This is a genomic window from Streptomyces gottesmaniae (assembly GCF_031845845.1).
In the GTDB taxonomy this organism is placed as follows: Bacteria; Actinomycetota; Actinomycetes; order Streptomycetales; family Streptomycetaceae; genus Streptomyces; species Streptomyces akebiae.
The window spans coordinates 56,300-143,253 of the sequence record NZ_JAVRFJ010000027.1 but is presented as its reverse complement, the minus strand read 5'-3'; the positions used below and the strand labels follow the sequence as shown (position 1 = coordinate 143,253).

Below are 86,954 nucleotides of genomic sequence, written 5' to 3'. Positions count from 1 at the left end.
CCAGAAAACTCATGCCCGCCCCGCTGGTGGTTGACGCGACGACACGGCAGTTGTGGGGCGGGCATGAGTTTTCTGGACAACCTGTGGCGCGGGCGGGCCTCGGAGTTCGACGCGGGCAACGCGGCGACCAACGCGATCGAGCTGACCAAGCGGCACCAGAAGGTGTCCCTCTCCAAGCAGAACGCGGCCGCCGGCCATCTGCGCGTCAACCTGTCCTGGCGGATGCGGACGTCCGACATCGGCAGCCCCAAGCGGCAGAGCGTGCTGCGGCACCCCTTCAAGGCCCTCAGGCCGGAGGAGGTGCAGGCGCACAGCCAGAGCATGGTGAACGTCGACCTCGACCTCGGCTGCCTCTACGAGCTGGCCGACGGCACCAAGGGGGTCGTACAGCCGCTGGGCGGCTTCCTCGGCGACATCAACGAAGCGCCGTACATGAGGCTGAGCGGGGACGACCGGTTCGGGTCCGGGTCCGGCGAGACGATGTACATCAACCTCGATCACCGGGACCAGTTCAAGCGGATGCTGGTCTTCGTCTACATCTACGACCAGACGCCGGCGTTCGACCGTACGCACGCGATCGTGACGCTGTACCCGAGCAACGGGCCACGGATCGAGATAGGCCTGGACGAGCGGCATCCGCAGGCTCGGTCGTGTGCGGTGGTGATGATCGAGAACGTCAAGGGGGAGATCACCGTGCGCCGGGAGGTGAAGTTCGTCTACGGCTTCCAGGCCGAGCTCGACCGGTTGTACGGGTGGGGCCTGCAGTGGGGCCGGGGATACAAGACCAGGGCCGAGCAGCGCTGACGCGGCTCCTGGCACCCCCGAGCCCCTTCACGGGGCGCCGCTCAGCGGCCGATGAACTGCGGGCCCTGCGGGGGCAGGCGGAAGTCCGGGTCGAGCGCCGCCGCCGTGGGCTGGGGGTAACCGTAGGCCGGGCCGTTGGTGGTGGCGGGGGTCGGCTGCGGGTGGGGGTAGCCGTAGCCCGGCTGCTGGGTCGGGGCCGCCGGGGGATAGCCGTAGGCGGGCTGGGTCGGGACGCCCGTCGGGGGCTGCTCCGGGGGCAGGGGGGCCGAGATCTCCGGGGCCGGGGTCTGGGTCGTGGCGGTCTCGTCGGCCGCCGCGGCCGCCGCCTCCGACTCGTCGACGGAGATGCCGAAGTCCATGGCGAGGCCCTGGAGGCCGTTGGTGTACCCCTCGCCCAGGGCACGGAACTTCCAGCCGCCGCCCCGGCGGTAGAGCTCGCCGCAGATGAGGGCGGTCTCGTCGCCCGTCTCGGGCTTGATGTCGAAGTACGCCAGCGGCTCGCCGTCGGCGACGGTGGCGTCGTACAGCAGGATGCGCAGGGACCGTACGCGGTCGAAGGAGACACCCTCGGCGGAGGCCACGAGCAGAATCTGGCTGATGGGGGACTCGACACCGGCCAGGTCGGTCTGGATGGTGTCCGTGAGGCCTTCGGCCACCCGCTTCTGGCCGAGTCGCCACACCTTGCCCGAGGGGTGGCGTGGCTGGTTGTAGAAGACGAAGTCCTCGTCGGACCGTACGCGACCGTCAGGACCGAGGAGCAGCGCCGAGGCGTCGACCACCGGGACGCCCTGTCCGGGCGCCCAGCGCAGCACGGCGCGGACCGCCGTGGCTTCGATCGGGACGTTCGACCCCTTCAGCATCGCGTGCGTCATGCGGTCATCCTGCCCTCTCGGTCCTGATCACGACAACGCGGGGGCGGTGAACCGCCAGGGAAATCGTTCAGTGACCGACATGGCTGGGTTACCAGAACTTCACGCCTGGCGGGAACTGATGTCACACATTTGTACGTACTATTACCGGCCACAATCGTGACCGGACGCCGAGTAGCCGCGGGGGAATCACATGCGTCATTTCGGGCATATCGCCCCTGAGGAGCGGCAGCGGCTCTTCTACCGGGAGCCGGGCGTCTTCGACGCCGACTCCCCGGCCCGGGTGCTCGCCGCCGCACTCGGGGCCACGCTCTACAGCCCGGCGACCCGGGAGCGGCTGGCCGACGACATCGTCAAGCAGGCCGGGCGAGGTGTGGTCTCCATGGTGCTGTGTCTGGAGGACTCCATCGACGACGCGGAGGTCGCGGGCGCCGAGGAGAACCTCGTGCGGCAGTTCACCGACCTCGCCGGTCGGCCGGACGTCGAGCTTCCGCTGCTCTTCATCAGGGTCCGCCGTCCCGAGCAGATACCCGACCTCGTCAGCCGGTTCGGTCCGGCCGTACGGCTGCTGTCCGGTTTCGTGTTCCCCAAGTTCACCGAGGAACGGGGTGTGGCCTTCCTGGAGGCCCTCACCGCCGCCGAGGCCGCGAGCGGACGGCGGCTGTTCGGGATGCCGGTCCTCGAGTCGCCCGAGCTGATGTACAGGGAGACGCGCGTAGAGGCGCTCCAGGGCATCGCCCACACCGTCGACAAGTACCGCGACCGGGTCCTCGCCCTGCGCCTCGGCGTCACCGACTTCTGCTCCTCCTACGCGCTGCGCCGGCCGCCGGACATGACGGCGTACGACGTCCAGATCGTCGCCTCCGTGATCGCGGACGTGGTGAACGTGCTGGGGCGCGCCGACGGTACCGGCTTCACGGTGACCGGGCCGGTGTGGGAGTACTTCCGGGTCCAGGAGCGCATGTTCAAGCCGCAGCTGCGCAGCAGCCCCTTCCTGGCGAACCGGGCCGTGGAGCTGCGCGAGTCGCTCATCGAGCACGCGCTGGACGGTCTGCTGCGCGAGATCTCCCTCGACCAGGCCAACGGGCTGCTCGGCAAGACCTGCATCCATCCCTCGCACGTCCTGCCGGTGCACGCGTTGTCCGTGGTCAGCCACGAGGAGTTCGGCGACGCCCAGGACATCGCGCGGCCCGACCGCAACGGGGGCGGGGTCCTGCGGTCCGCCTCCCGCAACAAGATGAACGAGGTCAAGCCGCACCGGGCCTGGGCGGAAAGGGTTCTGCAGCGCGCCGAGGTGTTCGGTGTCGCCAACGAGGACATCGGGTTCGTGGACCTGTTGGCCGCGGGCCTGCCCGACTGACCATCCACTCGCCGTACCGACTAAGGAATCGATGATTAACGCAGCGAACGACATGACCGGGGCGTCCGGCGAGGTCTGGTCCGGGGTCTGGGTCCGTGAGCGGCTCGGGGTCGAACTGGTCGGGGACGAGGAGCTGACCGGGCTGCTGGGGCTCGCGCTGCGCCGCAACCCCAAGCGGGCACATCTGCTGGTGTCGAACGTCCTCGGCAAGCATGTGCCGCAGTCCCCGGCCGTCGTGCACGGGCACGGGTACGCGCTGGGCCGCCGGGTGCGGGAGCTGCTGGGGGAGGACGGGGCGCGGGCCGCGGTCGTCCTCGGGTACGCCGAGACGGCCACCGGGCTCGGCCACTCGGTCGCGGACGGGGTGGGCGAGGCGCCCTACCTCCACTCCACCCGGCGTCCCGTCGAGGGCGTCGCCCAGGCCGGGGGCTTCGAGGAGTCCCACTCCCACGCGACCTCGCACCTGCTGCTGCCGGAGGACCCCACGCTGCTCGCGGGGCCGGGGCCGCTGGTGCTCGTCGACGACGAGTTCTCCACCGGGAACACGGTCCTCAACACCGTTCGCGCGCTGCACGAGCGGTATCCGCGGGAGCGGTACGTCGTGGTGGCCCTGGTCGACATGCGCTCGACCGCCGACCAGGGGCGGCTGTCCGCGTTCGCCCGGGAGATCGGGGCGCGGGTCGACCTGGTGACCGCCGCGAAGGGGACCGTGCGGCTGCCGGAGGGCGTGCTGGAGAAGGGGCAGGCGCTCGTGGCGGAACACGAGGAGGCGCAGGCCGCGCCGGAGCGTGCGGCCGGGGCTCCGGCGGCCGAGGTCACAAGGGTGGAGCTGGGGTGGCCCGCCGGAGTGCCCGACGGGGGCCGGCACGGCTTCACCCCCGCGCACCGCTCGCGGCTGGAGTGCGCGCTGCCCGCCATGGCCGCACGCCTCGCCGCGGCCCTGCCGCCGGGCGCCCGCCGGGTGCTCGTGCTCGGCTTCGAAGAGCTGATGTACGCCCCGCTGGCGCTCGCGCGGGAGCTGGAGGAGTCGGCCGCGAAGGGGCTGGAGATACGGTTCTCCACCACCACGCGGTCGCCCGTCCTCGCCGTCGACGACCCCGGTTACGCGATACGCAGCCGCATCGTCTTCCCCGCGCACGACGACCCCGCGGACGGTCCGGGGGAGCGCTACGCCTACAACGTGGCCGGCGGTGGCTTCGACGCGGTGGTCGCGGTCGTGGACTCGGTCGCGGACACGCCCGCACTGCACGCCCCCGACGGCCTCCTGGCCACCCTCGCCGCCCACACACCTGACGTGCTGCTGGCCGTCGTGCCGTCGTACAGGCCGTCGTACGTGCCCCCCGTCGGGCACCGTCGGGACGCGCCGACTCCGGGCGCCGCCGTCGCCCGCACCCCCGAGCCCTCGCCCCTCCCCGAAAGGCCCTCCATGCTCCCCGAGCCCCTCCGCGGCCCCGACTTCTCCTCCTACGCGGCCGACGAGGTGGGATGGCTGCTGCAGGACCTCTCGGACGTGACGCTGGAGGCGCCCACCGAGGAGCGGGAGGAGGCCATCCAGAGCGGGGGCGCGCACTACGCGGAGTCGCTGCCGGTCGAGTATCAGCCGAGCGAGCAGTACCAGGCCCTCTTCCACAGCGCCCTCGACATCTCCGCCGAGCGCATCGCCGTCGCCGTGGGCGCGGTGACCGAGACCGTGCTGGCCGAGCGGTCGGCGCGGCCCGTCCTCGTGTCGCTGGCGCGGGCCGGGACGCCGGTCGGCGTGCTGATGCGACGGTGGGCGCGGCACCGTCACGGGATCGAGGTGCCGCACTACGCCGTCTCGATCGTGCGGGGCCGCGGCATCGACGCCAACGCGCTGCGCTGGCTCGCCGCCCATCACGACCCCGCCGACGTCGTGTTCGTCGACGGATGGACCGGCAAGGGCGCGATCACCCGGGAACTCGCCGCCGCGATCGAGGAGTTCGAGGCGTCCGACAAGATCACCGGGTTCGACCCCGAGATCGCCGTACTCGCCGACCCGGGCTCGTGCGTGCGCACGTACGGCACGCGCGAGGACTTCCTCATTCCCTCCGCCTGCCTCAACTCCACCGTCTCCGGGCTGATCTCACGGACCGTGCTGCGCGCGGACCTCGTCGGGCCCGACGACTTCCACGGGGCCAAGTTCTACCGGGAGTTGGCCGACGTCGACGTGTCGGTGGACTTCCTGGACGCCGTGTCCGAGCGGTTCGACGAGGTCGTGGACGCGGTGGACTCCCGTACCAAGGAGCTGCTCGCCGCCGACCGCACCCCCACCTGGGAGGGCTGGGCGGCCGTCGAGCGGATCAGCGAGGAGTACGGGATCCATGACGTCAACCTGGTCAAGCCCGGTGTCGGCGAGACCACTCGGGTGCTGCTGCGCCGGGTACCGTGGAAGATCCTCGCGCGGGCCGGGGCGGGCGCGGACCTCGACCACGTACGCCTGCTCGCCGAACAGAGAGGGGTACCGGTGGAAGAGGTGGCCGAACTGCCGTACACATGCGTGGGGTTGATCCACCCGAAGTACACGCGGGGCGCCACCGGCGCCGACGGCAAGGCGGTGGCCCTCTGATGCCGGGCCCTCGGGTTCTCGTCGCGAGCGATCTCGACCGGACGCTCATCTATTCGTCCGCCGCGCTCGCGCTGACCATGCCGGACGCCCGGGCGCCCCGGCTGCTCACCGTCGAGGTGCACGAGAGCAAGCCGCTGTCGTACATGACGGAGACGGCCGCGCGGCTGCTCGCCGAGCTGGGGGACACGGCGGTGTTCGTGCCGACCACGACCCGGACACGCAAGCAGTACCAGCGGATCAATCTGCCGGGCCCGGAGCCGACGTACGCGATCTGCGCCAACGGCGGGCACCTGCTGGTCGACGGTGTCACGGACGTCGCCTGGCACGAGCGGGTGACGGCCCGGCTCGCCCAGGAGTGCGCGCCGCTCGCCGAGGTGCGCGACCACCTGGAGGCCACGGCGCACCCGGCGTGGGTACGCAAGCACCGCGTCGCCGAGGAACTGTTCGTCTATCTCGTCGTCGAGCGTGAGCTGCTCCCCGAGGAGTGGGTGAAGGACCTCGCGGTGTGGGCCGAGAACCGGGGCTGGACCGTGTCCCTGCAGGGGCGCAAGCTCTACGCCGTGCCGAAGCCGCTCACCAAGTCGGCGGCCATGCGGGAGGTCGCGCGGCGGACCGGGGTGGAGCTGACCCTGGCCGCGGGCGACTCTCTGCTCGACGCGGATCTGTTGCTCGCGGCGGACCGGGCCTGGCGGCCCGGGCACGGGGAGCTGGCGGAAGCGGGGTTCGTGGGGCCGGGGGTGAGCGCGCTGCCCGAGCGGGGTGTGCTGGCCGGGGAGCGGATTCTGCGGGAGTTCCTGCGGGCCTCGCGGGAGGGGTGACCCTCCGGGGGCGACTGTGCCGGTCAGGGGGTGGGGGTGCTGTGCGTCTCGGGCCGCGGGTGTTCTGTGGCTTGTCGCGCCCGCGCGGCGGAGCCGCATGTGTCGGCGCCCCGCGCCCCGTGCCCCTGGCTGCCGCGGTCCTTTTTCAGGAAGCGGACCAGTGTGAATGCCAGAACCGCTATGGCTGCCGCCCCCAGCACGATCTTCGAGTACGTCGAGACGATCGCCGTGACCTCCGTCCAGTTGGCGCCCAGGAAGTAGCCGGCCAGGACGAAGGCCGTGTTCCAGATGGCGCTGCCCAGGGTCGTGAGGAGGGTGAAGACGGGCAGGGGCATGCGTTCCACGCCGGCCGGGACCGAGATGAGGCTGCGGACGACGGGGATCATACGGCCGAAGAAGATCGCCTTGGTGCCGTGCCGGAGGAACCAGGCCTCCGTCCGCTCGATGTCCGAGACCTTGACCAGGGGCAGCCTGGCCGCGATGGCGACCGTGCGGTCGCGGCCGAGGAGGGCGCCGACGCCGTAGAGGGCGAGGGCACCGACCACGGAGCCGGCGGTGGTCCACAGCAGGGCGGCGAAGAGGTTCATCTGGCCGGTGCTCGCGGCGAAGCCGGCCAGGGGGAGGATGACCTCGCTGGGGATCGGCGGGAAGAGGTTCTCCAGCGCGACGGCGAGGCCCGCGCCCGGCGCCCCCAGCAGATCCATCAGACCGATGATCCACAGGGGCGCGCCGCTCATCGACTCCGCTTGCATGGCTGTCATGGGGGCAGGCTAGGCGGGCGAAGCTGAAGGGAGCCTGAGGCGTCGGTGAACGCTCGGGACGCGGGGCCCGTTGATCGAAGTGTGTCGATCAACCGCAGCAGCCGCCACCGCAGCACCCGCCACCACCACCTCCGCCCGCCCGGGGCGCCGGGGCGGACGCGGCGGCCGAACCGCCGACGGCGACCGTCGACAGAAGTTTGACCGTGTCGGTGTGGCCGTCGGGGCAGTCCGCGGGGGCGGAGGACTCGGCCATCGGACGGCTCAGTTCGAAGGTGTCGCCGCAGGTCCGGCAGCGGTACTCGTAGCGAGGCATGGGGCCAGGCTAACCGGCCTCCGGGGGCGGCAAGCGTGCCGCGTTTTGCCTGGTCGGTCACACTGGCGAAATTTTCACGCTACCGACAGAAGCAGTTGTGAAAGCGACTGATAATTTGTGGTCGTCGTGTGGAGGCTGAAAGGCCGGGGGACGTTCTGGATCCGGAACGCCAGGAAATTGGAGTCGGTGTCCAGCAGCGCCATGTTCGCGAAACCGCTCAGGATGAACAGGACGCCCAGGGTCATGTTGAGCGTGGAGGCGAAGTTGCCGCCGATCACCATGCCGACCAGCAGCAGCAGTCCCACGGCGACCGACAGGACGCTCAGCGTGCCGTTGGTGCTCAGCCCCACGACCTCGTCGCCGTTCGTGTCGAACCAGCCCACGTTGTCGGTGAGCCCCAGGATGCCGAAGGCGAGCAGGAACAGACCCATCAGGCCCGCTCCGATCCGGTAGACCCTGCTGAGGCGGTGGTCGACGGGCAGGTGCTCGTCGATCCTGATCCGCCGCCGGGACCCCGCGTGCCGGCCCTTGCCCGGACGCAGTGTGTGCGTGGCGTGCGTGGCCATGTCCGCCTCCCGTCGGGTGTGAGCGGAGGCCTGCGTACCCCTTCAGCATCCGCCGGGCGGCTTCGTCGGGCAACCGGGTCCAGGGGGAGGGACAGCGGGGCGGCCGGGCGGCGGGAGCGAGGAGACGGCGAGGAAATCAGGCCCCGGCCCCGCGCTCCTTGCGGATCTGGTCCACGACACGCGCCACCGCCTGCCGTACGGCCTCCGTCTCGCCCAGGAAGTGCCAGTAGTCCGGGTGCCGCCCCTCCAGCGTGGCGATCGCCCGGTCCAGCCGTGCCACGGACTCGTCCAACGGGCGCGCGTGCCGCGGATCCGGTGTGGACCGCCCGGCCATGGCCAGCCGCTGCGCGTCCCGGATCGCGAACCGGGTCCGGTCGATCTCCTGCTGGGAGTCCTTCTGTACGGCGTTCAGCCGCCGCAACCGGTCCCCGGCGGCCGAGACGGCCTCGTCGGTGTGGTTCAGCAGGGCCCGCACGGTCGACAGCAGGGAGGTCGCGTCCGGCCAGCGCTGGGCGTCCCGTGCGGCCCGCGCCTCGCGCAGCTTCAGCTGGGCCTGCTCGACGTCCCGCGCGGCCTGGTCCGGCACCTGCTGGAGGTCCTGCCAGCAGGCCGCCACGAACCGCCGCCGCAGCTCGCTCAGCACCTGCGGAACCTGCTCCGCCCGGGTGCCGAGCGCCTCCGCTCGGGTACGCAGCGACACGAGCCGATGGTCGATCTCGGCTGCTCTCTCCGGCAGCCGCTCGGCCTCCGCGCGCACCGCCTCCGCCTCGCGCACGACCCGGTCGGCCCGCTTCAGCGTCTCCCGTACGCCGTGCTGCCCGGCCCCCTGGTTCAGTTTGGTCAGCTCGGGGGCGAGGGCCGCGAGGCGGGCGGCGAGATCGTCGGCCTTCAGCCCCGAACCCCGTACGGCGTCCAGGGCGTTGGAGGCGGCGAGCAGGCCCTGCCGGGCGCGCTCCACCGCCGGGGCCAGCCGGGCCAGCTCGGTCTCGGCCTTGCCGAGCAGCGGCCCGAGGCCCTGGGCGAACCGGTCCAGCTCCTGCTTGACCCGGTCCAGCTCGTTCTTGGCGGCCGTCAGCTCCGTGCGGGCCCGGGAGGCCGCGGACGCCTCCAGGTCGTCGCGGTCCAGGTCGTGGGCGTCGACGGCGTTGATGTACTGGTGGCTGACCTCGTCGATCCGCCGCCCCAGCGCCTCGAAGCCGTCGGCCGCTCCCCGGGCGCCCGGGGAGTCGTCCACCGCCGTGATCGTCTCTATGGAGATCCGCAGGTCCCGCTGTGCGGTGTCCAGCTCGTAGAACGCGGCCGCCGCCGCGTCCTTCGCCGCCTGCGCCTCCGCCCGCTGTCCCTCGGCGCGCCCTCCGAACCACCGTCGCGTCCCTCCGCCGGCGAACGCCGCGGGCAGCACCAGACCGGCGACGAGGGGAAGCACGAGCAGAACGGCACGGTCCAGCGCCGCCGCCCGGCGTCGGGCCCGCCGGTTCTGCCGGTCCGGCCGGGCTCCGAGGGCCGCTGGAAGCGCGGGGACGGGGGCTGGTCGTGGTGCACGGCTGTGGGGTTGTGGTGCGCTCGGCACCCTCGGCGTGTACGGCTGTGCAGGTGTCGCCGTCACTTCCCTCTCCCGTGCTGTCATCCACCCTGACCGGTGCCATTCTCCCACCGGTCAAGGACGAAAACACGGGCCGAGCGGTTCGAGGTTCGCCGCCGCCGCTCAGTCGACGTTGCGGACCGTCACCGAGCCGTCCTGGGTGTGGGCGGTCACCACATGGGAGCTGCCCTTGTCACGGGGCACGGAGACGTCCACGGAACCGTCGTCGCTCCCGGTCTCGACCCGGTACGACGTGTCCCGCGGCAACCCGATACTGATCGAACCGTCGTCACTGCGCGATTCCACCAGGTCCGGTACGACCCCGAGTTCGAGCTTGACCGAACCGTCCTGCGTGCTCACCTTGACGCTCCGCGACGCGACCCCGAGCGCCCGCACGGAAGCGTCGTCGGTGTGCAGCTCCAGCGGCCCGGTGGTGTCGCCGACCCGCACGGCACCGTCGGCCGACCGGACCTCCAGCGGCTCCGCGAAGCCCTTCGCGGTCACACTCCCGTCGTCGCTGCGCACGGCGACCGCGACCCCGCGCGGGACCTCGATCCGGTGCTTGGCCGCGCAGTCGGCGACGAGGCCGTCGCACTGCAGCCGCAGCTCCAGCCGGTCGTCCCGCATCTCCCAGGTCACCCGAGGCTTCCCGCCGACCATGACCCGCCCCTCGAACCACCGGGTGACCTCGACCTCGTCCACGTCCGCCGCGACCAGTTCCAGCGCGGAGTCGTCCGAGTCGACCGTGAGCGTCCGGCCCTCCAGGGCGAAGCTCCGGTGCTCCGGATCCCGGTCCTCCCCGGCGTCGGCCCCGCACGCGGCGACGGACGCCATGAGCACGACGGCGAGACCGGCGACCCCCACCGCTCCCGCACGGGACCTGCGAGCCGTACGAGCGGCACGAGCGGTATGAACCGGGCGGGCGGTGCGGGCGGTGCGTGTCATGACGATCTCCCCCTGGGGCTGGTCCTCCGCTGTCCTTCGACCGTACGGAGCAAGGGAGTTCGGGGGGATCCGGGCCACTCCCGGATCAAGGGTGGGGATAACCCCCGAGCCGATCCCGGCCCGCGACCGGCCGGACCCCGGGCGTGGGCCGGGGTGCGGCCCGATACGGGTTTGCTGGGCATGCCCTCGGGCAATGTAGGCTGTCGACGCGTACTCGGGCGTGTAGCTCAGGGGTAGAGCGCCTGCCTTACAAGCAGGATGTCGGCGGTTCGAAACCGTCCATGCCCACCGAGACGAAGACCCCGGCCGATCACGGCCGGGGTCTTCGCGTATCCGGGAGCCCGTGGGCTTCAGGAATCCCGCGCGTGCTTCAGGTGGGTGCGGGCCTCGACCCTCTCCTCGGTGGCGATCTCCGACCAGAAGCGGTGGCAGCTCACGAAGACCGCCAGTTCCCGCTCGCGCTCGCGGAGCTTCTCGACCTCGGCCTGCTCGTCGGGCGTCCAGCCCGGCGAGGCGGGACGCTCGACCTTCCGCCAGCCGTTGTCGTCGCTGAAACCGTCCAGGGGCTCGACCGACCAGGGCAGCCGCTTCAGCAGCGCCAGGAGCTCGGCCCGGACCTGATGCAGCTCCTCCTGACCGGCGAGAAGGTCGTCTGGGAAGTCATAGGTCTTAGCCACACGGCAATGGTACGCCTGTTCGAATTTGGGATGCGAGTTCCTTCTGTCATTTCGCGGGGGAGTGGGAGCGCGGCGACCTCGGGGCGGGATCAGCACGGGATCAGGGCGAGATCCGGCGAAGGGGTGGGGCACGTGACCCAAGCTCGACCTTGGGTATCGTCCTCGTATGACCCTCGACGATCTCCGTGTCTTCGTCGCCGTCTGCCGGGCCGGGAGTCTCAGCGCGGTGGCCCGGGAACTGGGGTGCACCCAGTCGGCGGTGAGCCAGCATGTGCGGCGGCTGGAGCGGGAGGTCGGGGTCGGGCTGGTGGAGCGGCAGGCCCGTGGGGTCGTGCCCACCCGGGCCGGCCGGGTGCTCCAGGAGGCGGCGGCCGAGGGCATCACCGGGCTCGATCTCGCCCTGCGCCGGCTGGCCGAGCTGGTGCGCGGTGACGGCGGCGTCGTACGGGTCGCCACCGGCGGCACGACCGTGCGGCACTTCATGGCGCAGGGCATCGTCGACTTCCGGCGCTCGTACCCGGACGTGGGCCTGGAGTTCCAGACCGTGCGGTCGAGCGCCGGGTGCTGTGACGCGCTGGCCGACCCGACCCGGGACCTCGACCTCTCCTGGCTGACCCTGGGGCCCGCCGTCCGGGGCATCGAACAGCGGGCCGTGGCGGAGCTGCCCTGGGTGCTCGCCGTGCGTGCCGACGACGAACTCGCGGGGCGGGAGCGGGTGGAGGGCGGGGAACTGGACGGGATGCGACTGATCGGGCTGCCGGAGAACTCCACCTCGTACGCCCATCTCGACGCGGCCTACCGGGAGTTGGGCATCTCCGTCAGCTCCTCCGGGGCCGGGGTCGCCGACTGGGACACCGCGATCCTCCTCGTCGAGCTCGGCGTCGGCCACGCCGTGGTCCCCGCGCTCCCGGGCTGGACGGGCCCCGGCCACCCCGGGCTCCGCTTCGTCCCGGTCCCCGACCTGCCCCCGCTCACCGTCGGCTGGGCCGTACGGCGCTGGGACGCCCTGTCACCGCCGGCCCGCGCCTTCGCCGACACGGTGGCGCGGCACGCGGTGCGGGTGGGGGGTGGGGTGCGGGCGGTCGAGGGAGGAGACGGGGTGGGCCAGGGCTGACCGGCATCCACCTGGATCGACCTGGATCGACCTGGATCGACTGGGATCAACCGGGGAGGGCCGGTGGTTCCCCGTCGGGCGCCGTCGGCTGTTCGCGGTCCGGGCCGACGCTCCGCCGCCTCAGTGGCTCGCCGTTCGGGGTGCTTCGGCCGCCCGCCGTTCCTCCGCCGCCCTCAGCTCCGCCACCGCCTCCGCCGCCACCGGTACCCGTACGCCGTGGCGCTCGGCCGAACGGAGCAACGCGCCGCCGATCGCGTCCAGTTCGAGAGGGCGCCCGGCCTCGGCGTCGCGTTGCATCGACGACTTGGTGGCGGGTGGGAACGCGTCGTAGCGGCGGAGCGTCTCGGCCGGGTCGACGGGGGCACCGGCGGCGGTACTGACCGCGGCCGTCTCCTGGACCAGGGCGGTCAGCTCCTCGCGGTGGCGGGTGCGGATCTCGCCGAGGGGCAGGTTGTGACGGGTCGTCAACAGGGCGAAGGGGGCCAGGAAGGACATCTTCGCCCACAGTACGGCCGTCTCGTCGGGTAGGACGCGGGTGCCCACGCCTGCCCATTCCAACGCTCCGGCAAGGGAGTTGAGACGATCGTGCGGCACCCTGTCGCCGGTCAGGTCGACCTCGGCGAACGGGCTGCCGTGTTCGATGACGCCCGGGGCGACACGGGTCGACTCGACGCGGATGGTGGCGGGGGCGAGGGGCACGTCGTCGCCGTAGTGGGCGCGGAGGTGTGCCGGGTGCTCCACGCCGTTCAGGAACGGCACGACCAGGGTGCCGGGGCCGAGGGACGCCGCCGGGAGGCGGTCCAGTGAGGCCGTCAGCGTGGTCTGCTTGACCGTGATCAGGGCCGCGTCGACCTGTTCGCGGAGCTCGGTCGCGGTCTCGACGCGGGCGGTGAAGTCGCCGAAGCGGGCGCTGGTGACCTGGATGCCGTCCTGCTCCATGGCCTCGGCGGTCCGTTCGCCGGCCAGACAGATCACGCGGTTGCCGGCGCGGGCCAGCAGCGCGGCGAGCAGTCCGCCCACGCCGCCGGGGCCCAGTACCGCCACCGTGAGCCGTTCCTTCGTCATGGTCCCCTCGTTTCCGCCGGGTGGGTCGAGCCGACTTCGGCGATGATCACAAGGGTGTGGGGTGCAGTCAATCCTCGGGGGAACTTGCTGATACCCAAGAGGGTGCTTGGGGCTGCTCGGGCGACGTGCTGACCTGCTGCCTTCGCGGACTGGGGTTGGGCGCGCGTAGGCGGGAGACTGGAGGCATGTGCCGCAGTATCAAGACGCTTCGACCGCCTGTCCTTCCCGAAGAGGCCACCGAGGACGACATCAGGGCTGCCGCCCTTCAGTACGTCCGGAAGGTCTCCGGCTTTCGTGCGCCCGCCGCCCACAACCGTGAGGTCTTCGAGCAGGCGGTGGACGCCGTCGTGGAGGCCACCGCCGCGTTGTTGGCCGGGTTGGAGGTGCGGGGGGCTGCGCGGCGGGCGGGGTAGGTTTCCCGCCCTCGCTGCCGCTGTCGTCCCCGCCGCACCTGTCGCCCCCGCCCCCGTCGCCCCCGCACGGCGCGCCGCTGGACAGCAGGGGCCTTCGGCCCATGCTTTCCCCTGCGCGGCGGTCAGTTGGGCTGCGGGCGGCGCATGAAGTACGCCGCTGCCGCGCCCGCGCCGAAGAGGGCGGCCAGGGACACCGCCGTCGCGAGCCACGTGGGGCCGAGCCACTGGGCGCCGAAGTAGCCGAGGGCGACGCTGTAGGCGGCCCAGGCGAGCCCCGCGAGGGCGGACCAGGGGAGGAAGTCGCGGGCGCGGTGGCGGGCGGCGCCGGCGCCGAGGGAGACGACGGAGCGCCCGGCGGGGGCGAAGCGGGCGACGACGACCAGGAGGCCGCCGCCGCGGACGAGCGCGGAGCCGAGACGTTCCTGCGCGGTGGTCAGACGGCGGGAGCGGGCGATGGCGCGGTCGAGTCGTGCGCTGCCCCGCCAGGCCAACCGGTACGCCACGAGGTCACCGAGCACGGACGCGGTCGCCGCCGAGAGCATCAGCACCAGGATGTCGGGGACCTCGCGGGCCATCGCGCCCGCCGCCGTCTCCGCCGCTGCCGCCGTGGCCACCGCGACGACCAGGACACCGCTCGGGAGGACCGGGAGGAACACGTCCAGCACGATGGACACGCCCACCACGGCGTAGATCCATGGGCCGGCGGCCAGCCAACCCAGACTCTCAAGCACCGAGCACTCTCCTGTTTTCCCCCGACACCACGGTGACCCGTGACAGCCGAACAGCGTACGCCCCGGGTATGACGGACAGCCCACAGGGGCTCATGTGTCCGTCACACCGTGTTCATTCGGACAGTTCGCCGACAGAGGGGCGACAGAGGGGCAAGAGGGGAGGAGAGGGAGAGCGGGGAGAAGAGGGCTGGGGGGGGGGGCGGCCGCCGGCGAGGGTCAGGCCGTCACGGTGGTCTTGCTCGTGGCGGTGCTCTCCGTGGACGCGGCCTGGCGCTTGGCGAAGAGCTGGTCGAGGCCGAGCGCGCCGGAGCCGGTGAAGATCAGCAGGAACATGGCCCAGCAGAAGAACGCCGCGGCCTCGCCGCCGTTCTCGGCCGGCCACAGGGCCTGCGGCTGGTGGACCTTGAAGTACGCGTAGGCCATGGAGCCCGAGGCGACGAACGCCGCGAAGCGGGTGCCGAGGCCGAGGAGCACCAGGGCGCCGCCGACGAGTTGGATGACAGCCGCGTACCAGCCGGGCCAGGTGCCGGCGGCGACGGTGCCGCCCTGCCCGTCCGCGCCGCCCAGGACGCCGAAGAGGCTCATGGCGCCGTGGCAGGTGAAGAGCAGGCCGACGACGATGCGGAAGAGACCGAGGGCGTATGGCTGGGCGCTGTTGAGGCGTCCGGTCATGGTGGGGGACTCCTTCGGTGGTAACCCGGTCCTCGTGAGACCGGTGGGGACGGTTGTTACCGATGAGTCACCCACGTTAGGCAGACCTAATCGATGCTTGCAAGTTCAACATCTGGCCAGCTCTTTACCTGCGCTTGAGGGGCTTTCGCAGGTGTCGTCGCACGTAGAGCCGCTCGCGCCACGGCGTCCGCGTCCGAAAGAGTGACCGAATCCACTCCTGGCCGGGCACCCGCCGCCGTGACCCAGTGCACGCCCTCCGTCGGCACGCCGAACGCGAACCGCCGTGTGTGCACCGCATTGTGACGGTCTATCAGGTAATACGGCCGGGGGGTCACGTCCAGCCCTCCCGTCTCGTAACCGTCCACCCGGTGCGGACGACAGGCCCCCGTCGCCAACAGGTCGGCGAGCAGTTCGTCGCCCGTCCTGCGCAGGTCCGGCTCCGGGAGACGCGCCTCGACGACCGTCGTCACACGGACCGTCGACCCCGGTACGTCGGGCGAGTGCGCCAGCCAGGCCCCGCCCTCCGGGCGCGTCTGGAGTCGGGGGCCCAGTACGGTCAGGACACCCGCCTCGATCAGCGCGGACATCTCCTCGATGCGGCTGCGGGGCGGGCCGATCGACAGGAACGCGTTCAGGGGCGTGTACCAGCGGTCCAGATGCTCCCTGCGTGACGCGCCCGCCAGTCCGCCGTGGTCCACGATCAGCCGCAGCTCGTTCCGCAGGTCCCGCAGCACGTCCAGCGCGGCCTTCACCGGACCCGCGACATTGCCGAGCGCGGCCTGTGCGGCGTCCGCCCGCAGATACGCCAGCAGCCAGGCCCGCCAGTCCGCCGTGTCCGTGAACTCGCGCCCCGCGTACGGCCGCGAGACCCGTTCCCACGACCAGCGGTCCGCCTCGGCGATCCCGAACTCGTCGAGAACGGCGGCCTCTTGCGGCGAGCGGTGGGGTACGGCGAGGAAACGGTCGCGGAAGGCGGCGGCTCCGCCGAGGAGATCGCAGGAGGGCACGGGAAACGGCCCGTACACCGAATCGGCCCGCGCCTCACCGTGCGCACCGCCGCGCCCACCACCGCGCCCACCGCCGCGCTCGCCGACGCGGGCGGGTGCCGACGGATGGGGCGGCGGGGCCAACAGGCTCTCGTAGTAGACCGTTTCGACCTCCTTCGCGACCAGGGGCCATATCTCCGTCAGGAAGTCCGGCGCCTCGCCGGAGTCCGCGCGCTTGCGGAACGCCGCGATGACCTCGGGGGTCAGGACGAGCGGGGTGTGGCGGCCGTAGGGGCCCTTGGCGTTGTCGCCGCGTGCCTGGTACGGGACGCCTCGCCGGGAGCCGGCGTACAGACGGGGCTCGTGGCCGGACGACTCGTACCGCAGGCCCCCCTGCTCGGCGTCGTATACGAAGACCCCGCCCCGCCCGGTCGTCAACAGGGCCATGTGGTCGAAGAAGTTGAGACCGAGACCGCGCAGGAGAACGGGTTCACCGGAGGCGATGGAGGAGAGGTCGAGGTCGGCCGGGTTGGCGGGCGGGAAGTGGCGCAGGCCGTGGCGGGCGGCGTACGCGGTCAGGTCCCGTTCGGCCTGGTCGGGGAGGGTGGGAAGGTGGCCCTGGGTGAGGACCACGGCGGCGAGGCCGGTGAGGACACGGCCGGTGGCGAGCGTGAGCCGCTGGCGGCCGTCGGGGGCGTCTTCGAGGCGGATCGCACGGGTGCCGTGGACCTCGACCCGGATCCCGGGCGGCGCGCCGCGCACCACCTCGGCGAAGACCCACTCCAGATAACGGCCGTACTGGGCCCGCGTCGGATAGTCGTCGGGCCCCACCCCGCTCAGCTCCCCCGCCCCGTCCGGTTCGGCCGCCCCCGCGCTCGCCCACTCGTACAGGCTCGGGCCCGGGCGTATCGGGCCCGAGCAGTCCACGCTGTGGTCGGTGAAGAGGGTGACCTGCGAAGCCACGGTGTTCATCAGCAGGTGGGGGGACTGGTCGGTGCGCCAGACCTGGCCGGGGCCCGGCGGCGCGGGGTCGACGACATGAACGGTCAGACGGGTGCCGGGGCGGAGCAGTTCGGGGGCGGAGGCGCAGAGGCGTTCCAGGACGCTGGTGCCGCGCGGGCCGGCTCCGACGAGGGCGATGCCGATGTCACTGATCCCTGGCCGTTCGGACAAAGGGGTAACTCCCGTGCGTGTGGGGCGCATCGTGGGGCGCGGTGCGGCGGACCGCCCGCCGGTAAGCGGACGGTCCGCCTCATCATGCCGTCGTACGCGACGGGAACGGAGCCCTGGGGCTCAACGGGAGCGCCGGGTGTGGGATGCCTCACGAGCATCTCGGACAACAGGGGCAACAACCGTGCGCAATGGGTGGATTAGGGGGTGAGTACTGACTCCGACGCCGTTTCGAGGCGGGCCTTGCCGCCCCTGCGGGCACGTGCGCGGTCCAGCCGCAGCCGTGCCGAACGGCCGTGCAGCGTCAGCGTCATGAGGTGGTTGCCGAACCAGGGGCCGCCCGTCCTGCGCCAGTCGATGGACGGCCGCGCGCCCCGCCCGTGCCGTCCGAACCACCGGCCGAGCACCTGTCCCGTCCCGCTCCAGCCGAAGCGGAAGCCGAGCTTGATGGAGAGCGGGATGGAGTTGTGCACGGGGGAGCAGGTCAGCTGGAGGACGCGGGCGTCAGGGCTCCCGGGGCCGCCCGACTCGCTCTCCGGCCACGACGGTTCGGCGATGTAGGCGTGGTGCACGTCCCCGGAGAGCACCAGCACGGTCGCCGGGGCGTCGGCGCCACTGCCCGTCTCGGCGATCAGCCGGGTCAGGGCCTCGAAGGAGTCGGGGAAGGCCGCCCAGTGCTCCAGATCGGCGCCCTGGCGCAGCTTCTCCCCGAACCGTGCCCAGCGCTCCCCGCGCTCGCCCCTGCACAGCGCGGCGCTCCAGGTCTCGGCGTCGTGCACGAGGTGGGGCAGGAGCCAGGGCAGGGAGGTGCCGATGAGGAGATGGTCGTACGAGCCGCGCGCGTCCAGCGCCTGCTCCCGCAGCCACCGCGCCTCGCCGGGGTTCAGCATCGAGCGGTTGCCCTCGTCGAGGACCCGGGCCGCCCGTGAGTCGAGCATCAGCACCCGTACCCGGCCGAAGTCCCGCCGGTAGCTCCAGCGGACCGAGGCGGGGTCCCGGTCGGCCTCGGCGGCGTGGGCACGCAGCGCGTCCGTACCGTCCGGGGTGGCGCGTACGGCGGCGTGCACCGGGTCGGTGGCCAGTTCGGCGGGTGAGAGATTGCCGAGATGCTGGTAGACCCAGTACGACATCAGGCCGCTCAGGATCCGCTCGCGCCACCAGGGGGTGGCCCGCATGTCGGCGAGCCAGGCCTCGCTGGTGTTCCAGTCGTCGACGACGTCGTGGTCGTCGAAGATCATGCAGCTGGGGACGGTGGAGAGCAGCCAGCGGATCTCGGGGTCGAGCCAGGACTCGTAGTAGAGGTGGGTGTATTCCTCGTAGTCCGCCACCTGGTCCCCGGGCGGGTCCGCGAGATCGCGGCGCGCGGTGAGCCAGCGGCGGGTGGCGTCGGAGGTCTCGTCCGCGTACACCTGGTCGCCGAGGAGCAGGAGGACGTCGGGGCGCTCCGTGCCAGGTTCGGCGACCAGGCGGGCGGCCAGCGTGTCCAGGGCGTCCGGGCCCACCGGGTCCGGCTCCCCGGCGGGTGGTGCGGCCCAGCGGCAGGAGCCGAAGGCGACCCGGACGGTGTCGTCCTCGGCGGGGGTGCGGATCTCGGAGGGCGGGTGGGGGGAGTCGGGGAGGGGCCACACGGGCGTGCCGTCGAGGAGCACCTCGTACGCCGAGACCGTGCCCGGCGCGAGTCCCGTCACCGAAACCAGTGCGTAGTGATGGCCGGCGATCTGGAAGGTGGGGGCCTCGCCGCGCCCGCCGCCCGCGCAGCGCACCTCGGCGACGCAGGGACGGCTCGTCTCGACCCAGACGGTCGCCGACGAGCCGTCCACGTATCTCAGCAGTGGTCCCAGACGTAGCCCCGCCATGAGCGATCACTCACTCCTTCTCTGCCGGGTTCACCTGCGGGCGCGCCCCTTCGGCTCACCCTCCTCCGTCGCCCCGTACGGTACGGAACGACGGAGGGGAACGGGGAGGTTCCGGACCACTTTCTCGTTTCTCGCGCGTGTGTCAGCAGCTTGCCAGGTAGATGGTGAGGGCGCTCTTCTCGGCGGAGTCGACCGAGAGGTCGTAGTAGTACTTCACCTGGACCCAGGCACGGACGTACGTGCAGCGGTAGGCCGTGCGCGACGGCATCCAGGTGGCGGGGTCCTGGTCGCCCTTCGACTGGTTCACGTTGTCGGTGACCGCGATGAGCTGCGGGCGGGTGAGGTCGTTGGCGAAGGCCTGACGGGTGGCGCTGCTCCAGCCGTCGGCGCCGGAGTCCCAGGCCTCGGCCAGCGGTACGAGGTGGTCGATGTCCAGGTCGGAGGCGAGTGTCCAGGTGGCGCCGTCGTACGGGGAGTACCAGCTGCCGCTGGTGGAGGCGCAGGCGGAGTCGGTGACGACGTTCGTACCGTCGCGCTTGAGGACCGTCTCGCGGGTGTTGCAGGTGCCGCTGATGGTGATCCAGTGGTTGAACAGGTCCCGGTTGTACCCGGTGCGGTCCTCCGTCGCCACGGTGAGGGTGGCGAGGTAGGAGCGGGCGGTGGTGGCGCTGATGGGGGTGGGGAGTGCGGCGGAGGCGGTGGGAGCGTTGAAGAGCGCGGCGGAGGCTATCAATCCGCTGAGCGCCGCGAGTATGCTGACTCGTCGACGCGCGTAGAACCTGCGCATGTGAACTCCTTGTGGGGCCGGGGGTGTTGGGGAGCGGCGATTGAAGGGTCGCGTCGTGGTGTTACCGGCGGATGTGCGTAGGGTGAGAAGTTAATGACGTGGGCATGACACGACAAGGGGTGCGGTCGTGATTGTGGCCGGGCGTCTTCGGGGTGGGGTGGCGGGCGCGGGTGGGTGGGGCTTCTCGCGCAGTTCCCCGCGCCCCTGAAAAGCAGGGGCTGCGCCCCGGGCTTTTCGGCGGTGGGTCTGTGGCCGGGGGCCGCGACCCGCCCCGTGCGGGAAGTCCCGCCCGCCCACCGCACCCGCCGTACGATCACCCGCCCCCGAGGCCTCCTGCGCCTCGGCGTACCATGGACCGCGCAGAAGGGGAGTAGCTCTTCGCCGGACCGTCGACATACTGCTCAGCTCGTCTGAGCCGGCGCCCGGAGGCGGGTCCCGTTGACCGGGGCCCTGCCAGCGAGACCTTCGGCAAGCAGTGCATCGTCCGTGCCGTCCGGCGCGGGCCGACCGTGTGCTGCCGTGCCGAGGTGTCGCGTCAGCGGATGATCTCTCTCGGTGGGGTGGCCCGACCGATTGAGGAACCTTGATCAGCTTCAGCGTCACGGCGCTCGTCTTCGGCGTCGTCTTTCTCGCAGAACTCCCCGACAAGACCGCCCTCGCCGGCCTCGTCCTCGGCACGCGCTACCGCGCCTCGTACGTCTTCGCCGGAGTCGCCGCCGCCTTCGCCGTGCACGTCACGCTCGCGGTGGCCGCGGGCAGCGTCCTCACGCTGCTGCCGCAGCAGATCGTGCACGCGCTCACCGGCGTGCTGTTCCTGGGCGGTGCGGCGGTACTCCTGAGGGCGAAGGACGGGGCCGACGGCGACGCGGAGATCCGCAGGCCCGAGGACCAGAGTTTCTGGAAGGTCTCGGGGGCCGGATTCATGCTCATCCTGGTCGCCGAGTTCGGTGACCTCACCCAGATCATGACGGCGAATCTCGCGGCCCGGTACGACGACCCTCTCTCCGTGGGGCTCGGGGCGGTCCTCGCCCTGTGGGCCGTGGCGGGGCTCGGCATCGTCGGCGGCAAGGCCCTGATGAAGCGGGTTCCACTGGCGCTGATCACGCGGATCGCCGCCGTGCTGATGCTGGGCCTCGGTGTGTGGAGCCTGTGGGAGGCCGTGGCGGGATGAGTGGGCCGAATGGGTGAGGGGGTGGCGGGGGCCCGGATTGTTTTGTACCGTGAGGGAACAAAGTGGCTCCCGCCCGCATTCCCTGACCGGTGGGCGGGGCCGCCTTGTTCCCTCCGGGCCGCCTCGCCGGGTGCGTCCCCGTCCGCGGCCCCCTTTTTCGCGCCTTGGAGCTGCTGATGACGGCCACGACCGTTCTGACCGCCCGCGCCCTCCTGCTGGACATGGACGGCACCCTCGTCAACTCGGACGCCGCCGTCGAACGCGTCTGGCGGCGCTGGGCCGAGCGGAACGGGCTGGACGGCACCGAGATCATGAAGGTGGTCCACGGCCGCCAGGGGTACGCCACGATGGCCGTCCTGCTGCCGGACCGGCCCATGGAGCAGAACCTCGCGGACAACGCGCGGATGCTGGCCGAGGAGACCGCCGACGTGGACGGCGTCGTCCCGATACCCGGCGCGCCCGAGTTCCTCGCCTCCCTCGTCGCCGGCGGTGTGCCGCACGCCCTCGTGACCTCGGCGGATGTCGCGCTGTCCACGGCACGGATGGGCGCGGCCGGGCTGGCGCTGCCCGAGGTGCGCATCACCGCCGAGTCCGTCGGCGCGAGCAAGCCGGACCCCGAGGGCTTTCTGAAGGGTGCCGCCGAACTGGGCGTCGCGCCCGAGGACTGCGTCGTGTTCGAGGACTCCGAGGCGGGGATCCGGGCCGGGCGCGCCGCGGGGATGCGGGTCGTGGGGGTCGGGGAGCGGGCCCGGTCCCATGGGCCGGACGTCGTGGTGCCGGACCTGACCACGCTGCGGGTAGAGGTCGCAGCGGATGGTCTGATCCGGCTCACGGTGGGTTGAGGTGCGTGGGGGCGCTGTGGGGGTGGTGGGCGTCGTCGGGCGCGCCCTGCGGTCGGTGTAGCCCTGTAGTCGGTGTAGTCGGTGTAGTCGGTGTAGTCGGTGTAGTCGGTGTAGTTGGTCGCGCCCTGGGGTCGATTGAGGCTTTCGGTGTCAGCGGCGGTCGTCGAGTACCTCCGTCAGTCTGGTGAAGCCGTCGGTGCCGTGGCCCTGGGCGATGGCGCGGCGGACGAAGCCTTCGGCCGACCGCATGACGCTCGCGTCGATGCCATGGGACTCGGAGACCTCGACGATGTGGGTCATGGTCGACAACGCCGAGGTGAGCGGGTTGCCCTCGCCCGAGTGCCGGCCGCTGTCGACCTCCTTCGCGCCCTCTTCGAAGAGCGGCGGCAGGATCGCGGCGATCCCCTGGGCGAACGGGGTCAACTCCTGTGCGCTGACACCCTCCGCCCGGGCCAGCGCCAGGGCATGGGTGTAACCGGCGATCGCGGTCCAGAAGAGGTCGAGCAGCGCGACGTCGTACGTGGCCGCCCGGCCGATGTCCTCCCCCAGGTGCGTGTGGGTGCCGCCCAGCGCGTCCAGTACGGGCCGGTGGGCGCGGTGCAGCTCCGTGTCGCCGCTGTAGAGGAACACGCCGTCCGGGGTGCCGATGGTGGGCGTCGGCGTCATGATCGCCCCGTCCAGGTAACCGACGCCGTGCTCGGCCGCCCACGCGGCGGTGTCCCGGGCCCGGCGCGGGGTGTCGGCGGTCAGATTGACCACCGTGCGGCCCTTGAGGGCCTCGGTGACCGCCGGGGTGCGCAGTATCGCGTCCGAGGCGTCGTAGTTGACCACGCAGACGACGGTCAGCGGGCTCGCGGCCACCGCCTCCGCGGCAGACCCGGCGCCGATCGCGCCGCGCGCCACCAGTTCCCCGTCCCGGCCCGGCGTACGGTTCCAGACCGTGGTCCGCAGCCCGGCGTCCAGGAAGGCGCCGGCGAGGGCCCGGCCCATCGGGCCCAGGCCGAGTACGGTGACGGTGGGAGCGGGGGTGGTGCCGCCGGCCGCGCCGGACGGGGCGGGGGTGGTGGCCGTGTGCTGTTCGGTGTGTGCGGGCATGACTCGGTAACTCCTGTGGAGAATGGGTCAGTTCGTGGAATCGCGACTGATGGGGCTGGGGGAGCGGGAATGAGGCGCAGGCGTGCCCAGGACGCGAGTGTGTGCGGGGTGACCGCGGCGATCGCCGTGATCGAGGGGAAGTGGAAGACGTCGTTGCTCTGGCTGCTGGAGTCCGGCCCGCACCGTCCGGGTGAGCTGCGCCGGCTGCTGCCTGGGCTCAGCGAGAAGGTGCTGACGCAGGCGCTTCGCGAGATGGAGACGGACGGGCTCGTGCACCGGGAGGTGCACGATGTGCTGCCACTGAAGACCGTCTACTCCCTGACCCCGTTCGGCCGCGAACTCTCCGAGGCGCTGGGGCCCTTGTCGGACTGGGGGCACCGACGCCTGGAGACACTCAGCGGAGCCTCGCAGCCGGCGACGTCATCGTCGTAGCCTCGCTGTCACGTCATCGTCTGGTCATCGTCTCGTCTTCCGTCCCCGCTCGGTGGTGCGCCCCGTCGGCCGCTCCCTCACCACAAGGATCGTCCGACACCGCCCGGCCGCCAAGTACCCACAAAAAGGTGGGTACTTATGGCTTCCGGTCGCGCAGCCGCAGTGCTTACGCCGGACAACGGCGTCGAGTTGGGGTGGGATGACTGGATGGAACGCATCGAGGCCGAGCTGTTCACGGATCCAGGTAACGACGCGGTCGTCCGCCTGCCCCCGCGCAGGTTTCCGGGCGTGCTGATCCAGGGAGATTCCCTGTCGATTCTCCGCGCCGACGTCGCCGGAATCGTGGAAGCCTGCGACCAGGGCGACATCGTCGAAGCGCGAGAGACCGCGGCGCTCGTCCTCTCCGGCCTCGATGAGCTGTTGGCTCGCTACACGACGGCCCTCAAGGCCAACGGCATCCCCGTCCCCTTCCACCAGGCGCCCTGATCGGTGTCCCGGGGCCTGTGGCTCATGGGTCGGGGACGGCGGGCGGGTGCGGACCTGGCCGAGAACGGGCGAGCAGGTCGGTGACGAGACCGTGGTGCCCGCGGCGGGCCTGGCGGTCGCGGTGACGCCTGACGGGCGCCCGGCGGGCGCATGCGGTATGGGGCCGGCGGTTCCGGTTTCTCGCCGACCCCGCCCCGTGCGGTCCTCCCGGCGGGTCGAGCCCTCGTCCTGAGGGGGCGGTTCCCCCGCCCGGGTGGCGGCTGTGTGGGCGGGGGCCTTCGCGTGGGGGGGAGTCTGACGGGATCAGGAGTCGGTCTTCGGGCCCGTCTGCTGGAGGACCTCGAAGGTCCAGACGGAGGAGTCGGCGGCGGCCGGCTTCGGGCGGTCGCCGCCCCCCTGGTGGGCCTGCTTCATGGGGCCCTCCATCCACGCCTGGAAGGCAGCCTCGTCGCGCCAGCGGGTGTAGACGAGGTAGTTGTCGGTGCCGTCGACGGGGCGCAGGAGCTCGAACCACTCGAAGCCGTCGGAGCTCTCGACCACCCCGGCGCGGGAAGCGAACCGCTTCTCCAGCGTCTCGCGCTGCTCGGCCGGAACCGTGAGGACGTTGATCTTGACGATGCTCATGACCTCATCCTGCATCACGCACGACGAGGCAGCACCGGCCGACCCCCGTCGGTCACGGCTCCTTCGTCTCGGACTCCAGGCGCTGCCGGGTCACCAGGCCGTAGACGCCCGGCTCCTCCTTGTCCTTCGTGATGCCGCGGGTGTTCTGGTAGACGAGGACGGCCTGTTCGACCTGTTCGTCGAAGTTCTGGTCGATGTCACCGGTGTAGATGCCCAACTGGCGCAGCCGGAGCTGGAGTTCGGTGACCTCGGGGTCGTCGTCGCCGAGGCGGAGCGTCTTGGGGACCACCAGTCGGCTGTCGTCCGCCTCGTTCGCGCCGGCGGCCGAGGAGCCCGTGGAGGCGCCCGCGCTCGGCGCGCTCTGCTCGGGGGCCGGCGACACGGACGGCGACGGCGGGCCCGACGGCTCCGAGGGTGACGGAGAGGGCGACGGGTTCTTCGTGGGGCTCGGCGACCCCGCGCCGCCGCTCGTCGGCGCGGGTGCGGCCACCCCGCCCCCGCCGCCCTCTCCGGACGGCTCGACCGGCGACGCCTCCCCGTCGGGTGACGTGTCCGGCACGCTCGCCCGTAGGTCGTCGGGCAGCGCGCGGTCCCGCTCGGGGGCCTCGTACGAGAACAGCCCGCTCGCGAACCCGGCGGCGGCCATCACTCCGGCGGCGGCTGTCCCGGCGAGGGCGACCATCAGCCCCGTACGCCGACGGCGCCGGCCCCGGGGACGCCCTGCCGAGGGTGCGGCGGTGGCGGAGGAGGGGGAGAAGGCGGAGGTGAAGGGGGTCGCGGGCGCCGCCGAGGTCGCGGGGCCGGAGAGGGACCGCCGTCCGGGTGACGCGCCCGGCGCGGTCGCGGTCGTCGCCGCCGGCGCCGTGGTCATCGGCGCCGTGGTCGTCGACGCCGTGGTCGTCGGCATCGCGATCGTCGGCGTCCGGTCGGGGCCGGGGACTACGGGGGCTCCGGGGGTGTCGGAGTGCTGCGAGGCGCCTGGGGGGACGTCGTTCTCGTCGCCCAGTTCCACGTAAGGGCGTATCCGGAGGGGGTCGAAATCCTCCGCGGCCGCCGCCTCGGCCGAACGGGTCTCTAGCAGGGCCTCGGACGCGCGGCGGCCGCACGCGCAGGACGGCGTGCCGTCCGAGGCCCGGGGTGTGAAGCACTCCGGGCATATGTGACTGGTCGGTTCACTCACGTGTCGTTCCTCCCCGCGAAGACTCCAGAGTTTAAGCAAAAGGTCGACACAGAATCTCCCAGGCGCCCCGGGAATCACGGGTTCCGGAAAGCCTCGACAGGCCATAACCGGTCACACCGACCACCATGGAACGGACATGGAGGAAGAGGAAGAAGGAGAGGAGACTGAGGGCGCTGTACGAGGCTCTCGGGTCCTCAGGAGGTCCGCATGACCGACGACACCAGTCGCGAGCCCGCGCACGAGCCCACGCAGGGGCCCACGCAAGGGCCGTCCCGTGGGCCCGGCCCCGCCGGCACCCCCGTCGGCGTCCCCGCCGGACGCACACCCCCGCCCGGCCCCCGTGGTCACGGCGTTCCCACCTCCGAGCGGGTGCCCGGTGGGGTGATGGTCTCCATCGGGGCCCTGCTGCTGGGGATGCTGCTGGCCGCGTTGGACCAGACGATCGTGTCGACGGCCCTGCCGACGATCGTGAGCGACCTCGGCGGGCTGGAGCATCTGTCGTGGGTGGTCACCGCGTACATGCTGGCGGCGACGGCGGCCACCCCGCTGTGGGGCAAGCTGGGGGACCAGTACGGCCGGAAGCGGCTGTTCCAGACGGCGATCGTGATTTTTCTCATCGGGTCGGCGTTGTGTGGAGCGGCCCAGAACATGCCCCAGTTGATCGGGTTCCGCGCGCTGCAGGGCCTCGGCGGCGGCGGACTCATGGTGTTGTCGATGGCCATCGTCGGGGACTTGGTCCCGCCGCGCGAACGCGGGCGCTACCAGGGGCTGTTCGGCGCGGTCTTCGGTGCGACGAGTGTGCTCGGGCCGCTGCTGGGCGGCCTGTTCACCGAACACCTCAGCTGGCGTTGGGTGTTCTACGTCAACCTGCCCGTCGGAGCGGTCGCGCTGGTCGTCATCGCCGCCGTGCTGCGCATCCCGCGCCGGTCCGAGCGGCATGTCATCGACTACCTCGGGACCTTCCTGATCGCCTCCGTGGCCACCTGCCTGGTCCTGGTCGCCTCCCTCGGCGGCACCACCTGGGACTGGAACTCGCCGCAGATCATCGGCCTCTCCGTGCTGGCCGTGCTGCTGGTCGCCGCCTTCGTCGCCGCCGAGCGGCGGGCCGCCGAACCCGTCCTCCCGCTCAAGCTGTTCCGCGTCCGCACCTTCACCCTGTCCGCCGTGATCAGCTTCGTCGTCGGGTTCGCGATGTTCGGCGCGATGACCTACCTGCCGACGTTCCTGCAGGTCGTGCATGGCATCTCGCCGACCATGTCCGGCGTGCACATGCTGCCGATGGTGTTCGGGCTGCTGTTGTCCTCGACGGTCTCCGGACAGATCGTCAGCCGTACGGGTCGCTGGAAGGTGTTCCCCCTCGCCGGCACGGCCGTCACCACGCTGGGACTGCTGCTTCTGCACCAGTTGGACGCGAACAGCGGCGACGGTGAGATGAGCGCGTACCTCTTCGTCTTCGGGGCCGGGCTCGGCCTCGTCATGCAGGTCCTCGTCCTCATCGTGCAGAACGCCGTCTCCTACGAGGACCTCGGCGTCGCCACCTCCGGCGCGACCTTCTTCCGGTCCATCGGCGCCTCGTTCGGCGTAGCCGTCTTCGGTACGGTCTTCGCCGGGCACCTCGGCGAGAAGCTCACCGACGCGCTCGACGGGGCCGCGCTGCCCTCCGGCGTCACGGTGGAGGGGCTGAAGGCCGACCCGCGCGAGATCGCCGAACTCCCCGCCGCGCTGCGCCCGCCCGTCCTCGACGCGTACGCCTCCTCCATCACGGACGTCTTCGTCTACGCGGCCCCGGTCGCCCTCCTCGGCTTCGTCCTCGCCTGGTTCCTGCGCGAGGACCGGCTGCGGGCGTCCGTGACGGCGCCGGACGCCACCGAGACGCTGGCCAGCAACCCGGTCGAGCGGTCGTCGTACGACGAGGTGTGCCGGGCGTTGTCGGTGCTCGGGTCCCGGGAGGGCCGCCGGGAGATCTACCGGAAGATCACCGCACGGGCCGGTTACGACCTGCTGCCAGCCACGAGCTGGCTGCTGCTGCGGATCCGGCGGTACGGCTGGGCCGAACCCGCCGTGCTCGCGGAGCGCAGCACCGTCCCGCTCGACGTGGTCATGGCCGCGACCCGGCAGGTCGAGGAGCGGCGTCTGGCCCGTCGCGACGGCATCGACCTCGTCCTCACCGACACCGGCCGTCAGGCCGCCGACAGGCTCGCCAAGGCCCGCGAGGACTCCCTCGCCGAACTCCTCGGTGACTGGTGGGGCCGCGACCGGCCCACCGACCTCGTCCGCCTCGTCGAGGAACTCAACGCCGAGCTGTGCGGCTCCGACGAGGAACGGCCGCACGCCGAAGGGGCGATCACCCGCCGACAGACCGTCAGGCCGACGTCCTCCGGCTCCCACACACCGCCCACACCGCCCACACCTCCTACGAGTCCCACCTCGCCGTCAGTTCCTTCGTGAACCAGTGGTCCGCGAACTCCTCGTCGTTGTGCGGGGCGCTCTCCGCGTAGCCGAGCCGTGCGTAGAGCGCCCGGGCCTCCACCAGGTCTCCCCGGGTGTCCAGCACGATCCGCTCGGCGCCCAGTGCGCGGGCCGCGTCCTCGGCCGCGGCCACGAGCAGCGCGGCGCCGCCCCTGCCCCGGGCCTCGGTCCGTAGGAAGACCCGCTTCAGCTCGGCCGTCGTGGCGTCCGCCAACCGCACCCCCGCCGTGCCGACCGGCTCGCCCTCGTACCGTGCCACCAGCAGCACCCCGTCCGGCGGTGCGAGGTACTCCCCGGTGTCCGCCGCGATCTCCCGCTCCAGCTCGTCCGGGTCCGTGACATGACCTTCGTGCAGCAGATACCAGCGGTCGCTGACCTCCGTGTAGTACGCCCGCCAGAGGGCCGCGGCGACGGGGGAGTCGTAGGGCTCGGCGGCCACGGACCAGCGGGCGGGAGCCGGCGGGGCGGGGGGCGTCGGTGGGGTGGGCGGCGAAGTCGGCGTGGGCGTCGAACGGGTCATGGCGGTCATTGTCCGGAGCGGGGACGGGCTGCTCGCAAACGATTTACGCCGTCGTCCCGTCCGTCGCCCCGTCCGTCCCTTCGTGCGTCCCGCCGTCCGTCCCGCGTCACGCCGTCGTCCCGCGGACACGCGCTTGCCGTTTGAACGACCGGGTTCGGGCAACCCGGTGCGAAACGGCCCGACGGGGCGAGACGCCCGGGCCGAGGACTCTGGAAGGCATTCATGTCCACAGGATTGATCATCGCTTTGATCGTGATCGTGGCGGTCGTGGTCGTGGTGGCCGCCGTCCTGACCCTGCGCGCCCGTAGGAGCGCGGGTGGCGGCGGTTCGCTGAAGCGGCGTTTCGGACCCGAGTACGACCGGGCCGTGGCCCGCCACGACGGTGACGAGCGGGCCGCTGCCCGGGAGCTCGCGGAGCGGGTGAAGCGGCACGGCTCGCTGGAGAAGCGGCCGCTGCCGAGCGCCGAGCGCGAACGGTACGAGTCGCGCTGGGCCGCCGCCCAGGAGCGCTTCGTCGACTCGCCCCGTGAGGCGGTCGCCGAGGCGGACCGGCTGCTCTCCGAGGTGGCCGCGGCCCGCGGCTTCCCGGAAGAGGGCCGCTACGAGACCCAGTTGGAGGCGCTCTCCGTCCACCACGCCCACCATGTGCAGGGCTACCGCCGGGTGCACCTCGCGGCGCACACCACCGACGGCACCGCACAGGGGCGCGCGGGAGCGGGTGACGCCAACGGCGTCGCCCCCGGCACCGGCACCGAGGACCTGCGCGAGGCCATGATCGAGGCCCGCGCCCTGTTCGAGGACCTGGTGACACCGGACCGCCGGGACGCGCGGGCGGACCGTGACGCCACGGCCGGACACCCGGGCCACCGCGACGGCTCGGTGCGACGCGACGGGCGCGACGGTGCGGCTGCCGACGGCCGCCACCGGTCCCATCTGCCATGGGCGCCGGCCAGGCGCCACGCGAAAGGGAGTTGAGGGGGATGACTGACGACGTGACGAGGGGCGAGGGCATCCGCGAACGCGGTCCGCGTGACACGCGGGAAGCGGACGCGAGGAGCGACGGCACGCGGGCGAGCGGTACCCCCGCGGGCACCCGCGCGGCCGACGCGACCGGCTCGGCGACCGGCTCCGCGATCGGCGGCACCGGCACCGGCGCTCCGCTGGTGGCCGGCCACGAGGAGGGCCGCACCGGCGGTCGTACCGAGCACCGGACGATGGGCGTCCGCGACGAGCCCGGCCGGGGTCGGGGCGAGGACGCCGCCAGGGCTTCCGACGGGGATGGCTCCCGGTCCGCCGGATCTCCTCTGCTGTCCCACGACGAGAGCGACAAGCTGACGCTGCGGATGCAGCACGCGGTCGGCGGGTTCGTCGACGGGCCCCGGTCCGCCGTCGAGGAGGCCGATCACGTCCTGGAGGAGGTCACGGCCCGCTTCACCGACGCGATGACCCGGCGGCGCCGCACCCTCCGCAACTCCTGGGAGACCACCGCCGACGACCGCGCCACCGCGACCGACACCGAACAGCTCCGCCTCGCCCTGCGCGACTACCGTGAGCTGACCGAACGGCTGCTGCGCCTCTGACGGCGACAGCGGCACACGACGAGACCGCGCCCCGGGTCGTGCCCCGGGGCGCGGTCTCCTGTGCGGGACGGGGTGACGGGACGAAGGGGTGGTCGGCCTCGGGCCGCCCCGTCAGACGATGGTCGTGATCTCGAAGCGGGGGTCGGGGCGACCCCCTTCGACCGTGCGCTGTCTGGGGTCCATGCCCACGGTCCGCAGCGTCGGGTGGGCCGCCAGCGCCGACAGGTCCACGGCGGTGAAGCTGCGGTCGAGCAGCAGGGTGTGCAGGTGGGGGAAGGCGGTGAGCCACTCCCAGGTGGGGGTCCGGTCGGCGCGCAGCCACAGGCAGGTGAGGCTCTCCGGGGCGAGGGCGTTCACCAGGTCGTCCGGGGTGAGGTCGTCCCCGATCCGCAGCCGGGGCCGGCCGCCGAGGCGGCTGATCGCGGAGAGCTCGGCCTCGGTGACGATCTCGAAGTAGATGTCGTCGCCGGGGAGCCGGGCGATGACCTCGCTGGCGTACTGCTCGGTGTCGAAGCGGTGCCAGGCCTGGGCGACATGGCTGCGCACGACCGGGTCGGGGTGGTCCGTGTAGCGGGCGAGGACGGGGATCGCCGCGTCGCCGCCGATCAGCGTCGCCGTCCGTACGGTGTGGACGGCGGTGTCGGCCTCCTGGTTCTCCGGGCCGGGGAGCAGTTCGAGGACCACGGGACCCACCTGGGCCAGGTCCTGCGCCTCGGTGTTGTTCCTGGGCGGGATCAGCCGGGCGGCGCGCTCCTCCACCCGGGCGCGGATCGAGGGTTCGAGTTCCGTCGCGTGCTCCAGCGACACCATGGCGAGCAGATGCAGCAGGGTGCGCCGACGGGGGACGGCCACGTCGCCGCGCGTGATGAGCTCGCTCAGCAGGACCGCGCGCTCCTTGGGCCGCGCGTGCGCGATGGCCATCCGGATGACGTCCTCCCACTGGCTGTCCGTGGCGCGCAGCACCAGCAGGGACAGATCCCCCTCCTCCACGGCCGCCTTGGCGCCCAGGTAGTCCTGGAAGGTGCGGTGGACGAAGTCGATCGTGCCGGGCACGGGTTCGCGCAACACCCCGCTGCGCAGCAGCAGATGCCGGAAGACCTGTTGGGCCGTGCCCTGGCTGGCGGCGGCGGACACCGAGGGCAGGGTGTGCGCGATGATCCGCTCCGCCTGGTCGCTGTCGATCTCCGACTTGCCGTTCAGCAGGAACTTGTAGGCGAGCTTCTGCAGCAGTTGGGTCTTCGGTTCCTCGGTGAGGTCGATGCTGTCGGTGAGGCCCATGTTCCGTTCGATGTCACGGCGGGAGAGCAGCATCGACAGGGCGGCGTCGTACAGGTCCTTGCGGGCCCGGGGCAGGAAACCCCGGCGGTCCCGGTGCAGGGCGCAGATCAGGCCGCACATCAGGGGGTTGGTGGCCAGCCGGGACAGATCGCCCTTGGTGCGCACGGCCGCCATCAGCGACTGCTCGTAGCTGTCCAGCAGCTCCCAGTCGGAGGTGTCGCTGGCGCGGGCCGCCGAGTGCCAGCGCCGGATGAAATGGTTGACGTCGGCCTTGCTCATGGGCGCCAGGGAGCCCTCGGTGAACCCCTGGCCGTCCAGCCAGTGTTCCCGTACCGCGGAGGGGCGGGAGGTGATCAGCCACAGGTTGCCGGGGTAGGCGGCGATCAGGTCACGCAGCCACTCCTTGGCCTTCTCCCGGACGGTGGACGGCACTTCGTCCATGCCGTCGACCAGGAGCAGGCCGCGCCCGTCCCGCAGGACCCGGTCGGCCCAGCCGTGGGGCTGGGCGTCGGCGAGGGGATTGCGGGCGGCGGTCAGGAAGCGTCCGGGCGTGGGCAGGTCGTGCCAGGAGTGCGTCAGGGTCCGCAGCGCCAGCACGAACGGGACCCGGCCGGCGAGGGAGGCCAGATGGCCGTCGAGCGTGGTCCCCCGGGCGGCGGTGACCGCCAGCCACTGCACGAGGGTGGTCTTCCCGGACCCCGCGACGCCCCGCAGCAGGACCCGGTCACGTCCGTCCAGTACGTGATCGGCGCGGATCGGCAGCTGGCGGGTGCCGTCGCCGACGCCCAGCTCCAGGCTGAGATATGCCGTGTCCAACGGCCACTGGGCCGGGGAGTTGGTGAAGTCGATGCCGTAGATCGTGAGCGTGCCGTACTTCTCGATGACGTACGCCGCGTACCGCGCCTCGAAGGCGGCGTCCTCGCCGATCCGTGAGGGGGTGCGTTCCAGCAGGAGGTCGATCCGGGTGACGGCCTCGGCGAGCCGGCTGCTCTGGCTGACCAGGGTGCGGGCGACGAACGTCGAGCGCTGGGTGAAGAAGTGCAGGATGTGCAGGCAGGCGACGTCCACCAGGGTGTCGTGCAGCCGGGCGGCGTCGTCGGAGAGGTCGAAGGTCACCCGGGGGTCCGCGTCACGCAGCCGTCTGGCCAGTGCCCGGTGGCCGAGCTGCACCGCCTGGACGTCGTCCATCTCCAGGTCGCCCAGCGCGCTCAGCGTCCGGGCCAGCGCCGTGGCGACGGCCTCCTCCTCGTCGACGGCCACCGGCCGTTCGACCGGGCCGGCCGAACCGACGGCACGCGCGACCAGCTCCGCCGCGACCTTCTGGAGTTCCTTCTCGCCGAGGGTCCGCTTCTCGCCGCGGAACGACACCAGGCCCGAGACCCGCACCGGCCGGGAGACGAGACCGGCGCCGGCGCCCTGCTGCACGAAGAGTTTCTTGACCAGGGGAGCGACCACGCTCGACGCCAGGCGAGCACCGACGGCAGCAGCGTCCACACGTACCCCTTCCCCCGATGCCCCACAGCATAGGGACGCCGGGGGCTTCGGGGGAGCGGGTCGGCCGCACCGGTGCCGGGGGGGCCGGGCGGCGGGTTCAGCCCTCCTGGCTCTGCCGTCCCTCCCGGCGCTCTCGCCACTCGCGTACGACCTCATCCACGTCGTACGGCTTCAGGCCGAGCGGTGGTCCCGGTGGGGGCTTGAACATCATGTCGCGGATCTTGGCGTTGATCTCGGTGAGGATCTTGCGGACGACGCGTTCGGAAGGGGCCTCGGCGGCGGTCGCGAGAGCGTCCTCGGCCTCCTTGCGCAGGGCCAGCGTCGGGGGCAGGACGGACATGCCCTCACGGGCCATCTTCCGCTTGATCCACCACAGCTCGTCGTACGTGGTGTCGTCGCCCTCCAGGGGCCGGCCGACGCCCGGGAGGCTCTTGAAGTCGCCGCGCGCCTCGGCGTCGCGAATCTGTTTGTCGACGAAGGACTCGAAGCTGACACCGGGGGGCTTTCGCTCGGTCATGCGTCCATTGTGCCGGAGCCCGCACAACAGGACGATCCGGCGAATTATCATGCGGCGGCGGCGCGCCAAACGCGCCGTGCGCAGCGACAATCGGAGTTTGACCCGTTAGGAGCGGTACGTGCTCGAACTCACCATGGCCTCGGTCTCCGAGGCGGACGCCGGGGCGACGGCCGGCATGCAGATGGCCGACGCGCCCAGCGAGCCGGGCGGCGTGCTCCGGGTGGGCCGCGATCGGGCGGTGTGCCGGCTCGCGACACCGGACGACTGGCTCTTCGTCTCCCGCGTGCATCTGGAGTTCCTGTGCGCCCCCGACGGGAGCTGGCAGGTCACCTGGCTGCGCGGCTCGCACGCCGACCCGTCCTCCGAGGTGCGGCTGACCCTGCTCGGCCACCAGCCCTCGCCGCTCCCGTACGGCGGTACCGCGAAGCTCCCGCACGGCGGCTCCGGTGAGCTCGTCATCTACGACCGCACGGGCCCCCGCAGCGTCAACGTGGGCTTCTACCACGAGGCCTGACGACGCCGAGGGCCTTCGCACCCTCCGGCGCCGTCAGGCCGCGGTTCAGTCGAGCACCCGGGCCAGCGCGAAGCCGTCGTAGCCCTTGCTGCCCACGGTCTGGAGTGCCGTGCCGCTCAACCTCGGGTGCGTGGCGATGAGTTCGATGGCGGCCCGGGTCCCGCGGACGTCCGGTTCTGTGCTGTCGGCGTCGGCGACCCGGCCGCCGCGTACGACGTTGTCGACGACGATGACGCTGCCGGCCCGGGTGAGCTTGAGGGCCCACTCCACGTAGTGCGGGTTGTTGGCCTTGTCCGCGTCGATGAAGACCAGGTCGAACGGTTCGGGGTTCTCGTCGGTCAGCTTGGGCAGCGACTCCAGGGCGGGGCCGACCCGTACCTCGACGAGCCCGCCGAGGCCGGCGCGCGCGATGTTGCGGCACGCGACCTCCGCGTGCCGGGCGCTGTACTCCAGGGAGATCAGGCGGCCGTCGGCGGGCAGCGCGCGGGCCAGCCAGATGGTGCTGTAGCCGCCCAGGGTGCCGATCTCCAGGATGCGCCGGGCGCCCTGGATCAGGGCGAGGAGGTGGAGGAACTTGCCCTGGTTGGCGGCGACGTCGATGGCCGGGAGTCCGGCCGCCTCGTTGTCGCGCAGTGCCGCCGCCAAGGCCTCGTCGTTCGGGGCGAGGTGGGTGCTGAAGTAGGCGTCGACGTCGTCCCAGGTCCGTGACTCGCTCATGAAGCTGTGCCTCCGCGCCTTCCGTCGGGTAATTACTTAGAACAGCTAAGTAGGTGCGCTAATGAATATAGGCGCGGGGCATGCTCTCTGTCAGCGGTTACCGGACGTGTTTCAGCCGTTCGGTGCGGACTTGGGGCCGGCCGGGGCCTCGGGTGCCGGCGGCTGGGCCCCCGGCGGCATCGGAGCCCCGGGCGGCACCGGAGCTCCCGGCGGTATGTGCGCCCCGGGCGGGTAGGCGCCCGGGGCCCCCTGCGGGTAGGCGCCCGGCGTCCCCGGCGGGTAGGTGCCCGGCGGCATGAAGACCGCGCCCGGCGGGGGTACGGGCGGCAGTTGCCGCTTGGTGTTGCGTCTGAGCACGATCGCGACGGCCACCGCCTTGATCGCCAGCACGGCCATGCCGATGCCGAAGGACAGCAGCCAGCCGGGGATGCCCCATACGGTCCACATCTCGTCCACGTGGATGACCTCTCGATAGGTGTCGTCGGCCGCGGCCCGCCGCAGCGTGTGGTCGCCGGAGATCCGCTCCGGCCGCGGGAAGTCCTGCTCGACGGCGGTGAGGAAGTCCGTGCCGCCCTCGGTCAGGTCGCCGAGCGTGCCGGCCGGTGCGCCGAGACGGCCGGCGAACGTCACCTCCGGCTCGTCCCCGCCGATCGCCGAGCCCGGTTCCATCCGGTGCTCGGCGAGCACGTACAGGCCGAGCGCCTGCGGCGTGGCGGCCAGGCGCGAGAGCCGCATCGGGTAGACCGGCTCGTCGCTGGCGAAGGTGAGGTGGAGCGGGTCGAGGGTGCCGGAGAGCGGGGCGGCGTCGGCCGGGTCCTCCGGCGCCAGCCGGATCGCCACGTACTCCCACTGCTGCCGGACGTACGGCTCCAGCGCCGTGTCCAGGCGGTCCGGGAGCCGGAAGCCGTTCTCGTCCAGCCAGTCGCCGAGCGCACCGGAGTCGGTGGCGGTCAGCCGGGCCACGTCGAACGGGCCGAGCCGCTCACGGCCGACGACGTCCACCGAGGACCGCGGGGCGCCGGGCGCGGCGTCCCCCGTCATGCCGTCGCCCTCGAACATGTCGAACGGCCAGTCGCCCGAGCGTGGCCAGAAGTACTCACGCCTCTCGTACACGGGCGCGGTCTCCTCGTCGAGCTGGTCGAAGAGGGCCGCGTCGCCCAGCTCCACCGTCGCCCGGTTCGGCACCGGCATGATCCACGCGGCCGTCCGGGCGTCGCCGGAGACCGTCAGACTCATCACGATCTGTTCCTCGCGGCCGTCCCAGCGCACCACGGACCGCTCGCGGCTCACCCGCACGCTCCGCTCGTCGTCCGGCACCATCGCGCCGCAGCCGCAGGCGTACGCCGGTGCCACGAGCGACGCCAACTGAAGCCCCAGCAGCGCCAGCACGACCACCACAAGCCGTCCGCGTACGTCGCGCCCCCCGCGCGCCCTCTGTGCCGGACGCGCGCGCCCCCGTACGAAACCCTTCATCCCCCGTGCCCTTTCGCCACCCGCTGACGTGCCGTACCGCTCGGAGCCATGGTTCCAGGTGTTTGTCAGTGGCCTGTCACCAGCGGGCCCGCGATGCGCATCCGTCGGGCCGCGTCGTGCCCTTGAGCGGGCGGGCGGCCTTCCGCCCACTATCGTCATCCGGACAAAACAGGGGCGACTCTCAGGTGAAGTCGGGGTTGCCCGCGTCTCACCGTCGGGACAGTGCGAGCCTTCTCGGTGGGACGGTCGACGGGGCGGGAGGACGACAGCGCGTGGCGACGGAGCAGAGCAGACCGGGCGGTGCCGCGGGTACGGGTGCGACGGCGGCGCGGCTGGGGGCCCTGCGGGCCGTGCTGTGGCTGGTCGCCGGCATCCTGGCGGTGCGTCAGATCGCGGTCGTGCTCCACTCGCCCAAGGGCGAGCGGCTGACGGACCTGGAGACCTGGGTCGGGCCCAGCGGCGTCCTCCATGTGAACGGCTCGCTCTACGACTCGACGCGGTTCACCGGCACCCCCTTCGGCGGCCTCGTCCTCAAGCCCCTCACCCGTACGGCCGAACAGGCCCTCGGCTGGGGCTGGACCTTCGGCACCCTCCTGCTGGTCGTCGCCCTCGGCCTGGTCGCCGCCCGCGCCCTGCCCCAGCCCGTCACCCGCCGCACCGCCCTGCTCGCGGCGCCCGTCGCGGTCACCCTGCTGATGCTGTCGTTGCCGGTGCGCAACACCCTCTACCTGGGCCAGACCAGCATCATCCCCGTCCTGCTCGTGCTGGCGGGCTGCTTCGCGGTCCGGGGGGAGCGCACCAGCGGGGCCTTCATAGGGCTCGCCGCGGCCTTCCAGCCGACCGTGCTGCTGTTCGTGCCGCTGTTGTGGTTCACCGGCCGCAGGCGAGCCGCCGCGAGCACCGGGATCACGTTCGCCGGGGCCACCGCGCTGGCCTGGGCGGCGATGCCGCACGACTCGTTCACCTACTGGGTGCACCACCTCGCGGGCGTCGGCCTCGGCGGCCGGGCGGACGACCTCGCCAACCAGTCCCTGCACGGCGCGCTGCTCCGGCTCGGACTGGAAGGCCCGCTGGAGATCGTCGTCTTCTTCGCGCTGGCCGTCGCCGTCGCCGTGGCCGGTACGCGGCGGGCCATCCACTACGCCCGCGACGGACAGTTGCTGCTCGCCGTCGCGATCACCGGCTGTGTCGTGGTCGCCGTCTCCCCGACGTCCTGGAAGCACCAGCTGCTGTGGGTGCTGCTCGCGGTCGTCGGCCGGGTCGGCACGAAGGCGTCCTCGCGGTACGTGTGGCCGGTCGCGGTCGTCCTGGTGATGACCCTGCCGGCGAAGATGATGGTCCCGAACGTGGACGTCCTGCACCCGGCCCGTGACAACGTGGTCCTGCTGGCCGCGCTCGCCGCCGCCCTCGTCGTGCCGTTCCTCTCCCGCACCTCGGAGTACTACCGGGCGCCGATCCCCACGGAGTACGCCCCGAGGGCGGAGACCCGCTTCAGCTGGGCCCCGCTGTTGCGCCGGGTGGCCACCCGGCCGAACCTGCTCCTCGAACTGCTGCTGATCCGCGTCACGTACGCGGCCTACCAGCGCACCCGCCTGGAGGCGACCGCCAGCCGGGCCACCGCCGAGGAGCACGCCCGGCAGATCCTCTCCGCCGAGAAGGCCCTGTTCCTCGACATCGAGCACTGGTTCAACCATGCCGTGGTCCGGATCGACTGGCTGCGGGACTTCTTCGACTTCTACTACACGTCGTTCCACTTCGTCGTCCCGCTGAGCGTCCTCGGCGTCCTCTACTGGCGCCGCCCCGCCGACTACCGCTGGGCCCGCACGGCCATCGGCTTCACCACGGTCCTCGCGCTCGTCGGTTTCTTCTTCTACCCCCTGGCGCCGCCGCGGCTGATGCCCGGCCTCGGCATCATCGACACCATCCACGGCGTCCAGGACTTCTCCCGGCCGGACTACGGCAAGCTGACCGAACTCACCAACCAGTACGCGGCGATGCCGTCCCTGCACTTCGGCTGGTCCCTGTGGTGCGGGCTCACGATCGCGATCGTCGCCCCCAGGGTGTGGATGAAGGTCCTCGGTCTGCTGCATCCCTTCTTCACGGTCCTGGCGATCGTCGCGACCGGCAACCACTGGATCCTCGACGCCGTCGGCGGCGCGGCCGTCGTGGGCGCCGGCTTCGGCCTCACCTACCTCCTGACCGGGCCCCGCACGGACACGGTCCGCGAGGACGACGGGGGACCGCGCGACGGAGCCCGGCCGGACGGCGGGCTCACCTCGGCCGGGCGGCGCAAGAGCGGGTGACGGCGGTGGACTCCCTGCGCGAGGCCCTCTGCTGGAGGGGGCCGGTCTCGGTGAACGTGTTCGTCCTGGGGGCCGGCTGGACGCCCCTGCCGAAGGAGGCCTTCCACCTCGCCGGGCTCGTGCCCGACGCCGTGTCGGCGTTCCCGCTGAGGGAGCCGCCGCCGGCCGTGGCGCGGCTCGGGCTCGTCTCGTACGACCTCGACTTCGAGGACGACTCGCTCGATCTCCACGCCTACACGCGGGCGGTCCTCCGCCGGGTCTGCGAGGGCGCGCGGGCCGTCGCCTGGACCGCCTTCGAGGGCTCCTTCCACTACGACGAACTGCTCACCGAGCAGGTGGCCCACCAGGTCTACGGCTACTGCGTGAGCGGCGGCGAGCCGGTCACCGCATGGGACATCACGGCCCTGCGCGGCGCTCGGTGGCGCTCCCGCGTCGCGGAGGCCCGCGTCGCCCTGGAGACACTGCTGTCCGCTTCCCTGGGCTGACCGGGGCCGACCGGGCCGGGACGGGGACGGGCCGACGGCGCCGGGAGGCCGTCGGCCCGAGTGCGGGGGTGGGGTCGGATGCCCTCAGCCGGTGGTGACCTGGAGGTGCTTCACCCCGTTGATCCAGGCCGAGCGCAGCCGGTCGGGTTCACCGGCGAGTCTGAGGTCCGGCATCGCGTCGGCGATCGCGTTGAAGATCAGGTCGATCTCCAGGACCGCGAGGGACTTGCCGAGGCAGAAGTGCGGGCCTCCGCCGCCGAACCCGAGGTGGGGGTTGGGGTCGCGGGTGATGTCGAAGGTGTCGGGGTGGTCGAAGACGTCCGGGTCGTGGTTGGCGGAGGCGTAGAAGATGCCGACGCGGTCGCCCTTCTTGATGAGCCTGCCGCCGAGTTCCACGTCCTGGGTGGCGGTGCGCTGGAAGGAGTTGACAGGGGCGGCCCAGCGGACGATCTCCTCGGCAGCCGTCGCGGGGCGCTCGCGCTTGTACAGCTCCCACTGGTCGAGGTGGGTGAGGAAGGCGTGCATGCCGTGGGTGATGGCGTTGCGGGTCGTCTCGTTGCCCGCGACCGCCAGCATCAGCACGAAGAAGCCGAACTCGTCGGAGGTGAGGTTCCCTTCGTCCTCGGCGGCCACCAGCGTGGTGACGATGTCCTTCGCCGGACATTGCTTGCGGTCGGCGGCCATGTTCATGGCGTAGGCGATGAGTTCCATCGCCGACTGCTGGCCGACCTCCTCGGTGATGGCGTACTCCGGGTCGTCGTAGGAGATCATCCGGTTCGACCACTCGAAGATCCGGATGCGGTCCTCCTGCGGGATGCCGATCAGCTCGGCGATGGCCTGGAGGGGGAGTTCGCAGGCGACCTCGGTGACGAAGTCGAAGGGGCCGCGGCGGGAGACGGCCTGGCGGGCGATGGTGAGGGCGCGATGGCGCAGGTTGTCCTCCAGCGCGCGGATCGCCCGCGGGGTGAACACGCGCTGCACGATCTGGCGGACCCGGGTGTGCTCGGGCGGGTCCATGTTCAGCAGGATCAGCCGCTGGGCGTCGATGGCGTCGCGCTCGATGTGCTCGTTGAAGCGGATGATCGCGGTGTTGACCGTCGAGGAGAACAACTCCGGGTGCGTGGAGACGTACTTGACGTCCGCGTGCCGGGTGACGGCCCAGTAGCCCTCGTCCGCGAAGCCCGCGATGCCGGGTGCCTGCGGGACCCAGTGGACCGGTTCCGTGCGGCGCAGTTCGGCGAACTCCGGGAGGGGGACACGGTGGTGCAGCAGGTCGGGGTCGGTGAAGTCGAACCCGTCGGGCAGCGCTGGACAGGGCATCGGCAACTCCTGACGGAGCATCAGATAGAGGGAATTGCGGTGACGGTAGTAACGGGTTCTAGAAGTAGCAAGGGGTGCGGGCTCCTCAATCGGCTGCCAATTGCCGCACGCCCCTTGCGGTGCCGGAGTGCCCCTCCGCAGACTGCTCAAGAGAACTAGAACGCGTACTAGTTCTGCGTGGCGGGCCGGGCCGGGACGCCCCGCGCCGCGCGGGTAACCGTCGAGAGGATTCCCCATGGCCGCGGAACCCGTGATCGTCGAAGCCGTACGCACTCCCATCGGCAGGCGCGGCGGCGCGCTCGCCAACCTGCACCCCGCCTATCTCCTGGGCGAGACCTACCGTGAACTCCTCGGCCGCACCGGCATCCCCGCCGACTGCGTCGAGCAGATCGTCGGCGGCACGGTGACCCACGCCGGCGAACAGTCCATGAACCCCGCGCGCACGGCCTGGCTGACCATGGGCCTGCCGTACGAGACCGCCGCGACCACCGTCGACTGCCAGTGCGGCTCCTCGCAGCAGGCGTCGCACATGGTGGCCAACATGGTGGCGGCCGGGGTCATCGACGTCGGGATCAGCTGCGGGGTCGAGGCGATGTCCCGGGTGCCGCTCGGGTCGGGGTCCAAGCACGGGCCGGGCAAACCGTTCCCGGAGGAGTGGAACGTCGACCTGCCCAACCAGTTCGAGGCGGCGGAACGGATCGCGCGGCACCGGGGGCTCACCCGGCAGGACGTGGACGCGCTCGGGCTGCTCTCCCAGGAGCGGGCCGCCGCCGCGTGGGCCGAGGAGCGGTTCAAGAAGGAGACGTTCGCCGTCCAGGTGCCGACGACCGAGGCGGAGCAGGGGGCCGGGCAGGGCATGTGGCGGCTCGTCGACCACGACGAGGGGCTGCGCGACACCTCGATGGAGGCACTGGCCCGGCTGAAGCCCATCATGCCGACGGCCGTCCACACGGCGGGCAACTCCTCCCAGATCAGCGACGGCGCGGCGGCGATCATGTGGGCGTCCAAGCGGATGGCGCGGGCGCTGAAACTACGGCCGAGGGCACGGATCGTCGCCCAGGCGCTGGTCGGCTCCGACCCCCACTTCCACCTCGACGGGCCGATCGACGCCACCAAGGCCGTGCTGGGGAAGGCCGGGATGACGCTGAGGGACATCGACCTGGTCGAGATCAACGAGGCCTTCGCGTCGGTGGTGCTGAGCTGGGCCCAGGTCTTCGACCAGGACCTGGCGAAGGTGAACGTCAACGGCGGCGCCATCGCCCTCGGGCACCCGGTGGGCGCGACCGGAGCGCGGCTCATCACGACCGCGCTGCACGAACTGGAGCGTGCGGACAAGGAGTTCGCGCTGGTGACGATGTGCGCGGGCGGCGGGCTGGCGACCGGGACGATCATCCAGCGGCTCTGACGGGCGGGGAGGAGAAAGGGCCCTGCTGGTCGTCCCGCGGCCAGCAGGGCCTTCCCCCGTGGCGGCAAGTCCCCCGTGCCGCCGTACTCCCCCGTGGCGGTCGGTCGTGCCGCCCTTTCCCCCGTCGTGCGCGGCCCCCGTACCGCCCACACCACTGATTTCACCGGGTCGGGCATTGTTAGGCAGGGGGGTCGAGGCTGCCAAACAATGGCCGGACGCCATCTCTCCGCTTGGCCGCCGGATGCGTACGTTGGTGGCGGACGGTGTGGGTGTGGTGGGAGGGGAACAGCGCGGTGGCGGGTCGTCGTGAGGTGCCGGTCGATCCGGGGGCCGGGCCGGTACAACGGTTCGCGTTCGAGTTGCGCAAACTGCGGACCGAGGCGGGCGGCCTCACCTACCGGGCGATGGCCGAACGGGCGGGCTACTCGATCACCACCCTCTCCCAGGCCGCGGGCGGCGAGCAGCTGCCCACCCTGCCGGTGGCCCTGGCCTTCGTACGGGCGTGCGGGGGCGACCCGGCGGAGTGGGAGGTCCGGTGGCACCAGGCGGTCGAGGAGGCCGCCGCGTTCGACCCGGACGACGACGCGACGGTCGCGGAGCCGCCGTACCGGGGTCTCGCCCGATTCGAGACCGGTGACAGCGGCCTCTTCTTCGGCCGGGACCGCCTCACCGCCGATCTCGTGGACCTGATGCGCCGCCGACGGTTCGCGGCGGTCTTCGGACCCTCCGGCATCGGCAAGTCCTCCCTCCTGCGCGCCGGTCTGATCCCCGTCCTCCGGGAGTCCGAGGAACCGGGCCTGCGCCCGTCCGCGATCCGGATCCTGACCCCCGGCGATCAACTGGCCCGCACCCACGAGCTGCTGCGGGAGGTGAGCGGCGGTGGCGGCACCGGCGGGGGCACCGGCGGGGGCACCGGCGGGGGTGACACGCTCGTCGTCGTCGACCAGTTCGAGGAGGTCTTCACCCTCTGCCACCACCCCGCCGAACGCGCCCGGTTCATCGACCTGTTGCTCACCGCACGCGAACCGGAGAGCGGGCTGCGGGTGCTGCTGGCGGTGCGCGCGGACTTCTACGGCCGGTGCGCCGAGCACCGCGCGCTGGCCGAGGCGCTCGGCGACGCCAACCTGCTGGCCGGGCCGATGAGTCCGGCCGAGCTGCGCGAGGTCGTCGTCAAGCCGGCCGCCGCCGCCGGACTGACCGTGGAGCGGGCGCTGACCACCCGGCTGGTCGAGGAGATCACCGACGCGCCCGGCGGGCTGCCGCTGCTGTCGCACGTCCTGCTGGAAACCTGGCGGCGCCGCCGGGGCAAGACCCTGACCCTCGCCGGGTACGAGGCGGCCGGCGGGCTGGACGGGGCGATCGCCAAGACCGCCGAGGACGTCCACAGCCGGTTCACCGAGAGCGAGGCGGCCACCGCCCGCCGGGTGCTGCTGCGGCTCATCTCGCCCGGGGACGGCACGCCCGACACCCGCCGGCCCGCCGAACGGGCCGAGCTGGAGACCACGGGCGCCGGACGGGAGGAGGTCGCCCGGGTGCTGGAGGCGCTCACCCGGGCCCGCCTCCTCACCCTCGACGGCCCGACCGTGGACCTCGCCCACGAGGCGCTCATCACCGCCTGGCCCCGGCTGCGCGGCTGGATCGAGGAGGACCGGGACCGGCTGCGCGCCCACCGGCAACTGACCGAGGCCGCCCGTTCCTGGGAGGAGCTGGGCCGCGACGCGGGCGCGCTGTACCGGGGGAGCCGCCTCGCCAGGGCCCGGGAGTACTTCGCGGGGCCGGGTCACACCGACGACCTGACCGACCAGGAGGCCGCCTTCCTCGCGGCCGGACTCGGCGCGCTGGAGCAGGAGGAGCGCGCCGAGGCCCGCACCACCCGCCGGCTGCGCGTCCTCGTCAGCTCGCTGGCCTGCCTCCTCGCCCTCGCCCTGACCGCCACCGCCGTCGCCTACTGGCAACGCCAGAGCGCCCTGGACGCCCAACGCGAAGGTCTCTCCCGCCAGTTGGCCGCGCAGTCCGCCGCCCTGCTGGACAGCGACACCGACCTCGCGTCGCTGCTGGCCATCAAGGCGTACCGCACCAGCCCCACCAGAGAGGCCACCCGGAGTCTGTACGCCGCCGCGGCCGTCCCCCTCGAACGCCGGCTGACCGGACACAGCGCGACCGTGTCCGCGCTGGTCTACAGCCCCGACGGGAAGACCCTCGCCAGCGGCGGCTACGACGGCACGGTACGGCTGTGGGACACGGGGAACGGACGTACCCGGAAGGTGCTCGACGGCCGCGCGGACGCGGACGACCCCGACCTCGTCCGCACCGTGGCCTTCGGCGCGGACGGCAGGACGCTGGCCACGAGCCACGGTGACGACGCGCGGCTGTGGGACCTGGACACCGGACGCGTGCGGGCCACGGTCGCCCTCCGGGATCCCGACGAGGACAACATGGCGGCCGTCGGCTTCGACCGGGCCGGCCGCGCGCTCGCCGTGGCCGAGGGCGGGCAGGTGCTGGACGTGGCCGACGGCGGCGTCGCGACCACCCTGAAGGGCCCCACCGGGCACGAGATGGCGGTGGCGTTCAGCCCCGACGGACGCACCCTCGCCACCAGCACCCGCGACCGCACCGCACAACTCTGGGACCTGGACACCGGAAAAGTGCTCTCCACCCTCAGGAGCGGAACCGGTGTGGTCAGTTCCCTGGCCTTCGACGCGGCGGGGAAGACCCTGGCCACGGGCACCGAGGACGGCACCGTCCACCTGTGGGACGTGGCCGACGGCGGACAGCGGACCACCCTCACCAGCGCCAGCAGCAGGGTCGAGTCCATGGCGTTCGCCCCGGACGGCAGGACCCTGGCCGCCGGCAGCTACGACGGCACGGTACGCCTCTGGGACCTCGCCACCGGCCGTGTCGACACCACCCTCACCGGCCACACCAGCCCCGTCATGTCGGTGGCGTTCGATCCCGACGGGCGCGAACTGGCCACGGGCAACGAGGCCGACACCTTCGGCGGCGGTGACGTCGGGATCCGGCTGTGGAAGGTGGGCGCGAACCGTCCCCGGGCCACGCTGGACGTCCCCGGCGGCGACCTGCAGTCGGTGTCCTACAGCCCCGACGGCGAGACCCTGGCCACCAGCAGCGTCCGGATGTCCGACGACCCCTGGGACATGACCGGCACGGTGCGGCTCTGGGACACGGCCACCCGGCGCACGCGCGCCGTGCTCGACGAGGGGCCGACCCATGTGGGGGAGGTCCGCTTCAGCCCCGACGGCAGGACGCTCGCCCTCACCACCGACTCCCGGGCCCAGCTGTGGGACGTCCGCACCCGCCGGCCGCGGCTCACTCTCCCCGTGCGGTTCGTCAACGGGATGGTGTTCAGCCCGGACGGCCGCACCCTGGTGACCGTGGGCGAGGGCCTGGTCCTGTGGGACCCCCGGACCGGGCGCCCCCGCGCCGAACTCCCCAAGGCCGAGGAGGGCGCGCCGCTCGCGTTCAGCCCCACGGGCGAGTTCTTCGCCACCACCGGGGGCCAGGAGGCGGAGATCCGGCTGCGCGATCCCGCCACCGGACGCGTCCGCCGCACGCTCACGGAACCGGCCGGCAGCGCCACGCCCGCAGGGGCACGGGACGACCCGGCCATGATGTTCCGGCAGGTGGAGTCGATGGCCTTCAGCCCGGACGGCCGCACCCTCGCCTCGGCCGGCTTCGACGGCACGGTACGGCTGTGGGACACCGGCACCGGAGACCTCGACGCCACGCTCAGCGTCAGCCTCCAACAGGGCCCGGTCGCGCTGGCGTTCAGCCCCGACGGCCGGACGCTCGCCACGGCCGGGGACGGCACGGTACGGCTGTGGGACACCACCACCAGGTACGCCCGGGCGACCTTCCCCGGCGTCGCGGCGAGGCTGGCGTTCAGCCCCGACGGCCGCACCCTCGCGGTCGGCGACCACGGCGACCGGCTCCGGCTGTGGGACGTCGACCTGCCCCTGCCCGCGGAGGCGATCGATGACATCTGCCGAGCCGTCCACCGCGACCTCTCCAAGCAGGAGCAGGCGCTCTACCTGCCGGACGGGGAATCCGGGGACGCGTGCGGGGCGGGCACGTCGAGCGGCGGATGAGGCCGATGTCCCACGGTGGCCCAGGGACGCGCCGTCCGACACGAAGACGGCGGCCCCGGGGATCGGGGGCCGCCGCCTTCGGTCTGTGTCGGCGCCATGCCGCGCCGGTGGTACCGCTCGGGTCGGATCAGTACCAGTTGTTGGCCTGCCAGAAGTTCCACGCGCCACAGGGGCTGCCGTAGCGGTCCTTCATGTAGTCCACGCCCCACTTGATCTGGGTGGCGGCGTTGGTCTGCCAGTCGGAGCCGGCCGAGGCCATCTTGGAGCCGGGGAGCGCCTGGACCAGGCCGTAGGCGCCGGAGGACGCGTTCGTCGCGTTGACGTCCCAGTCGCTCTCGTGGTCGACGATCTGGGAGAAGCACTTGTACTGCGCCGAGTCCCCGATCATCTTCTTCGCGACCGCCTGGGCCTGAGAGGCCTCCGACGCGGCCTGGGCGGGCGCGGCGGCGAGCAGGGCACCGGTGGCGGCGACGGCCAGGGTGGCACCGGCGAGGGCCTTCTTCGGGGAGGCGATGCGGCGGAGAGCGGAGAGGGTCACGGGGATCCTTTTCTTCGGGGACGTGGTCGTCGCGGGCATGCCTTCACCACATGAGGTGCGGTGGGGGCGTACGTCGGCGCCGAGGCCCGGGTGGGCACGTCGGCGCCGTTGCGACTCATCCAGAGAAACAGCCGGAGCGGCCGTCCGCAATGACCCCTTTTGCTAGTTGTGGCCGTATCCGCGCGCAAGGACCCTTCTGTGACGTGGCTCTCAAAGCCCAGGTCAGCGCCGGTAAGGCCGCGTGCATGCCAAGCACTTCGATCTACGAGGCCCGTTCGTATGTGACGTGGGCCCTGTGGGGTGGTTCACGGCTCGCGCGACGGACGGTGAGTGGCTCGCCGTCGGAGAGTCACCGGTCGGGCGGGGTGAAGGTGACCGCGCTCTCGAAGGCCGCCCTGCGGGTGGCCCGGCGCAGCGCCTTGAGGACCGGGGCGCCCAGGAGCAGGGTCAGGAGGACGGTGACGACCGCGCGTCCCAGGTCCCAGCCGAGGGACGTGGCCAGGCAGTACGCGAGGAAGCGCGCGAGGTTGGCGGCCGGGGCCGCGTCCGCGTCGTAGGCGATGGCCGAGGCGAGGGTGTCGATGAAGGGCCAGCCGTAGAGGTTCATGATCGTGCCGTACGCGAAGGCGGCGACGAAGCCGTAACCGGCGAGCAGGGCGAGTTCGGCGCGGCCGCGCAGGCGACGGGCGCCCGGGAGCAGCCCGGCGCCCATCGCGAACCACCCCATCGCCAGCATCTGGAACGGCATCCACGGGCCCACACCCCCCGTGAGCAGCGCGGACGACAACATCGTCACCGCGCCCAGGGCGAAGCCGAAGCCCGGGCCGAGGACACGGCCGCTGAGCACCATGAGGAAGAACATCGGCTCGATCCCGGCGGTCCCGGCCCCGATGGGGCGCAGCGCCGCGCCGACGGCCGCGAGCACGCCGAGCATCGCCACCGCCTTCGCCCCGAGCCCCGCCTCGGAGAGCGTCGCGCCGACGACGCCGACCAGCAGCACGAGCAGCCCGGCGAACAGCCAGGGCGCGTCCTTCGCGTGCGCGGTCACCTGCGAACCGGGGTCGGCGAAGAAGGGCCAGGCGAACGCGGCGGCCCCGACGGCACTGACGAGGAGGAGGGCGGCCACGGTACGAGGGGAGAGGGGCACTGGGCGGGGACGGGGACGGAGGGAGGGGCTGCTCATCGGTGCTCCTCCGGCCCGGCGGTCGCAGCCGTCGCTCGCAGGGCGCGTCGCACCTGGGCCGTGGTCAGCCAGGTCTGCGGGGCGAGGATCTTCGTGACCTGCGGGGCGAAGGACGGGGAGCCGACGACCACCTCGGCGGTCGGGCCGTCGGCGACGACCTCGCCGTCGGCGAGGATCAGCACGCGGTGGGCCAGCTCGGCGGCCAGTTCCACGTCGTGCGTGGCCAGGACGATGGCGTGCCCGTCGGCCGCGAGGGCGCGCAGGTGCGTGACCAGGCGGGCCTTGGCCGCGTAGTCGAGACCCCGGGTCGGTTCGTCGAGCAGGAGCAGGGGCGGACGGGCCGTGAGGACCACCGCCAGGGCGAGGGCCAGCCGCTCCCCCTCCGACAGGTCGCGCGGGTGCGTGTCGTCCCCGATCCCGGGCAGCAGCTCGCGGGCGAGGGCCCGGCACGTGCCCGGTTCGGCGCCCGCGTCCCGGTCCGCCGCCGCGCACTCCGCCGCGACCGTGTCCGTGTAGAGCAGGTCACGGGGCTCCTGCGGTACGAGGCCCACGCGGCGCACGAGGTCCCAGGGCGCCGTCCGATGGGGGACCAGCCCGCCCACCCGCACCGAACCGGCCGCCGGTTCCACCAGCCCGACCAGCGCGGACAGCAGCGTGGACTTGCCCGCGCCGTTGCGGCCCATGAGGGCGATCGTCTCGCCGGGGGTGACGGTGAGGGTGACGTCGGTGAGGGCGTGGACGCGACCGCGGTGGACGGAGAGGGCCGTGACCGTCGCCGGGGCGGCGGGGGACGAGGGGGCTGGAACGGGGGAGCGCTTGCCCAGGAGGCGCCGCAGGAGGAGGCGCCGCAGGAGGGGGGAGCGCTTGCCCAGGAGGCGCCGCAGGAGGAGGCGCCGCAGGAGGGGGGATCGGGGGGCCGGGGAGAGCGCGGGGCGTTCCGCGGTGAGCGGAGTGCGGGTGTGCCGTGGCTGATCGCGCGGTTCCCCGCGCCCCGTCAGGGCGAGGGTTTCCCGCAGCGGCCCCGACCGGCGGCGGGCGTCCCGGACCGTCAGGGGCAGCGGGGACCAGCCCGCCAGGCGGCCCAGGTCCACCACCGGCGGGTACACGGGCGAGACGGCCATCACCTCGGCCGGGGTGCCCAGGACCGGCGGGGCGCCCGGGGCCGGCAGCAGAACGACCTGGTCGGCGTACTGGACGACGCGTTCCAGGCGGTGCTCGGCCATGAACACCGTCGTGCCCAGGTCGTGGACGAGCCGCTGCAGCACGGCCAGTACCTCCTCGGCGGCGGCCGGGTCCAGCGCGGAGGTCGGCTCGTCGAGGACGAGCACCCGGGGGTGCGGGGTGAGGACGGACCCGATCGCGACACGCTGGCGCTGGCCGCCGGAGAGCGTGGCGATGGGACGGTCACGGAGGTCGGCGAGACCCAGCAGGTCGAGCGTCTCCTCCACCCGGCGCCGCATGACATCCGGGGCGAGCCCCAACGACTCCATCCCGTAGGCGAGTTCGTCCTCGACCGTGTCCGTCACGAAGTGCGACAGCGGATCCTGGCCCACCGTGCCGATCACGTCGGCGAGTTCACGCGGCTTGTGCGTACGGGTGTCCCGCCCGGCCACCGTCACCCGGCCGCTCAGCGTGCCCCCGGTGAAGTGCGGCACGAGCCCGCTCACCGCCCCGAGCACGGTCGACTTGCCGACCCCCGACGGCCCGACGAGCAGCACGAGTTCACCTTCCGGGACCTCGAAGTCCGCGCCCCGGACGGTGGGTTCGGCCGCCCCGTCGTACGTCACGGACACGTCCTCGAAGCGGATCATGGGGTTTTCTCCTCGGGCGGGGCGGCGGTCGGCGCGGGTACGGCGAACGCGGGGAGCAGGCCCAGCAGAATGGCGGCGGCGGGCAGGAGGGGGAGGTCGGGGGAGGTGAGGGGCACGACGCCGGGGTGCAGGGCGGCGGAGTCGTACGCGGCGGAGACGATCAGCAGCCCGGCGACGGCCACCCCGGACCCGGCCACCAGCCACGCCCGCACCCCCCACACGTCGGGGCGGTAGCGGGTGCGCGGTGAGCGACGCCCGCCCAGCCGCAGTCCCGCCAGCGCGGCGGCGACTCCCGCGAGCAGCACGGGCAGACCGTAGCCGCCGCCCTCGGCGGTCAGCACGCCGTACGTTCCCGCGCAGACGCCGAGCAGTCCACCGAGCGTGAGCGCGGCGGTCGTACGGCGGACGGGTGCCGGGACCTCGGCGGTACGGCCGTAGCCGCGCGAGTCCATCGCGGCGGCGAGGGCGACCGACCGCTCCAACGCGCCCTCCAGGACCGGGAGTCCGACGTGCAGCAGCCCCCGCAGGCCCCGGTCGGGCCGGCCCCGCAGCCGCCGCGCGGCCCGCAACCGCTGGACGTCGGCCACCAGATGCGGCGCGAACGTCATCGCCACCACGACGGCCACACCGGCCTCGTACAGGGCGCCGGGGAGGGACTTGAGGAGGCGGGCCGGATCGGCCAGGGCGTTGGCGGCGCCGACGCAGATCAACAAGGCGGCCAGTCGCAGCCCGTCGTACAGCGCGAACAGCAGCCCCTCCGCCGTCACCCGACCGCCCAGCCTGATCCCCTGCGCCCAGGCAGGAAGCGGCACTTCGGGGAGCGCGAACAGGGTGTGCGTCCCGGGGACGGGCGACCCCAGCGCGACCGCGAACACCAGCCGAACGCCCAGCACCACCAGCCCGAGCTTCACGAACGCGGTGTACGAGCGGGCCCAGGGGGCGTCGGAGCGGTGCGTGGCCACGACGTATCCGGCCACCGCGATGAGCAGAGCCAGGAGCAGGGGGTTGGTGGTACGCGACGCGGCGGTCCCGAGCCCGAGCGCCCAGCCCCACCACGCGAGGGGATGCACCCCGGCCCGTCGCCACCCCGTGTCCCTGCGGTGTCGCGCCGCAGGGACGGCCTCTCCCGCCGTCCGGGGCGCCGTCCGGGCCCCGGGCAGTCGTGCCGCCGGGACGGCAGGGGTCGGCGCGGCGGCACCTCGTACCGCCGAGTCGCGGGACCCGCCCCGGCCCGGAACCGACTCCGGACGCCCTGTGAACCACCGCATCGCGCCGCCCTACCCCCGGCGCCGCCGCGCCCGCCACACCGCGGCGGTCCCCAGCACGGCGACCAGACCCGCACCCACGGACAACCCGACGGACGGCCCCGACTCCTCCTCGGCGGCGCCCCCGGCCGACGAACTCGGGGCGTCCGTACGGTCGTCGGAGGCGGAACCGGCGTCGGATCCGGCGTCGGAACCGACCGCCTCCCCACACCCCTTCCCCGGATAACCCCCGATCGCGCAGAGCAGCGCGTTCGTGTCATAGCGCAGCGGCTTCGCGACGGACGCCAACGCCTCGGCCGTGGTCGCGTCGTCCGGCACGCGCGCACAGGCCGTACGCGCCGCCGGAGGCGTCTCACCCTCCGGCGCGTCCGCCGCCGTACCGAAGTCGATGACCAGCGCGACCCGCTTCTCCCCGTCCCGCGCGGCCGTGTCCCCGCAGATCGAGGCGAAGTCGGCGGCGCCACGCGGCTGGACCGCGTCCGCCGAGTCGCGGCTCACGGCGAACCGGAAGCCCTGCACCGCCCCGTCCGTCGGCCGGGCGGTCGACGGCCCCTGCGTGGCGTACGCCCAGGCGGAACCGTCCCGCTCCCAGAAGGACCAGTACCGGTACGCGGCGGCCTGGGCCTGCCCCGACGTCCCCAGCACGAGCGGCAGCCCGCCCAGCAACGCGAGCATCGCGCCCCACGACGGCCGGACCGCGCCCCGTGGCGCCACGGCGGCCGACCCTCGCGCGGCACCCCTCCGACGCCCGGTCATGCCCCCGGCCGCTTCCGGCCGACCCGCATCAGCACGAACCCGACGACGGCGGCGACCACGACCAGCCCGAGCCCGATCCCCCACCACGCACCCGCCCCGAGACCCTCGCCCGCCTCGTCCCCGGCGGCCGTGTCCTCGTGCGGGACCGAGGAGTAGTCGTCCACATCACCGGCCGGACCGGTCTCCCGCAGCTGGGCCACGAGATCGGCGCCACCGAAGTCACGCGGGTCGCCGCCGGAGGCGTGCGCCGCGAAGACGAGCTGGGCGTACGCGGCGGGCCCGGCCTTGGCCGCCCACACCCCGTAGTTCTTCCGCAGCCAGGAGAGCGGCTTCCCGGTCGCGTCCAGATCCCCGGCGGCGGCGAGCGCGACGACCGCGTCGGCGGTGTTGCCGTGGTCGGGCTGGTCCTCCGCACCCGCCAGGGAGGACCTCAGATAGCCGTCGGCGGTGAGGGCGCCGGCCAGATGGACGGCCCCGTTGTGCGCGAGATCCTCCGGAGCGTCACCCGGGGCGCAGTCGTCGAACGAGGCCGCGCCCTTCCCTTCGCCGCGCCCCGCCTCGACCACGAACCCCTCGCCCAGGCTGCCGAGCACCGCGGCGGCCGTGGCGTCGGCGTTCGCCGCGAGGCCGCCCTTCTTGTCGGGCTGATAGGCGAAGGCCCCGCCGTCCTTCGTACCGCTGCCGCCGCCCGTCTCCCCGTCGCCGCAGGGGAGGGCGAGGGAACGGAGGGCGTCGTAGGGGGAGTTGCCGTCCTTCCGCTGCTTCTCGGGGGCGTCACCCACGGCGGCCAGCGCGCCGATCACGACGGACGTCGAGTTCGCGTCGCTGGGCCCGCCCGCGGTGTAGCCCCAGCCGCCGTCCTCGTTCTGGTGGTCCTTCAGCCACCGCACCGCCCGACCGGCCTCGGCGTCCCGCCCGCCGACCGCGGCGAGCGCCTGTATCGCGGCGGCCGTGCTGTTGGTGTCGAGAGGCGTCTTGGCGTCGCACTTCGCGGTCGCGTCGGCGCGGTACGCCGCGAACGCCCCGTTCGCGCACTGCTGCCCGACGAGCCAGTCCACGGCCCCGGCACCGGGCTTCTCACCCACGGTGTCCAGGGCGAGCAGGGTGAGGGACTGCCGCCAGACACCGTCGTACGTCGGGTCGGTGGTTCCGTACAGACCGGTGGGGAACGCCTGGGAGGGCGCGGCGGAGGGAGCGGTGGACGCCTCGGGAGCCGTGTCGTCGGCGAAGGCGGCCGACGCGGGGCCGAGACCGAGTCCGGTGCCGAGTCCGGTGCCCATTCCGGATGTGACGGCCAGTACGGCGACGACCGCGGCGCTGCGGCGGACATTCATGATCGGCGGCTGCCTCTCCCTGACGGGGAGCCGGGCGGCACGGCGAAGCGCCGGGCGGCTCGGCTCCGCATTCCTCGACGGTGCCGTGCACCGGCGGACCGCCGGTGACGCGAGCCGGTCACGATTCCGCACAGGGCAGTCCGACTTGCCGCCCCTGTCGAGGCCGGCTCACGGTTGCGGGTCAGCGCCGGATTTGCACCGGCTTCCCCCTGTACGGGTGTGATGACGACGCGGTCACTCTACCTGCCGGTAGCCGGGATTCTGAGGGTCGCCCGTGGGGCGCGATAGGTTCGGGCCATGCGTACGGGGAGACTGCTGGGCGCGGGCCGCACGGCCGACGTGTACGAACTCCTCGCCGACGACGGCGAGTACGGACCGCACGGTCACGGTGACCTCGTCGCGGACACCGGGGTGGGTGCCCCCGGCGGCCGGGCCGACCGTGACGGAGCCGACAGACATACCGGACACGGTGGGGCCTGGGTGCTGCGGCGCTACCGGGACGAGTGGGGCGACGCGGCCGCCGAGGCCGAGGTCATGGAGTACGTGCGGAGCCATGGTTACCCCGTTCCGCGCGTGCGCTCGGCGACCCGCACGGAGATGGTGCTGGAGCGCCTGACCGGCCCGACCCTGCTGGAGGCCTGCGCCGCCGGCTCGATCGACCCGACAACGGCCGGCGCCACCCTGGCCCGACTCCTGCACACCCTCCACACCCTCCCGCCCCGGCACCGCCCCGCGTCCCGGGTCCTGCACCTGGACCTCCACCCCGAGAACGTCGTCCTCACCCCGCACGGCCCGCGGGTCATCGACTGGAACAACGCCGAGGAGGGGCCGCCCGGCCTCGACTGGGGTGTCTCCGCGATGATCCTCGCCCAGGTCGCCGTCGACGAGTCCGACCCCCGCGCCCCCTTGGCCCACGCCACCCTCGCCTCCCTCCTCACCCACCAGCCCGACGGCCCTTCCGACCTGACGAAGAACAACCTGACCGAGGCGAAACACCGCCGGACGGCCACCCCGACGATGACCGCGCGCGAGGTGGAACTCATGGGCACGGCGGAGAAGTTGATCCTCCACCTCGCGGCGCCGGGAACGGTGGCCTGAGGGGGCGGGGGTCTGGAGGACGAGGGCGCCGCATAGCAGGGGGGAACTGGGCAACACCTCAGCCTGGGCGAACCCCTTCCTGAAGGCCGTGGTTGACACCGGCCGCAGCCCCCGCCGCCCTGCCGACCGCCGGCGCTCGGCCGCCGCCCGCCGCCCGGCTCGGCCTCCGGCAAGTGGCCACCGCCGGTCGGCCCTTCGTCCTCAGGCCCTGGGCCACCGCTGGGCCTCAATAACCGCCCGCCGGCCCTCGCCCACCGATGACCACCGGCACTCAGCCACCGACCACCGCCCACCGAACCTCAGCAATCGACCACCGCCCACCGCCCACCGGCCCTCGCCCACCGATGACCACCAGCCCTCACTAACCCACCACCGCCCACCGGCCCTCCACCCATCACACCCAGCCGCCCACCGCCCCCTCACACCGCCACATACCGCACCGGCTCGCCCCCGGCCACCGCCTCCGCTCGCCCCAGTTTCACCAGGCGGCGTAGGTGGGCCTCCGCCTCGGAGACCGCGATGTTGCGGGAGGTGAAGGGGATCTGGGGCCAGGGGCGGTTCCACTCCATGCGTTCGGCGAGTTGCCACGGGGTGAGGGGGGAGGCGAGGAGGGTGAGCAGGTCGGTGAGGCGGGACTCGTGGTGGGCCAGCAACTCCCCTACACGTGCCGCCGGGTCGGTGAACGCGTACTGATGGGCGGGGAGGATCTCGGCGGCGCCGAGCCGGCCGACGCGTTCGAGGGAGTCGAGGTAGTCGCCGAGGGGGTCGGTGACGGTGTCGTCGTCCGGGTCCTCGTAGAGGCCGATGTGCGGGCTGATCTCGGGGAGGAGGTGGTCGCCGGAGAACAGGCGCCCGTGGCCGGGGAGTTGGGCCGGGTGCTGCTCCTCCAGGTGGAGGCAGACGTGTCCCGGCGTGTGGCCCGGCGTCCAGATCGCGCGGACGCGGCGGCCGGGGAGGTCGAGGAGTTCGCCGGGCACGATCTCGCGGTCGGGGAGCGCGGGGGAGAACCCGGGAAGGGCGCGCGGGCGGCGCGGGACCCGCAGGGGCGCCAGGTGTTCCTCGGGGGCGCCGGCCGCCGTGAGTTTGTCCGTCATGTAGGAGTACCAGCGCTCGGGGCCGGTCCCCCGCGTGCGCCGCACGATCGCCGTGTCCGCCGCGTGCATCGCGATCCACGCCCCGGACGCCTCGCGCACCGCCCCCGACAGGCCGTGGTGGTCGGGATGGTGGTGCGTGATCACGACCCCGTGGATCTCCGCGACCGACGTACCGCACGCGCTCAGGCCCGCGGCGAGCGTGTCCCAGGACGCCGGGTCGTCCCAGCCGGTGTCGACGAGGACCGGCCCGCGGTCGGTGTCGACGACGTACACGAGGGTGTGGCCGAGCGGGTTGTCCGGGATGGGGACCTCGATGGACCGTACGCCTCCGCCGTGATCGGTCACCTGTGTCATGGAATCACTATAACTAGAACGAGTTCCACCAGGGATGGGTGTGCGGGTGCGGGGGTGTCCCGTCGGCCGGCGCACGACATGGACTCCTTCTCCTGGAACTGGTATCAGTTCCCTATTCGAATCTGACGGTATGTCAGAGAGTGGCTCCGGGAGGCGACGGCCATGACCGAACTCGTGGAACACGGACAGCTGTTCATCGGCGGGGCGCTGACCGACCCCCTGGGCACCGACGTCATCGAGGTGGTCTCGCCGCACACGGAGGAGGTCATCGGCCGCGTCCCGCACGCCTCGCGCGCGGACGTCGACCGGGCCGTGGCCGCCGCGCGCCACGCCTTCGACCACGGCCCCTGGCCCCGGACGACCCTCGACGAGCGGATCGAGGTCGTCGCCCGGATCAAGGACGCCTTCGCCGTGCGCCACGAGGAGTTCGCCCGGATCATCAGCTCCGAGAACGGCACCCCGTTCACCTCCAGCGTGATGGTGCAGGCCCTCGCGTCGATGATGGCGTGGGACGCGGCGATCACCACCGCCCGCGCCTTCACCTACGAGGAGCGCCGCGACGGCGTGCTCGGCCGGATCCTCGTCCGGCGCGAGCCGGTCGGGGTGGTCGCGGCGGTCGTCCCCTGGAACGTGCCCCAGTTCACCGCCGCCGCCAAACTCGCCCCCGCCCTCCTCGCCGGCTGCCCGGCCATCCTGAAGGTCTCGCCCGAAACCCCCCTGGACGCCTACCTGTTGGCGGAGATCGCCGCCGAGGCCGGGCTGCCCGAGGGCGTGCTCTCGATCCTTCCCGCCGACCGTGAGGTCAGCGAGTACCTGGTCGGGCACCCGGGCGTCGACAAGGTCTCCTTCACCGGCTCGGTCGCCGCGGGCAAACGCGTCATGGAGGTCGCCGCCCGCAACCTCACCCGCGTCACCCTGGAGTTGGGCGGCAAGTCGGCGGCCGTGATCCTCCCCGACGCCGACGCGCAGACCGCCGTGAACGGCATCGCCCCCTTCGCCTGGATGATCAACGGCCAGGCGTGCGTGGCCCAGACCCGCATCCTCGTCCCACGCGGCCGCTACGACGAGTTCGCCGAGGCCTTCGCGGCCTACGCCTCCGCGCTGAGGATCGGCGACCCGCTGGATCCGGCCACCGAACTCGGCCCGCTGGTCGCCGCCCGCCAGCAGCGCCGCAGCCTCGACTACATACGCATCGGCCAGGAGGAGGGCGCCAAGATCCTCACCGGCGGCGGCCGTCCGGCGGGGCTGGAGCGCGGCTGGTACGTCGAACCGACGCTCTTCGGCGACGTCGACAACTCCATGCGCATCGCCCGGGAGGAGATCTTCGGCCCGGTCATCTGCCTCCTGCCCTACGGCGACGAGGCCGAGGCCGTACGCATCGCCAACGACTCCGACTACGGGCTCAGCGGCAGCGTCTGGACCGCCGACGACGAACGCGGCATCGACATCGCCCGCCAGGTCCGCACCGGCACCTACTCCGTCAACACCTTCAGCCTCGACATGCTCGGCCCCTTCGGCGGCTACAAGAACTCGGGCCTGGGGCGCGAGTTCGGCCCCGAGGGCTACGGCGAGTACCTGGAACACAAGATGATCCATCTGCCCGCCGGCTACGAGCCGCCCGCCGGTGTCACCGCGGGCAAGGGGGTCGGGTGATGGGCGACCGCTGGCACGTGGAGGTCGACCGCGCCCTCTGCATCGGTTCCGCCCAGTGCGTCCACCTCGCCCCGGACTCCTTCCGCCTCGACTCCGCCATGCAGTCCCACCCCATCGAACCGGACACCGATGCCCACGAACGCGTCCTGAAGGCGGCGGAGGGCTGCCCGGTGGAGGCGATCTCCATCGCCCTGCTCGGGAGCGGGGAGCCGGTGTTCCCGCCGGAGGAGTAGGGGCCTACGCTCTGCGGTCGGCACACGAACGATCACCACACGCGGGGCGGGAACGGGGCGGCGAGAAGTGCGGAAATCCGAGGCCGAGGGGCTGATCGAGCAGGCGTACGCGGCCTGGGACGCCGAGGAGTGGCAGCGCGCCGCCGACCTCTACGAACGGGTGCTCGCGCATTTCCCGGACGTGAGGCCGAGCGCGGCGTGGTGGTACGACGCCGCGCTCGGCCACAAGTTCCTGCGCAACTGGGACAAGGCGTACGAGCTGGGCGTCCAGGCGGCCGCCCGCGCACCGCGCGGCGAGGGCGACCCCGCGTTCTGGAACCTCGGTATCGCGGCCACGATCCGCCGCGAGTGGGCCGTCGCCCGCGATGCCTGGGCCGGTTTCGGCATCGAGATCCCGGACGGCGAGGGCGAGATCGAGGGCCGCTTCGGTCATGCCTGTGTGCGCCTGGACACCGGGGGCGAACGCGAGGTGGTGTGGATCGAGCGGCTGTGCCCGACGCGCGGCCGCGTGGTGAACGTCCCCGTCACCGGCGGTCGCCGCTACGGCGAGGTCGTCCTCCACGACGGTCAGCCCAACGGCGAACGGGTCGTCGACGGCTCGACCTACCCCGTCTTCGACGAACTGCTCCTCTTCGAACCGTCCGACCTGCCCACGCTGCAGGTGACGGTCGCGGCCGGCGAACCGGCCGACCTGGAAGCCCTCACCGCCCTGTTCGCCGCACACGACTTCGGCGCGGAGCCCGCGAGCGGTCTGACGGTGCACTGCGCCTGCTGCAGCGAGGGCACCCTCCACAAGGAGCCCCGCACCGCCCACGAGGGCGCCCAGCGCGTCTGCCTCGCGGCCCCGGAGGAGGACGCCCGACGGTTGCTGGAGCTGTGGGCGGGCGAGAAGGCGATCGGGCGGAGCTGGAGCGGGCTGGAGATCATGGGCTGAAAGGTAAAAAATCCCTTTCGGGGGTTGTGTTCCCGTATGGGTGTTCTATCGTAGATATCAGCCTACGAGGCGAGTGAGGGAGCCGACCGGAGTAGCCGACATGGGCGCGAGGTAGCAGATCCGCCGGTGCCGACGTCGACGGTCGGGCTGAGAGGCCGGAAGGCAGCAGGACAGGGCCGGAAGGCGACCCCCAGCACCTGATCCGGGTAATACCGGCGCAGGGAACCCGTCTCGTAGGTCTTTTCGTGTGCCCGTCGGCCCCTTTGCGCGCCCGCTGGTCTTTCGTGTACTCGCCGACCTTTGCGCGTGCCCGCTTCCGGTTCCGCTCCGGCCCGTCGCGCTACGCCCGCTCCCGCCGCTCCGGGGCCGTCAGGTCGATCAGCCGGCACACCGTCTCGATGTCGATCTTCACCTGGGCGATGGAGGCGCGGCCGGAGAGCCAGGTGATGAGGGCCGAGTGCCAGGTGTGCTCGATGACGCGGACCGCCGACAACTGCTCCGCGGTCGGGTTCTCCAGCCCCATGGCGTCGAGGATGATCGCGGTGGTCTGGTGGGAGACCTGGTCGACCTCCGGGCTGACGCTGCGGTCGGCGAAGGTCAGGGCGCGCACCATGGCGTCGGCGAGGTGGGGCTCGCGCTGCAGGGCCCGGAAGGCGCGCATCAGGGTCTCGGCGACGCGCTCGGCGGCCGTCTCGCCGGACGGGGGCTTCTTGCGGAGCGTGCCGTGCATGTGCTCCAGCTGGTCCTGCATGGTGGCGACCAGCAGATGGATCTTGGAGGGGAAGTAGCGGTAGAGGGTCCCCAGGGCGACCTGCGAGGACTCCGCGACCTCCCGCATCTGCACGGCGTCGAAACCGCCCCGGCTGGCCAACTGGGCGCTGGCGTGCAGGATGCGGCGCCGGCGTGCCTCCTGGCGCTCCGTGAGGGGCGGCGAGTCCGGTCGCGTGCTGCCGGCATCCACCTTGGCCTCCAGCTTGGTCTCCACCTTGGCTTCCGCAGGCATGGTTCTCGTTCCGTGACAGTCGTGACGGTCGGTGAGGATATGCGATCACAGAGCATGCCAGGGCGGGTGCCGTGGCGTGAATCACCTGATCCATCTCTCACAGCGGTACTACCAGCCGGTAGATTCAGAGCCTCTTGAACGATCAACTCTGAAACTTGTTCTAGATTACCGTCTCGTCGTAATCTCACGGGGAAATCGCAGTGAGAAGGGGGCCAGGAGTGACCGCTGAGGCCAGTCGGGCGGGGTCCCGACGTGACCTTGCCGCCGACGGCGGGCGACCGCTCGACATCGCGCTCCTCACCTATAAAGGGAACCCGTTCTGCGGGGGCCAGGGCGTCTACGTACGGCACCTCTCGCGCGAGCTGGCCCGTCTCGGCCACCGGGTCGAGGTGATCGGCTCCCAGCCCTACCCCGTGCTCGACGAGGACGCCGTCCCCGTCGACGGACCGGGCGGGATCTCCCTCACCGAGCTGCCCAGCCTCGACCTCTACCGGCAGCCCGACCCCTTCCGCACCCCGAAGCGGGGCGAGTACCGCGACTGGATCGACGCCCTCGAAGTGGCGACGATGTGGACCGGCGGTTTCCCCGAGCCGCTGACCTTCTCGCTCCGCGCCCGCCGCCATCTGCGCGCCCGGCGCGGCGACTTCGACGTCGTCCACGACAACCAGACCCTCGGGTACGGGCTGCTGGGGGACGTGGGCGCCCCGCTCGTCACCACCATCCACCACCCCATCACCGTCGACCGGCAGTTGGAGCTGGACGCGGCCGAGGGCTGGCAGCGCCGGATGTCCGTGCGCCGCTGGTACGCCTTCACCCGCATGCAGAAGCGGGTCGCGCGACGGCTGCCGTCCGTGCTCACCGTCTCCGGCACCTCCCGCCAGGAGATCGTCGACCACCTCGGCGTGCGCGACGACCGGATGCACGTCGTGCACATCGGCGCCGACACCGACCTCTTCTCGCCGAATTCCGCCGTGCCGCAGGTGCCCGGCCGGATCGTCACCACCTCCAGCGCGGACGTGCCGCTCAAGGGACTCGTCTTCCTCGTCGAGGCGCTCGCCAAGGTGCGCACCGAGCACACCAGCGCCCATCTGGTCGTCGTCGGCAAGCGGCCCACCGAGGGCCCGGTCGCCCAGGCGGTCGAGCGGTACGGCCTCGAAGGCGCCGTCGAGTTCGTCAAGGGCATCTCCGACGCCGAACTCGTCGACCTGGTCCGCTCGGCCGAGGTCGCCTGCGTGCCCTCGCTGTACGAGGGGTTCTCGCTGCCCGCCGCCGAGGCCATGGCCACCGGTACGCCGCTGGTCGCCACCACCGGCGGAGCCATACCAGAGGTCGCCGGACCTGACGGCGAGACCTGCCTCGCGGTGCCCCCGGGTGACCCGGGCGCCCTGGCCACCGCGCTCGGCCGGCTGCTCGGCGACCCCGACCTGCGGCAGCGGCTCGGCCGCGCGGGACGCGAGCGCGTACTGCGGCGATTCACCTGGGCCAAGGCTGCCGAGGGCACGGTCGCCCACTACCGCGAGGCGATCGCCCGCACGGCGCTCGAAGGCGCCGAAGCCGTCGAAGAAGTAGTTGAAGCAAACCGCGAAAGCGCCAACCGCGAAAGCAGGGCCACGTGCTGACCGTCGACTTCTCCCGGTTCCCCCTCGCCCCGGGGGACCGGGTCCTGGATCTCGGCTGTGGAGCGGGCCGGCACGCCTTCGAGTGCTACCGGCGCGGCGCCCAGGTCGTGGCCCTCGACCAGAACGCCGAGGAGATCCGCGAGGTCGCCAAGTGGTTCGCGGCGATGAAGGAGGCGGGCGAGGCCCCCGAGGGCGCCAGCGCCACCGCGATGGAGGGCGACGCCCTCGCGCTGCCCTTCCCCGACGAGTCCTTCGACGTCGTCATCATCTCCGAGGTGATGGAGCACATCCCCGACGACAAGGGCGTACTCGCCGAGATGGTCCGGGTGCTCAGGCCCGGCGGCCGCATAGCCGTCACCGTCCCGCGCTACGGCCCCGAGAAGGTCTGCTGGGCGCTCTCGGACGCGTACCACGAGGTCGAGGGCGGCCACATCCGCATCTACAAGGCCGACGAACTGCTGGCCAAGATCCGCGAGGCGGGCCTCAAGCCGTACGGCACCCACCACGCCCACGCCCTGCACTCGCCCTACTGGTGGCTGAAGTGCGCGTTCGGCGTCGACAACGACAAGGCGCTGCCCGTGCGGGCGTACCACAAGCTGCTGGTCTGGGACATCATGAAGAAGCCCCTGGCCACGCGGGTCGCCGAGGAGGCGCTGAACCCGCTGATCGGCAAGAGCTTCGTGGCGTACGCGACCAAGCCGCACCTGCCCGTCGCCGCTGCCGCCGCTGCCTCGGCGGACGCCAAGTGACGACCCCCCGGACAGAACACCTGGTCCTGCCCGGGGTCCTCACCGCGGAGGAGGCCGACGCCACCGTGCGGGGCATCCTCGCGGTGCAGCGCGCGGACGGGGCCATCCCGTGGTTCCGCGGACACCACCTCGACCCGTGGGACCACACCGAGGCGGCCATGGCCCTGGACGCGGCCGGTGAGCACGAGGCCGCCGAGCGCGCCTACGAGTGGCTGCGCCGCCACCAGAACGAGGACGGCTCCTGGTACGCCGCGTACGCCGACGGTGACGCCCACGACGTCACCGACCGGGGCCGCGAGACCAACTTCGTCGCGTACATAGCCGTCGGCGTCTGGCACCACTACCTGGCCACCGGCGACGACACGTTCCTCGACCGCATGTGGCCCGCCGTCTACGCGGCGATCGAATGCGTCCTGCGGCTCCAGCAGCCCGGCGGCCAGATCGGCTGGAAGCGCGAGGACGACGGCACTCCGGTCGACGACGCCCTGCTGACGGGCAGTTCGTCCATCCACCACGCCCTGCGCTGCGCCCTCGCCATCGCCGAGCAGCGCGAGGAGCCGCAGCCCGACTGGGAGTTGGCGGTCGGCACGCTGCGGCACGCGATCCGCAGGCATCCCGAGCGGTTCCTCGACAAGGACCGCTACTCGATGGACTGGTACTACCCGGTGCTCGGTGGCGCGCTCACCGGCGCTGAGGCCAAGTCACGGGTCGAGGAGGGCTGGGACCGTTTCGTCGTCCCCGGGTTCGGCGTCCGCTGTGTGGTCCCCAACCCGTGGGTGACCGGCGGCGAGTCGGCCGAACTCGCCCTGGCCCTCTGGGCGATGGGCGAGTCCGACCGTGCCCTGGAGATACTGCAGTCCATCCAGCACCTTCGCGACCCCGAGTCGGGCCTGTACTGGACGGGTTACGTCTTCGAGGACCGGGCCGTCTGGCCCGAGGAGCTGACCTCCTGGACCGCCGGTTCGCTCCTGCTGGCCGTGGCCGCGCTGGGAGGCGACGAGGCCACGTGCGCGGTCTTCGGCGGGGAGCGCCTGCCGCGTGGGCTGGACGCGGAGTGCTGCTGAGCTGAGGACCCCCACCGGGACCGCCGACGCTCAGTGGCGGTGCATCCGGTTGGCGATGGCGTGGCCCACGAACAGGTAGACGACGGCGGCCAGGCCATAACCGGCCACCACCCGGGCCCACTGCTCGTCGAACGTGAACAGGTCGTGCGACCAGCCGGCGAGCCAGCGGGCCGCGTCATGGACGAACTGCACGAAGTCGTTCGCGCCGTTCGCGCCCAGCAGGTACATCAGGATCCACAGGCCGAGGATGAACGCCATGACATCGGCGACGATCGCGATGACCCGGCCCGCCTGATTGGAACCGCTATATCGAGACATGCCTGACGGGTTTCCCGTCAGGCCCCGACGAAACCTCGTTCGATTCCGCGATCCCCCTCGACGCCTCCTCGCCGCCCCCCTCGACGCCCCGTCGTGGCCTAGGAGTTGAGCTCCGCCAGCACCCGCAACGTATGCGGATCGGGAGCCAGCACCAGCAGGTCCGTCACCGGCCCCTTCCGCCACGACTCCAGCCGTTCCGCGATCCGTTCGCGCGGCCCGACCAGGGAGATCTCGTCCGCGAAGGCGTCCGGTACGGCGAGCACGGCCTCCTCGCGCCGCCCGTCGAGGAAGAGCCGCTGGATGCGCCGGGCCTCCTCCTCGTACCCCATGCGGGCCATGAGGTCGGCGTGGAAGTTGTGCCGGGCGTGCCCCATCCCGCCGATGTAGAAGCCGAGCATGGCCTTCACGGGCAACAGCCCCTCGGCGACGTCGGCACAGACCCTCGCCCGTGCCATGGGCGCGATGAGGAAGCCGTCGGGCACGTCGGTCAGGGAGGCCTCGTAGACATCGGTCCGCGACGGCGACCAGTACAACGGCAGCCAGCCGTCCGCGATGCGGGTCGTCTGCGCGATGTTCTTCGGCCCCTCCGCGCCGAGCAGGACGGGGAGGTCGGCCCGCAGCGGGTGGGTGATGGGCTTCAGCGCTTTGCCGATGCCGGAACCGTCCGGCCCGTCGTACGGGAGCGGATGGAAGTGTCCGTCGAGCTCGACCGGGGCCTCACGCCTGAGTACTTGGCGTACGACGTCGACGTACTCCCTGGTCGCGGTCAGCGGGGACCTCGGGAACGGCCGTCCGTACCAGCCCTCGACGACCTGCGGCCCGGAGAGCCCGAGCCCGAGCAGGGCCCGCCCGCCGGAGAGGTGGTCCAGGGTCAGCGCGTGCATCGCGGTGGTGGTGGGCGACCGGGCCGCCATCTGCGCGACCGCCGTGCCCAGCTTGATCCTGGAGGTGTGCGCCGCGATCCAGGTGAGCGGCGTGAAGGCGTCCGAGCCCCAGGACTCGGCGGTCCACACCGAGTCGTACCCGAGCCGCTCCGCCTCCTGGGCGAGCGGGACATGGTCCGCCGAGGGCCCGCGCCCCCAGTAACCGAGTGCCAGACCGAGCCGCATATGCCTGCCTCCTGACGGATCGTCAGTTCTACGGGGCGGGAGGCGACTGTACGGCAACGGCCCCCCGCCCGGAAGAGCGAGGGGCCGCTGTACGGCTGTGCGGTGAGGTGTTCGGCGTCAGCCGCGCTGGATGCCGCTGGTGTCCTGGAGGACACCGCGACGACCGTCCTGCGTCTGGGCGACCAGGTTGGGGCCGCGCTGCTCGACCGCCAAGTACCAGGTGCCCGGCGCCAGTTCGGCGATCGCCGACTGCGAACCGTCCTCCGCGAACAGCGGACGGGCCACCGGCACCGCGAACCAGAACGGCGAGAAGTCACTGGCCGGCGGCTGCGGCGCCGCAGCCTGCTGCTGCGGAGCACCACCGAACGGCGCCCCCGGCCCCGGCTGCCCCGGCTGCCCGGGCTGCGGCTGTCCGGGCTGCGGCTGCCCCGCCCCGAACGGCCCCGGCGCACCGGCGCCCGGGTACCCGTAACCACCGGGCGGCTGGGCCCCGTACGGCTGAGGCGCGGCGGGCCGTGGGGCACCGACGAGGGCGGCCTTGAGGGCGGGGACGAGGGGGGTGGCGATGGCGGCGGCGGCCATGACGAGGGTGGCGATGAGGGCGAGGATGAGGCCCATGCCGGCGTCGGTGCTGCTGCCGCTCGAGTCGCCGAAGTTGTCACCGCCGCCGGTCGGGTCGAAGACGTTGCCCAGCGCGCTCCACGCGGCGAAGACCGTGAAGGCGATGCCGAAGTGGCCGAGGTCGATACCGGCGATCTTGGGCGCCTGCGGCAGACCCCTGGCGATGACGATGAAGGCGGCGCCGATCAGCCCCGCCAGGACGACGCCGAGCAGTACCGGCCCGTTCTCCCAGAGGATCGGGAGCTCGATGCTGTCGGGAATCCCGTCGATGGAGTAGTTGTCGAGGAACGACGCGATGAACAGCAATACCGCTGCTCCGATCACGACGCCGTCGCCTCTGGTGAGGGAGCGGATATTCACTTCAGGTCCTTCGTCAGTCGTCTCGTCATCGGTGGAGGCGTCGCCGTCACCATGTCGCCGTCAGGCCGTGGTGGGAAGCGCGGGGGTGGCCCCTCATCGTAGGGACGACCTTATCGTCCGACCGACGTGGGTGTCCGCCGGGATCATCGCGACGATCACGACCCGCCCCCTACCCGCGCAGAAAACTCACGATTCCCTCAGAGGTTCCCCTGCGCGCTTCCTGTCCGCCAGGCACCGCTGGTCAGCGGCGCCCTGTCATGGATATCGCGTATACACGCGCACCCGGCGAACTCGGCGGCAACCGTTGACAGATTGAGACCGCGCGCTCGTCATTCCGTGGTACTCCGGCTTAGCGCCCGGAGTCCCGGCTGTTTCCCCGAAAGGGAAAGTTGTTCAATTTTTCAGGAAGCTCGTGATGCCGTCCGAGATTCCCCGGGCCGCCTTCTGCCGCCAGGTGCCGCTGGTGAGCAGGGACGCGTCCTCGCTGTCGCGCATGTTGCCGCACTCGATGAACACCTTCGGGACGGTGGAGAGGTTGAGGCCGCCCAGGTCGGTGCGGGTGACGAGGCCGGTGCCGTCGCCGACGTAGTTGGAGGGGGCGCTGCCGGTGGCGCGGACGAAGTAGCCGGCGATGCGCTCGCCGAGGTCGCGGGAGGGGGCGACGATGGGCCGGGTGTCCGCCGCGCCCTCGCGCACCGAGCCCGGCAGGATGACGTGGAAGCCGCGGTTGCCGGACCCGGAACCGTCCGCGTGGATCGACACCACCGCGTCCGCCTTCGCCTCGTTGCCGATCCGCGCCCGCTCGTCGATGCACGGACCCCAGGCCCGGTCGTCGTCCTGCGTGAACTTCACCGTGGCGCCCTGCTGTTGGAGGAGCGTGCGCAGTCGGCGGGAGACGTCCAGCGTGAACTCGGCTTCGAGATAGCCGTCGTTGGTGGTCGTCCCCGTCGTGTCGCACTCCTTCGCGTGCGTCCCGATGTCCACCTTGCGGTTGATCTCGGTGGTGTGCCGGAAGTTGCCGGGGTTGTGCCCCGGGTCGATGACGACGACCTTGCCCTTGAGGGAGCCGGTGGCGGCGGGCGCGGAGGAGGAGCCGGAGGGGCTCGCCTTCTCGCCGGCGGCCCCGTTGCTGTCACCGTTGCCTCCGTCGCCCGAGGCGGTCGGCTCTCCGGTCGCCGGGGGAGTGGTCGCCGACCGGGTCTGCGGGCCCGCCGCGTCGGCCGACCCGCCGTCCCCGCTCCCGGAGTCCCCTACGGCCTGCCAGACCCCCCACCCGGCCACCGCCCCCACCACGACCGCGGCCACCGCCACGGTCAGCGGACGGCGAAGGGCTGATCGGCGGGGCTGGGGCGGATCGAAGTCCGGGCCTACGTACGACACGCGTGCCACCTTACGGCGTCGGTTGTCGCGTGCGGGTTCGGTGGGGGCGGGTCGCGCGGTTCCCCGCACCCCTGAAAGACCAGACCCCCACCGGGCCCGCGGAGGGGTGTCGAGGCCCGTCCCGGACTGGACCCGTCGTTCACCGGCGGGTCAGAGTACGGGGATGATCGAGGTGGTGATCGCGGTCCTCGGGGCCGTGGTGGGGGCTTCGGCGCTCGTCGTGAGTATCGCCGGGCACCGTCACAACGTCCGTCAGGCCGCCCGGCTGGCCGAGCGGGAGCGACGCGTCGAGGACCGGGAACGCGAGGCGGACCAGCGGGAGCAGCTGATCCAGTCGTCCATGCTGCACGTGGCGATGGTCAGCCGCCCCTCGGCGCTCGCGGACGGGTACACGCGGTGGCACCTTGACGCGGTCAACACCAGCAATCAGCCGCTCGTCCAAGTCGCCGTCCGTTACGACGGCGTACGCCTCGACGGCCGCGAGGTCCTGCCCGCCGGCGGCGCGCTCACCGTCGACCTCCCGACGACCTCCGTCGCCGGCTCACCGCCCTCGCCCCTCCTCTGCTCCGTCGAGTTCACGGACACCTCGGGCCGCCGCTGGCGCCGGCTGGCGACCGGACAGCTGCAGCCGTGGGCGCCCGGTACCGACGGCGAGGAGCACTGGCACGCGCCGGTCGCGCCGATCGTCAGCCCTTTCACGGCGGGGTGGGGTGCACCGGAGCCCGGCGGGACACCTCCCGTGCGCGGGCCCGCGCGGCCGAGGCGTCTGTCGAGGCGGCTGTGGGCCGGGGACGAGGGCGAACTCCCCCTCCGCACCGCGCTCGCACTGGGGCTGGCCGGTGCGGTGCTGATCACGGCCTACCTGATCGTTCGATACGTCGGCTAGGGGAGCTCCACCCGCTGACCAGCGGTAGGCGCACGCGCCGTCGCGGGATAAAGTCGTGCGATTACGTCCGGTTGTGGGGGCGGGGCCTCGCGTGCGGTCGGGGCCCCGGTGGGAGGGCCTGTAGCGCATGAGTCGTCGCTCCAACGGGTTGGCCGGGATCTGGGCCGAGGCACAACGTCAGCAGCAACGTCAGTCGGAGGAGCGGGCCCGGCAACAGCGCGAGTACGAGCGACAACAGCGCGCTTACCAGCGGGAGGTGGCCCGCAGCCAACGCGAGCAGCAGGCGGCCTACCGGCAGCAGCGCGAGGCGGAGGCACGTCGGCGTACCGAGGAACTGGACGCGCGCGTACGGGCCTTGGAGGGCCTGTTGGCCGAGGGCTGCCGGGCCCCGGTGTTCAGGGCCGCCTCCCTCACCCGTTCCGAACGCCTGGAGCCGTTCTCGCCGGGCCCCCTCGCTCAGCCCGTGCCCATGCCGGACCCCAACCACTATCAGGCGCAGGGCGGTTGGTCCGCCCAGCGGCGCGCACAGGCCCAGGCCGAGGCACGGGCCCGGTTCGAGCACGACTGGCACGCCGCCCAGGCCGCCGAGGCCCAGCGGCAGCAGCAACTGGCCCGGTACCAGCGGCAGTACGAGCAGTGGGCGGAAGGACAGCGGACGGAGATCCGGCGGCACAACGCCGGACTCGCCCAGATGGCGAGCGCACTGCGCGACGGCGACCCGGAAGCCGCCGTCGACTACTTCTCCGCCGCCCTCTACGCCTCGTCCGCCTGGCCCGAAGGCTTTCCCCGCGGCGTCAGCGCCGCCTACGACCCGGCGGCGCGGCAACTGGTCCTGGACTGGGAGCTGCCCAGGTACGACGTCGTCCCCGAGACGAAGACCGTCGTCTACATGCCGAGCGTCGACCAGGACAAGGAGCGCCCGCGCCCGGTCACCCAGCGGCGGGCCCTCTACCGCGACGTGCTCGCGCAGTGCACCCTCCTGGTGCTCCACGACCTGTTCGCCGCCGACGAGTTCGGCGCCCTGGAGTCGGTCGTTCTGAACGGGTTCGTGGACGACCACGACCCGGCCACCGGGCGCCGCGCCCAGCTCTTCCTGGTGACCGTCATGGTGCCCCGGCCGGTCTTCGCCGCACTGCACCTGGAGCAGGTGAGCGCCGTGGACTGCCTGACCGACGCCCTCCGGGGCCAACTGTCCGCCCGGCCGGACCAGCGCACCCCCGTCCGCCCCGGCCGCAGGCCCGACGACGTGGGCGACGGCGTCGTCACCCACGGCGGCGAGGACGAGCCCGACCTCCTGGAGATGGACCCCCTCGCCTTCGAGTCGCTGGTCGCGGAGCTCTTCCGGGCCATGGGCATGCAGGCCGTCACCACCCAGCGCTCGGGCGACGGCGGGGTGGACGTCGACGCCCTGGACCCGACCCCGATCCGCGGCGGCAAGATCGTCGTACAGGTCAAGCGCTACCGCAACACCGTCCCTCCCACCGCCGTCCGGGACCTCTACGGCACGGTCCAGGACGCCGGCGCCAACAAGGGCGTCCTGGTGACGACGTCCAAGTTCGGGCCCGGCTCCCACACTTTCGCCAACGGGAAACCGCTGGAGCTGATCTCGGGCCGCGAACTCGTCGACCTGCTCCACCGGCACGGGCTACGGGGGCGTCTGGGCACCGGCGAACGCCCCGCGCCGGTGTCGTCCACCGATCCCACGGTGGTGCTGCCCGCGCTGCCCGCCCAGCGGACCTCACCGGACGCGACGGGACGGACGGCCCCGGGCCCGGACACGGACCCGGCGCCTCCTTCCGAGGACCACAGCGTGCTCGGCATGTACTGGACCGGCGGCGTCGCCCTCGACGTCTGCGCGCTCGTCTGCCACGGCAACCGGGTCCTCAGCGACGACCACTTCGTGTTCTACAACAACCTCCGCACCCCCGACGGCACGGTCCGCGCCGTCCCGCCGACCGCACCCGACAAGGCCGCGATCCAGGTCGCCTTCGACGCGCTGCCCGCGGAGGCCGACCGTGTCGTCCTGGTCGCCGCGATCGACCCGGCCGCGAATCCCGACGCCGACCTCTCCGGCTTCACCGACGCCGGCATCCGTCTCCTGGACCCCTCCCGCGCCGAACAGGGCCGCCTGGACGTCTCCGACGGCCGCGCCGCCGAAACGGCCCTGACCCTCGGCTCCTTCCGCCGCCGCGCGGGCGGCGACTGGGACTTCGTCGTCGGCGGGAAGGGGTACCGGGGCGGTCTGGAGGAACTGGTCCAGGACTACGGCATAGACGTGGCGTAGGAGGGGCGGCGGTGTAGGAGGAGGGGCGGTGGCGCGGGACCGGTGCGGGTCAGCTCCGAGTCCTGGCCACGGTCCCCGTCCCGGTCCCGGTCCCGGCGCCCGTCGTCGTCCCGGTCCTCGTCCGCCGCAGCACCCGCAGGGAGTCCGTGGCCGAGACCTCCGTGAAGGCGCCTGAGGCCAGGGCGCGGAGGTAGACGCGGTACGGGGCCTGGCCGGTGAACTCGTCCTCGGGGTCGGGGAAGACGTCGTGGATGACGAGGAGACCGTCCGCGGCGATGTGCGGGGCCCAGCCCTCGTAGTCGGCGGTGGCGTGCTCGTCCGTGTGGCCGCCGTCGATGAACACGAACGCCAGGGGGGTGCCCCAGAACGCGGCGACCTGCGGGGAACGGCCGACGACCGCGACGACGTGGTCCTCCAGGCCCGCCTTGTGGAGGGTGCGGCGGAAGGTGGGGAGCGTGTCCATGCGGCCCACCTCGGGGTCGACGGTGGACTCGTCGTGGTACTCCCAGCCCGGCTGCTGCTCCTCGCTGCCCCGGTGGTGGTCGACCGTGATCGCCGTGACCCCCGCCGCACGGGCGGCGTCGGCCAACAGGATCGTCGACCGGCCGCAGTACGTCCCCACCTCCAGCAACGGCAGCCCCAGCCGCCCCGCCTCCACCGCCGCCGCGTACAACGCCAGCCCTTCCCCGAGCGGCATGAACCCCTTGGCCTTCTCGAAGGCCTCAAGGATCTCCGGCTTGGGCGCCGGCACGGCCGGGTTCGGGTTCGGTGCCGCGGACATGGGTCCTCCGTGTAGTTCGTACGCACTGACCCCCACGGCCCGAGCCGTCCGACCCGCACGCCACTGGGGGCGCCCCATGCTGCCATGCAGGTCCGCCCGGCCTCGTGACGCGGGGGCGGCTCAGCGGGCGGAGGCTCAGCGGGCGGTGGCTGTCGTGCTCTCCCTGGGGGCCGCGACGGTCTTCACGGCCTCGCCCGTCAGCCCGTCCGCGCTGCTCGCACGCAGTGTCGGGCCCGTGACCGGACGGCGGCTCGGGAGGAAGAGGGCCAGCAGGAGACCGACGGCGACCGCGCCCGTGGCGATGAGGAAGGAGACGCGGAAGCCGTGCATGGTGGGGATCGCGACCCCGCCGACCTCGTTCGCGGTATTCGCCAGCACCATGCCGACGACGGCGCTCGACATGGACGTACCGATGGAGCGCATGAGCGTGTTGAGACCGTTGGCCGCTCCCGTCTCGGACGGGTCGACCGCGCCGATGATCAACGCCGGGAGCGAGGAGTAGGCGAGGCCGATACCCGCGCCCAGCACCACCGACACCACCACGGTCTGCCACGCGGCGCTCATCAGGCCGAGTCCGGCCCCGTAGCCGATCGCGATGATCAGCAGGCCCAGGATGAGGGTGCTCTTGGGCCCGTGCTTGGCGGAGATCCGGGCGTAGACCGGCGCCGTGAACATCATCGTCAGCCCGAGCGGGGCCACGCACAGACCCGCGACGACCATCGACTGCCCGAGGCCGTAACCGGTGGCGGAGGGCAGTTGCAGGAGCTGGGGCAGGACCAGGGAGACGACGTAGAAGGAGACGCCGACCATGATCGAGGCGAGGTTGGTGAGCAGGACCTCGCGGCGGGCGGTGGTCCGCAGATCCACCAGCGGCGCGGCGATCCGCAGTTCCAGGACACCCCAGAGCAGCAGGACCACGGCGGACGCGGCGAACAGCCCGAGCGTGGTCGCGGAGGTCCAGCCCCAGTCGCCGCCCTTGGTGATCGGCAGGAGGAAGAGAACGAGGCCGAGGGCGAGGCCGACCGCGCCGAGGTGGTCGAAGGTGCCTTCCGCGCGCGTCCTCGTCTCCGGTACGGCGACGAGGGTGAGGACGATGGCGAGCACACCGAGGCCGGCGGCGGCGAAGAAGAGGATGTGCCAGTCGGTGTTCTGGGCGACCGCGGCGGCCAGCGGCAGCGCGAGTCCGCCGCCGACGCCTATGGAGGAGCTCATCAGGGCCATGGCGGAGCCGAGACGTTCGCGGGGGAGCGCGTCACGCATCAGGCCGATGCCCAGCGGGATCGCGCCCATGGCGAAGCCCTGCAGGGTACGGCCGACGATCATCGGGACGAGGGCGCTGGTGAAAGCGCTGATCAGCGCTCCGACCACCATCACGGCCAGGCTGGCGAGGAGCATACGGCGCTTGCCGTAGAGGTCACCGAGGCGGCCCATGATCGGTGTGGACACGGCGCCGGAGAGGAGGGTCGAGGTCATGACCCAGGTCGCGTTGCCGGCAGAGGTGTCCAGCAGCTGGGGGAGGTCCTTGATCACCGGGACCAGCAGGGTCTGCATCACCGCGACCACGATTCCCGCGAAGGCCAGCACCGGGACGAGCGCTCCGCCGGCGCGTGTGGTGGGCCCTTCATAGGTCGGCGGGGTGTGCGGCTGTGTCATGGAGCGGGGCCTCCTGGCCGGGTGGGGTGCGTGCCATCTGAACCTCGTGCGCCTGGGCAACTATTCCGTTGTTTCGGGTGACTAAGGAAATCTTGACCTGGCCATGGGGAAGTGACGGCGCGTCAGGGGCGAGCCGTCGGGCTCGTGACTTCCGCGCGGGTCGAGGCAACGGATTCGGGCCCTCATGGACTGTTAAAAGCATCTAGGAGGTGCTCATGGGGGATCGGAAGCAGGCCAGGGACGCTCGGGACGAAGGGTTCCAGAGCTTCCTCGTCGGCCGCTGGCCTCGGCTGATGCGGACGGCGTTCCTGCTCACGGGGGAACAGCACGCCGCGGAGGACCTGGTCCAGACGACACTGGAGCAGGTGTACGTGGCCTGGCGCCGCGTCGGTTCGGCCGACGACCCGGACACCTACGTCCGGCGGGTGATGATCAACGCCCATGCGCGCAAGCACCGCAGACGCCTCAAGGAGTTCCTGGCACCCCGCAGCGACGGGGACCTCGTGCCCGAGCTCCCCGACACCGGTGACCGCATCGCCCAGGCCGACGACCGCGGCGCCCTGTTGACAGCCCTGTCGCAGCTGCCGCCGCGCCAGCGCGAAGCCGTCGTCCTGCGGTACTGGGAGGACCTCAGCGAGAGCCAGACCGCCGAGGCGATGGGCTGTTCCGTGGGCTCGGTGAAGAGCAACGCGTCGAAGGGGCTGGCGAAGCTCAGGGCCATACCGGGACTGGCCGAGATGGCGACCCAGGGGAGTCGGACGTGAGAGACGCGGACGGCTCGGGGCGCACGGGTGACGGCGCGGGGCGCGGAGTCGGCGGGGACGGCAGAGGCGCCGGGCACGGCAGCGCAGGCGGGGACGGCAAGGGCGGCGCAGGTGGCACGGGCGGTCGGGACGGGAAGGCGGAGCAGCGGATGAAGCACGACGGCACGCACGGCGACGGCACACGCGGCGGTGGCGGCGCGTACGGCGGTGGTATGCGGGGTGGCGGCACGTACGGCGGTGGTGCGGGCGGCGGCCTCACTCCACACGACCTCACGTACGCCACCCCCGTGGAGAGAGAGATCGCCCAGCTCCTGGCGGGCGCGGCGCACGAAGTCGAGATCGGTGCAGCCCCCTGTCAGGCGGTCATACGGGGTGGCAGGCGCCGCAGGGCCCGCCGCTGGGCGGTCGCCGCCGCCGCGGCCGTGGTGATCGCGGGCTCCACGGGGACACTGGCGCTGGCCGGGGTGCCGGGCGGCGGTGACGGCGGGGGGCGCCTGGTGCCGGCGGCGACCCCGGCGACCCCCGAGGCCCGCAGGACGGACCAACCCTGGCGGAGCACGCTGGCCGAGGGGCGGGACCGGGACACGGTCTGGCGAGTGTCGATCGACGTCTGGGAGGCACCGAGGGACAAGGCGGAGGCCGCGCGGCAACTCGCCGCGGCGGGCCTCTTCGGGGACGTGCCGACGGGGGTGGACGGCGCCGCCGACCTCGTGGGCAAGAGCTGGCACTTCGTTCGTCTGACCGTGGACGAGGACAGGACGGACACGCTGCTCGACGGCGAGGCGGACCTGTTCTCCGGCACGGACCTGGAGGTGTTCGCGACGGTCCTGCCCACCGGCGCCGGGGGCGAAGGAGACACCTCGAAGCGCCTGGTCGTCGGCCAGGTCGCCCCGGGTGCCCAGGAAGTGCGCGTCACCTGGTCCGACGGCACCTTCGTCGACGTCGAGCGGGACAGGGACGACGGCTGGCACGCAGACCTGCGCAACCCGCGCATCGTCCACCCGAAGGGAGCCCGGGCGAGCTGGTTCGTGGCGCTGGCGCCGGAGGGGGTCGAGTACGAGTCGGCGAAAGTGACGGGGTGACCCCCCGGTGCCCCTCTGTCCCTCTCTCCCGCCGACTCGATCTGACGTGCTGTCAGGAGTCTTCACTTGTGCACGAGGCTGGGCTATACAGAGGGTCGCCGGACTGGAACGCGTTCTAGGTGGGCGGGTTCCGGGTCGGCCGTGACGACCTCGGTGCGGCCGCTGGTGCGGACGGTCGTACCGAGGTTCCTCAGCCCAGGCCATCCGCCCCGGACCGCCCAGGAGCCCCATGCCCATCGACGCAGCCAAGGCGCTCGCGGCAGACCCCCGTTCCGTTGAGATCGCGTGGACACGGAAGGACGTCCTGCTCTACCACCTCGGTATCGGCGCGGGCACCCCCGCGACCGACCCCGACGAACTGCGCTACACGCTGGAGTCGCGGTTGCACGTCCTGCCGAGCTTCGCGACCGTCGCGGGCGCCGGGTCACCGGATGTGATCGGCGGACTGAACGCACCCGGTGTCGACGTCGACCTCGCCAAGGTCCTGCACGGCGGCCAGCGTGTCGAGCTCCGACGGCCGATCCCGGTGGAGGGGCGGGCGACGGCGACCTCACGCGTGGCGGCGGTGTACGACAAGGGCAAGGCGGCCGTCCTCGTGATGCGGACCGAGGTCGCCGACGCCGAGGGCCCGCTGTGGGTCAACGAGGCGCAGATCTTCGTACGGGGAGAGGGTGGCTGGGGCGGCGAGCGCGGCCCGTCCGCCCGGCAGGAACCGCCGACGACCGCACCCGACAAGGAGGTGGAGCGGACCGTCCGCGAGGACCAGGCGCTGCTCTACCGGCTCTCCGGCGACTGGAACCCGCTGCACGCCGACCCGGAGTTCGCGGCGCGCGCCGGGTTCGACCGGCCGATCCTGCACGGGCTGTGCACCTACGGGATGACGTTGAAGGCCGTGGTGGACACGGTCCTCGGCGGAGACGTCGGCCGGGTCCGCTCGTACGAGACGCGCTTCGCCGGCGTCGTCTTCCCGGGGGAGACCCTCCGCATCCGGATGTGGCGGACGGACGACCACGCGGTGCGGGTGACGGTGACCGCCGGCATGGGGGTCCCCCCGCACGAGCGAAGCCGAGAGTGGGGGAGGGACGACGCCCCCGCCCTCGCGGACACGCTCGTCGAACACGCATGAGCAGCGAATCAGCAGATCACAGGTACTCCTGAGGGGAGCTGCACCATGCGCGCAGCCGTACTGCACGAGATCGGCCAGGACAAGCTGGACGTGCTCGACGACGTCGAGGCGGTGGGCTTCGGGCCGGGCAGGGTGAGGATCCGGGTGCGGGCCACCGGGCTGTGCCACTCGGACCTGTCCGCCATGGCCGGGGTGCTGCCGCAGCCCGGGCCGTTCGTCCCCGGGCACGAGGGCGCCGGCGAGATAGTCGAAGTCGGGGACGGCGTGGGCCACTTGAAGCCCGGCGACCGGGTCGTCGTGTGCTGGCTCCCGGCCTGCGGCACCTGTCCCGCCTGCAAGCGCGGCCAGACCCACCTCTGCCTCGCCGGATTCCTCAACGCCGGCACGCCCAACTTCAAACGGCCCGCCGGGGACGTCTTCGGCTTCGCGGGCACCGGCACGTTCGCCGAGGAGGTCGTCGTCGACGCGGGCTGTGCCGTGCCGATACCGGACGACGTGCCCTTCGACATCGCCGCCCTCATCGGCTGCGGCGTCACCACCGGGCTCGGCGCCGCCCTCAACACCGCTGATGTGGAGGCCGGTTCGTCGGTCGCGGTCATCGGCTGCGGCGGCGTCGGCATCTCCGCGATCCAGGGGGCCCGGCTCAAGGGCGCCGCCGAGATCGTCGCCGTCGACCCCGTGGTCTCACGACGCGAGGCGGCCCTCAAGTTCGGGGCCACCAAGGCGATCTCGCCGGAGGAGCTGGCCGACGCCAAGCAGTCGGTCACCGGCGGTGAGGGATTCGACTACGTCTTCGAGGTCGTCGGACGTTCGGCCACCGCCCGCACCGCCTACGAGGCCACCCGGCGCGGCGGCACCCTCGTCGTGGTCGGCGCGGGCGCGCTGGACGACTTCCTCCAGCTCAGCATGTTCGAGCTGTTCTTCGACGAGAAACGGATCCTGCCCTCCATGTACGGCGGCGGAGACGTCCTGCGCTCCTACGAGCGGGCCATCGCCCTCTGGCGCGCCGGCCGCATCGACCTCGCGGGGCTGATCACCCACCGCGTGCCGCTCACCGACATCAACGAGGCGCTGGACCAGATGCGGACAGGCGTCTCGCTCCGCACCTGTATCGAGATCTGACGGTGTCCGGAGCGCGTCGGTCACGGAGCCGGGCGGAACGGCTCCGACCACCCGGCGCATGACTCCGGCTCACGATCGAATCGGCTTCGGCGGAAGGGACTCGGCAGTGGCACTGCCTCTGGAAGGACTGTCCGCGATCGTCACCGGCGCGGGGCGTGGGCTCGGCCGGGCCGAGGCGTGGGAACTGGCCCGGCTGGGCGCGGCCGTCGTCGTCAACGACTACGGACGGCCGGGACGGGACGGTTCCGGTGAGGTGTCCACCGGGCCAGCGGAGGAGGTCGCGGCATCGATCCGCGCGGCCGGCGGTCAGGCGGTGGCGCACACCGGGGACGTCGCCGACCACGAACAGGCAGGAGAACTGGTCGAGTTGGCGGTAGCCCGGTTCGGCAAGCTCGACATCCTCGTCAACAACGCGGGCATCCTGCGCGACCGGATGGTCTTCTCCATGTCCGAGGACGAGTGGGACTCGGTCGTCCGGGTGCACCTCAAGGGGCACTTCAACACGATCCGGTTCGCCTCCGCCCACTGGCGGGCACGGGCGAAGTCGGGGCAGGGCGGGCCTGTGTACGGGCGGGTGGTGAACACCTCCTCCGAGGCCTTCCTCGCCGGGTCCGCCGGTCAGCCCAACTACGCCGCCGCGAAGGGCGGCATCGTCGGGCTGACCACCTCCACGGCCCTGGCCCTCGCCAAGTACGGCGTCACCGCGAACGTCATCTGCCCGCGTGCCCGCACCCGGATGACCGAGGACGTCTTCGCGGGTCTGCCGGGGGCGCCCGACGGCACCGACGCCGGCCTCGACCCGCTGGCCCCGGAACACGTCGCCCCCCTCGTGGGCTACCTCGCCTCGCCCGCCGCCGCCCAGGTGAACGGCCAGCTCTTCGTCGTGCACGGCGGCATGGTGGCGATCGTCGAACGCCCGCGCGTGCAGGCCAAGTTCGACACCAAGCAGGACGCGTTCACGTACGACGAGCTGGACGGCCTGCTGACGCCGTACTACATGGACCGACCGGAGGGCGAGACGTTCGCGGCGGCGGAGGTGCTGGGACTGCGGCACGGGCCGACCGCCCCGTCACCGCGCCCATGACGGGGACGGAACCGCGCCCGGCCGGGGAGGTCCGGACTGGCAGGCCCCGTGTCCCGAACAGGGTCTGCCCCGCCCGTGGGTGACGGGCGGGGCAGACGCCATCGTGTGGTCGGTTCCGGTGTCGAATTGACGTTTCTCCAGAAGTGACCGGGAGGGAGTTCCGTCGCCGTTCAGGCGGACGTCGTCGCCTCCGTGTGTTCGGCCGGCTTGCGGTGGCGTCCGCGAGGGCTCGTCTTCTCGGCTTCGTGGGCCGAGATCTGACCCCGGTGCCTGCCGTGGCCTTCCGCCTCGTGGGGGTCGGCGGTGGGCGGCTGGGTGGTGTGCACGTCGCTCATTGGAAGTGTTCCCCGTCGAATGATCTTCTTACCGGCGGGTGATTTTAACGGGCCGTCCCGCTCGTCCCGAAGCCGCCCGAGCGCGTGTCGCCCGTGCCCCTTCCACTTGGCCCGCGGCCCCCGCACCACCTTCACCCGACGGTCACCTCCTCGGGCACGCGCCCCTCCAACGGTGCCTGCTGCAAGGGCACGGGCCGGGCGACGACCGGCACGGCCGGCTCCCCGCCGGCCGACGGCGCACCCGTCGCCTGCGCACCGGTCGACTGCGTATCGACCGACTGCGCTCCGGCCGCCACGGCCCCCGACGGGCAGGCGCCCGAGGTTCCGGCACCCGACGGTCTCGCCCCCGACGGTCCGGTGGCCGACGGTCCGGTCCCGGGACACGATGCCCCCGCCCCGGCCGTCCCCGCCCCGTCCCCGACCCCCTCCCGGGACTCCTCCGGAACCTCCTCCGGCTCCTCCCCCCAGGGCACCCCCACCCGAGCCACCCCGCACGGCACCACCCCTGTCGCGTACGGCAGGTGCAGCACACCCTCTCGGCTCCACAGCCCGGCCCCCGCCAACCAGCCCTCCGGCGCGGGAAGATGCAGAAGCCGGCGGGCGGCCGGGCGCCAGACGCCGACCCAGCTGCCGCGCGGGCCGTCGACGCGCAACGCGACCGCGCAGCTCTCGGGGGTGAGGATCTGGCCCGGCTGGATGGCGAACGGGGTGAGGCGATGGCCCTCGGGCACCCGCAGGCACTCCGGGAAACGGACCGGCAGCGTACTGCCCAACACACCCCAGCCGACCCGGTCGTGGCCGGGGGAGGGCGCGTCCGAGCGGATAAGGAGCAGTCCGCTGTCGGGGTCGGCGAGCAGCACCCGGTCGTTGCTGTCGTCCGCGATCTGCAACAGCGGCGAGATCGCGCCGCCCTCCTCCAGATCGACGACCACCGACTTCGTCCGGCCGCCCGACTCCTGGTCCAGGGCGAGCAGCCGGCCCTCCGCGTCCAGCCAGACGCCGCCCGAGCAGCGGCCCGGCACCTGCGCCAGCAGCTCCGGCCCGAACGTTCCGCCCGCCACCAGCCACACCGCCGTCGCGGTCGGGCTCAGGGCGAGGGCGTAGGCCCGCTCCCCGCACGGCGAGGGCGGCAACAGCCGCATCCGGGTCGTCGGGGCGGGGCATTCGACCGCGCCGAGCGGGAGTTCGCCGGTGCCGGGTCCGGTGGGGTAGAGGAGCGAGAACAGGTGCAGGTCGGCGGCCAGCCGGTGGATGAGGACCCGGCCGTCGGTCAGGGGGAGCACTTCGGTGCCGGGCTCCTCGGGCTGGTTGCCGGGCAGGGGGACGGCGTACGGCTCATGGCCGTCGAGGGTCCAGCGCTCGGGGAACCAGGACTCGCCGTCGAGCGCGAGCCGCGCCGCGTACGTCCCGTCGGCGGTGATCACACAACCGGGCGGCGCGGGCTCGTCGAGTACACCGCCTCCGCCCGGGCCGCCGCCCCTGATGTCGTGCCCGTCCGAGCCGTCGCCTCCGCTCTCTCCGCTTCCCGAGCCGGCGTTCTTCCCGTCGTTCTCCCGTCCCGCGTCGTTCCCGTGGCCCGTGGTGGGGGAGGGGGGTGTACAGGCCGTCATCGTTCGATCACCTCCGGCGACGAAGGTAGTTTTCGTACGCACAGACGTGGGACAACCCGCGCCCCCTTCACACATAAGGGTGCTCGTCCGGCGATTCGCCTGAGGGAACGGCGACGAATGTGCTGGTCGCGAGGTCGCTGGTCAAGTGACCCGTGGCCGGTCGGGGACAGGAGGAGTGCGGGTAGCCTTTGTGCGTGCCCCGTCTGTCTGAAGTCATCGCCGCGCTCGACGCCCTCTGGCCGCCCGAGAGGGCCGAGGGGTGGGACGCGGTCGGCACGGTCTGCGGCGACCCCGACCAGGAGATCGGCCGCGTGCTGTTCGCGGTCGACCCGGTCCAGGAGATCGTCGAGGAAGCGGTGAAGCTGGGCGCCGACCTGCTGGTGACCCACCACCCCCTCTATCTGCGCGGTACGACGACGGTCGCGGCCTCCACCTTCAAGGGCCGTGTCGTGCACACCCTCATCAAGCACGACATCGCGCTGCACGTCGCCCACACCAACGCCGACACCGCCGACCCGGGTGTCAGCGACGCCCTCGCCGGCGCGCTGGACCTCCGGGTCGTCGGCCCCCTCGTACCGGACCCCGCCGACCCCGCCGGGCGGCGCGGGCTCGGCCGCGTCTGCGAGCTGGACCACCCGTTGACCGTGCGGGAACTGGCCGCGCGGGCCGCCGAGCGGCTGCCCGCCACCGCGCAGGGCATCCGGGTCGCCGGCGACCCCGAGGCGCTCGTCCGCACGGTCGCCGTCAGCGGCGGCTCCGGCGACAGCCTCTTCGACGACGTACGCGCGGCCGGTGTCGACGCCTTCCTCACCGCGGACCTGCGCCACCACCCGGCCTCCGAGGCTGTCGCCCGCACCACGGAAGCCGCCCACACACCTCTCGCGCTGCTCGATGCCGCGCACTGGGCCACCGAATGGCCCTGGTGCGAGCTGGCCGCCGCCCAGCTCGACGAGATCTCCGACCGGGAGGGATGGGACCTGCGCGTCCACGTCTCCAAGACGGTCACCGACCCCTGGACCGCCCACGCGGCGTCCTCCACCGCCACCGAAACACTGGGAGCCCCCAACTGAACGCCGCGCCCGCCGACCAGATCCGCCTCCTCGACGTCCAGGCCCTGGACGTACGCCTCCAGCAGCTCGCGCACAAGCGCAGGTCGCTGCCCGAGCACACCGAGATCGAATCACTGACGAAGGACCACACCCAGCTGCGCGACCTGCTCGTGGCCGCGCAGACCGAGGAGAGCGACACCGCCCGCGAGCAGACCAAGGCCGAGCAGGACGTGGACCAGGTGCGCCAGCGTGCCGTCCGCGACCAGCAGCGCCTGGACTCGGGTGCCGTCTCCTCCCCGAAGGACCTGGAGAACCTGCAGCGCGAGATCGCCTCGCTCGCCAAGCGGCAGGGTGACCTGGAGGACATCGTCCTGGAGGTCATGGAGCGCCGGGAGTCCGTGCAGGAGCGGGTCGCCGAGCTGACCGAGCGGGTCGGTGCCGTCCAGGGGAAGATCGACGACGCGACCGCGCGCCGGGACGCCGCGTTCGAGGAGATCGACGGCGAGGTGGCGACGGTGACGAAGGAGCGTGAGGTCATCTCCGCCTCGGTCCCCGCGGACCTCCTCAAGCTCTACGACAAGCTGCGCGACCAGCAGGGCGGCATCGGCGCGGCCAGGCTGTACCAGCGCACCTGCCAGGGCTGCCGCCAGGAGCTGTCGATCACCGACTTCAACGACGTCCGCAAGGCCTCGCCCGACACGGTCCTCCGCTGCGAGAACTGCGGCCGCATCCTGGTGCGTACGTCCGAGTCGGGCCTCTAGAAGCGGCAAAGGGGCTTTCGGCGTGCGGGAGTTCATCGTCGAGGCCGACGGCGGTTCCCGGGGCAACCCGGGGCCCGCGGGCTACGGTTCCGTCGTCCTCGACGCCGTGACAGGCGAGGCGCTGGTCGAGGCCGCCGAGTACATCGGCGTCGCCACGAACAACGTCGCCGAGTACCGGGGCCTCATCGCGGGCCTGAAGGCGGCGCGGGAGCTCGACCCGGAAGCCTCCGTCCGGGTCCGTATGGACTCCAAGCTCGTCGTCGAGCAGATGTCGGGCCGCTGGAAGATCAAACACCCCGGTATGAAGCCCCTGGCCGCCGAGGCCGCGCTTATCCTCCCGCCCGGCCGTGTGACGTACGAGTGGATCCCGCGCGACCAGAACAAGCACGCCGACCGCCTGGCCAACGAGGCCATGGACGCGGGCAAGCGGGGCGAACAGTGGTCAGCCGCCGGGTCCACGGCGGACCTGGACACCCGCGGGGCACGTTCCGCAGCGGCCACCGCTGCGCCCGACCCGTCGGGTCCGCCCGGGGACGCGGCAGCGGGTGCGGCGAGGGCGAGGGCGGCGCTGGCGGGGGGCAGGGGCGCTTCAGCCGACACTCCCTCGCCGGGTGCTCTCCCCTCGGCTTCCGCGGCTCCCTCGGCTTCCGCGGCTCCCTCGGCTGCAAGGGCCTCCTCCGCCCCCGGCGCTCCCGTAGCCGACGACGCGGCTGGAGCAGAGGGCGCGGCTGAAGCAGAGGGCGCGGCTTCTGAAGCCGGGACCGTCGCCAGGAGCGGGGCTCGGACCGCCGCCAGGAACGCCGCCGACCTCCGCGCCGCCAGGAACGTCGCCTCCGTCGCCCCTGATCTCGGCACGCCCGCCACCTTCGTGCTGCTGCGCCACGGCGAGACGCCCCTCACCCCCCAGAAGCGGTTCTCGGGGAGCGGTGGTTCGGACCCGTCCCTCTCCGAGGTCGGCCGGTACCAGGCCGAGAGGGTCGCCACGGCCCTCGCCGCTCGTGGCACGATCCAGGACGTCGTGTCGTCGCCGTTGGCCCGCTGCCGGGAGACGGCGGCGATCGTCGCGGCCCGGCTCGGTCTGCGGGTCACCGTCGAGGACGGGCTGCGGGAGACGGACTTCGGCGCGTGGGAGGGCCTGACCTTCGGCGAGGTGCGGGAGCGCTACCCGGACGACATGAACGCCTGGCTGGCCTCCCCGGACGCCGAGCCCACCGGCGGCGGCGAGAGCTTCGAGGCCGTGGCCCGGCGCGTCGCCGCCACCAGGGACGACCTGGTCGCGGCACACCGGGGCCGCACCGTCCTGCTCGTCACGCACGTCACCCCGATCAAGACCCTCGTACGCCTGGCCCTCGGCGCGCCCCCGGAGTCCCTGTTCCGCATGGAACTCTCGGCGGCATCCCTGTCGGCCCTGGCGTACTACGCCGACGGCAACGCCACGCTCCGCCTCCTCAACGACACGTCACACCTGCGCTGAACGACGGCCACCCAGGCCCGCCGCCTCCCGCGCCAGCGCCTCGATCCGGGCCCAGTCCCGCGCGGCCACGGCATCGGCCGGCAGCATCCAGGTACCGCCCACGCAGCCGACGTTGGGGAGGGCCAGGTACTCCGACGCGTTGACCGGCCCGACCCCGCCGGTCGGACAGAAGCGCGCGTGGGGCAGTGGCCCGGCGAGCGACTTCAGGTACGCCGTACCGCCCGCCGCCTCGGCCGGGAAGAACTTCATCTCCCGCACCCCGCGTTCGAGGAGCGCCACGACCTCCGACGCGGTCGAGACCCCGGGCAGGAACGGCAGCCCGGACTCCCGCATCGCCCGCAGCAGCATGTCCGTCCACCCCGGGCTGACCAGGAAGCGCCCGCCCGCCGCGACGGAGTCGGTCACGTGCGTGGGGGTGATGACGGTACCCACGCCGACCACCGCCCCCGGAACCTCCGCCGAGATCGCCCGTACGGCATCCAGCGCGCCCGGCGTCCGCAGGGTCACCTCGATCGCCGGCAGCCCGCCCGCGACCAGCGCCCGCGCGAGCGGCACGGCATCGGCGGGATCGTCGACGACGACCACGGGCAGGACGGGTGCCAGGTCGAGGACGGAGACGCGCGAGGACGGGGACGGTGGCGGGGAGGGGGGCTGGGACTGGGACGCAGGCAGGGGCGGAGGCGGGGGCGGCGACGAGGGCATGCCGTCAATCCTGCCCGGGGTGAACAGCATGCACAACGAGCGTTGCGCATGCTGCAATGAAGGAGGTTGGGGGTGATGGCGGTCAGTGGACCTCGTCCACCAGCACATCCAGGGTCCACGCCCGCCCAGCTCCTGCCGGAGGCTCCACCTCCACCACGTACCCGAGGTCCCGCAGCGCCTCCATCAGCTCCGCCGGGCCCTTGGGGGCGATGCCGGCGGACAGCAGGCTCCGTACGATGCGGCCCTTGGTCGCCTTGTTGAAGTGGCTGACCACCTTCCGCGTGGGCGCGTGCAGCACCCGTACGGTCGCGGTCCGCCCCGCCACCTCGCCCTTCGGCTTCCACGCCGCCGTGTACGCCGAGGACCGCAGGTCGAGGACGAGCCCGTCTCCGGCGGCCTCGGGCAGTGCCGTCGCCATCGGCGTACGCCAGTGCGTGCCGAGCGCGCCGAGGCCGGGAAGCTTCACGCCCATCGAGCAACGGTAGGAGGGGATCCGGTCCGTCACCCGGACCGCGCCCCAGAGTCCCGAGAAGACCAGCAGCGAGCGCGCCGCGCGCTGCTTGGCGGCGGTCTCCAGGGTGGCCAGGTCGAGGGCGTCGTAGAGCACACCGGTGTAGACCTGCCCGGCCGGCCGGGTGCCCGCCGTCAGCAGCTCCGCGTTCTTGGCGACCTCACCACGCAGCCCCTCGCTCAGCCCGAGCACCTCACGCGCCTTGTCCTCGTCACCGGCGCACAACTCCACCAGCTCACCGATGACCGCCTCCCGCGCCCCGGTGAGCGCCGGCAGCGACAACCCCTCCAGCTTCAGGGGAGCGCCACCCGAGGAGGGGGCCTTGCCTTCGGACGGGGGCAGCAGGACGAGCACGGGTACTCCTTGTTCTCGGGGCTCCGCGACAGCGTACGGGGTGCGGGAACGACCGACGGCGCCCCGGCCGCCTGCCGTGCGGACGACGCCTTCCGGGGTGATGTCACCTGTCGTCGGGAAGCAACCCCGGCCGGGAAGTCTGCCGACGTGAAGCAACCTTCGGCCGGGAAGCACCTGCGTCGGGAGGCAACCTTCGGCCGGGAAGCACCTGCCGTCGGAAGGCAACCCGGCTCCGGGAAGGCCGCACTCGGGATGCCACCCGGCGCCGGGAAACCCCTGCCGTCGAGATGCCACCCGGCCCACCCCGCCCTACGCTCGTCCCATGCCCCGCCGCCATCTCCGCGTCAAGGGCGCCCCCGAGGCTCCCCTGCGGACGGCCCTGCGCGCACTCCGCGCGGAACTCGATGTCCCCGGCGCCTTCCCCCTCCAGGTCCTCGTCGAGGCCGAGCACGCCGCGAAATCGCCGCGCCTGCCGTCGTACGACGCCACGGACCTCCCCCTCTTCACCATCGACCCGCCCACCGCCACCGACCTCGACCAGGCGATGCACCTGTCACGCAGGCCGGGCTCGGCCTCGGGTGCGGGTACGGGAGCCGGCGGCTACCGCGTCCGCTACGCCATCGCCGACGTCGCCGCCTTCGTCACCCCCAGTGGCGCACTCGACGCCGAGGCCCACCGCCGGGTGACGACGCTCTACTTCCCCGACGACAAGGTCCCCCTGCACCCCGCCTGCCTCTCCGAGGGCGCCGCCAGCCTGCTGCCCGGCCACACCTGCCCGGCGGTCCTGTGGACCCTGGATCTGGACGCGGACGGCCGTACCGAGACCGTCGACGTCCGCCGTGCCCTGGTCCGCAGCCGGGCCAAGCTGAGCTACGCCGACGCACAGAAGAAGATCGACGAGGGCACCGCGGAGGAACCCCTCGCCCTGCTCCGGGAGATCGGCGGGCTACGCGAGCACCTGGAGGTCGAACGCGGCGGCATCTCCCTCGGCATCCCGGAACAGGAGATCGTCGAGCACGCCGCCCCCGCCGACCGAGCCGCAGCCCTCCCCGCCCCCTCCACCCCTCAAACGGCCGATGTGACCTACGAGTTGACGTACCGCGCCCCGCTCCCCGCCGAACGCTGGAACGCCCAGATCTCGCTCCTCACCGGCATGGCCGCGGCCGACCTGATGCTGGCCCACGGCACCGGCGTCCTGCGCACGCTCCCGGCCGCCCCGGACGGCGCGGTGGGCCGCCTCCGTCGTACGGCCGACGCCCTGCGCATCGACTGGCCGCACCACGTCTCGTACGCGTACCTCGTCCGCTCCCTCGACCCGCACGACCCCCATCACGCGGCCTTCCTCCTGGAGTGCACGACCCTGCTGCGCGGCGCCCACTACACACCCTTCCGCGACGGCGACCTCCCCGACATCACCACGCACTCCGCCGTCGCCGCCCCCTACGCCCACTGCACGGCCCCCTTGCGTCGCCTCGTCGACCGCTACGCCTCGGAGATCTGCCTCGCGGCGGCAGCCGACAGCCCCACCCCCGACTGGGTCCTGACCGCCTTCGACACCCTCCCCGACGAGATGGCCGAGGGCACCCGGCGGGCAGGCCGCGCGGAGCGCGAGTGCGTGGACCTCGTCGAGGCGGCGCTGCTGAAGGACCGGGTCGGGGAGGTGTTCGAGGGGTGCGTGGTGGACGTGGAGGAAGGGCAACCAGCCGCCGGTACCGTGCAGTTGGAGTCCCCGGCGGTCATCGGCCGACTGGCGGGGACCCCCGGCGACCGGCTGCCACTGGGGGAGCGGCTGCGGGTACGGCTCACGCAGGCCGAGCCGGGAGCGGCGAAGGTGCGTTTCGTTCCGGCGTGAACTTCCCCATCTCTCGTACGAGTTGATCGGACTCGTCGGCGTGGAAACGCACCAGGCGCACTTCCCTGCGACGGCCGAAGAAGGTCGAGTAGGCGACGGGCTCGGCCAGTTCCATGGTGACGGTGGTCTGCGACCCGACCTCCATGTTCAGCTCCCCGTCCCGTTTCTCGTGCGTCGTACGCAGCTCACGACGGACGGAGGCGACGGCGCCCAGCGGGACGCGCAGATCCACGGTGGCGAAGCGCCGCAGCCGCAGGGTGGTGCCGGTGAGGACGTGGGGACGGGTCACGGAGGCGGCGTGGAGCCCGGCGACGATGAGGATCGTATAGAGGTCGAGGACGAGGAAGACCGAGTGCACGAGCGGGAAGTCGCGCAGCAGGACGGACATGGTCACGGTCTCGACGACACACACGAACCCGAACCCGAACATCATGGCGCCCTGCCCCCGCGCGTACCCGTACGCCCGCGCACCCTCCTCCCCGACCCCGTACGGCCGCCGCGCCACCCAGCGCAACAGGCTCGCCAGCAGCAGGAGTTCATGGCGCACGAGAGAACAGGCGACCCTGCACGCGCCACCTCTCCCACTGGTTCCGATCGTCCTCACGGGCGGTCCTCCCTCAGTATCCGGAGCGTGCGGCGGATGGCCTCCGCCTGGGCCGGGGCGAAGTCGGCGTAGAAGGCGCGCAGGAAGCTGCCGGTGCCGCCGTCGCCCCCGCTGTGGTCGAGATCGATGCCGGTGTCCTGCGGGACCATCTCCGGCGGGATGAGGTCGGCCAGCACGCGGGCGGCCTCCGCCACCCGGGGGTCGTCGGGCTCGGCGTCGGCGAGGGCGTCGAGCAGCGCGTACGCCTCGTGCGCCCGCTCCACCGCGCCCGGAGCCGACATCATGCTCTCCAGCCCCGCGAGCATCTCCGCCCGTACCTCGGGTGTCGCGGTGGTCTCCAGGAGGGCGAACACCTCTCGG

Annotated in this window: 78 protein-coding genes, 1 tRNA gene, 1 pseudogene and 1 riboswitch (1 of these 81 cut by a window edge); of the genes and pseudogenes, 38 read left to right on the top strand and 42 right to left on the bottom strand. The window is 72.4% G+C overall.

All coding sequences use genetic code 11. From position 1 onward, the window contains the following. Positions 1–63 precede the first annotated feature (63 nt). Positions 64–804, top strand: coding sequence for a TerD family protein (locus RM704_RS28225; protein ID WP_033527292.1), 741 nt, complete (start codon positions 64–66; stop codon positions 802–804). A gap of 41 nt (positions 805–845) precedes the next feature. On the opposite strand, the gene RM704_RS28220 is transcribed toward RM704_RS28225, so the two are convergent. Then, complete coding sequence (locus tag RM704_RS28220) at positions 846–1,676, bottom strand: TerD family protein (protein WP_033527293.1); 831 nt, start codon at positions 1,674–1,676, stop codon at positions 846–848. 190 nt (positions 1,677–1,866) lie between these two features. Between RM704_RS28220 and RM704_RS28215 the strand changes: the two genes are divergently transcribed. From RM704_RS28215 to RM704_RS28205, 3 genes are read left to right on the top strand one after another with little or no spacing between them, the layout of a single operon-like run. After that, positions 1,867–3,033: an HpcH/HpaI aldolase/citrate lyase family protein gene (locus RM704_RS28215; RefSeq protein ID WP_033527294.1), complete on the top strand. Its 1,167-nt coding sequence runs from the start codon at positions 1,867–1,869 to the stop codon at positions 3,031–3,033. A gap of 31 nt (positions 3,034–3,064) precedes the next feature. After that, the gene (locus RM704_RS28210; RefSeq protein WP_033527295.1) at positions 3,065–5,617 is read left to right on the top strand and encodes a phosphoribosyltransferase; all 2,553 of its coding nucleotides are present in this window, start codon (positions 3,065–3,067) and stop codon (positions 5,615–5,617) included. Beyond that, a complete protein-coding gene (locus tag RM704_RS28205) occupies positions 5,617–6,435 on the top strand; it encodes an HAD family hydrolase (protein WP_033527296.1) in 819 nt (272 codons plus the stop codon). The genes RM704_RS28210 and RM704_RS28205 overlap by 1 nt, the downstream gene beginning before the upstream one ends. 23 nt (positions 6,436–6,458) lie before the next feature. On the opposite strand, the gene RM704_RS28200 is transcribed toward RM704_RS28205, so the two are convergent. From RM704_RS28200 to RM704_RS28180, 5 genes and pseudogenes are all read right to left on the bottom strand, one after another. Then, entirely contained in the window at positions 6,459–7,187 is a 729-nt protein-coding gene (locus tag RM704_RS28200; protein WP_078937111.1) for a DedA family protein, read from the bottom strand. A gap of 97 nt (positions 7,188–7,284) precedes the next feature. Further along, complete coding sequence (locus tag RM704_RS28195; RefSeq protein WP_033527298.1) at positions 7,285–7,509, bottom strand: FmdB family zinc ribbon protein; 225 nt, start codon at positions 7,507–7,509, stop codon at positions 7,285–7,287. A 149-nt stretch (positions 7,510–7,658) separates the two neighbouring features. Continuing rightward, positions 7,659–8,075 (bottom strand): annotated as a pseudogene (locus RM704_RS28190) (DUF4383 domain-containing protein); the annotation flags it as partial. A gap of 136 nt (positions 8,076–8,211) precedes the next feature. After that, positions 8,212–9,681, bottom strand: coding sequence for a hypothetical protein (locus RM704_RS28185; protein ID WP_033527299.1), 1,470 nt, complete (start codon positions 9,679–9,681; stop codon positions 8,212–8,214). Positions 9,682–9,780: 99 nt separating this feature from the next. After that, positions 9,781–10,602, bottom strand: a complete 822-nt coding sequence (locus RM704_RS28180) for a DUF4097 family beta strand repeat-containing protein (protein WP_033527300.1) — start codon at positions 10,600–10,602, stop codon at positions 9,781–9,783. 216 nt (positions 10,603–10,818) lie between these two features. Here RM704_RS28180 and RM704_RS28175 point away from each other — a divergent pair. Then, positions 10,819–10,890, top strand: a tRNA-Val gene (locus RM704_RS28175). Between the two features lie 62 nt (positions 10,891–10,952). Here RM704_RS28175 and RM704_RS28170 read toward each other — a convergent pair. Further along, a complete protein-coding gene (locus RM704_RS28170) occupies positions 10,953–11,279 on the bottom strand; it encodes a DUF8825 domain-containing protein (protein WP_033527301.1) in 327 nt (108 codons plus the stop codon). 166 nt (positions 11,280–11,445) lie between these two features. Here RM704_RS28170 and RM704_RS28165 point away from each other — a divergent pair, with 166 nt between their 5' ends. After that, positions 11,446–12,393 carry a LysR family transcriptional regulator gene (locus RM704_RS28165; protein WP_033527302.1) on the top strand — a complete coding sequence of 316 codons (948 nt, stop codon included), beginning with the start codon at positions 11,446–11,448 and terminating at the stop codon, positions 12,391–12,393. Positions 12,394–12,513: 120 nt separating this feature from the next. Here the strand turns inward: RM704_RS28165 and RM704_RS28160 are convergent, their stop codons facing one another. Continuing rightward, positions 12,514–13,458: a ketopantoate reductase family protein gene (locus tag RM704_RS28160; protein WP_052146016.1), complete on the bottom strand. Its 945-nt coding sequence runs from the start codon at positions 13,456–13,458 to the stop codon at positions 12,514–12,516. Positions 13,459–13,643: 185 nt separating this feature from the next. Between RM704_RS28160 and RM704_RS28155 the strand changes: the two genes are divergently transcribed. Continuing rightward, entirely contained in the window at positions 13,644–13,871 is a 228-nt protein-coding gene (locus RM704_RS28155) for a DUF2277 domain-containing protein (RefSeq protein ID WP_033527303.1), read from the top strand. Positions 13,872–13,993: 122 nt separating this feature from the next. On the opposite strand, the gene RM704_RS28150 is transcribed toward RM704_RS28155, so the two are convergent. The 5 genes from RM704_RS28150 to RM704_RS28130 form a co-directional block, all read right to left on the bottom strand. After that, a complete protein-coding gene (locus tag RM704_RS28150) occupies positions 13,994–14,602 on the bottom strand; it encodes a DedA family protein (protein ID WP_033527304.1) in 609 nt (202 codons plus the stop codon). Between the two features lie 216 nt (positions 14,603–14,818). Beyond that, complete coding sequence (locus RM704_RS28145) at positions 14,819–15,274, bottom strand: DoxX family protein (protein WP_033527305.1); 456 nt, start codon at positions 15,272–15,274, stop codon at positions 14,819–14,821. An 86-nt stretch (positions 15,275–15,360) separates the two neighbouring features. Further along, positions 15,361–17,463, bottom strand: a complete 2,103-nt coding sequence (locus RM704_RS28140) for an FAD/NAD(P)-binding protein (protein WP_052146017.1) — start codon at positions 17,461–17,463, stop codon at positions 15,361–15,363. A gap of 167 nt (positions 17,464–17,630) precedes the next feature. Continuing rightward, positions 17,631–19,286 carry an alkaline phosphatase D family protein gene (locus tag RM704_RS28135; RefSeq protein ID WP_033527307.1) on the bottom strand — a complete coding sequence of 552 codons (1,656 nt, stop codon included), beginning with the start codon at positions 19,284–19,286 and terminating at the stop codon, positions 17,631–17,633. Positions 19,287–19,428: 142 nt separating this feature from the next. Further along, the gene (locus tag RM704_RS28130; protein WP_033527308.1) at positions 19,429–20,073 is read right to left on the bottom strand and encodes an HNH endonuclease family protein; all 645 of its coding nucleotides are present in this window, start codon (positions 20,071–20,073) and stop codon (positions 19,429–19,431) included. 583 nt (positions 20,074–20,656) lie between these two features. On the opposite strand from RM704_RS28130, the gene RM704_RS28125 reads away from it, so the two are divergent. Together RM704_RS28125 and RM704_RS28120 are read left to right on the top strand one after the other, a co-directional pair. Beyond that, positions 20,657–21,244: a TMEM165/GDT1 family protein gene (locus RM704_RS28125; protein WP_033527309.1), complete on the top strand. Its 588-nt coding sequence runs from the start codon at positions 20,657–20,659 to the stop codon at positions 21,242–21,244. Positions 21,245–21,420: 176 nt separating this feature from the next. Beyond that, entirely contained in the window at positions 21,421–22,086 is a 666-nt protein-coding gene (locus tag RM704_RS28120; RefSeq protein WP_033527310.1) for an HAD family hydrolase, read from the top strand. Positions 22,087–22,236: 150 nt separating this feature from the next. On the opposite strand, the gene RM704_RS28115 is transcribed toward RM704_RS28120, so the two are convergent. Further along, complete coding sequence (locus RM704_RS28115) at positions 22,237–23,181, bottom strand: NAD(P)-dependent oxidoreductase (RefSeq protein WP_033527311.1); 945 nt, start codon at positions 23,179–23,181, stop codon at positions 22,237–22,239. Positions 23,182–23,250: 69 nt separating this feature from the next. Between RM704_RS28115 and RM704_RS28110 the strand changes: the two genes are divergently transcribed. Both RM704_RS28110 and RM704_RS28105 read left to right on the top strand, forming a co-directional pair. Then, the gene (locus RM704_RS28110) at positions 23,251–23,613 is read left to right on the top strand and encodes a winged helix-turn-helix transcriptional regulator (RefSeq protein WP_033527312.1); all 363 of its coding nucleotides are present in this window, start codon (positions 23,251–23,253) and stop codon (positions 23,611–23,613) included. A 138-nt stretch (positions 23,614–23,751) separates the two neighbouring features. After that, positions 23,752–24,099, top strand: a complete 348-nt coding sequence (locus RM704_RS28105; protein ID WP_311591350.1) for a DUF6959 family protein — start codon at positions 23,752–23,754, stop codon at positions 24,097–24,099. A 303-nt stretch (positions 24,100–24,402) separates the two neighbouring features. Here the strand turns inward: RM704_RS28105 and RM704_RS28100 are convergent, their stop codons facing one another. Further along, entirely contained in the window at positions 24,403–24,723 is a 321-nt protein-coding gene (locus RM704_RS28100; protein WP_033527313.1) for an antibiotic biosynthesis monooxygenase family protein, read from the bottom strand. A gap of 52 nt (positions 24,724–24,775) precedes the next feature. Continuing rightward, positions 24,776–25,012 (bottom strand): peptidoglycan-binding domain-containing protein, encoded by a 237-nt coding sequence (locus RM704_RS28095; RefSeq protein ID WP_311591349.1) that lies wholly within the window; start codon positions 25,010–25,012, stop codon positions 24,776–24,778. On the opposite strand from RM704_RS28095, the gene RM704_RS28090 reads away from it, so the two are divergent. Together RM704_RS28090 and RM704_RS28085 are read left to right on the top strand one after the other, a co-directional pair. Continuing rightward, positions 25,002–25,739 carry a hypothetical protein gene (locus RM704_RS28090; RefSeq protein ID WP_311591348.1) on the top strand — a complete coding sequence of 246 codons (738 nt, stop codon included), beginning with the start codon at positions 25,002–25,004 and terminating at the stop codon, positions 25,737–25,739. The two genes, RM704_RS28095 and RM704_RS28090, sit on opposite strands and share 11 nt — an antisense overlap. Before the next feature lie 371 nt (positions 25,740–26,110). Beyond that, positions 26,111–28,351: an MDR family MFS transporter gene (locus RM704_RS28085; protein ID WP_033527315.1), complete on the top strand. Its 2,241-nt coding sequence runs from the start codon at positions 26,111–26,113 to the stop codon at positions 28,349–28,351. On the opposite strand, the gene RM704_RS28080 is transcribed toward RM704_RS28085, so the two are convergent. Then, entirely contained in the window at positions 28,317–28,892 is a 576-nt protein-coding gene (locus tag RM704_RS28080; protein ID WP_107072287.1) for a GNAT family N-acetyltransferase, read from the bottom strand. The two genes, RM704_RS28085 and RM704_RS28080, sit on opposite strands and share 35 nt — an antisense overlap. A gap of 222 nt (positions 28,893–29,114) precedes the next feature. Between RM704_RS28080 and RM704_RS28075 the strand changes: the two genes are divergently transcribed. Then, complete coding sequence (locus RM704_RS28075; protein ID WP_033527317.1) at positions 29,115–29,867, top strand: hypothetical protein; 753 nt, start codon at positions 29,115–29,117, stop codon at positions 29,865–29,867. 5 nt (positions 29,868–29,872) lie between these two features. Continuing rightward, complete coding sequence (locus RM704_RS28070) at positions 29,873–30,472, top strand: hypothetical protein (protein WP_033527318.1); 600 nt, start codon at positions 29,873–29,875, stop codon at positions 30,470–30,472. Positions 30,473–30,583: 111 nt separating this feature from the next. Here RM704_RS28070 and RM704_RS28065 read toward each other — a convergent pair whose 3' ends face one another. Next, on the bottom strand, positions 30,584–33,244 hold the full coding sequence (locus RM704_RS28065) for an NACHT domain-containing protein (protein WP_078937114.1): 2,661 nt from the start codon (positions 33,242–33,244) through the stop codon (positions 30,584–30,586). A gap of 97 nt (positions 33,245–33,341) precedes the next feature. After that, complete coding sequence (locus RM704_RS28060; protein WP_033527319.1) at positions 33,342–33,761, bottom strand: DnaJ family domain-containing protein; 420 nt, start codon at positions 33,759–33,761, stop codon at positions 33,342–33,344. A gap of 118 nt (positions 33,762–33,879) precedes the next feature. On the opposite strand from RM704_RS28060, the gene RM704_RS28055 reads away from it, so the two are divergent. Beyond that, positions 33,880–34,275, top strand: a complete 396-nt coding sequence (locus RM704_RS28055) for an FHA domain-containing protein (protein ID WP_033527320.1) — start codon at positions 33,880–33,882, stop codon at positions 34,273–34,275. Positions 34,276–34,320: 45 nt separating this feature from the next. Here the strand turns inward: RM704_RS28055 and RM704_RS28050 are convergent, their stop codons facing one another. Both RM704_RS28050 and RM704_RS28045 read right to left on the bottom strand, forming a co-directional pair. Further along, positions 34,321–34,992 (bottom strand): O-methyltransferase, encoded by a 672-nt coding sequence (locus RM704_RS28050; protein WP_033527321.1) that lies wholly within the window; start codon positions 34,990–34,992, stop codon positions 34,321–34,323. A gap of 111 nt (positions 34,993–35,103) precedes the next feature. Beyond that, the gene (locus RM704_RS28045) at positions 35,104–36,465 is read right to left on the bottom strand and encodes a DUF2330 domain-containing protein (RefSeq protein WP_078937115.1); all 1,362 of its coding nucleotides are present in this window, start codon (positions 36,463–36,465) and stop codon (positions 35,104–35,106) included. 272 nt (positions 36,466–36,737) lie between these two features. Here RM704_RS28045 and RM704_RS28040 point away from each other — a divergent pair, with 272 nt between their 5' ends. Together RM704_RS28040 and RM704_RS28035 are read left to right on the top strand one after the other, a co-directional pair. After that, positions 36,738–38,768 (top strand): bifunctional glycosyltransferase 87/phosphatase PAP2 family protein, encoded by a 2,031-nt coding sequence (locus RM704_RS28040; RefSeq protein WP_033527323.1) that lies wholly within the window; start codon positions 36,738–36,740, stop codon positions 38,766–38,768. Between the two features lie 5 nt (positions 38,769–38,773). Beyond that, the gene (locus tag RM704_RS28035; protein ID WP_157856693.1) at positions 38,774–39,253 is read left to right on the top strand and encodes a hypothetical protein; all 480 of its coding nucleotides are present in this window, start codon (positions 38,774–38,776) and stop codon (positions 39,251–39,253) included. 84 nt (positions 39,254–39,337) lie between these two features. On the opposite strand, the gene RM704_RS28030 is transcribed toward RM704_RS28035, so the two are convergent. Continuing rightward, complete coding sequence (locus RM704_RS28030; RefSeq protein ID WP_033527325.1) at positions 39,338–40,573, bottom strand: cytochrome P450; 1,236 nt, start codon at positions 40,571–40,573, stop codon at positions 39,338–39,340. A 235-nt stretch (positions 40,574–40,808) separates the two neighbouring features. On the opposite strand from RM704_RS28030, the gene RM704_RS28025 reads away from it, so the two are divergent. After that, a complete protein-coding gene (locus RM704_RS28025; protein ID WP_033527326.1) occupies positions 40,809–41,978 on the top strand; it encodes a steroid 3-ketoacyl-CoA thiolase in 1,170 nt (389 codons plus the stop codon). Between the two features lie 293 nt (positions 41,979–42,271). Further along, positions 42,272–46,084, top strand: coding sequence for an nSTAND1 domain-containing NTPase (locus RM704_RS28020; RefSeq protein WP_033527327.1), 3,813 nt, complete (start codon positions 42,272–42,274; stop codon positions 46,082–46,084). Positions 46,085–46,211: 127 nt separating this feature from the next. Here the strand turns inward: RM704_RS28020 and RM704_RS28015 are convergent, their stop codons facing one another. The 6 genes from RM704_RS28015 to RM704_RS27990 all read right to left on the bottom strand — a co-directional run bounded on the left by RM704_RS28015 (position 46,212) and on the right by RM704_RS27990 (position 52,971). Continuing rightward, complete coding sequence (locus tag RM704_RS28015) at positions 46,212–46,661, bottom strand: aggregation-promoting factor C-terminal-like domain-containing protein (protein WP_107072288.1); 450 nt, start codon at positions 46,659–46,661, stop codon at positions 46,212–46,214. 310 nt (positions 46,662–46,971) lie between these two features. After that, positions 46,972–47,805, bottom strand: coding sequence for an ECF transporter S component (locus RM704_RS28010; RefSeq protein ID WP_033527329.1), 834 nt, complete (start codon positions 47,803–47,805; stop codon positions 46,972–46,974). Further along, the gene (locus RM704_RS28005) at positions 47,802–49,616 is read right to left on the bottom strand and encodes an ABC transporter ATP-binding protein (protein ID WP_052146019.1); all 1,815 of its coding nucleotides are present in this window, start codon (positions 49,614–49,616) and stop codon (positions 47,802–47,804) included. Before RM704_RS28005 ends, RM704_RS28010 begins: the two co-directional genes overlap by 4 nt. Next, positions 49,613–50,686 (bottom strand): CbiQ family ECF transporter T component, encoded by a 1,074-nt coding sequence (locus RM704_RS28000; protein ID WP_033527330.1) that lies wholly within the window; start codon positions 50,684–50,686, stop codon positions 49,613–49,615. The genes RM704_RS28005 and RM704_RS28000 overlap by 4 nt, the downstream gene beginning before the upstream one ends. A 207-nt stretch (positions 50,687–50,893) precedes the next feature. Further along, on the bottom strand, positions 50,894–51,556 hold the full coding sequence (locus tag RM704_RS27995; RefSeq protein ID WP_033527331.1) for an SCO2322 family protein: 663 nt from the start codon (positions 51,554–51,556) through the stop codon (positions 50,894–50,896). A 77-nt stretch (positions 51,557–51,633) separates the two neighbouring features. Then, the gene (locus RM704_RS27990; protein ID WP_033527332.1) at positions 51,634–52,971 is read right to left on the bottom strand and encodes an SCO2321 family membrane protein; all 1,338 of its coding nucleotides are present in this window, start codon (positions 52,969–52,971) and stop codon (positions 51,634–51,636) included. Positions 52,972–53,093: 122 nt separating this feature from the next. Continuing rightward, positions 53,094–53,178, bottom strand: a riboswitch (cobalamin riboswitch). Between the two features lie 90 nt (positions 53,179–53,268). Between RM704_RS27990 and RM704_RS27985 the strand changes: the two genes are divergently transcribed. Then, positions 53,269–54,069, top strand: a complete 801-nt coding sequence (locus tag RM704_RS27985) for a phosphotransferase (protein ID WP_033527333.1) — start codon at positions 53,269–53,271, stop codon at positions 54,067–54,069. A 419-nt stretch (positions 54,070–54,488) separates the two neighbouring features. Here the strand turns inward: RM704_RS27985 and RM704_RS27980 are convergent, their stop codons facing one another. Continuing rightward, the gene (locus RM704_RS27980; protein ID WP_033527334.1) at positions 54,489–55,517 is read right to left on the bottom strand and encodes a Strvi_7410 family MBL fold metallo-hydrolase; all 1,029 of its coding nucleotides are present in this window, start codon (positions 55,515–55,517) and stop codon (positions 54,489–54,491) included. A 162-nt stretch (positions 55,518–55,679) separates the two neighbouring features. On the opposite strand from RM704_RS27980, the gene RM704_RS27975 reads away from it, so the two are divergent. From RM704_RS27975 to RM704_RS27965, 3 genes are all read left to right on the top strand, one after another. Next, positions 55,680–57,170 carry an aldehyde dehydrogenase gene (locus tag RM704_RS27975; RefSeq protein WP_033527335.1) on the top strand — a complete coding sequence of 497 codons (1,491 nt, stop codon included), beginning with the start codon at positions 55,680–55,682 and terminating at the stop codon, positions 57,168–57,170. After that, the gene (locus RM704_RS27970) at positions 57,170–57,403 is read left to right on the top strand and encodes a ferredoxin (RefSeq protein ID WP_033527336.1); all 234 of its coding nucleotides are present in this window, start codon (positions 57,170–57,172) and stop codon (positions 57,401–57,403) included. Before RM704_RS27975 ends, RM704_RS27970 begins: the two co-directional genes overlap by 1 nt. 67 nt (positions 57,404–57,470) lie before the next feature. Then, positions 57,471–58,337 carry a tetratricopeptide repeat protein gene (locus RM704_RS27965; protein WP_033527337.1) on the top strand — a complete coding sequence of 289 codons (867 nt, stop codon included), beginning with the start codon at positions 57,471–57,473 and terminating at the stop codon, positions 58,335–58,337. Between the two features lie 340 nt (positions 58,338–58,677). On the opposite strand, the gene RM704_RS27960 is transcribed toward RM704_RS27965, so the two are convergent. Continuing rightward, positions 58,678–59,340 (bottom strand): TetR family transcriptional regulator, encoded by a 663-nt coding sequence (locus tag RM704_RS27960; RefSeq protein ID WP_033527338.1) that lies wholly within the window; start codon positions 59,338–59,340, stop codon positions 58,678–58,680. A 218-nt stretch (positions 59,341–59,558) separates the two neighbouring features. Between RM704_RS27960 and RM704_RS27955 the strand changes: the two genes are divergently transcribed. The 3 genes from RM704_RS27955 to RM704_RS27945 are packed head-to-tail and all read left to right on the top strand — an operon-like array spanning position 59,559 to position 62,772. Further along, a complete protein-coding gene (locus RM704_RS27955) occupies positions 59,559–60,959 on the top strand; it encodes a glycosyltransferase family 4 protein (RefSeq protein WP_033527339.1) in 1,401 nt (466 codons plus the stop codon). Then, positions 60,953–61,708, top strand: coding sequence for a class I SAM-dependent methyltransferase (locus tag RM704_RS27950; RefSeq protein ID WP_033527340.1), 756 nt, complete (start codon positions 60,953–60,955; stop codon positions 61,706–61,708). The genes RM704_RS27955 and RM704_RS27950 overlap by 7 nt, the downstream gene beginning before the upstream one ends. Next, a complete protein-coding gene (locus RM704_RS27945) occupies positions 61,705–62,772 on the top strand; it encodes a prenyltransferase/squalene oxidase repeat-containing protein (RefSeq protein WP_033527341.1) in 1,068 nt (355 codons plus the stop codon). The genes RM704_RS27950 and RM704_RS27945 overlap by 4 nt, the downstream gene beginning before the upstream one ends. Before the next feature lie 30 nt (positions 62,773–62,802). Here RM704_RS27945 and RM704_RS27940 read toward each other — a convergent pair whose 3' ends face one another. From RM704_RS27940 to RM704_RS27920, 4 genes are all read right to left on the bottom strand, one after another. Further along, complete coding sequence (locus RM704_RS27940) at positions 62,803–63,090, bottom strand: hypothetical protein (protein ID WP_033527342.1); 288 nt, start codon at positions 63,088–63,090, stop codon at positions 62,803–62,805. 98 nt (positions 63,091–63,188) lie between these two features. Next, the gene (locus RM704_RS27935) at positions 63,189–64,199 is read right to left on the bottom strand and encodes an LLM class F420-dependent oxidoreductase (RefSeq protein WP_033527343.1); all 1,011 of its coding nucleotides are present in this window, start codon (positions 64,197–64,199) and stop codon (positions 63,189–63,191) included. A 117-nt stretch (positions 64,200–64,316) separates the two neighbouring features. Continuing rightward, a complete protein-coding gene (locus tag RM704_RS27930; protein ID WP_107072289.1) occupies positions 64,317–65,180 on the bottom strand; it encodes a DUF5336 domain-containing protein in 864 nt (287 codons plus the stop codon). A 393-nt stretch (positions 65,181–65,573) separates the two neighbouring features. Further along, positions 65,574–66,560, bottom strand: a complete 987-nt coding sequence (locus tag RM704_RS27920; RefSeq protein WP_033527344.1) for an N-acetylmuramoyl-L-alanine amidase — start codon at positions 66,558–66,560, stop codon at positions 65,574–65,576. Between the two features lie 163 nt (positions 66,561–66,723). Here RM704_RS27920 and RM704_RS27915 point away from each other — a divergent pair, with 163 nt between their 5' ends. Both RM704_RS27915 and RM704_RS27910 read left to right on the top strand, forming a co-directional pair. Next, a complete protein-coding gene (locus RM704_RS27915) occupies positions 66,724–67,446 on the top strand; it encodes a hypothetical protein (protein ID WP_033527345.1) in 723 nt (240 codons plus the stop codon). Positions 67,447–67,573: 127 nt separating this feature from the next. Beyond that, positions 67,574–69,730, top strand: a complete 2,157-nt coding sequence (locus RM704_RS27910; RefSeq protein WP_192829656.1) for a restriction endonuclease — start codon at positions 67,574–67,576, stop codon at positions 69,728–69,730. A 49-nt stretch (positions 69,731–69,779) separates the two neighbouring features. Here RM704_RS27910 and RM704_RS27905 read toward each other — a convergent pair whose 3' ends face one another. Both RM704_RS27905 and RM704_RS27900 read right to left on the bottom strand, forming a co-directional pair. Continuing rightward, positions 69,780–70,511, bottom strand: a complete 732-nt coding sequence (locus RM704_RS27905) for a class I SAM-dependent methyltransferase (protein ID WP_052146020.1) — start codon at positions 70,509–70,511, stop codon at positions 69,780–69,782. Between the two features lie 135 nt (positions 70,512–70,646). Beyond that, positions 70,647–72,164 carry an MFS transporter gene (locus RM704_RS27900; RefSeq protein ID WP_052146021.1) on the bottom strand — a complete coding sequence of 506 codons (1,518 nt, stop codon included), beginning with the start codon at positions 72,162–72,164 and terminating at the stop codon, positions 70,647–70,649. Positions 72,165–72,379: 215 nt separating this feature from the next. On the opposite strand from RM704_RS27900, the gene RM704_RS27895 reads away from it, so the two are divergent. The 5 genes from RM704_RS27895 (at position 72,380) to RM704_RS27875 (ending at position 77,342) form a co-directional block, all read left to right on the top strand. Next, on the top strand, positions 72,380–72,928 hold the full coding sequence (locus RM704_RS27895; RefSeq protein ID WP_033527347.1) for a SigE family RNA polymerase sigma factor: 549 nt from the start codon (positions 72,380–72,382) through the stop codon (positions 72,926–72,928). Beyond that, positions 72,925–74,010 (top strand): hypothetical protein, encoded by a 1,086-nt coding sequence (locus RM704_RS27890; RefSeq protein WP_311591347.1) that lies wholly within the window; start codon positions 72,925–72,927, stop codon positions 74,008–74,010. The genes RM704_RS27895 and RM704_RS27890 overlap by 4 nt, the downstream gene beginning before the upstream one ends. Positions 74,011–74,239: 229 nt before the next feature. Continuing rightward, positions 74,240–75,136, top strand: a complete 897-nt coding sequence (gene chsH3 / locus RM704_RS27885) for an enoyl-CoA hydratase ChsH3 (RefSeq protein WP_033527348.1) — start codon at positions 74,240–74,242, stop codon at positions 75,134–75,136. A 45-nt stretch (positions 75,137–75,181) separates the two neighbouring features. Then, the gene (locus tag RM704_RS27880) at positions 75,182–76,258 is read left to right on the top strand and encodes a Zn-dependent alcohol dehydrogenase (protein ID WP_033527349.1); all 1,077 of its coding nucleotides are present in this window, start codon (positions 75,182–75,184) and stop codon (positions 76,256–76,258) included. A gap of 106 nt (positions 76,259–76,364) precedes the next feature. Beyond that, complete coding sequence (locus RM704_RS27875) at positions 76,365–77,342, top strand: 3-oxoacyl-ACP reductase (protein ID WP_033527350.1); 978 nt, start codon at positions 76,365–76,367, stop codon at positions 77,340–77,342. 170 nt (positions 77,343–77,512) lie between these two features. On the opposite strand, the gene RM704_RS27870 is transcribed toward RM704_RS27875, so the two are convergent. Both RM704_RS27870 and RM704_RS27865 read right to left on the bottom strand, forming a co-directional pair. Further along, positions 77,513–77,677 carry a hypothetical protein gene (locus RM704_RS27870; protein ID WP_192829657.1) on the bottom strand — a complete coding sequence of 55 codons (165 nt, stop codon included), beginning with the start codon at positions 77,675–77,677 and terminating at the stop codon, positions 77,513–77,515. 131 nt (positions 77,678–77,808) lie between these two features. Continuing rightward, positions 77,809–79,287, bottom strand: a complete 1,479-nt coding sequence (locus RM704_RS27865; protein WP_311591346.1) for a hypothetical protein — start codon at positions 79,285–79,287, stop codon at positions 77,809–77,811. A gap of 194 nt (positions 79,288–79,481) precedes the next feature. Between RM704_RS27865 and RM704_RS27860 the strand changes: the two genes are divergently transcribed. Genes RM704_RS27860 through RM704_RS27850 form a run of 3 tightly spaced genes read left to right on the top strand, consistent with a single transcriptional unit; the run spans position 79,482 to position 82,571 of the window. Beyond that, the gene (locus RM704_RS27860; protein WP_033527351.1) at positions 79,482–80,357 is read left to right on the top strand and encodes a Nif3-like dinuclear metal center hexameric protein; all 876 of its coding nucleotides are present in this window, start codon (positions 79,482–79,484) and stop codon (positions 80,355–80,357) included. Then, on the top strand, positions 80,354–81,097 hold the full coding sequence (locus RM704_RS27855; protein WP_192829662.1) for a zinc ribbon domain-containing protein: 744 nt from the start codon (positions 80,354–80,356) through the stop codon (positions 81,095–81,097). The genes RM704_RS27860 and RM704_RS27855 overlap by 4 nt, the downstream gene beginning before the upstream one ends. A gap of 22 nt (positions 81,098–81,119) precedes the next feature. Beyond that, entirely contained in the window at positions 81,120–82,571 is a 1,452-nt protein-coding gene (locus RM704_RS27850) for a bifunctional RNase H/acid phosphatase (RefSeq protein WP_033527353.1), read from the top strand. On the opposite strand, the gene eda is transcribed toward RM704_RS27850, so the two are convergent. Then, the gene (eda, locus tag RM704_RS27845; protein WP_033527354.1) at positions 82,557–83,273 is read right to left on the bottom strand and encodes a bifunctional 4-hydroxy-2-oxoglutarate aldolase/2-dehydro-3-deoxy-phosphogluconate aldolase; all 717 of its coding nucleotides are present in this window, start codon (positions 83,271–83,273) and stop codon (positions 82,557–82,559) included. The genes RM704_RS27850 and eda overlap by 15 nt on opposite strands. An 82-nt stretch (positions 83,274–83,355) precedes the next feature. Then, positions 83,356–84,138, bottom strand: a complete 783-nt coding sequence (yaaA, locus tag RM704_RS27840; protein ID WP_033527355.1) for a peroxide stress protein YaaA — start codon at positions 84,136–84,138, stop codon at positions 83,356–83,358. 322 nt (positions 84,139–84,460) lie between these two features. Between yaaA and RM704_RS27835 the strand changes: the two genes are divergently transcribed. Then, positions 84,461–85,990: an RNB domain-containing ribonuclease gene (locus tag RM704_RS27835; protein ID WP_033527356.1), complete on the top strand. Its 1,530-nt coding sequence runs from the start codon at positions 84,461–84,463 to the stop codon at positions 85,988–85,990. Here the strand turns inward: RM704_RS27835 and RM704_RS27830 are convergent. Next, positions 85,941–86,537 carry a hypothetical protein gene (locus RM704_RS27830; protein WP_311591345.1) on the bottom strand — a complete coding sequence of 199 codons (597 nt, stop codon included), beginning with the start codon at positions 86,535–86,537 and terminating at the stop codon, positions 85,941–85,943. The genes RM704_RS27835 and RM704_RS27830 overlap by 50 nt on opposite strands. Positions 86,538–86,590: 53 nt before the next feature. Next, positions 86,591–86,954, bottom strand: partial view of a MerR family transcriptional regulator gene (locus RM704_RS27825; protein ID WP_033527357.1) — the final stretch only. It continues 422 nt past the right edge of the window; 364 of the gene's 786 nt are visible here — the last part of the coding sequence; the start codon falls outside the window, past its right edge — the gene reads right to left on this strand; the stop codon is at positions 86,591–86,593.

Excerpts from the sequence above, each read along its gene's own strand:
- RM704_RS28225 (WP_033527292.1), top strand. The coding sequence starts at position 64 with ATGAGTTTTCTGGACAACCTGTGGCGCGGGCGGGCCTCGGAGTTCGAC.
- RM704_RS28220 (WP_033527293.1), bottom strand. The coding sequence starts at position 1,676 with ATGACGCACGCGATGCTGAAGGGGTCGAACGTCCCGATCGAAGCCACG.
- RM704_RS28215 (WP_033527294.1), top strand. The coding sequence starts at position 1,867 with ATGCGTCATTTCGGGCATATCGCCCCTGAGGAGCGGCAGCGGCTCTTC.
- RM704_RS28210 (WP_033527295.1), top strand. The coding sequence starts at position 3,065 with ATGATTAACGCAGCGAACGACATGACCGGGGCGTCCGGCGAGGTCTGG.
- RM704_RS28205 (WP_033527296.1), top strand. The coding sequence starts at position 5,617 with ATGCCGGGCCCTCGGGTTCTCGTCGCGAGCGATCTCGACCGGACGCTC.
- RM704_RS28200 (WP_078937111.1), bottom strand. The coding sequence starts at position 7,187 with ATGCAAGCGGAGTCGATGAGCGGCGCGCCCCTGTGGATCATCGGTCTG.
- RM704_RS28195 (WP_033527298.1), bottom strand. The coding sequence starts at position 7,509 with ATGCCTCGCTACGAGTACCGCTGCCGGACCTGCGGCGACACCTTCGAA.
- RM704_RS28180 (WP_033527300.1), bottom strand. The coding sequence starts at position 10,602 with ATGACACGCACCGCCCGCACCGCCCGCCCGGTTCATACCGCTCGTGCC.
- RM704_RS28165 (WP_033527302.1), top strand. The coding sequence starts at position 11,446 with ATGACCCTCGACGATCTCCGTGTCTTCGTCGCCGTCTGCCGGGCCGGG.
- RM704_RS28160 (WP_052146016.1), bottom strand. The coding sequence starts at position 13,458 with ATGACGAAGGAACGGCTCACGGTGGCGGTACTGGGCCCCGGCGGCGTG.
- RM704_RS28155 (WP_033527303.1), top strand. The coding sequence starts at position 13,644 with ATGTGCCGCAGTATCAAGACGCTTCGACCGCCTGTCCTTCCCGAAGAG.
- RM704_RS28145 (WP_033527305.1), bottom strand. The coding sequence starts at position 15,274 with ATGACCGGACGCCTCAACAGCGCCCAGCCATACGCCCTCGGTCTCTTC.
- RM704_RS28140 (WP_052146017.1), bottom strand. The coding sequence starts at position 17,463 with ATGCGCCCCACACGCACGGGAGTTACCCCTTTGTCCGAACGGCCAGGG.
- RM704_RS28135 (WP_033527307.1), bottom strand. The coding sequence starts at position 19,286 with ATGGCGGGGCTACGTCTGGGACCACTGCTGAGATACGTGGACGGCTCG.
- RM704_RS28130 (WP_033527308.1), bottom strand. The coding sequence starts at position 20,073 with ATGCGCAGGTTCTACGCGCGTCGACGAGTCAGCATACTCGCGGCGCTC.
- RM704_RS28120 (WP_033527310.1), top strand. The coding sequence starts at position 21,421 with ATGACGGCCACGACCGTTCTGACCGCCCGCGCCCTCCTGCTGGACATG.
- RM704_RS28115 (WP_033527311.1), bottom strand. The coding sequence starts at position 23,181 with ATGCCCGCACACACCGAACAGCACACGGCCACCACCCCCGCCCCGTCC.
- RM704_RS28110 (WP_033527312.1), top strand. The coding sequence starts at position 23,251 with ATGAGGCGCAGGCGTGCCCAGGACGCGAGTGTGTGCGGGGTGACCGCG.
- RM704_RS28105 (WP_311591350.1), top strand. The coding sequence starts at position 23,752 with ATGGCTTCCGGTCGCGCAGCCGCAGTGCTTACGCCGGACAACGGCGTC.
- RM704_RS28100 (WP_033527313.1), bottom strand. The coding sequence starts at position 24,723 with ATGAGCATCGTCAAGATCAACGTCCTCACGGTTCCGGCCGAGCAGCGC.
- RM704_RS28085 (WP_033527315.1), top strand. The coding sequence starts at position 26,111 with ATGACCGACGACACCAGTCGCGAGCCCGCGCACGAGCCCACGCAGGGG.
- RM704_RS28080 (WP_107072287.1), bottom strand. The coding sequence starts at position 28,892 with ATGACCCGTTCGACGCCCACGCCGACTTCGCCGCCCACCCCACCGACG.
- RM704_RS28075 (WP_033527317.1), top strand. The coding sequence starts at position 29,115 with ATGTCCACAGGATTGATCATCGCTTTGATCGTGATCGTGGCGGTCGTG.
- RM704_RS28070 (WP_033527318.1), top strand. The coding sequence starts at position 29,873 with ATGACTGACGACGTGACGAGGGGCGAGGGCATCCGCGAACGCGGTCCG.
- RM704_RS28060 (WP_033527319.1), bottom strand. The coding sequence starts at position 33,761 with ATGACCGAGCGAAAGCCCCCCGGTGTCAGCTTCGAGTCCTTCGTCGAC.
- RM704_RS28050 (WP_033527321.1), bottom strand. The coding sequence starts at position 34,992 with ATGAGCGAGTCACGGACCTGGGACGACGTCGACGCCTACTTCAGCACC.
- RM704_RS28045 (WP_078937115.1), bottom strand. The coding sequence starts at position 36,465 with ATGAAGGGTTTCGTACGGGGGCGCGCGCGTCCGGCACAGAGGGCGCGC.
- RM704_RS28030 (WP_033527325.1), bottom strand. The coding sequence starts at position 40,573 with ATGCCCTGTCCAGCGCTGCCCGACGGGTTCGACTTCACCGACCCCGAC.
- RM704_RS28025 (WP_033527326.1), top strand. The coding sequence starts at position 40,809 with ATGGCCGCGGAACCCGTGATCGTCGAAGCCGTACGCACTCCCATCGGC.
- RM704_RS28015 (WP_107072288.1), bottom strand. The coding sequence starts at position 46,661 with ATGCCCGCGACGACCACGTCCCCGAAGAAAAGGATCCCCGTGACCCTC.
- RM704_RS28010 (WP_033527329.1), bottom strand. The coding sequence starts at position 47,805 with ATGAGCAGCCCCTCCCTCCGTCCCCGTCCCCGCCCAGTGCCCCTCTCC.
- RM704_RS28005 (WP_052146019.1), bottom strand. The coding sequence starts at position 49,616 with ATGATCCGCTTCGAGGACGTGTCCGTGACGTACGACGGGGCGGCCGAA.
- RM704_RS27995 (WP_033527331.1), bottom strand. The coding sequence starts at position 51,556 with ATGCTCGCGTTGCTGGGCGGGCTGCCGCTCGTGCTGGGGACGTCGGGG.
- RM704_RS27990 (WP_033527332.1), bottom strand. The coding sequence starts at position 52,971 with ATGAATGTCCGCCGCAGCGCCGCGGTCGTCGCCGTACTGGCCGTCACA.
- RM704_RS27985 (WP_033527333.1), top strand. The coding sequence starts at position 53,269 with ATGCGTACGGGGAGACTGCTGGGCGCGGGCCGCACGGCCGACGTGTAC.
- RM704_RS27980 (WP_033527334.1), bottom strand. The coding sequence starts at position 55,517 with ATGACACAGGTGACCGATCACGGCGGAGGCGTACGGTCCATCGAGGTC.
- RM704_RS27975 (WP_033527335.1), top strand. The coding sequence starts at position 55,680 with ATGACCGAACTCGTGGAACACGGACAGCTGTTCATCGGCGGGGCGCTG.
- RM704_RS27970 (WP_033527336.1), top strand. The coding sequence starts at position 57,170 with ATGGGCGACCGCTGGCACGTGGAGGTCGACCGCGCCCTCTGCATCGGT.
- RM704_RS27960 (WP_033527338.1), bottom strand. The coding sequence starts at position 59,340 with ATGCCTGCGGAAGCCAAGGTGGAGACCAAGCTGGAGGCCAAGGTGGAT.
- RM704_RS27940 (WP_033527342.1), bottom strand. The coding sequence starts at position 63,090 with ATGTCTCGATATAGCGGTTCCAATCAGGCGGGCCGGGTCATCGCGATC.
- RM704_RS27935 (WP_033527343.1), bottom strand. The coding sequence starts at position 64,199 with ATGCGGCTCGGTCTGGCACTCGGTTACTGGGGGCGCGGGCCCTCGGCG.
- RM704_RS27915 (WP_033527345.1), top strand. The coding sequence starts at position 66,724 with ATGATCGAGGTGGTGATCGCGGTCCTCGGGGCCGTGGTGGGGGCTTCG.
- RM704_RS27910 (WP_192829656.1), top strand. The coding sequence starts at position 67,574 with ATGAGTCGTCGCTCCAACGGGTTGGCCGGGATCTGGGCCGAGGCACAA.
- RM704_RS27905 (WP_052146020.1), bottom strand. The coding sequence starts at position 70,511 with ATGTCCGCGGCACCGAACCCGAACCCGGCCGTGCCGGCGCCCAAGCCG.
- RM704_RS27900 (WP_052146021.1), bottom strand. The coding sequence starts at position 72,164 with ATGACACAGCCGCACACCCCGCCGACCTATGAAGGGCCCACCACACGC.
- RM704_RS27895 (WP_033527347.1), top strand. The coding sequence starts at position 72,380 with ATGGGGGATCGGAAGCAGGCCAGGGACGCTCGGGACGAAGGGTTCCAG.
- chsH3 (WP_033527348.1), top strand. The coding sequence starts at position 74,240 with ATGCCCATCGACGCAGCCAAGGCGCTCGCGGCAGACCCCCGTTCCGTT.
- RM704_RS27880 (WP_033527349.1), top strand. The coding sequence starts at position 75,182 with ATGCGCGCAGCCGTACTGCACGAGATCGGCCAGGACAAGCTGGACGTG.
- RM704_RS27870 (WP_192829657.1), bottom strand. The coding sequence starts at position 77,677 with ATGAGCGACGTGCACACCACCCAGCCGCCCACCGCCGACCCCCACGAG.
- RM704_RS27865 (WP_311591346.1), bottom strand. The coding sequence starts at position 79,287 with ATGACGGCCTGTACACCCCCCTCCCCCACCACGGGCCACGGGAACGAC.
- eda (WP_033527354.1), bottom strand. The coding sequence starts at position 83,273 with ATGCCCTCGTCGCCGCCCCCGCCTCCGCCCCTGCCTGCGTCCCAGTCC.
- RM704_RS27835 (WP_033527356.1), top strand. The coding sequence starts at position 84,461 with ATGCCCCGCCGCCATCTCCGCGTCAAGGGCGCCCCCGAGGCTCCCCTG.